Annotated in this window: 98 protein-coding genes, 1 tRNA gene, 1 pseudogene and 1 riboswitch (2 of these 101 running past the window's edge); of the genes and pseudogenes, 41 read left to right on the top strand and 59 right to left on the bottom strand. The window is 69.4% G+C overall.

Annotated elements, in window-relative coordinates:
- A protein-coding gene (locus O4N75_RS20195) for a ribonucleoside-diphosphate reductase subunit alpha (RefSeq protein WP_269627200.1) crosses the window boundary here: on the bottom strand, positions 1–1,766 show its 5' portion. Its footprint begins 100 nt before the window's first position; the window shows 1,766 of its 1,866 coding nt (coding positions 1–1,766); its start codon is at positions 1,764–1,766; its stop codon lies beyond the left edge, outside the window.
- A gap of 324 nt (positions 1,767–2,090) precedes the next feature.
- Positions 2,091–2,259: riboswitch (yybP-ykoY riboswitch) on the top strand.
- Between the two features lie 18 nt (positions 2,260–2,277).
- Here O4N75_RS20195 and O4N75_RS20200 point away from each other — a divergent pair.
- Positions 2,278–2,835: a TMEM165/GDT1 family protein gene (locus tag O4N75_RS20200; RefSeq protein WP_269627201.1), complete on the top strand. Its 558-nt coding sequence runs from the start codon at positions 2,278–2,280 to the stop codon at positions 2,833–2,835.
- Here O4N75_RS20200 and O4N75_RS20205 read toward each other — a convergent pair.
- The 3 genes from O4N75_RS20205 to O4N75_RS20215 all read right to left on the bottom strand — a co-directional run bounded on the left by O4N75_RS20205 (position 2,832) and on the right by O4N75_RS20215 (position 8,252).
- Positions 2,832–4,616, bottom strand: coding sequence for an SLC13 family permease (locus O4N75_RS20205; RefSeq protein WP_269627202.1), 1,785 nt, complete (start codon positions 4,614–4,616; stop codon positions 2,832–2,834). The two genes, O4N75_RS20200 and O4N75_RS20205, sit on opposite strands and share 4 nt — an antisense overlap.
- 152 nt (positions 4,617–4,768) lie before the next feature.
- The gene (locus O4N75_RS20210; RefSeq protein WP_269627203.1) at positions 4,769–5,959 is read right to left on the bottom strand and encodes an OmpA family protein; all 1,191 of its coding nucleotides are present in this window, start codon (positions 5,957–5,959) and stop codon (positions 4,769–4,771) included.
- A gap of 487 nt (positions 5,960–6,446) precedes the next feature.
- Entirely contained in the window at positions 6,447–8,252 is a 1,806-nt protein-coding gene (locus O4N75_RS20215; RefSeq protein ID WP_269627204.1) for a cation:proton antiporter, read from the bottom strand.
- 84 nt (positions 8,253–8,336) lie between these two features.
- Between O4N75_RS20215 and O4N75_RS20220 the strand changes: the two genes are divergently transcribed.
- The 6 genes from O4N75_RS20220 to O4N75_RS20245 all read left to right on the top strand — a co-directional run bounded on the left by O4N75_RS20220 (position 8,337) and on the right by O4N75_RS20245 (position 15,699).
- Positions 8,337–8,729, top strand: coding sequence for a DUF2946 domain-containing protein (locus tag O4N75_RS20220; protein WP_269627205.1), 393 nt, complete (start codon positions 8,337–8,339; stop codon positions 8,727–8,729).
- Between the two features lie 65 nt (positions 8,730–8,794).
- Positions 8,795–10,846, top strand: a complete 2,052-nt coding sequence (locus O4N75_RS20225) for a TonB-dependent receptor (protein ID WP_269627206.1) — start codon at positions 8,795–8,797, stop codon at positions 10,844–10,846.
- On the top strand, positions 10,834–11,322 hold the full coding sequence (locus O4N75_RS20230; protein WP_269627207.1) for a YcnI family protein: 489 nt from the start codon (positions 10,834–10,836) through the stop codon (positions 11,320–11,322). Before O4N75_RS20225 ends, O4N75_RS20230 begins: the two co-directional genes overlap by 13 nt.
- Positions 11,323–11,333: 11 nt before the next feature.
- Positions 11,334–11,831 carry a copper chaperone PCu(A)C gene (locus O4N75_RS20235; RefSeq protein ID WP_269627208.1) on the top strand — a complete coding sequence of 166 codons (498 nt, stop codon included), beginning with the start codon at positions 11,334–11,336 and terminating at the stop codon, positions 11,829–11,831.
- A 101-nt stretch (positions 11,832–11,932) separates the two neighbouring features.
- Entirely contained in the window at positions 11,933–13,564 is a 1,632-nt protein-coding gene (locus tag O4N75_RS20240) for an AMP-binding protein (RefSeq protein WP_267231708.1), read from the top strand.
- A gap of 89 nt (positions 13,565–13,653) precedes the next feature.
- Positions 13,654–15,699, top strand: a complete 2,046-nt coding sequence (locus O4N75_RS20245) for a M13-type metalloendopeptidase (RefSeq protein WP_269627209.1) — start codon at positions 13,654–13,656, stop codon at positions 15,697–15,699.
- Positions 15,700–16,056: 357 nt separating this feature from the next.
- On the opposite strand, the gene hisG is transcribed toward O4N75_RS20245, so the two are convergent.
- The 10 genes from hisG to O4N75_RS20295 all read right to left on the bottom strand — a co-directional run bounded on the left by hisG (position 16,057) and on the right by O4N75_RS20295 (position 26,576).
- Positions 16,057–17,007: an ATP phosphoribosyltransferase gene (hisG, locus tag O4N75_RS20250; protein WP_269627210.1), complete on the bottom strand. Its 951-nt coding sequence runs from the start codon at positions 17,005–17,007 to the stop codon at positions 16,057–16,059.
- Entirely contained in the window at positions 17,004–18,137 is a 1,134-nt protein-coding gene (locus tag O4N75_RS20255) for an ATP phosphoribosyltransferase regulatory subunit (RefSeq protein WP_269627211.1), read from the bottom strand. Before O4N75_RS20255 ends, hisG begins: the two co-directional genes overlap by 4 nt.
- Positions 18,134–19,603: a histidine--tRNA ligase gene (gene hisS, locus O4N75_RS20260; protein WP_269627212.1), complete on the bottom strand. Its 1,470-nt coding sequence runs from the start codon at positions 19,601–19,603 to the stop codon at positions 18,134–18,136. The genes O4N75_RS20255 and hisS overlap by 4 nt, the downstream gene beginning before the upstream one ends.
- A 291-nt stretch (positions 19,604–19,894) precedes the next feature.
- Positions 19,895–20,545 carry a glutathione S-transferase family protein gene (locus O4N75_RS20265; protein WP_348649509.1) on the bottom strand — a complete coding sequence of 217 codons (651 nt, stop codon included), beginning with the start codon at positions 20,543–20,545 and terminating at the stop codon, positions 19,895–19,897.
- Positions 20,546–20,547: 2 nt separating this feature from the next.
- A complete protein-coding gene (locus tag O4N75_RS20270) occupies positions 20,548–21,018 on the bottom strand; it encodes an SRPBCC domain-containing protein (protein WP_269627213.1) in 471 nt (156 codons plus the stop codon).
- Entirely contained in the window at positions 21,002–21,355 is a 354-nt protein-coding gene (locus tag O4N75_RS20275; protein ID WP_269627214.1) for a metalloregulator ArsR/SmtB family transcription factor, read from the bottom strand. Before O4N75_RS20275 ends, O4N75_RS20270 begins: the two co-directional genes overlap by 17 nt.
- 86 nt (positions 21,356–21,441) lie before the next feature.
- Positions 21,442–22,296 carry an SDR family NAD(P)-dependent oxidoreductase gene (locus O4N75_RS20280; protein ID WP_269627215.1) on the bottom strand — a complete coding sequence of 285 codons (855 nt, stop codon included), beginning with the start codon at positions 22,294–22,296 and terminating at the stop codon, positions 21,442–21,444.
- A gap of 48 nt (positions 22,297–22,344) precedes the next feature.
- On the bottom strand, positions 22,345–23,961 hold the full coding sequence (pgi, locus tag O4N75_RS20285; RefSeq protein ID WP_269627216.1) for a glucose-6-phosphate isomerase: 1,617 nt from the start codon (positions 23,959–23,961) through the stop codon (positions 22,345–22,347).
- A 113-nt stretch (positions 23,962–24,074) separates the two neighbouring features.
- A complete protein-coding gene (locus O4N75_RS20290) occupies positions 24,075–26,204 on the bottom strand; it encodes a protein-disulfide reductase DsbD domain-containing protein (RefSeq protein WP_269627217.1) in 2,130 nt (709 codons plus the stop codon).
- An 81-nt stretch (positions 26,205–26,285) separates the two neighbouring features.
- On the bottom strand, positions 26,286–26,576 hold the full coding sequence (locus O4N75_RS20295; RefSeq protein WP_267231697.1) for a hypothetical protein: 291 nt from the start codon (positions 26,574–26,576) through the stop codon (positions 26,286–26,288).
- Between the two features lie 103 nt (positions 26,577–26,679).
- Here O4N75_RS20295 and O4N75_RS20300 point away from each other — a divergent pair, with 103 nt between their 5' ends.
- On the top strand, positions 26,680–27,072 hold the full coding sequence (locus tag O4N75_RS20300) for an acyl dehydratase (RefSeq protein ID WP_267231696.1): 393 nt from the start codon (positions 26,680–26,682) through the stop codon (positions 27,070–27,072).
- Between the two features lie 61 nt (positions 27,073–27,133).
- Here O4N75_RS20300 and O4N75_RS20305 read toward each other — a convergent pair whose 3' ends face one another.
- Complete coding sequence (locus O4N75_RS20305; protein ID WP_269627218.1) at positions 27,134–27,937, bottom strand: SapC family protein; 804 nt, start codon at positions 27,935–27,937, stop codon at positions 27,134–27,136.
- Between the two features lie 211 nt (positions 27,938–28,148).
- On the opposite strand from O4N75_RS20305, the gene O4N75_RS20310 reads away from it, so the two are divergent.
- Together O4N75_RS20310 and O4N75_RS20315 are read left to right on the top strand one after the other, a co-directional pair.
- The gene (locus O4N75_RS20310) at positions 28,149–29,030 is read left to right on the top strand and encodes a MaoC/PaaZ C-terminal domain-containing protein (RefSeq protein WP_269627219.1); all 882 of its coding nucleotides are present in this window, start codon (positions 28,149–28,151) and stop codon (positions 29,028–29,030) included.
- A 56-nt stretch (positions 29,031–29,086) separates the two neighbouring features.
- The gene (locus O4N75_RS20315; protein WP_269627220.1) at positions 29,087–29,887 is read left to right on the top strand and encodes a phosphatase PAP2 family protein; all 801 of its coding nucleotides are present in this window, start codon (positions 29,087–29,089) and stop codon (positions 29,885–29,887) included.
- Here O4N75_RS20315 and O4N75_RS20320 read toward each other — a convergent pair.
- The 5 genes from O4N75_RS20320 to O4N75_RS20340 form a co-directional block, all read right to left on the bottom strand.
- Positions 29,884–30,420: a GNAT family N-acetyltransferase gene (locus tag O4N75_RS20320; RefSeq protein WP_269627221.1), complete on the bottom strand. Its 537-nt coding sequence runs from the start codon at positions 30,418–30,420 to the stop codon at positions 29,884–29,886. The genes O4N75_RS20315 and O4N75_RS20320 overlap by 4 nt on opposite strands.
- The gene (locus O4N75_RS20325; RefSeq protein WP_269627222.1) at positions 30,417–30,947 is read right to left on the bottom strand and encodes a GNAT family N-acetyltransferase; all 531 of its coding nucleotides are present in this window, start codon (positions 30,945–30,947) and stop codon (positions 30,417–30,419) included. The genes O4N75_RS20320 and O4N75_RS20325 overlap by 4 nt, the downstream gene beginning before the upstream one ends.
- 34 nt (positions 30,948–30,981) lie before the next feature.
- Entirely contained in the window at positions 30,982–31,860 is an 879-nt protein-coding gene (gene aguB / locus O4N75_RS20330; protein ID WP_269627223.1) for an N-carbamoylputrescine amidase, read from the bottom strand.
- Positions 31,860–32,867 (bottom strand): agmatine deiminase family protein, encoded by a 1,008-nt coding sequence (locus tag O4N75_RS20335; protein WP_269627224.1) that lies wholly within the window; start codon positions 32,865–32,867, stop codon positions 31,860–31,862. Before O4N75_RS20335 ends, aguB begins: the two co-directional genes overlap by 1 nt.
- Positions 32,868–32,992: 125 nt before the next feature.
- Positions 32,993–36,247 (bottom strand): TonB-dependent receptor, encoded by a 3,255-nt coding sequence (locus tag O4N75_RS20340; protein ID WP_269627225.1) that lies wholly within the window; start codon positions 36,245–36,247, stop codon positions 32,993–32,995.
- Between the two features lie 273 nt (positions 36,248–36,520).
- On the opposite strand from O4N75_RS20340, the gene O4N75_RS20345 reads away from it, so the two are divergent.
- Positions 36,521–38,077: a glycosyltransferase family 39 protein gene (locus O4N75_RS20345; protein ID WP_348649510.1), complete on the top strand. Its 1,557-nt coding sequence runs from the start codon at positions 36,521–36,523 to the stop codon at positions 38,075–38,077.
- Here O4N75_RS20345 and msrA read toward each other — a convergent pair.
- The 5 genes from msrA to O4N75_RS20370 form a co-directional block, all read right to left on the bottom strand.
- Positions 38,046–38,624, bottom strand: a complete 579-nt coding sequence (gene msrA / locus O4N75_RS20350; protein WP_269629403.1) for a peptide-methionine (S)-S-oxide reductase MsrA — start codon at positions 38,622–38,624, stop codon at positions 38,046–38,048. The two genes, O4N75_RS20345 and msrA, sit on opposite strands and share 32 nt — an antisense overlap.
- An 86-nt stretch (positions 38,625–38,710) precedes the next feature.
- On the bottom strand, positions 38,711–39,352 hold the full coding sequence (locus O4N75_RS20355; protein ID WP_269627226.1) for a 3-oxoacid CoA-transferase subunit B: 642 nt from the start codon (positions 39,350–39,352) through the stop codon (positions 38,711–38,713).
- Position 39,353: 1 nt separating this feature from the next.
- On the bottom strand, positions 39,354–40,073 hold the full coding sequence (locus O4N75_RS20360; RefSeq protein WP_269627227.1) for a CoA transferase subunit A: 720 nt from the start codon (positions 40,071–40,073) through the stop codon (positions 39,354–39,356).
- A gap of 71 nt (positions 40,074–40,144) precedes the next feature.
- Complete coding sequence (locus tag O4N75_RS20365; protein ID WP_269627228.1) at positions 40,145–41,992, bottom strand: monovalent cation:proton antiporter-2 (CPA2) family protein; 1,848 nt, start codon at positions 41,990–41,992, stop codon at positions 40,145–40,147.
- Positions 41,993–42,139: 147 nt separating this feature from the next.
- Positions 42,140–42,814, bottom strand: a complete 675-nt coding sequence (locus O4N75_RS20370) for an OmpA family protein (protein ID WP_267234073.1) — start codon at positions 42,812–42,814, stop codon at positions 42,140–42,142.
- An 84-nt stretch (positions 42,815–42,898) separates the two neighbouring features.
- Here O4N75_RS20370 and O4N75_RS20375 point away from each other — a divergent pair, with 84 nt between their 5' ends.
- Entirely contained in the window at positions 42,899–43,834 is a 936-nt protein-coding gene (locus O4N75_RS20375; RefSeq protein WP_269627229.1) for a 2OG-Fe(II) oxygenase family protein, read from the top strand.
- Positions 43,835–44,023: 189 nt separating this feature from the next.
- Positions 44,024–45,730, top strand: a complete 1,707-nt coding sequence (locus O4N75_RS20380) for a GAF domain-containing hybrid sensor histidine kinase/response regulator (protein WP_269627230.1) — start codon at positions 44,024–44,026, stop codon at positions 45,728–45,730.
- Here O4N75_RS20380 and O4N75_RS20385 read toward each other — a convergent pair.
- Both O4N75_RS20385 and O4N75_RS20390 read right to left on the bottom strand, forming a co-directional pair.
- On the bottom strand, positions 45,727–46,956 hold the full coding sequence (locus O4N75_RS20385; protein WP_269627231.1) for a TetR/AcrR family transcriptional regulator: 1,230 nt from the start codon (positions 46,954–46,956) through the stop codon (positions 45,727–45,729). The genes O4N75_RS20380 and O4N75_RS20385 overlap by 4 nt on opposite strands.
- 67 nt (positions 46,957–47,023) lie before the next feature.
- A complete protein-coding gene (locus tag O4N75_RS20390) occupies positions 47,024–48,463 on the bottom strand; it encodes a short-chain fatty acyl-CoA regulator family protein (RefSeq protein ID WP_269627232.1) in 1,440 nt (479 codons plus the stop codon).
- A gap of 190 nt (positions 48,464–48,653) precedes the next feature.
- On the opposite strand from O4N75_RS20390, the gene O4N75_RS20395 reads away from it, so the two are divergent.
- Entirely contained in the window at positions 48,654–48,860 is a 207-nt protein-coding gene (locus tag O4N75_RS20395) for a hypothetical protein (protein WP_183776214.1), read from the top strand.
- 281 nt (positions 48,861–49,141) lie between these two features.
- Here O4N75_RS20395 and O4N75_RS20400 read toward each other — a convergent pair whose 3' ends face one another.
- From O4N75_RS20400 to O4N75_RS20415, 4 genes are all read right to left on the bottom strand, one after another.
- Complete coding sequence (locus tag O4N75_RS20400; protein ID WP_267234067.1) at positions 49,142–49,507, bottom strand: YdbL family protein; 366 nt, start codon at positions 49,505–49,507, stop codon at positions 49,142–49,144.
- Between the two features lie 11 nt (positions 49,508–49,518).
- Positions 49,519–49,701, bottom strand: a complete 183-nt coding sequence (locus tag O4N75_RS20405) for a YnbE family lipoprotein (RefSeq protein WP_183776208.1) — start codon at positions 49,699–49,701, stop codon at positions 49,519–49,521.
- Positions 49,702–49,733: 32 nt separating this feature from the next.
- Positions 49,734–52,814 carry a YdbH domain-containing protein gene (locus tag O4N75_RS20410; RefSeq protein ID WP_269627233.1) on the bottom strand — a complete coding sequence of 1,027 codons (3,081 nt, stop codon included), beginning with the start codon at positions 52,812–52,814 and terminating at the stop codon, positions 49,734–49,736.
- Between the two features lie 70 nt (positions 52,815–52,884).
- Positions 52,885–53,664, bottom strand: coding sequence for an SDR family oxidoreductase (locus O4N75_RS20415; protein WP_269627234.1), 780 nt, complete (start codon positions 53,662–53,664; stop codon positions 52,885–52,887).
- A gap of 174 nt (positions 53,665–53,838) precedes the next feature.
- Between O4N75_RS20415 and O4N75_RS20420 the strand changes: the two genes are divergently transcribed.
- The 6 genes from O4N75_RS20420 (at position 53,839) to O4N75_RS20445 (ending at position 62,127) form a co-directional block, all read left to right on the top strand.
- Positions 53,839–55,920: a 3-hydroxyacyl-CoA dehydrogenase NAD-binding domain-containing protein gene (locus O4N75_RS20420; protein ID WP_269627235.1), complete on the top strand. Its 2,082-nt coding sequence runs from the start codon at positions 53,839–53,841 to the stop codon at positions 55,918–55,920.
- Positions 55,921–56,004: 84 nt separating this feature from the next.
- A complete protein-coding gene (locus O4N75_RS20425; RefSeq protein ID WP_269627236.1) occupies positions 56,005–57,210 on the top strand; it encodes an acetyl-CoA C-acyltransferase in 1,206 nt (401 codons plus the stop codon).
- A 285-nt stretch (positions 57,211–57,495) separates the two neighbouring features.
- Positions 57,496–58,824 (top strand): hemolysin family protein, encoded by a 1,329-nt coding sequence (locus O4N75_RS20430; protein ID WP_269627237.1) that lies wholly within the window; start codon positions 57,496–57,498, stop codon positions 58,822–58,824.
- A gap of 139 nt (positions 58,825–58,963) precedes the next feature.
- Positions 58,964–59,869: a hypothetical protein gene (locus O4N75_RS20435; protein WP_269627238.1), complete on the top strand. Its 906-nt coding sequence runs from the start codon at positions 58,964–58,966 to the stop codon at positions 59,867–59,869.
- A 74-nt stretch (positions 59,870–59,943) separates the two neighbouring features.
- Complete coding sequence (locus O4N75_RS20440) at positions 59,944–60,987, top strand: hypothetical protein (protein WP_269627239.1); 1,044 nt, start codon at positions 59,944–59,946, stop codon at positions 60,985–60,987.
- 57 nt (positions 60,988–61,044) lie between these two features.
- Positions 61,045–62,127 carry a GDSL-type esterase/lipase family protein gene (locus O4N75_RS20445; RefSeq protein WP_269627240.1) on the top strand — a complete coding sequence of 361 codons (1,083 nt, stop codon included), beginning with the start codon at positions 61,045–61,047 and terminating at the stop codon, positions 62,125–62,127.
- On the opposite strand, the gene O4N75_RS20450 is transcribed toward O4N75_RS20445, so the two are convergent.
- Genes O4N75_RS20450 through O4N75_RS20465 form a run of 4 tightly spaced genes read right to left on the bottom strand, consistent with a single transcriptional unit; the run spans position 62,105 to position 65,953 of the window.
- Positions 62,105–63,499: a D-arabinono-1,4-lactone oxidase gene (locus tag O4N75_RS20450; RefSeq protein ID WP_269627241.1), complete on the bottom strand. Its 1,395-nt coding sequence runs from the start codon at positions 63,497–63,499 to the stop codon at positions 62,105–62,107. The two genes, O4N75_RS20445 and O4N75_RS20450, sit on opposite strands and share 23 nt — an antisense overlap.
- Positions 63,496–63,843: a c-type cytochrome gene (locus O4N75_RS20455; RefSeq protein ID WP_269627242.1), complete on the bottom strand. Its 348-nt coding sequence runs from the start codon at positions 63,841–63,843 to the stop codon at positions 63,496–63,498. Before O4N75_RS20455 ends, O4N75_RS20450 begins: the two co-directional genes overlap by 4 nt.
- Before the next feature lie 50 nt (positions 63,844–63,893).
- Complete coding sequence (locus O4N75_RS20460) at positions 63,894–64,670, bottom strand: alpha/beta hydrolase (protein ID WP_269627243.1); 777 nt, start codon at positions 64,668–64,670, stop codon at positions 63,894–63,896.
- Positions 64,671–64,681: 11 nt separating this feature from the next.
- Complete coding sequence (locus O4N75_RS20465) at positions 64,682–65,953, bottom strand: LLM class flavin-dependent oxidoreductase (protein ID WP_269627244.1); 1,272 nt, start codon at positions 65,951–65,953, stop codon at positions 64,682–64,684.
- Between the two features lie 181 nt (positions 65,954–66,134).
- Between O4N75_RS20465 and O4N75_RS20470 the strand changes: the two genes are divergently transcribed.
- Both O4N75_RS20470 and O4N75_RS20475 read left to right on the top strand, forming a co-directional pair.
- Positions 66,135–66,326 carry a DUF2061 domain-containing protein gene (locus tag O4N75_RS20470; protein WP_267234121.1) on the top strand — a complete coding sequence of 64 codons (192 nt, stop codon included), beginning with the start codon at positions 66,135–66,137 and terminating at the stop codon, positions 66,324–66,326.
- Between the two features lie 16 nt (positions 66,327–66,342).
- Entirely contained in the window at positions 66,343–66,804 is a 462-nt protein-coding gene (locus tag O4N75_RS20475) for a Dps family protein (RefSeq protein ID WP_269627245.1), read from the top strand.
- A 10-nt stretch (positions 66,805–66,814) separates the two neighbouring features.
- Here O4N75_RS20475 and O4N75_RS20480 read toward each other — a convergent pair whose 3' ends face one another.
- The 4 genes from O4N75_RS20480 to ybaK all read right to left on the bottom strand — a co-directional run bounded on the left by O4N75_RS20480 (position 66,815) and on the right by ybaK (position 71,673).
- Positions 66,815–67,543, bottom strand: coding sequence for a GDSL-type esterase/lipase family protein (locus O4N75_RS20480; protein ID WP_269627246.1), 729 nt, complete (start codon positions 67,541–67,543; stop codon positions 66,815–66,817).
- A gap of 160 nt (positions 67,544–67,703) precedes the next feature.
- Positions 67,704–70,235 carry a TonB-dependent receptor gene (locus tag O4N75_RS20485; protein ID WP_269627247.1) on the bottom strand — a complete coding sequence of 844 codons (2,532 nt, stop codon included), beginning with the start codon at positions 70,233–70,235 and terminating at the stop codon, positions 67,704–67,706.
- A 244-nt stretch (positions 70,236–70,479) separates the two neighbouring features.
- Positions 70,480–71,082, bottom strand: a complete 603-nt coding sequence (locus O4N75_RS20490) for a TetR/AcrR family transcriptional regulator (protein ID WP_267234116.1) — start codon at positions 71,080–71,082, stop codon at positions 70,480–70,482.
- A 120-nt stretch (positions 71,083–71,202) separates the two neighbouring features.
- Positions 71,203–71,673, bottom strand: coding sequence for a Cys-tRNA(Pro) deacylase (ybaK, locus tag O4N75_RS20495; RefSeq protein WP_269627248.1), 471 nt, complete (start codon positions 71,671–71,673; stop codon positions 71,203–71,205).
- Between the two features lie 206 nt (positions 71,674–71,879).
- Between ybaK and O4N75_RS20500 the strand changes: the two genes are divergently transcribed.
- The gene (locus O4N75_RS20500) at positions 71,880–73,274 is read left to right on the top strand and encodes a cystathionine beta-synthase (protein WP_269627249.1); all 1,395 of its coding nucleotides are present in this window, start codon (positions 71,880–71,882) and stop codon (positions 73,272–73,274) included.
- Entirely contained in the window at positions 73,271–74,449 is a 1,179-nt protein-coding gene (locus O4N75_RS20505; protein ID WP_269627251.1) for a PLP-dependent aspartate aminotransferase family protein, read from the top strand. The genes O4N75_RS20500 and O4N75_RS20505 overlap by 4 nt, the downstream gene beginning before the upstream one ends.
- On the opposite strand, the gene O4N75_RS20510 is transcribed toward O4N75_RS20505, so the two are convergent.
- Together O4N75_RS20510 and O4N75_RS20515 are read right to left on the bottom strand one after the other, a co-directional pair.
- On the bottom strand, positions 74,446–74,700 hold the full coding sequence (locus O4N75_RS20510; RefSeq protein WP_269627252.1) for a hypothetical protein: 255 nt from the start codon (positions 74,698–74,700) through the stop codon (positions 74,446–74,448). The two genes, O4N75_RS20505 and O4N75_RS20510, sit on opposite strands and share 4 nt — an antisense overlap.
- Positions 74,701–74,790: 90 nt before the next feature.
- Positions 74,791–76,329 (bottom strand): annotated as a pseudogene (locus tag O4N75_RS20515) (amidohydrolase); the annotation flags it as partial.
- Between the two features lie 239 nt (positions 76,330–76,568).
- Between O4N75_RS20515 and O4N75_RS20520 the strand changes: the two are divergent.
- From O4N75_RS20520 to O4N75_RS20535, 4 genes are read left to right on the top strand one after another with little or no spacing between them, the layout of a single operon-like run.
- Complete coding sequence (locus O4N75_RS20520; RefSeq protein WP_269627253.1) at positions 76,569–76,904, top strand: hypothetical protein; 336 nt, start codon at positions 76,569–76,571, stop codon at positions 76,902–76,904.
- 52 nt (positions 76,905–76,956) lie between these two features.
- The gene (locus tag O4N75_RS20525; protein ID WP_269627254.1) at positions 76,957–78,201 is read left to right on the top strand and encodes a TolC family protein; all 1,245 of its coding nucleotides are present in this window, start codon (positions 76,957–76,959) and stop codon (positions 78,199–78,201) included.
- Between the two features lie 2 nt (positions 78,202–78,203).
- A complete protein-coding gene (locus O4N75_RS20530) occupies positions 78,204–79,364 on the top strand; it encodes an efflux RND transporter periplasmic adaptor subunit (protein WP_269627255.1) in 1,161 nt (386 codons plus the stop codon).
- 10 nt (positions 79,365–79,374) lie between these two features.
- The gene (locus tag O4N75_RS20535; RefSeq protein WP_269627256.1) at positions 79,375–82,575 is read left to right on the top strand and encodes a CusA/CzcA family heavy metal efflux RND transporter; all 3,201 of its coding nucleotides are present in this window, start codon (positions 79,375–79,377) and stop codon (positions 82,573–82,575) included.
- 49 nt (positions 82,576–82,624) lie between these two features.
- Here O4N75_RS20535 and O4N75_RS20540 read toward each other — a convergent pair whose 3' ends face one another.
- Entirely contained in the window at positions 82,625–82,894 is a 270-nt protein-coding gene (locus O4N75_RS20540; RefSeq protein WP_269627257.1) for a hypothetical protein, read from the bottom strand.
- Positions 82,895–82,898: 4 nt separating this feature from the next.
- Positions 82,899–83,240 carry a peptidyl-tRNA hydrolase Pth2 gene (pth2, locus tag O4N75_RS20545; RefSeq protein ID WP_267231678.1) on the bottom strand — a complete coding sequence of 114 codons (342 nt, stop codon included), beginning with the start codon at positions 83,238–83,240 and terminating at the stop codon, positions 82,899–82,901.
- 106 nt (positions 83,241–83,346) lie between these two features.
- On the opposite strand from pth2, the gene O4N75_RS20550 reads away from it, so the two are divergent.
- Positions 83,347–83,508 (top strand): hypothetical protein, encoded by a 162-nt coding sequence (locus O4N75_RS20550; RefSeq protein WP_267231677.1) that lies wholly within the window; start codon positions 83,347–83,349, stop codon positions 83,506–83,508.
- 7 nt (positions 83,509–83,515) lie between these two features.
- Here the strand turns inward: O4N75_RS20550 and O4N75_RS20555 are convergent, their stop codons facing one another.
- Together O4N75_RS20555 and O4N75_RS20560 are read right to left on the bottom strand one after the other, a co-directional pair.
- Complete coding sequence (locus O4N75_RS20555; RefSeq protein ID WP_269627258.1) at positions 83,516–84,142, bottom strand: DUF202 domain-containing protein; 627 nt, start codon at positions 84,140–84,142, stop codon at positions 83,516–83,518.
- A gap of 125 nt (positions 84,143–84,267) precedes the next feature.
- Positions 84,268–84,906, bottom strand: a complete 639-nt coding sequence (locus O4N75_RS20560; RefSeq protein ID WP_269627259.1) for a glutathione S-transferase family protein — start codon at positions 84,904–84,906, stop codon at positions 84,268–84,270.
- A gap of 190 nt (positions 84,907–85,096) precedes the next feature.
- Here O4N75_RS20560 and O4N75_RS20565 point away from each other — a divergent pair, with 190 nt between their 5' ends.
- Positions 85,097–85,411, top strand: coding sequence for a hypothetical protein (locus tag O4N75_RS20565; protein WP_269627260.1), 315 nt, complete (start codon positions 85,097–85,099; stop codon positions 85,409–85,411).
- A gap of 42 nt (positions 85,412–85,453) precedes the next feature.
- Here the strand turns inward: O4N75_RS20565 and O4N75_RS20570 are convergent.
- From O4N75_RS20570 to O4N75_RS20585, 4 genes are all read right to left on the bottom strand, one after another.
- Positions 85,454–85,543, bottom strand: a tRNA-Ser gene (locus tag O4N75_RS20570).
- A 101-nt stretch (positions 85,544–85,644) separates the two neighbouring features.
- Positions 85,645–86,085 carry a PaaI family thioesterase gene (locus O4N75_RS20575; protein ID WP_269627261.1) on the bottom strand — a complete coding sequence of 147 codons (441 nt, stop codon included), beginning with the start codon at positions 86,083–86,085 and terminating at the stop codon, positions 85,645–85,647.
- An 11-nt stretch (positions 86,086–86,096) separates the two neighbouring features.
- Complete coding sequence (gene rraA / locus O4N75_RS20580; protein WP_267231673.1) at positions 86,097–86,591, bottom strand: ribonuclease E activity regulator RraA; 495 nt, start codon at positions 86,589–86,591, stop codon at positions 86,097–86,099.
- A complete protein-coding gene (locus O4N75_RS20585; protein WP_269627262.1) occupies positions 86,588–88,135 on the bottom strand; it encodes a class I adenylate-forming enzyme family protein in 1,548 nt (515 codons plus the stop codon). The genes rraA and O4N75_RS20585 overlap by 4 nt, the downstream gene beginning before the upstream one ends.
- A 191-nt stretch (positions 88,136–88,326) precedes the next feature.
- Between O4N75_RS20585 and O4N75_RS20590 the strand changes: the two genes are divergently transcribed.
- The 3 genes from O4N75_RS20590 to O4N75_RS20600 all read left to right on the top strand — a co-directional run bounded on the left by O4N75_RS20590 (position 88,327) and on the right by O4N75_RS20600 (position 91,618).
- Positions 88,327–89,796: an AMP-binding protein gene (locus O4N75_RS20590; protein WP_269627263.1), complete on the top strand. Its 1,470-nt coding sequence runs from the start codon at positions 88,327–88,329 to the stop codon at positions 89,794–89,796.
- A 218-nt stretch (positions 89,797–90,014) separates the two neighbouring features.
- On the top strand, positions 90,015–91,199 hold the full coding sequence (locus O4N75_RS20595) for a thiolase domain-containing protein (RefSeq protein WP_269627264.1): 1,185 nt from the start codon (positions 90,015–90,017) through the stop codon (positions 91,197–91,199).
- Positions 91,200–91,201: 2 nt separating this feature from the next.
- Entirely contained in the window at positions 91,202–91,618 is a 417-nt protein-coding gene (locus O4N75_RS20600; protein ID WP_269627265.1) for an OB-fold domain-containing protein, read from the top strand.
- A gap of 151 nt (positions 91,619–91,769) precedes the next feature.
- Here O4N75_RS20600 and O4N75_RS20605 read toward each other — a convergent pair whose 3' ends face one another.
- Both O4N75_RS20605 and O4N75_RS20610 read right to left on the bottom strand, forming a co-directional pair.
- A complete protein-coding gene (locus O4N75_RS20605) occupies positions 91,770–92,306 on the bottom strand; it encodes an AAA family ATPase (protein ID WP_269627266.1) in 537 nt (178 codons plus the stop codon).
- Positions 92,306–93,523, bottom strand: coding sequence for a CoA transferase (locus O4N75_RS20610; protein WP_269627267.1), 1,218 nt, complete (start codon positions 93,521–93,523; stop codon positions 92,306–92,308). The genes O4N75_RS20605 and O4N75_RS20610 overlap by 1 nt, the downstream gene beginning before the upstream one ends.
- 122 nt (positions 93,524–93,645) lie before the next feature.
- On the opposite strand from O4N75_RS20610, the gene O4N75_RS20615 reads away from it, so the two are divergent.
- The 3 genes from O4N75_RS20615 to O4N75_RS20625 are packed head-to-tail and all read left to right on the top strand — an operon-like array spanning position 93,646 to position 96,353.
- Positions 93,646–94,380, top strand: coding sequence for a helix-turn-helix domain-containing protein (locus O4N75_RS20615; protein WP_269627268.1), 735 nt, complete (start codon positions 93,646–93,648; stop codon positions 94,378–94,380).
- A gap of 27 nt (positions 94,381–94,407) precedes the next feature.
- The gene (locus O4N75_RS20620; RefSeq protein WP_269627270.1) at positions 94,408–95,574 is read left to right on the top strand and encodes an acyl-CoA dehydrogenase family protein; all 1,167 of its coding nucleotides are present in this window, start codon (positions 94,408–94,410) and stop codon (positions 95,572–95,574) included.
- The gene (locus O4N75_RS20625; protein WP_269627271.1) at positions 95,571–96,353 is read left to right on the top strand and encodes an enoyl-CoA hydratase/isomerase family protein; all 783 of its coding nucleotides are present in this window, start codon (positions 95,571–95,573) and stop codon (positions 96,351–96,353) included. The genes O4N75_RS20620 and O4N75_RS20625 overlap by 4 nt, the downstream gene beginning before the upstream one ends.
- A gap of 290 nt (positions 96,354–96,643) precedes the next feature.
- Here the strand turns inward: O4N75_RS20625 and eda are convergent, their stop codons facing one another.
- Genes eda through pgl form a run of 4 tightly spaced genes read right to left on the bottom strand, consistent with a single transcriptional unit; the run spans position 96,644 to position 100,750 of the window.
- Positions 96,644–97,261, bottom strand: coding sequence for a bifunctional 4-hydroxy-2-oxoglutarate aldolase/2-dehydro-3-deoxy-phosphogluconate aldolase (gene eda, locus O4N75_RS20630; protein ID WP_269627272.1), 618 nt, complete (start codon positions 97,259–97,261; stop codon positions 96,644–96,646).
- A complete protein-coding gene (glk, locus tag O4N75_RS20635) occupies positions 97,258–98,235 on the bottom strand; it encodes a glucokinase (protein ID WP_269627273.1) in 978 nt (325 codons plus the stop codon). Before glk ends, eda begins: the two co-directional genes overlap by 4 nt.
- On the bottom strand, positions 98,232–100,058 hold the full coding sequence (gene edd, locus O4N75_RS20640; RefSeq protein WP_269627274.1) for a phosphogluconate dehydratase: 1,827 nt from the start codon (positions 100,056–100,058) through the stop codon (positions 98,232–98,234). The genes glk and edd overlap by 4 nt, the downstream gene beginning before the upstream one ends.
- Before the next feature lie 17 nt (positions 100,059–100,075).
- A complete protein-coding gene (gene pgl, locus O4N75_RS20645; RefSeq protein WP_269627275.1) occupies positions 100,076–100,750 on the bottom strand; it encodes a 6-phosphogluconolactonase in 675 nt (224 codons plus the stop codon).
- Between the two features lie 166 nt (positions 100,751–100,916).
- On the opposite strand from pgl, the gene O4N75_RS20650 reads away from it, so the two are divergent.
- On the top strand, positions 100,917–101,984 hold the full coding sequence (locus tag O4N75_RS20650) for a glycosyltransferase family 4 protein (RefSeq protein WP_269627276.1): 1,068 nt from the start codon (positions 100,917–100,919) through the stop codon (positions 101,982–101,984).
- Positions 101,985–101,994: 10 nt separating this feature from the next.
- Positions 101,995–104,145 carry an amylo-alpha-1,6-glucosidase gene (locus O4N75_RS20655; protein ID WP_269627277.1) on the top strand — a complete coding sequence of 717 codons (2,151 nt, stop codon included), beginning with the start codon at positions 101,995–101,997 and terminating at the stop codon, positions 104,143–104,145.
- A 9-nt stretch (positions 104,146–104,154) separates the two neighbouring features.
- On the opposite strand, the gene O4N75_RS20660 is transcribed toward O4N75_RS20655, so the two are convergent.
- Positions 104,155–104,912 (bottom strand): IS5 family transposase gene (locus tag O4N75_RS20660; protein ID WP_269627278.1). Its coding sequence is split into 2 segments (ribosomal slippage): positions 104,155–104,579 and positions 104,579–104,912, totalling 759 coding nucleotides; the frame shifts between segments, so codons are not numbered across the junction.
- A 218-nt stretch (positions 104,913–105,130) separates the two neighbouring features.
- On the opposite strand from O4N75_RS20660, the gene O4N75_RS20665 reads away from it, so the two are divergent.
- Positions 105,131–106,468 (top strand): pyridoxal phosphate-dependent aminotransferase, encoded by a 1,338-nt coding sequence (locus O4N75_RS20665; protein WP_269627279.1) that lies wholly within the window; start codon positions 105,131–105,133, stop codon positions 106,466–106,468.
- A gap of 16 nt (positions 106,469–106,484) precedes the next feature.
- Here the strand turns inward: O4N75_RS20665 and O4N75_RS20670 are convergent, their stop codons facing one another.
- Together O4N75_RS20670 and O4N75_RS20675 are read right to left on the bottom strand one after the other, a co-directional pair.
- Entirely contained in the window at positions 106,485–108,149 is a 1,665-nt protein-coding gene (locus O4N75_RS20670; RefSeq protein WP_269629404.1) for a GMC family oxidoreductase, read from the bottom strand.
- Between the two features lie 9 nt (positions 108,150–108,158).
- The gene (locus tag O4N75_RS20675) at positions 108,159–108,974 is read right to left on the bottom strand and encodes a TIM barrel protein (protein ID WP_269627280.1); all 816 of its coding nucleotides are present in this window, start codon (positions 108,972–108,974) and stop codon (positions 108,159–108,161) included.
- A 223-nt stretch (positions 108,975–109,197) separates the two neighbouring features.
- Here O4N75_RS20675 and O4N75_RS20680 point away from each other — a divergent pair, with 223 nt between their 5' ends.
- Complete coding sequence (locus tag O4N75_RS20680; protein ID WP_269627281.1) at positions 109,198–110,826, top strand: GMC family oxidoreductase N-terminal domain-containing protein; 1,629 nt, start codon at positions 109,198–109,200, stop codon at positions 110,824–110,826.
- 6 nt (positions 110,827–110,832) lie between these two features.
- Here O4N75_RS20680 and pyk read toward each other — a convergent pair whose 3' ends face one another.
- On the bottom strand, positions 110,833–112,251 hold the full coding sequence (pyk, locus tag O4N75_RS20685; RefSeq protein ID WP_269627282.1) for a pyruvate kinase: 1,419 nt from the start codon (positions 112,249–112,251) through the stop codon (positions 110,833–110,835).
- Positions 112,252–112,396: 145 nt separating this feature from the next.
- On the opposite strand from pyk, the gene O4N75_RS20690 reads away from it, so the two are divergent.
- Positions 112,397–113,316: the 5' portion of a glycoside hydrolase family 15 protein gene (locus O4N75_RS20690; protein ID WP_269627283.1), read on the top strand. It continues 877 nt past the right edge of the window; only the first 920 of its 1,797 coding nucleotides appear in the window; the start codon lies at positions 112,397–112,399; the stop codon falls past the right edge of the window.

Raw genomic sequence — 113,316 nt, forward strand, 5'->3', positions numbered from 1 at the left:
GACTTGGAGCGCAGGTAGTAGAGCGACTTGCAGCCGCGTTCCCAGGCCTGCCAGTGCAGCATGTGCAGGTCCCACTTGTCGACGTCGCCCGGCAGGAAGACGTTGACCGACTGCGACTGGCAGATGTCGGGCGTGCGGTCGGCGGCCAGTTCGATGACCCAGCGCTGGTCCAATTCGAAGGCGGTCTTGAAGACGTCCTTCTCGTCCTGGCTGAGGAAGTCGAGGTGCTGGACCGAACCTTCGTTCTCCAGGATCGAGTCCCAGACCTGCGAGGTGTTCTTGCCCTTCTCGTCGAGCAGACGCTCCAGGTAGGGGTTCTTCACCGCGAACGAGCCCGACAGGGTCTTGTGGGTGTAGATGTTGGCCGGGATCGGCTCGATGCCCGCCGAGGTGCCGCCGCAGATGATCGAGATCGAAGCGGTCGGGGCGATGGCCAGCTTGTGGCTGAACCGCTCCATGACGCCCTTCTCGGCCGCGTCGGGGCAGGCGCCGCGTTCGGCGGCCAGCTTGCGCGAGGCCGCGTCGCACTGGCGGCGCAGGTGCTTGAACAGACGCATGTTCCAGCTCTTGGCCAGGGCGCTCTCGAACGGCACGTTCTGCATCTGCAGGAAGGAGTGGAAGCCCATCAGGCCCAGGCCCACCGAGCGCTCGCGCTGGGCGGCGTAGACCGCGTTGGCCATTTCCGGCGGCGCGCTGCGGATGAAGTCCTCCAGCACGTTGTCGAGGAAGCGCATGACGTCCTCGACGAAGGTCGGGTGGTCGCGCCACTCCATGAACTTCTCGGCGTTGACCGAGGACAGGCAGCAGACCGCGGTCCGCTCGCGGCCCAGGTGGTCGGTGCCGGTGTGGAGCATGATCTCCGAGCACAGGTTCGACTGGCGGACCGACAGGCCGAGGTCGCGCTGATGCTGCGGCATCGAGCGGTTCACGGTGTCGGAGAAGATCAGGTAGGGCTCGCCGGTCTGCAGGCGGATCTCGAGGATCTTCTGCCACAGCGAGCGGGCGTCGACCTCGCGCAGGACTTCCTGGTTCTTCGGCGAGCGCAGGCCGAACATCGCCCCGTCGCGCACCGCCTCCATGAACTCGTCGGTGATGTTGATGCCGTGGTGCAGGTTCAGGGACTTGCGGTTGAAGTCGCCCGAAGGCTTGCGGATCTCAAGGAACTCCTCGATCTCCGGGTGGTGGATGTCGAGATAGACCGCGGCCGAGCCGCGGCGCAGCGAACCCTGCGAAATCGCAAGGGTCAGCGAGTCCATCACCCGGATGAAGGGGATGATGCCGCTGGTCTGGCCCGCGCCCTTGACCTTCTCGCCGATCGAACGGACGCCGCCCCAGTAGGTGCCGATGCCGCCGCCGTTGGAAGCGAGCGCGACGTTCTCGTTCCAGACGCTCTGGATGCCGTCGAGCGAATCGCCGACCGCGTTCAGGAAGCAGGAGATCGGCAGGCCGCGACCGGCGCCGCCGTTCGAGAGCACCGGGGTGGCCGGCATGAACCAGAGGTTCGAGATGTAGTCGTAGACCCGTTGGGCGTGCTCGGCGTCGTCGGCGTAGGCCGTCGCCACGCGGGCGAACATGTCCTGGTAGCTCTCGCCGGCCAGCAGGTAGCGGTCCTCGAGGGTGGTCTTGCCGAACTCGGTCAGCAGGGCGTCGCGCGAGCGATCGACCTCCACCTTCCGGACGAGCTGGAGCGCAGGCCGTTCAGCCCGCTCCGGGGCCGTCTGGGTCGCTTCCGAAACCGTCCGCATCACCGCTTCGCCGCTGCTCATGCCCCAAAACCCATAACTATCAGATGCTTTGCCTCCGGGACACCGCCCGGCCGTCGTCACCGCTATATCTAGTGGCTGCCCCGCCCCCGATACGCTCCATATGGGGCCATGAAGGCTAATGACTCGTCAACGGTCTGGAGCGGTCATCCCCACGAGAATTTCGTTAACGTCGCATTTACCTTTGACGCCAGGGCTTGACGGGCTTGAGTTTTCCACAGGCCCTCCGCGCCCGGACAAAGGCGCTGCTCACGCGACTGTGAAAACTGGGGGTGATTCAATCGCGAGTCGTTCGCACTTGCCCACCGCCGACCACCACCCTATCCACACCCCGTCACTGGGGAGTAGCCGCCCGTAACTCCAGCGGGGGACGCGTCAACAAACTTGCCGAAAGGCATGGCGCATCCGGCGAATTGCTTGGCGAGACCTTTGGCTTTCGTGCGTCGGTCCATGCGGGGTCGGCGGCGCGGAAGGCCATTGGTATGTCTCGACCCCGCCTGGACGCCTGTTCCCTATGGAAGCCTTCCTCGTATCGACCGGCCTCGTGGCCGTCGCTGAAATCGGCGACAAGACCCAGTTGCTGGCCCTGCTGCTGGCCGCCCGATTCCGAAAGCCCGCGCCGATCATTCTCGGCATCCTGGTCGCCACCATCGCCAACCACGCCCTGGCCGCCTGGGTCGGGGTCGCAGCCGCCTCGCTGCTGAACGGCCCGTGGATGAAGTGGGTGCTGGGCCTGGCCTTCATCGGCTTCGGCGTCTGGGCGCTGATTCCCGACAAGTTCGAGGAGAGCGACAAGCCCAAGGACCGGGCCGGAGTGTTCCTGACCACCCTGGTGGCGTTCTTCTTCGTGGAGATGGGCGACAAGACCCAGGTGGCGACCGTCGCCCTGGCGGCGAAGTTCCACCAGGTGCTGCTGGTCGCGGCCGGCACCACGCTCGGCATGATGATCGCCAACGTCCCGGCGGTGCTGATCGGCGAGGCCGCGGCCACCCGTCTGCCGCTGAAGTACATCCGCTGGGCCGCGGCGGCGTCCTTCGCGGCGATCGGCGTCTGGATCCTGATCGCGAGCTAACCGGCGGTCAGCGGCCAGAACCAGGCGATCAGCGGCGCGCCCAGGACCAGGACCAAAAGGGTCAGGGGCGCGCCCAGCCGCGGATAATCGGCGAATCGGTAGCCGCCCGGCCCCATCACCAGGGTGTTGCACTGGTGGCCGATGGGCGTGAGGAAGTCCGACGCCGCGCCGACCGCCACCGCCATCAGGAACGGGTCGGGATTGAGCCCCAGTTGGCGGGCCATGCTGGCCCCGACCGGCGCGACGATCAGCACGGTCGCGGCGTTGTTGAGGAACGGCGTGGCGGCCATGGCCACAGCCATGATCGACACCAGCGCGATCATCGGCGACTGGCCGCGGAACACGCTGGAGAGCCAGCCGCCGATCAGCTCGGCCCCGCCGGTCGTGGAGATCGCCTCCGAGACCGGGATCATCGCAGCGATCAGCACGATCAGCGGCCCGTCGACGGCGGCGTAGGCCTCACGCATGCGCAGGGCGCCGACGACGATCATCCCGACGGCCGCGCCAAAGAAGGCGATGGCCACGGGGACCACCTGGAAGGCGACCAACACCATGGCCGCGGCCAGGATCACCGCCGGGGCGAGCACATGGCGGATGCCGCCGAGCCGCACCTCGCGTTCGGCCAGCGGCAGCAGGCCGAGCGCAGCCAGGGCGGCGGGCAGCGTGCGCTCCGAACCCTGCAGCACGATGATGTCGCCGGCGCGCAGGCGGATGCGGCCGGGGCGCTGCTTGAGGTCGAAACCCGAGCGGCTGACCGCCAGCAGGTTCACGCCGTGCCGGCCGTAGAGGTCCGACTGCTGGGCCGAGCGGCCGATCAGTTCCGATTCGCCGCCGACCACCGCCTCGACCACGCGGACCTCGTCGGTCGGCTCCTCCATCGCGACCGGCCGGTCGGAACGGGTCAGCCGCAGCTTGCCGCGGTTGATCAGCTCGTCGAGCGCCTGTGGCTCGCCCTGCAGCAGCAGCACGTCGCCGGGGCGGACCTTGGTATTGGGATGCGGCCGGGGGCGCCGACGGCCGCCGCTGAGCAGCATCATCACCCGCGCCTCGCCGCCGGCCAGATCGTGCAACGCCCCGATCCGCAGGCCCGCCAGCGGCCAATCGCCGGGAGCCTCGACCTCGGTGAGGTAGGCGTTGGCGGCCAGGGCTTCCTCGAGGTTGACGGCTGGCGCGCGGTCCTTGGGCAGGATGCGGTAGGCGAAGGCCAGAAACACGAAGCCGATCGCCGCCAGCGCCAGCCCGACCGGCGCATAGTCGTACATGCCGAACGGCTTGCCGAGCAGTTCCTCGCGGACCTGCGAGACGATGATGTTGGGCGCGGTGCCGACCAGGGTGACAATGCCGCCGAGCATCGCCCCGAACGCCATCGGCATCAGCAGCCGCGAGGGCGAGGATCCGGTGCGTCGCGAGAGCTGCAGGGCCACCGGCATCAGGATGGCCAGGGCGCCGACGTTCTTGGTGGCGGTCGAGAGGATGGTCACCGCTGCGGTGAGCACCGGGACCTGGCTGCGCTCGGTCTTCAGCCGCGGGATCAGCGGGCGGAGCGCCGCCTCGACGATGCCGGACCTGCCGAAGGCGGCGCTGACCACTAGGGCCGCGGCGATGATCACCGTGATGTCGTTGGAGAAGCCGTCGAAAGCGCTCTTGGCCGGGACTACGCCGGTCGCCACGCCGGCGAGCAGCGCGCAAATCGCGATGACGTCATAGCGGAAGCGCCCCCAGATGAAGGCGCCGATGGTCAGCGCGACGAGTCCGAAGGCCAGTCCCTGGTCGAGCGTCATCGTCGCTACCTGCCCCGCCCGTTGCGGCGGAGCTTGGACAACGCCGCACGGCGGCGAAAGCTGCGCCCTTCAGCAAACCAACAGGCCCAAAGCAAAAGAGCCCGGCCTTTCGGCCGGGCTCTCCGCTAGATCGGCTGATCGCCGAGATCGACTTAGAAGTTGATGTCGATCGTCGAGCGGCGGTTCAGCGGTTCCTTCACGCCGTCGGCGGTCGGGACGGCGAGTTGGGTTTCGCCCTTCCAATCCACTTGCAGCGCGCCTTGGTTCACGCCCAGGCCCACGAGGGCGTCGGCGGTGGCCTTCGCACGACGTTCCGACAGGCGGACGTTGTACGCAGCCGAACCCGAGGTGTCGGTGTGGCCGACCACGATCACGCGGGTCGCGTTGCCGCTGGTCGCGTAGGTCGCAGCTTCCTGGATCACCGTCTGGGCTTCCGGCGTCAGCACGTACTGATCGAACGGGAAGTAGACGATGAACTGCTTGGCCTCATACGCCGGCGGAGGCGGCGGCGGAGGCGGAGGCGGCGGGGGAGGCGGCGGCGGGGGCGGCGGCGGCGGCGGCGGGGGCGGCGGCGGCGCGAACGAGTAGCGCAGGCCGACGGTCACCGACTGGTCGTTGTATTCGCCCGTGAAGACGCCCGGCTGCAGAGCGTGCGAACCGGTCGACGCGAAGTCGAGGTCCGTGCCGCCCAGGTAGCGGTAGGTCAGGTCGACGTTCAGACGGTCGGTCGCGCGCCAAGCCAGACCAGCGATCAGCTGCCAGGCCAGGGCGGTGTCGTCGTCGTCGATGGACAGGTTCTGGATCGACGGGTTGGCGGCGGTGTAGGCGCCGGTCACCGACGAGAACTGACCGACGGAGTCGACCTTCACGTGGTTGATGCCGATACCGGCGCCGACGAACGGATTGATGACCGCGCCGGGGGCGATGTCATAGATCACGTTGCCCATCAGGGTCCACGACGTGATGTCGCCCGAGGCCGCGCCGCAGTTCGGGGCGGCGGCCGAGCGGACCACGCCCGGGGTGCAGAGACCGAGGATCGAATTGTTCGAACCACCGCGGATCGACTCGATGTCGCCCGGACGGTAGCCGCCTTCGAGTTCCACGCGCCAATGCTCGTTCAGCTGATAGCCGAGACGCGCAAAGCCGGTCCAGTCTTCTTCCTGGTTGAACGTCCAGTTGTAGGGCGAGCCGCCAGCGGCGTTGTTCGACGATTCACCGTCGATGCCGTCCGGCCAGTGGTAGCCGAGGTCGACAGCGCCGTACCAACCAACTTCTTGCGCCGAAGCACCCGATGCGGCGAACACCGCAGCCAGGGCGGCCCCCGCTAGGAGTTTGAATTTCATATTCAGAGCCCTCTCTTGCCCTCTGCTGCGGCCAAATGACCCAGCGCTGTTATATCAAGGGCCAACCATTACGAAAGTGTCGCCGGAGCAACACCTTCGCCAATTCGTGGCGCCTCTCAAATCCAACCCCAGGACGTTACACAATCTTCCCCTCGGCGATCAACTTCGGGGCGAGAGACACATCCCTCGTTCGGTCGCCAACGATGCGCCTGGGCTACACCGTGGCTCCGAATTCTTGTTTTCGACTCCAGGTCCGAAAGGCCCTCGCGCTACGCAGCGCACGCGCCAGCCGGCTAAAGCCGATTGATTCTCTTGAACTATGAGCGCACTCAGCTGGACCGTCCAGTCCGTGCGGGACGCGAACGTCCGCATTCTGCAAGTACGCGCGTTATGTCTGGCTGGTTACTCCCCCTTCGCCTAAGACGCGAATCTCGTCTCCGGTTCGAGCGGACAACGCCCCCCCTACGGCTTAGTTCCGCCGCGGCTGTCAGTTTTCTTGCGCGCGTCGGTAGCGTCGGACTCTTCCCCCCAGAGCCTCGGGCCGGTTGAGCGCCTTTCGGAACTCATCGCGCCGCTCGTGGATCGATGCGATGATTAGTCCCATTGGCACCCCGATCTCAACCAAAACCGCCTCCGACAATTGTAAACTAGCTTCAACCGTCTCGGGCACGGCGTCGGTGGCGCCCAGCTCGTAGAGCCGCTGGGCCTGGCGCGCGTCGCGGGCGCGGGCGACGATGGTCAGGTCCGGCCGCATGGCCCGGGCGGTGGCGACGATCGCCTCCACCCCTTCGGGCGAATCCATGGTCACCACCAGGGCCGGGGCGGTCTCCAGCCCGCAGCGGCGCAGGAACTCCTGGCGCGAAGCGTCGCCGAAATAGATCGCCTCGCCGGCGTGGCGGGCGGCCTCGACCAGCTTCGGGTCGCGCTCGGCCGCCACCCAGGCGATGTCGTGCCGGTGCAGCATGTCGCCGACCAGCTTGCCGACCCGGCCATAGCCGACGACCAGCACCTTGGGCGCCTCGGCATGCCCCGGATCGGCGGCGGGCGGCGCGGCCGGTTCGGCCGCCAGCCCCTGCCCGCCGGTCTTGCGCCCGCCGAGTTTCAGGCCAAGCGCCGCCAGCAGCGGGATGCACATCATCGAGATCGTCGAGGAGACCAGCACCATCTGACCCAACGGCCGCGGAACGATGCCGTCGCCCATGGCCGCCGACAGGATGACATAGGCGAACTCCCCGCCCCCGGCGAGCAGCAGGCCGGCCTCCAGCGCCCCGCGCCAGGGCAGGCCGAACAACCGTCCGAGCCCGAACACCACCGTGGCGTTGAGCGCCACGACGCCGACCGACATGCCAAGGATCGCCCATGGCTTGGCGGCCAGCAGCGACAGGTCGAGCCCGATGCCGACCGAGAGGAAGAACAGGCCGAGCAGCAGGCCCTTGAACGGCTCGATGGTGACCTCGACCTCGTGGCGGTACTCGGTCTCGGCCAGCAGCAGGCCGGCGATGAACGCCCCCAGGGCCATGGAGAGGCCGGTCAGCGCGCTGACCAGACCTGCGCCGATGACCACCAGCAGGCAGGCGGCCATGAACAGCTCCTCGCTCTTGGCGCGGGCCACCGACTTGAGCATCGGGCGCAGCAGCAGCCGGCCGAAGGCCACCAGGATCATCACCCCGAGCGCGGCCGGCGCGAAGGCCAGCAGCAGGCGCGGCGAGAACACCGCATCCTCGCCGCCGCCGCGGCCAAGGATCGCCAGGGTGACCAGGATCGGAGCGACGGCCAGGTCCTGGAACAGCAGCACCGAGAAGGTGGCCCGCCCAGCGGGGGAGTGCTGGCGCTTGTGCTCGGTCAGGATCTGCATGACCACCGCGGTCGAGGACAGCGCCAGGGCCGCCCCGATCGCCGCCGCCGGGGCGACGTCCAGCCCGAAGGCCATGGCCGCCAGAGCGATGGCCGCCAGGCACAGGCTGACCTGCAGCGCGCCCATGCCGAACACCCAGCGCCGCATCAAGCGCAGACGCTCCCACGACAGCTCCAGGCCGATCATGAAGAGCAGGAAGACCACCCCGAACTCGGCCAGCTGGGCGATCTCGTCGGGATTGGCGATGGTGAAGTAGCCGAGCCAGGGAAAGGCGCCGCTAAGGGCACCCAGGCCGAAAGGGCCGAGGACGACGCCCGCGCCGAGGAAGCCGAGGATGGGACTGATCCGCCAGCGGCGGAACAAGGGCACGATCACGCCGGCGGTGGCGAGAAAGAGGACGACGTCCTTGTATTCGCCGGGCGAAACGTGACCTTCCATGCGCTCTCCTTCTGTGATGAGCGCCACTATGGGGTTTCGACGCCTCTTGCGTAACCCGTCGGGCAGCCCTTAAGACGCCCGCCCATGCACTTCGGCCGAAAAAAGCGCGCGGCGCGGGCGAGCCTGGGGGTCCTGGCGGCCCTTCTGGCCCTGTTCGCCCAGGCGTTGCTGCCGGGTGCGGCCATGGCGGCCGAATCGCTTTCCACCGTCCGCGTCGAGCTCTGCACCGAGAACGGCGCCGAGACCGTGGTCATCGGCGCCGACGGCCAGGAGCGGAAAGGCGGCTTCGCCGGACTGCCCTGTCACGACTGTCTGGCCGCCACCCTGGCGGTCGTCGTCACCCCCGAACTGGCGGTCGCGCCGGTGGCCTACGCCGCGGTCGTGGTCCGCCACGCCGCCCCCGCCGTCACCGCCCAGCCGCGCGCCCGCGCCCCGCCGCGCCCCCCGGGCCAAGGCCCGCCTTCCCTGAACGTCTGAGCCGAAACCGACCGCAGCGCCCGCGCGCCTGCGGTTCTTCTCGTACGTCCAGGGACACCACCAACATGTTCGCTTTCCTGCGCGCCTCGCCGCGCGCGCTGCTGCTCGCCGCCAGCGCCCTTTCGCTGCCCGCCCTCGCCCATGCCGACGACTCCGGCCCGCTGGTCGATGCGGTGATCGTCACCGCCCATCCCGATCCGGAAGACCCGCCGGTCGTCGCCGACGCCCGGCGGCGGCTGTCGGAAACGCCCGGCGCGGTGGCGGTGATCTCCGCCGAAGCCTATCGCGACCGCTACGCCCAGGGACTGGCCGAAACCCTGCGCGACGTGCCCGGCGTCTACGCCCAGAAGAAGTGGGGCGACGACACCCGGCTCTCGATCCGCGGCTCGGGGATCGGCAATCCAAACCACAACCGCGGCACGCTGCTGGCCCAGGACGGCGTGCCGTTCAACGAGGCCGACGGCTATGGCGACTTCCAGCAGATCGACCCGCTGATCGCCCGCTTCACCGAGGTCTACAAGGGCGCCAACGCCCTGCGCTTCGGCGGCGCGCTGCTGGGCGGGGCGATCAACATGGTGACGCCGACCGGCAAGGACGCCGGGGCGCAGAACCTGCTGCGGCTGGACGGCGGGTCCTACCGCACGATCCGCGGCCACGGCGAGGTCGCCCGCCAATGGGGCGAGTGGGACATGTTCGCCGCCGCCACCGCGATCTCGGCCAACGGCTGGCGCGAGCAGAGCGACCAGACCGCCCAGCACGTCTCGCTCAACATCGGCCGCAGCTTCGGCGAGGACCGCGAGCTGCGCTTCATCCTGTCGGGCCACAATATCGACCAGGAGATCCCCGGCGCGGTCGAACTCGGTCAGGCGCTGAACAGTCCGCGCAAGGCCAGCCCGGGCAATGTCGCCAACGAGTACCAGCGCAACATGCGCAGCGTGCGCGGTACGCTGCAGACCCGCTGGCGGGTGGCCGACAACGCGGTGTTCGAGGGCGGGGTCTATGCGAGCTGGAAGGATCTCGACCATCCGATCTTCCAGGTCATCGACCAGGAGAGCCGCAACTGGGGCGCGTTCGGACGGCTGGACGTCGAGGGCGAAGTCGCCGGGCGGCGGGCGGACCTGTTCGTCGGCGCCTCGGCGCGGCTCGGCGACCTGGACGCCCTGCAATGGGTGAACATGAAATCCTCGAAGGGGGCCAAGCGCGCCGACAGCGCCCAGAACGCCCGCGCTCTGGACGTGTTCGCCGAGGGCCGCGTGTTCGTGACGGACCAGCTGGCCCTGGTCGGCGGCGGCTCGCTGGGATCGGCAAACCGTCAGTTCCGCAACCACCTGAACCGGACGGCGGATCGTTCGATGACCTACGAGTGGTTCGCGCCGCGCCTCGGGGTGCTGTGGCAGGCCGACGACGGCGCCCAGGCGTTCGCCAACCTGACCAAGTCGGTAGAGCCGCCCAATTTCAGCGCCCTGGTCCAGACCGGGCCGTTCGTCGGCTTCGCGCCGCTCAAGGCCCAGGAGGCCTGGACCGCCGAGGTGGGGACCCGCGGCCGACGCGGCGTGATCGCCTGGGACGTCGCCCTCTATCGGGCCGAGCTGGAGAACGAGCTGCTGAACTTCGTGGTCACGCCCAGCATTCCAGCCGCCACCTTCAACGCCGGGCCGACGATCCACCAGGGCCTGGAGGCCGGGCTCGACTGGCGCGTCGGGAACGCACGGCTGCGCCAGACCTACGCCTGGTCGGACTTCCGGTTCGACGGCGACAGCGTCTATGGCGACAACCAGCTGCCGGTCGTGCCCGAGCATCTCTACCGGGCCGAACTGCGCTACGATCATCCCAGCGGCTGGTTCATCGCGCCCTCGGTCGAATGGTCGATCACCGACACCTATGTCGACTACGCCAACACCCTGAAGGCCCCGTCCTATGCGGTCTGGTCGCTGGGCGGCGGCTGGCGCGGCCCGGACGGGATCAGCGTCTTCGTCGAGGCCCGCAACCTGGCCGACGAGCGCTATGTCTCGAACTTCAGCGCCGTCACCGACGCGCAGGCGCCGAGCGTCTCCAAGGCGGTGTTCTTCCCCGGCGAAGGCCGCTCGGTGTTCGGAGGCGTGACATGGGCGTTCTGAGAACCCTGATGATCGGTGCGGGCGCGCTTCTCGCCCTGCCTGGCGCGGCCGGCGCGCACATCGTCGCCGATCCTGGCCGTGCGGAGGCCGGCGCCTATCAGGCGGTCGTGTTCCGCGTCGGACATGGCTGCGGCGAGGCGGCGACCACCGCGCTGCGCATCGAAATTCCGGCAGAGATGGCCTCGGCCCGTCCGCAGCCCAAGCCCGGCTGGCGGCTGGAGATCGAGCGCCGGGAGGGGCGGGTCGCGGCGATCACCTGGCGCGGCGAATTGCCGGCCGACCAGTTCGACGCGTTCGCACTGCTGTTCAAACTGCCCGACCAGGCCGCGACGCTCTACTTCCCCACCGTGCAGTCCTGCGGCGCCGAGCAGAGCCAATGGACGGAAATCCCTTCGGCGGGCGAGCGGGCCAGCCATCCGGCCCCCGCGCTCGTCGTCACCCCCAAGGCCGCTGCGGCCGAACCCCACCAGCACTAGAGGACGCCCCCATGCGACACCTTGCGATCATCGCCGCCGCCGCTGCGGCCCTGACCCTTTCCACCGCCGCCCAGGCGGCGACCTATCGGCTCGGAACCCTGGAGGTGGTCGACCCGTGGAGCCGGCCGGCCGCCGCGAACGGCAACGGCGGCGGCTTCATGACCATCGTCAACCGCGGGGCCGGCGCCGACGCCCTGGTCGCGGTCGAAACTCCCGCGGCGCGCAAGACCGAGGTGCACCGCTCCTCGACGGCCGGCGGGGTGATGAAGATGGAGCGCCAGGACGCCGGCGTCGCCATCCCGGCCGGCAAGCAGGCAGCCTTCGCGCCCGGCGGCTATCACGTGATGTTCCTGGGCCTGACCAAGGCGACCAGGCTCGGCGACAAGATCCCGGCGACGCTGGTCTTCAAGAGCGGCGCGAAGCTGAAGGTCGAGTTCCAGGTGGCCGCGGCCGCGCCCGGAACGGCAAGCGGCAAGGCGCCGGCGGCGGATGCGCACCACCATCACTGAGCCTTTACGCGGCAAGGCGCTGCGATGACCAAGGGCGGCGTTGACAGCGCCGCCCCCCGCGTCGTCTATGCCCTCCATATTTTAAGAATGGAGGATCGTCCTTGGTTTGGAATTACGCCAACCTCTGGGAGTCCGTCGCCGACGCGACCCCTGACCGCCCCGCCCTCATCCATGGCGAGCGTCGCCTGAGCTGGCGCGAATTCGACCGCCGCGCCAACGCCCTGGCCCAGGCCATGGTCCAGGCCGGCCTGACCCAGCAGTCGAAGGTGGCGGCCTATCTCTACAACGGGCCCGAGTACCTCGAGAGCTACTACGCCGCCTTCAAGGCCGGCCTGGTCCCGTTCAACACCAATTACCGCTACGGCGGCGACGAACTGACCTACCTGTTCGACAACGCCGACGCCGAGGCCGTGGTGTTCCACGCCTCGTTCGCCGAGATGGCCGACAAGGTGCGCGGCCGCCTGCCCAAGGTGAAGATCTGGATCGCCGTGCCGGAAGCCGGCCATCCGGTCCCCGACTGGGCCGCCGACTACGACGCCATCGTCGCGGCCGGCGCCGACCGCTTCGAAGCCCCCTGGGGCCGCACCGCCGACGACCTGCTGATCATGTACACCGGCGGCACCACCGGCATGCCCAAGGGCGTGATGTGGCGCCAGGAAGACCTGTTCAAGGCGCTGGGCGGCGGGGCCAACCTGCTGCTTGGCCTGCCGCCGCTGGAGACCGTGGCCGAAGCCGGCCAGCGGGCCAAGGCGGTCGACGCCTCGGGCGCGCCGCTGAACATCACCATTCCGGTCGCCCCGCTGATGCACGCCACCGGCCAGTTCATCTCGTTCGGGACCCTGATCTCGGGCGGCGCCGTCGCCACCCTGACCGGCCGCAAATTCGACCCGGCGGTGCTGTTCGATGAGGTCGAGCGCCTGGAGGCCGCCGGCCTGATCATCGTCGGCCCGGCCTTCGCCGCGCCGATGCTGGAGACCCTGGACGCCAATCCGGGCCGCTGGACCATGCCGTCGCTGAAGCGCATCGCCTCGTCGGGCGCCATGTGGGGCCTGGAGAACAAGCAGGGCCTGCTGAAGCACCTTCCGAACGTGATGCTGATGGACAGCCTCGGCTCGTCCGAGGCCCTGGGCCTGGCGTCCTCGACCTCGGGCGCGGGCCAGGCGACCAGCACCGCCAAGTTCGTGACCGGCCCCAACGCGGCGGTGTTCACCGAGGACGGCGTGCGGGTCGAGGCCGGCTCGGGCGTCCGCGGCCTGGTCGCCGTCGGCGGCCACACCCCGATCGGCTACTACAAGGATGAGGAAAAGTCGGCCAAGACCTTCCGCACCTTCGAAGGTCGCCGCTGGAGCGTGCCGGGCGACTGGGCGACCGTCGAGGCTGACGGCTCGATCACCCTGCTGGGCCGCGGCTCGCAGGTGATCAACACCGGCGGCGAGAAGGTCTTCCCCGAAGAGGTCGAAGAAGCCCTGAAGCGTTTCCCGGGCGTGCGCGACGCGGCCGTGGTCGGCCTGCCCGACCCGCGCTTCGGCGAGCGTATCGGCGCGATCGTGGACTTCGGCGGCGACAACCTGCCGACCCTGGCCGAGCTGTCGGCTCACGTGAAGGGCCTGCTGGCCGACTACAAGGCCCCGCGGGAACTGGTGCTGGCCCCGGTGGCCCGCGCCCCGAACGGCAAGCTGGACTACAAGGCGCTGAAGGCCCAGGCGATCGCCGCCCTGTCCACCGACGCCTAACGTAACAAAAAAGTAACGTGCTTCAGAGGGCGCGGCCGGTCCACGGTCGCGCCCTCTTCGTAAGACCCTCAGAAGGCTCGAAAATACCGATGAAGACCCTCTGGCTGGGCGCGGCTTCCGCCGCGGCCCTTCTTTGCGTGTCGGCCCCGGCGCTGGCGGACAACCTGCCCGACCTCTCCAAGGCGCCGCGAATGGGCCCTTGGGGCTTCGACATGGCCGGCCGCGACACCGCCGTGGCCCCGTCGCACGACTTCTTCGAGTACGCCAACGGCACGTACATGAAGAAGCTCGAGATTCCGTCGGACCGCTCGCGCTTCGGAGCCTTCGACGCCCTGCAGGACCTCTCGCAGGAGCGCATGCGCGCGGTGACCGAGAAGGCCGCCGCCAACAAGGCCGCGACCGGCGAGGAGGCCCAGGTCGGCGCCTTCTACCGGAGCTACATGGATGAAGCCGCGGTCGAGGCGCTGGGCGCCAAGCCGCTGGCCGGCGACCTGGCCGCCATCGGCAAGATCAAGACCAAGGCCGAGCTGGCCGGCCTGATGGGCGCGACGATGCGCCAGTTCGGCGGCGCGTTCTTCGGAAGCTACATCCACGACGACGCCAAGGCGCCCGATCGCTACACGGTCTATGTCAACCAGGGCGGGCTGGGCATGCCTGACCGCGACTACTACCTGACCGACCGCTTCAAGACCCAGAAGGCCGCCTACGAGGCCTATGTCGCCAAGCAGCTGACCCTGGCCGGCTGGGCCAAGCCGGCCGAGCACGCCGCCGCCATCGTCGCCCTGGAGACCCAGATCGCCGAGGCGTCCTGGACGCGAGCCGAGAGCCGCGACGACGACAAGACCTACAACCCCTATACCGTCGCCGAGCTGCAGGCGTACGCGCCAGGCTTCGATTGGGCCGCCTACCTCAAGGGCGCCAAGCTGGACAAGATCGACCGCGTCGTCGTCGCCCAGAACACCGCGTTCCCGAAGATCGCCAAGATCTTCGCCGACACGCCGATGGACACCCTGAAGGCGTGGTCGGCGTTCCACCTGGTCGACCAGGCCGCGCCGTACCTGTCCAAGGACTTCGTCCAGGCCAGCTTCGAGTTCCGCAACAAGACCCTGTCGGGCCAGCCCGAGCAACGCCCGCGCTGGAAGCGCGCGGTGGCGGCCACCGACAACAACCTCGGCGACCCGCTGGGCAAGCTCTATGTCGCGGCCTACTTCCCGCCGGAGAGCAAGGCGAAGATGGAGACGCTGGTCGCCAACGTCAAAATCGCCATGAAGGGCCGGATCGAGAAGCTCGAGTGGATGGGCCCGGACACCAAGGCCAAGGCCCTGGAGAAGCTGTCGAAATTCGGCGCCAAGATCGGCTATCCGGACAAGTGGCGCGACTTCTCGGGCCTGGAGGTCAAGGACGGTGACCTCTACGGCAACGTCAAGCGGGCCAGCGCCTTCGACTGGGACTATCACGTCGCGCGCCTGGGCGGCCCGGTCGACAAGGACGAGTGGCTGATGACCCCGGCCACGATCAACGCCTACTACCTGTCGACCAAGAACGAGATCGCCTTCCCGGCCGCCATCCTTCAGCCGCCGTTCTTCGATCCCGACGGCGACCCGGCGGTGAACTACGGCGCCATCGGCGGGGTGATCGGCCACGAGATCACCCACGGCTTCGACGACCAGGGCCGCAAGTCCGACGGCGACGGCAAGCTGACCGACTGGTGGACCGCCGAGGACGCGGCCAAGTTCGACGCCCAGGCCAAGAAGTTCGGCGCCCAGTATTCGGCGGTCGAGGTGCTGCCGGGCGCGCGCATCAACGGCGAGCTGACCATGGGCGAGAATATCGCGGACCTGGGCGGCCTGCTGGTGGCGCTGGACGCCTATCGCCTGTCGCTGAACGGCCAGCCCTCGCCGGTGATCGAGGGCGTCACCGGCGACCAGCGGGTGTTCCTGGGTTGGGCCCAGGTGTGGCGCGGCAAGTACCGCGACGACATGATGCGCCAGCAGCTGGTCTCGGACCCGCACTCGCCGCCCAAGTACCGCGTCGACGTGCCGGTGAAGAACATCGACGCCTTCTACGAGGCGTTCGGCGTCAAGCCGGGCGACGGCATGTACCTGGCCCCGGGCGGCCGGGTGCGGATCTGGTAGGGCGCGGCTGAGGTCGCGAGAAGGGCGGCGCCCCGGCCCGGGTCGCCGCCTTTTCTTTGGGCTTCTGCATTTTTGACATTTAAGTCAAAATTTGCGTCGGCCAAAAATTTGGCCCGCTGCGGGCGATAATCGCAGCGGGCCATATTTTGAGCAGTCGCTCTTATAGAGCGGGCGTTTCCTCCCCGAAACGCCGGAGACTGTCGGACTTGGTGGCCGTCATGTCTCTCGCAGGACTGAGAAAACGGTAATTTCTGACCCGAGTCAATGCGCCGAAATCGATGAACTCTGGATTTATCGATCAGATTTGCGCGAGCGGGATATTTTCGCCCGTTTTGGGGATTCTTTTTGACGGTATCGTCAATTCCTCACTCGCCTGCGTAGTTCATCGCTCGACGCACAACCCACGTCATAGACGAAGTCCGGCCGCGAGGCAGTGACCGGCCCGATTCCAGCCGCCGCCAGCGTCAAGGACGCCTCGGCCACCTTGCCGGCCGGCACCAGCAACCCGTTGGGACGGCGGGTCGCGCCGTCCGCCACCAGGGCGTCGACGACCGGCGTCTCGCGCGGATCGGCCGGCCAGATCAGGGTGGCGCTGTCGTGGGCGGCGGCGCGCGCCTCGATGACCCGCAGCAACCGCTCGGCCGCCGCAAGTTGATCTTGGCTCCAGGATGCACGCAACGAGGCCGTCAGATGGGCCTGGCTCTTCAGGATCACCCCATCGCCGAGCACCTTCAGGCCGTTGGCGACCAGGGTCGCGCCGGTAGTGGTGATGTCGACCACCAGCTCAGCCGAGCCGGCCGCCGGCGCCCCCTCGGTCGCGCCGCCGGATTCGGTGATCCGGTAGTCGGCGACCCCATGCCGCGCGAAAAACGCCCGGGTCTGGACCAGATACTTGGTCGCCACCCGCATGCGCCGGCCCGAGCGGGCCAGCAGGTCGTGGCCCACCTCCTCCAGGTCGGCCATGGTCTCGACGTCGATCCAGCTCTTGGGCACCGCGACGACGAGGTCGGCGCGGCCGAAGCCGAGCGCGCGCAGCAGCAGCACGCGGGCGTCGACGTCGCCGCCGCGTTCGCGCAGCAGGTCCTCGCCGGTGACGCCGAGGTGCACCTCGCCAAGGTCCAGCGCCTCGGCGATGTCGCCGGCCGACAGCAGCCGCACCTGGATGCCGGGCACGCCCTTGAGCTCAGCCATGTAGCCGCGCGATCCGCCGGCCACGGACAGTTTCAGGCCGCAGTCGCCGAGCCAGGCCTCGACCTGCTCCTTCAGGCGCCCCTTCGACGGGACGGCGAGAATAAGGGGTTCGCTCACGACTCGCCTCCCGCCCAGGCCCGCCAGGGCCGGACCACGCATCCGACGGCGCGCGCGCCGCTCGCTCCGCCCAGCCGCGAGGGCAGGCTGTCATAGCGCCCGCCGACCGCGACGCTGCGCTCGGGATCGAGCGCGGCCGAGCGGATCTCGAAGGTCAGGCCGTCATAGTAGTCGAAGGCGTGACCCAGGGCGGTGGCGAAGTGCATCTTCGCCGCCGGCACGCCGGCCGCGGTCAGCAGCTCCAGGCGCTCGGCCCAAGCCGCCAGCGGGGCGTCCAGCGCCCCGGCGCCGGCCACCGCCCGCATCGCGTCGAAGGCCGCCTGCGGCGCATCCTCGATGGCCAGGAAACGGCGGATGCGATCGGCCTGATCGCCGGTCAGGGCCGGGGCCTGGGCCGCCTGGGCGCGGCGGATCAGCCGCTGGGCGATCTCGGCCGGACCACGGCCGCCGACCGGGTCGATCCCGGCCAGGGCCCAGACTTCCTCCAGCACCGTGGCGGCCTCGGCCTCCGACAGGCCCGAGAGCAGGCCGGCGAGCTTGCCGTCGTCGCTCGGTGCGGCGGCCGCGCCTTCGGCGCGGGCCAGTTCGGCGGCCAGCAGCCGGGGACGCGACGCGACCCGCTTCACCCGCGCCGCCAGCGGGGCCGCCAGGCCCAGGCTGTCGACGAAGGCGGCGAAGAGGGCGATGTCGCCCAGCCATAGCGAAAGGTCGCTGCGCCCGCCGGCCAGCGCCGAGCGCCAGGCCAGGACGGCGATGTCGGCGTCGGCCTGCACGACCGAAGACCCCGCCGCATCGAAGCGCTCCAGGCCGATCTGACGGAACTCGTCGGGACGGCCCGGCTCGGGCGAGGCGCGGAAGGCCTTGCCCTCATAAAAATAGCGGCCGGAGGTGCGGCCGCTTTCCAGGTGCTGGCGCACCACCGGGACGGTGAAGTCCGGGCGCAGGCAGGTCTCCTGCCCGCCCTCGGACTGCACGACGAACAGGCGCGGGCGCATGGCCTCGCCGACCAGTTCCAGCAGCAGGCCGAGCGGCTGCAGGATCGGGGCGTCGACGACCTCGGCGGCCAGGTCCAGGAACGGCGCGCGGATCGCGGCCAGCGGCTCGGCGGGAACGGCGGGTTCAGCGCTCATCGGCCGGCCTCGATGATCTTGCGCACGGCCGCGACCAGCTCGGCGCGGTCGATGGTCTGCTGGCCCGGACGCTGTTCGCGCCACTCGGCGTTGTCGGCCACGCCCGAGGAGAGCGCGCGGCCGAGGTCGAGGTCCTTGATGGTGACCTTGCCGGCGGCGATCTCGTCGCCGCCCAGCATGATCGCGGCCGGCGCCATGCGGCGGTCGGCGTACTTCATCTGGGCCTTCATGCCGGCCGAGCCGAGATAGACCTCGGCCGGGATACCGGCGGCGCGCAGCTCGCCGACCACCGAGAAGTAGTGGGTCATGTCGTCGGGGGTGAAGGCGATCACCACCACCGGGCCGCGGATGTCGTCGCCGAGGTCCTTGCCGGCCGCGCGCAGGGCCGAGACCAGGCGCGAGACGCCGAACGAGAAGCCGGTGGCGGGCACCTGCTCGCCGGTGAAGCGGGCGACGAGGTCGTCATAGCGGCCGCCGCCGCCGATCGAACCGAAGCGGACGCCGCGGCCCTTCTCGTCCTTGGTCTTGAGCAGCAGTTCGGCCTCGAACACCGCGCCGGTATAGTACTCGAGCCCACGCACGATCGAGGGGTCGAAGGCGGCCCGCTCGACGCCGACGCCGAGGCTGGTCAGGGCCTTGTCGATCGCCGCCAGTTCGGCCAGGCCCGCGTCGCCCTCGGCCGAGCCGCCGATGATGCCGGCGATCTGGTCGAGGGTTTCGGAACGGCCGCTCAGCCCCGCGCCCACGAAGGCCAGCACCGCCTCGGCGCCGACCGCGTCGAGGCCCGCGCCCTTGGTGAAGTCGCCGGACTCGTCCTTACGGCCCTCGCCCAGCAGCAGGCGCACGCCCTCCGGACCCAGGCGGTCCAGCTTGTCGACGGCGCGCAGCACCGCCAGCTTCTGGGCGTCGTCCTTGACGCCGGCCGTGGTCAGCAGGCCGTTCAGCAGCTTGCGATTGTTGATCTTGATGATCGCCGAGCCGGTCGGCAGGCCGGCGGCCTCCAGCCCCTCGACCGCCATGGCGATGATCTCGGCGTCGGCCTCAGGCCGGGCCGAGCCGACGGTGTCGGCGTCGCACTGGATGAACTCGCGGAAGCGGCCAGGGCCGGGCTTCTCGTTGCGCCAGACGGGGCCGAAGGCGTAGCGGCGGAACGGCTTGGGCAACCCCTCCTTGGTCTCGGCCACGAACCGGGCCAGCGGCGCGGTCAGGTCGTAGCGCAGGGCCATCCACTGCTCGTCGTCGTCCTGCAGGGCGAAGACGCCCTCGTTCGGACGGTCGGCGTCGGGCAGGAACTTGCCGAGCGCGTCGGCATACTCGAAGGCCCCGGTGTCGAAGGCCTCGAAGCCGTAGCGTTCATAGACGGCGGAGACCTTGGCCAGGATCTGGCGCTCGGCGGCCAGGTCGCGGGCGCGGCGGTCGTTGAAACCGCGCGGGGCGCGGGCCTCGGGGCGGGGAGCGTCGGTCATGGCGCTCGCCTAGCGGGTCGCAGCGCGCGCGGCAAGGCGCGGCTGGGTTTGATAAGCGGAGATGTCCATTCGTCAGGTCCTTGAAAAGGAGAACTTCGACGGATGGAGCTGGCGTGCCCGGAGCCCCATCCGCTGGTGCGGGTGGCTCGGGCGGGGGTCGCTTTTAGGCCATGCGATCCCAGGCCGATCCCGCGTGTGCGGTCGGATGGTGATGGCCGTGATGGTGCGAAACCCGGGTCATTGCGACCCGGGTCTTAGACGCAAAGTGTGAAGATGGCGAGTCGGAACGGCTCAGGCCGGTTCGAGCTCGACGAAGTCGCCCAGCTGGGCGGCCAGCGCCGCCTGGAAGGCCGAGCGCGCCTCGCAGCGGGCCTGATAGGCGGCCAGGGTTGGGAACTGCGCCATCAGCTCGGTGTGGCGCAGGTTGCGCAGCACCGTGACCATCATCAGGTCGCCGGCCGTGAAGCCGCCCGCCTCCAGATAGTCCTTGCCGCCGAGACTGGCGGCGAGTTCGCCCAGCCGCTGCTCGACGAAGGCCACGACGGCGGGCCGGCGCAGACGCGCCCATTCCTGGTCGGCGTTGAAGAGGTCGAGCTCGGCCAGGTTCTGGATCGGCGGCTCGATGGAATTGAGCGCCGCGAACAGCCAGGCGGTCGCCCGGGCCCGGCCGTCCGGGTCAGCCGGCAGCAGGGCCGGGGCGCCGGCGGCGATGTGCAGAACGATGGCCCCGCTCTCGAACATCGCCAGCTCACCCTCGCGATAGGCCGGCACCTGGCCGAACGGTTGCAGCGCCCGGTAGGCGGCGGTCTCGCGGTCGTCGAAGTCGATCAGCCGGGCGCGATAGGGCAGGCCCGCCTCCTCCAGCGCCCAGCGGACGCGCAGGTCGCGAACCAGGCCGCGGGCGAAGGGCGGAACCCACTTGAAGGCGGAAACTTCGATCATGATCAGGCCTCCTTGGCCAGGTAGCCGGCCAGCTTGTCGAGCAGCGAATTCCAGCCGCCGATGTGGGAGTCGCGGGCCTCGACCGTGGCGAACGACGTCTGGTGAAAGCTGAACAGGGTGCGACCGCCGGCCAGCCGCCCGAAGGTGACCGTGACGGTGTGGTCACGCACGCCCATCGCCCCGTCGGCCCAGCCGAAGCTCATGACGATGCGCTCGGCCGGCACGATCTCCTTGTAGGCGCCCTGCATCCAGTGGTCGGCGCCCTTGTCGTCGCGAATGCAGGCGCGATAGGCGCCGCCGACGCGGAAGTCCTGCTCGAAGGTGGTGGTGACGAAGTCCTTCGGACCCCACCAGCGCATTAGATGCTCGGGCGTGGTCCAGACTTCGAAGACCAGCTCGGGCGGAGCCTCGAAGATGCGCTCGATGAGCAGTTCGTCGTCCTGGAGGACGGCGGCGTTAGTCGTCGCGCTCATGATCCTTGGCCTCCTTATTGGCCTGCAGTTCAGCGAGATAGGCGTCCATCCGCTCGAAGCTGCCGTCCCAGAACCGGCGGTAGTGCTCGATCCAGCCGGCGGCGTCCTTGAGCGGTCCCGCATTCAACTGACAGGGCCGCCATTGAGCTTCGCGCGTGCGTGAGACGAGGCCGGCCTGTTCGAGCACCTTCAGGTGGCGGGAGACGGCCGGCAGGCTGATCTCGAACGGCTGGGCGAGATCGCTGACGGAGGCCTCGCCCAGGGCGAGGCGCGCCAGGATCGCACGCCGGGTCGGGTCGGCCAGGGCCTGGAAGGTGGTGCTGAGAGGGTCGGACATCGTTTTCATTTAACGGACAGGTTAATTAACATATCGGTTAAATGCAAGGGGCGCGTTTTCGGCGGCGCGAACGGCCGCCGTCGCGGTCAGCCCAGGGCGGGGGTGACGTACTCCATGCCTTCGAGCGCCGGGCTGGCGTCGGCGACGTCGAAGCCGGCCATGATCCGGCCGAAGCGGCCCTGGACCAGGCCGCGCATATCGGGATGGGTGAAGATGTAGCGCTCGCCTGCCTGCACCGCCTCCAGCACCCGCCGGCCGACGCGGTCCGGCTCGATGCCGCTGTCGACGGGCGAGCCGCCGGGGCTGGCGACCGGCTCGGTCGGACCGCCGTACTTGGCCTGCCGGGTGCGGCCCGACTTGTTGATCTTGGTCTTCACGAAGCCGGGGCAGAGCACGGCGACATTGATGTTCTCGGGCGCCAGCTGCCCTGCCCAGCCCTCGGACATGCCCACCACCGCGTACTTGGTGGCGGTGTAGGGCTCCATGCCCGGCACCGAGATCATCCCGGCCATCGAGGCGGTGTTGACGAAGCACCCGCCCTCGCCGTGGGCGCGGATGTGCGGCAGGAACGCGTCCATGCCGTAGACCACGCCCATCAGATTGACCGCGACGATCCAGTCCCAGTCAGCGGGCTTCACTTCGCCGATCGGACCGCCGGCTCCGACGCCGGCGTTGTTGCAGACCACATGCACCTTGCCGAAGGTATCGACCGTCGCCTGGGCCGCGGCGACCACGGCGGCGCGGTCGCCCACGTCGCACAGCACGCTGGCGGTGCGGACCTGCCGGGCTTCGAGATCGGCCACGGCCGCCTTCAGCGGCGCCTCCTCGATGTCGGCCAGCATGACGTTCATGCCCGCGCCGCCGAAGGCGTGCGCCATGGCCAGGCCAAGGCCGCTGGCCCCGCCGGTGATGAAGGCGGTCTTTCCGTTCAGGTCACGCATATGGGCCTCTCCCCTCGTTTCTTGTTCTGCCTCGGCCCCGGCTCAGCCTCAGGCCTTGAGCCGGCTCACCAGTCGCTCGGTGGACGGATCATGCGCCCCGCGCGGCCCGCCCTCCAGTTCGCCGAGGATCCGCGTGGCGAGCGTCTTGCCCAGCTCCACGCCCCACTGGTCGAAGCTGTTGATTTCCCAGAGCGCGCCCTCGACGAAGGTCTTGTGCTCGTAGAGCGCAATCAGCGCGCCGAGCGCCCCGGGGGTCAGGCGCTGCAGCAGGATGAAGCTGGACGGGCGGTCGCCGTGGAAGGTCTTCTGCGGGGCCAGCACGTCGATGGCCGCCGCGTCCATCCCCTGCCCCGCCAGCTCGGCGCGAACTTCGCTTTCCGGCTTGCCGACCATCAGGGCTTCGGCCTGGGCGATGGCGTTGGCCAGCAGCTTAGTCTGGTTGGAAGGCTCGCCCTCGGCCGCTTCGGCGACGGCGATGATGTCCAGCGGGATGATGTCGGCCCCCTGGTGCATCAACTGGAAGAAGGCGTGCTGGACGTTGGTGCCGGCGTCGCCGAACACCGCCGCGGCGGTGGCGCGGGCGACCGGGCGGCCATGGATGTCGACCTGCTTGCCGTTGGATTCCATCTCCAGCTGCTGGAGGAAGTTGGGCAGCAGCCGTAGGCGCTGGGCGTAGGGCACCACCGCCCGGGTCGGCCGCCCCAGGCCGTCGCGGTTGAAGATGTGGGCGAGCGCCAGCAGCACCGGGGCGTTGGCCTCCAGCGGCGCGGCGCGGAAGTGGTCGTCCATCGCCCGGCCGCCGGCCAGGAACGCCTCGAACGCCTCGGCGCCGAGCGCGATCACGCAGGACAGCCCGACCGCCGACCACACCGAGTAGCGGCCGCCGACCCAGTCGCGGAACCCGAAGATCTGGTCGGCCGGCACGCCGAAGGCCTGGGCGACGTCCGGCGCCGCCGAGACCGCCAGCAGGTGCGCATCGCCCGCCTGACCCAAGGCGGCCCGCAGCCAGGCGCGGGCCACCAGCGCGTTGGCGATGGTCTCCTGGGTGGTGAAGGTCTTGGAGACCACGACGACCAGGGTGCTAGCCGGGTCGAGCCCGTCCAGCGCCAGGGCCATGTCGGCCGGATCGACATTGGCGGCGAAGCGCAACTCGATCTGCGGGCTGAGGGGACGCAGCGCCTCCCAGACCAGCCGCGGACCGAAGTCCGAGCCGCCGATGCCGATGTGGACGATCGCCTTGAAGGCCTGGCCGGTGGCCCCGCGCTTCTCGCCGGAGCGGACGGCGGCGGCCAGGGCGGCCATGCCCTCGCGGGTGGCGTCGATCTCGGCCGAGACCGGCTGGCCCTTGGCCTGGAAGGCCGCGCCCTTGGGCGCGCGCAGGGCCATGTGCAGGGCGGCGCGGTCCTCGGAGGGGTTGACCGCCTCGCCGGCGAACTGGCGCTCGCGCGCGGCCTCGATCCCGCCGGCCCTGGCCAGCGCCAGGGCGATCTTCGCCTCGGCCAGCGACCAGGGCTGCTTGGACAGGTCGAGCAGCAGCTCGGGCGCCTCGACGCTGAGCCGGTCCAGCCGATCCGGCTCGGTCTTGAACAGGTCGGCGATGCGACGCGCGCGGGCGGCCTGGGCGGCGGCTTCCAACTGGGTCCAGGCGGCGGCGAGGTCGGTCATGCTCAATCCTACTTGGTGCGGGGGCCTGTTTGAGACGGTCGCGGGGCGTTTAGGGTATCGCCGTTAGCAAAAGGCGCCCGCCTTGCCGGAGCGTCCGGCGCCTCCCCCGCGGGTCAGCGGCCTTGCGCGTCCTTCAAAGCCCGGACGACGAGGCCTTCGGTGAGGATCTGCGGCAGGATAACCCCCTCGCCGCCCTGGGCGCCATAGACGAGGTAGAGCGGAACCCCGGCCCGCCCGTGCTTGGCGAGCTCGGCCTCGATCACGGCGTCCTTCCGCGTCCAGTCGGCCTTCAGATAGACCGCGCCGGTCTGCTGAAAAGCGTCGGCGACCGCCTGGCTGGTCAGGGCGACGCGCTCGTTGACCTGGCAGGTGACGCACCAGGCGGCGGTGAAGTTCACGAACACCGGCTTGCCGGCGGCCCGGGCCGCGGCGAGCTTCTCGGGGGAATAGGCTTCATAGGGCACGTTCGCCTTGCCGCCGCCCGAGGCGGCTTCGGCGGCGGCGGGCTCGCCGTAGTTCGGCCAGACCGCGGCGGCGACGGCGACCAGGGCGAGCACTCCGCCCACGGCCAGCGCCGCGATCACCGAGGCGCCGCCGGCGCGGCGGCGCTGGGCCACGCCAAGCAGCCAGGCGCCGAGGGCCAGCACGATCGCTGCCATGAAGATCCGCGCCAGGGCGGTGTCGCCGGCCTGCAGGGTCAGCACCCAGACCAGCCAGGCGGCCGCACCGTACATCGGGAAGGCCAGCAGCTTCTTGAACCCGTCCATCCACGGCCCGGGCTTAGGCAGGCGCGACAGCAGGCCCGGCACGAACGCGGCCAGCGCGAACGGCGCGGCGAAGCCGAGGCCCAGCGCCAGGAACACCGCCAGGGCGGCGGGCGCGCTCTGGGTCAGGGCCCAGCCGAGCGCCGGGGCCATGAACGGCGCGGTGCAGGGGGCGGCGACGACCACGGCCAGGGCGCCGGTGAAGAAGGCCCCAGCCAGGCCGCGCTTGCCGGCCAGGCCCGTGCCGACGCCCTGCAGCGACGACCCGACCTCGAACACGCCCGACAGGTTCAGGGCCACGGCCAGCATCAGCAGGGCGAGGCCCGCGACCACCGGCGGCGACTGCAGCTGGAAGCCCCAGCCCACCGCCGCCCCGCCGGCCCGCACCGCGATCAACAACAGGGCGAGCGCCAGGAAAGTGGCCAGCACCCCGACCAGGAAGGCCAGGCCCTGCGCCCGGGCGGCACGGCGCTCATGCGCATGGCCGGCCAGCGAGGCGGCCTTCATCGCCAGGATCGGGAACACGCACGGCATCAGGTTGAGGATCAGCCCGCCGAGGAAGGCGAAAGCCGCCGCCATCGGCAGGCCGAGCGCGCCGGACGCGCCGCCGCTCGCCCGGGCCGGCGGGCCGAGGCCGGAGGCGCCGGCCGGCAACGCCCCCTCGCTGGCCGCGATCTCATAGGCCCTGTCGCCGAGCGTCAGCACCCCGGCCATCGCGGTTGGGGCCTGCGGCTGCTGGAAGGCGTAGCCGGGGGTCAGCGTCAGGGTCAGTCCGTCCGGGCCGGCCTCGATCGCCTGCGGCTTGGCGTGGTCGATCACCGTGGAGTCGAAGGGGAAGAAGTAGGCCTCTGAGAGGTCGGCGCCCTTGAGCGCCTCGCCGGTGATCGCCAGGGCCAGCGCCGGGCCCTGCTTGGAGAAGGCGGCGTTGAGCCCCGCCGGCGCCGGCGCATTGGCCAGCGTCTTGGCGATCAGGCCGCTCCATTCGGGATTCGGCTCGGCCAGGCCCTCGGCGACCGGCAGCGCCAGGGTCAGTTCAGCCTCTTCAGGGACGCAGATCTCCTCGCACACCAGGAAGGTGGCATGGGCTTTGAGGTTCACGATCTCGCCCGGCTTGGCGCTGGCGGGCGCGGTGATCGCCACCGGCAGCAGCACCTCGTCCTTGTAGCCGTAGTTCATCAGCGGCCCGGTCGGCTGGCGCGTGGGCGCCGGCCAGACGATCTCGCCGGCGGTCCAGCCGCCGGGCAGGGTCCAGGCGATGCGCGTCGCCTCGCCGCTGTCGCCGGAATTGCGCCAGTAGGTGTGCCAGCCCTTGTCGATCTTCTGGCGCAGGGCGACGTAGGTGGTCGCGCCCGGCGCGATCGACTGGTCGCGGGCCACCAGTTCGGCGACCAGGTGGCCGGTATCCACCGGCTGGGCGGCCGCAGGAAGCGCCCAGACGAGGGTGAAAGCCGCCAGGAGCTTCGCAAGAAGGCGCGTCATCCGGTCATCCCGATCAGGTACGACCCGCTATATGGCCCGCCGGCGCGCCCGCGCAAAGCGACGCTGACGTCGCGACCGACCCTACTCGGCCAAGGCCAGCCAGCGGCGCGGCCATTTCCAGCCGAGCGGCCGCACCTCGCCGGGCTTCAGCGCCAGCGTCTTCACCGTGCGCGGAGCCAGCGGACCGATGACGTGCACCGGCTCCAGCCCCTTGACCGGGCTGGCCGCAACGCCGCCGATCAGCATGGCGCGGTCGATGGCTGTCCACTCGGCCTTGTTGCGATCCTCGTGTCCGACTGCGAAGAAGTGGCGCACGGGCGCCGGTTCCCCCGCCAGTTCGATCATCACTCCGATCAGCCACCCGCTCGACATCACCGCCTCATAGGCCGCCGCGCCCGCTCACAAAAGCTCGACTTGTCACCGTCAGGCGCGATGATCGGCGAATCAGCGTTTTTCCGAAACTGGAGTGCGTACCGTGCCCGCGTCGTTCGATGACATCGAAATGGGTCAGGTGGTTTCGTTGGGAGAGATCCCGGTCGAGCCCGCCGCGCTCGAGGCCTTCATCGCCGCCTTCGCGCCAGGTTGGCCCACGGAGCGGGGCGCGCCCGACGCCATGGTCTATGCGCTGTGGTGCCGGCTCGACGCCGCCTCGGCCCTGGAGTGGCCGCAGACCAAGCGCCTGGGCGTCGACGCCCTGCGCTGGGCCCGCAACCCGCCGGCCGGCGAACTGCTGCGCGGCCGGATGACGGTGATGGGCAAGGACCCGGTCGGCGACGGCAAGGGCATCGTCATCGCCCAGCACGACCTGCTCGACGAGGCCGGCCGGCTGGTCTTCTCCTGCCTGACCCGCAGCGTCTTCGCGCGCTAGATCCCGAAACGAAAACGGCGGGCCGCAAGGCCCGCCGCTCCGAATTGGCTTTGCCGCGCCCTTAGACGTTGGCGGCGGCCGGCGTCTGCGGCGCACGGGCCATGGCCAGGGCGATCAGGCGATCCCAGCCGGCCAGCGAGACCAGGTGGGCGTAGATCTGCGCCAGGGCGCCGTTGTCGCGCAGCTCGATGAACTTGTCGTGCGGCAGGGCGTTCAGCTTCTCTTCCGAGACGCCGAAGTACTCGGCGATGGTCTGCTGCGGGCCGGCGCTGCCGTCCGGATTGGTCGGGGTGAACAGCGCCTTCTTGGTCTCGAACAGGTCCAGGCCCTTCAGCAGCTCGACGAAGCTCTGGGTGCGCTGGCGCTCCATCTCGTAGTCGTTGCAGAAGTTGATGCAGTTCTGGGTGTACTCGGTCGGCTTGCCCTCGGCGTCGAAGAACAGCATGTCGGCGTCGGCCTTATCGACGATGAACTCGGCCGAGCGGTCGATGCAGAGCACCATCTGGCCGGCGTTGTTGTCGGTGGCGAACACGAACGGGTAGCGGCGGATATAGGCCGGGACGTAGACGCCCGGCTCGAACAGGCCGTTGTCCTGCAGGAACATGTTCTGGCCGAGGTTCAGGCCCATCACCGCCAGCGGGATCTTGTCCTCGCCGACGAAGATGATCGGGCCGCAGAGCGACGAGACGCCGAATTCGGTCACCGTCAGCGGGACCGCGTGGCCTTCCTTGGCGAAGGTGAACGGGCCCGGCAGGCTCTTCACGCCCAGGCCGCTGTGCAGGTCGATGGAGAGCGGTTCCGGCTTCGAATAGAAAAGCACGTTGCCGGTGATCTGACCCATGCCGGTCGGGGTTTCGTTCGCCATGAAATACCTTCGATGATCCTGGGCGATGATAGGGTTGCTCGAGCGGGCGGGTGTTTTGGCTTGCGCGCCGTCTCGGGCGAAGTCGCCGCTTCTACCTGATCGGGCAGACGCCCGCAAACCTGCACGCAGCCGACTTGCCTCCGGCGGGGCGAACCGCTTCAATTCGTCCCATTCGATAAGGCCGCCAAGGCCACATACCGGAGGATATATTTTGGCTATCTTTTATCCCGACATTCTCGACCAGAAGACCGCGCCCAGGACTTTCTCCTACGGCGACAAGGACGTGATGCTCTACGCCCTGGGCGTCGGCATGGCCCGCGACCAGATGAACGAAACCGAGCTGCCGTTCGTCTACGAAAAGAACCTCAAGGTGATCCCGACCGCCGCTACGGTGCTGGCGTCGAGCATGCGCGGCACGGCGGGCCCGGCCCCGGAGATGCCGGCCGGCCACCGTCCCAGCCAGATCAATTTTCTGATGGTCGTGCATGGCGAGCAGAAGGTGGAACTGCACAAGCCGCTGAGCGCCTCGGGCACCTATACCGCCCAGGGCCGCACGGTCGGCGCCTACGACAAGGGCGCCGGCAAGGGCGCGGTGATCATCAACGAGACCGTCTGGACCGACGAGAAGGGCGAGAAGGTCGCCACCCTGACCGGCTCCACCTTCGCCCGCGGCGACGGCGGCTTCGGCGGCCCGTCGGAAGGCGCGCCCGAGCCGCATGTGGTGCCGACCCGCGCGCCGGACATCTCGGTCGACTTCGACACCCGTGACGACCAGGCCCTGCTCTACCGGCTCAACGGCGACCGCAACCCGCTGCACTCCGATCCGGAGGTCGCCAAGAAGGCCGGCTTCGACAAGCCGATCCTGCACGGCCTGTGCACCTACGGCATCACCTGCCGGGCGATCCTGCAGGAGGTCGTCAACTTCGACCCCGACCAGATCTATTCGCACCAGGCCCGCTTCTCGGCCCCGGTGATCCCCGGCGACACCATCACCGTGGACATCTGGAAGGACGGCAAGAACATCTCGTTCGAGGCCCGGGTGAAGGCCCGCAACGCGACGGTCATCAAGAACGGCCTGACCGTGCTGCGGTAGTTCGTCCGCCTCCGGAACGGTTCCCAAGGCTTGGGAGCCGTTCTAGAGAGGCGACCATGATCCGTAGCTTCAGCATTGTCGCCGGCCTGGCCATGGCCGCCGCTCTCACCGCCTGCGCCGCCACCTCTGCGCCCGACGCGCCGCCGGTGGACGAGAGCCTGGCGCCCGCGCCGCTCAATCCGCTGCCCACCGACCTGACGGGCTATCTCGCTGAGGGCGACCTCAACGGGGCGGCCCTGCTCGGCCCGCCGCCGACGCCGCAGAGCCTGACCGGCCAGGCCGACCGCGCCCGTTACGAGGAGACCCGCGCCCTGGCCGGCTCGCCGCGGTGGAAGCAGGCCGTGGTCGAGAACGACCTGTGGGGCGGCGGGGCATTGAAGCAGTACGCCTGCAAGCTCGGCGTCTCGATCGACGAGAAGCAGACCCCGGCCACGCTGAAGATCATGCACCGCGTCGAACTCGACGTGCGCACGGTCGGCAAGCCGGCCAAGGACCACTACGACCGCCCGCGCCCGATGATCGGCGACGACAAGCCGATCTGCATCCCGCGCGAGGACTGGATGAAGACCAACGCCTCCTATCCGTCCGGGCATTCGATGACCGGCTGGGCCTGGGCGCTGATCCTGGCCGAGCTGGCCCCGGCCAAGGCCGACGCGATGCTGGACGTCGGCAAGCAGATCGGCGAGAGCCGGATCATCTGCGGCGTGCACTACGCCAGCGACATCGAAGCCGGCCGCACCCTGGCCAGCGCCATGGTCGCGCGGCTGCACGGCGACCCGCAGTTCCAGGCCGACATGAAGAAGGCCCGCAGCGAGATCGCCCGCGCCAAGTCCGCGCCGAGCGGCTGCGCCGCCTAAGGTCGGAAAGCCCGATAGAGGACGGTCCGACGCATCGGATCGTCCTTGGCATGACCAGGGCCGGGGAAGCCGCTTAGCTCGGCGTCATAGGCCATGCCGAGCCGCTCCATCACCGCGCGCGAGCGCAGGTTGACGGCGGCGGTGATGGCGTCGATCTCCGGCAGGTCCAGGCGCGTGAAGCCGTCGTGCAGCACGGCGCGCGCCGCCTCGGTCGCATAGCCACAGCCCCAGGCCTCGCGGCTCAGTCGCCAGCCCATGTCGATGAACGGCGGAACCGGCAGTTCCTCGAACGAGGGCATCAAGCCGCACGCCCCGATGAAGGCGCCGTCCTCGCGCCGCTCGATGGCGAAACGGCACATGCCAAGACGGGCGAAGGCGTCGTGAGCGCGCTCTATGTAGGCGCGGGCGCGCTCGCGGGTCAGCACCCCGCCCAGCCAGCGCATCACCTCCTCGTCGCGGGACATGGCCGCGAACGGCTCAAGGTCCTCCTCACGCCACAGGCGCAGGATCAGGCGCTCGGTCTCCAGCCTCATCGGCGGGCCGTGTAGACGACGTGGCGGTTCAGCGGGTGATCCGCCGCCAGCCGCGGATGGTCGAAGTCGCGGGACGGGTCGGCGACCATGCCGATCTTCCGCATCACCCCCTGGGACGCCAGGTTGGTGTCGGCCGTGAAGGCGAGGATCTCGGAAACATCGAGATGGGCCAGGCCCCAGGCCAGGGCCGCGGAAGCCGCCTCGGAGGCCAGCCCTTGGCGCCAGACGGCGGGGATCATCCGCCAGGCCATCTCGATCACAGGGCCGACTGGCAGATCGCCCGCGGGGACGGGCCGCAGGCCGCAAAACCCGATGATCCTGTCGTCAGAGTTCCGCGCCACGCCCCAGAGGCCGTAGCCGTGATCGGCGATGTGTGCGTTGAGCTGATCCATCATGGCGTCGCTGCGCGCGCGGTCCATGACGTTGGCGACCCAATAGCCGACCTGCGGATCGCCATTCAGAGCGGCGAAGTCGGCTCGGTCCTCTTCGCGGTAGGCGCGAAGGATCAGGCGCTCGGTCTGAATCATGCGAACGAGGTTACATGATCCAGACCTGCCGAAGCTAGGCCGGGCGCGGCCCCGTCAACGCCCCGTAGAGGTCGGTGCGGCGATCCCGGAAGAAACCCCAGGCGGCGCGGTGGGTCTGCAGGAAGTCCAGGTCGAAACTGGCCTGGACGATGCCTTCGTCGCCACGGCCCAGCTCCGAGACCAGGTCGCCGCGATGGTCGGCGATGAACGACGAGCCGTAGAAAGTCTGGCCGCCGTTCGGATAGCCGTCCCAGGGCTCGAAGCCGATGCGGTTGGCGCCGACCACGGGGATGACGTTGGAGACGGCATGGCCCTGCATCGCGCGCCGCCAGGGCAGCGCGGTGTCGAGGCTGGGATCATGCGGCTCCGAACCGATGGCGGTCGGGTAGAACAGCACCTCGGCGCCCATCAGCGCCATGGCGCGGGCGCATTCGGGGTACCACTGGTCCCAGCAGATGCCGACGCCCAGGCGGCCGAAGCGCGTGTCCCAGACCTTGAAGCCGGTGTCGCCCGGTCGGAAGTAGTACTTCTCCATGTAGCCCGGGCCGTCGGGGATGTGGCTCTTGCGATAGAGCCCCATCAGCGAGCCGTCGGCGTCGATCATCACCAGGCTGTTGAAGTAGTGCGGGCCTTCCTTCTCGAAGATCGAGACCGGGATGACCACGCCGAGCTCGGCGGCCAGCGGCGCCAGGGCGATGACGGCGGGGTGTTCGCGCCAGGGATAGGCCTGCTTGAACCAGTGCTCCTCCTGCGCGACGCAGAAGTACGGCCCCTGGAACAGCTCGGACGGCAGCACCACCTGCGCGCCCTTGGCGGCCGCCTCGCGGATGAAGCCCTCGGTCTTCTTGATGTTGGCCGCCAGGTCCATGTCGTAGCTGGTCTGGATCGCGGCGACGTTGATCGTGCGGGCCATCAGGCGGGCTCCTGCTGGGTGATGCAGTGGAAGGATCCGCCGCCGGTCAGGATGGCCATGGACGGCAGGCCGATGATCTTGCGGTCGGGGAAGACGCTCTCCAAGGCCTGCAGCGCCAGGTCGGCGGCCTGGCCCTCGCCATAGGTCGGCATGATCACCGCGCCGTTGGCGATGATGAAGTTCATATGGCTGGCCGGGGCGGCCTTGCCCTCGGCGCCCTCGATCCAGCCCGGGGACGGGATGCGCACGACCTTCAGCTTGCGGCCCTGGGCGTCGGTCGCCTCGGCCAGGCGGCGGGCGGCGTCGTCATAGGCCTCGATATTGACGTCGCCGCGACCGAAGCCGACCGGGCAGACGGCGACGCCGGGGGCCACAAAGCGCGCCAGGTTGTCGACGTGGCCGTCGGTGTGGTCGTTGGCCAGGCCCTCGCCCAGCCAGATGGTCTTGGTCGCGCCGAACGCCTGGGCGAAGGCCGCCTCGGCGGCGCCTTGCGTCCATCCGGGATTGCGGTTGGGGTTCAGCACGCACTGGCCGGTGGTCAGCACGGTCCCGGCGCCGTCGTGATCGACCGCGCCGCCCTCCAGGATGAAGTCGTGCGGGTTCAGAGGCACGCCGGAGGCCTGGGCGATCTGGGCGGCGACCTCGTCGTCATGGTCGAGCTGGTACTTGCCGCCCCAGCCGTTGAACCGGAAGCCCTGGGCGACGTCGGCGCCGCCCTGCTTGGCGAAGATCGGGCCGGTGTCGCGCAGCCAGATGTCGCCGAAGCGGCCGGGCACGATCTCGATCCCGGCGACGTCGCCGAGCAGGCGGCGGGCGTCGGCCTCGCCGGCCGGGCTGCCGGTCAGCAGGCGCACGCGCTCGGCGCCCGGGCCGGCCAGGGCGCGGGCCAGGGCGGCGACCTCTTCCTGAGCCTGGGGGAGGTCGTCCTCCCAAAGGTCCTCATGACTGGGGAAGCCCAGCCACATGGCGCGGTGCGGAGCCCATTCGGCGGGAACGAGAACGGTCATGGCCTGCCTTCATCCAATGAACGCGCGCAGATGGGCGGACGCGGCCCCCCCGTCAAGCATCGCATAGAAAAAGGGGCGGCCCGTCGCCGAGCCGCCCCTTCCGATCTGGCTCTAAGCCCGAAGGTCTAGAACTTGTACTTCGCGCCGATCTTGATCTGCCACAGCGAGTTTTCGCTGCGCAGGAACGGCTTCACCGGCTGCTGGAAGGCGCCGTTCACGCCGGTGCCCGAGTAGGTGTAGGTCGCGCCCGGAGCCGCGCAGGCCGGAGCCCCGCCTGCACCGCACTGGACGTTCACCACCGGCACGCCGCGGTAGAAGTCGTACTGTTCGACCACGCCCCACTCGTCGTTGAGCAGGTTCCCGAGGTTCTCGATGTCCATATAGACCTCGAGCTTGGCGCCGTTCGGGAAGAAGGCCGGCAGTTCCTGGCTGAGGCGGATGTCGACCGTGGTCACGTCCGGATTGGTGAACGAGTTCCGCGGCACGATCTTGCCCGCGTAGCCGATCAGGCCCGACTGCTGCAGGAAGGCGTTGAACGCCGCCACGTCGAAGCCCGGCGCGTAGTTGACGCGCGAGTCCGAGGTCGCGGTGACCTGACCGCCGACCGCCGCCGGCACGTACAGCAGGGCGTTCGACGAGGCCTGGCGACCCGAATAGCTCGAGACCGAGTTGCCGAAGTCGTTGTCGAAGCCGCTCGTGGCGCTGTTGGCGAAGGTGTAGCTGAACGGCAGGCCTGTGCGGCTCTGCGCGAACAGGCGGATCGAGGTCTCGTTGTCGCCGAAGAACTTGCGGGCGTAGGAGACGTCGAACGCGAAGCGCTCGCGGATCTCGTAGTCCGAGGTCGCCGCCGCCGGGTTCTGGACGTTCGACGAGGCGAACCGGGTGTAGCTCGACTGGGCGATCGAGCTGGTCATCGGGTTGGCGTCGGTCGACTCGGTGTGGGTGTAGATGAACTTGCCGCCCAGACCTTCCAGGAAGCCTTCGTTCCACTCCTTGGCGATGGTGATCGCATAGGATTCCGAGCCGCCCTTGTCGGTGTTGGCTAGCATCAGGTCGTAGGAGTTGCCGGTCGTGTCGCCGATGGTGTTGCGGCCATAGACCGGACGGCCGTCCGGCGCGGTGCCGATCTGCTTGGCGCGCAGGTCGGTCCAGTACAGCGCGTTCTGGTTCGACATGCGGACGTAGTCGGCCTGGACCAGCCAGCCGTCGCCGAAGCGGCCGAGATCGAACTCGTAGCCGACCGACAGATTGCCCTTCCAGGTCACCGGGATCTGGAACGACGGGCTGATGACGTTGGTGTTGCCGCCGCGCGGCGTAAAGGTGCAGCCCGTCGGCGCCTTGGTGATATCGACGTTGGTCAGGTTGGCGCCGGTGCAGATGGCGTTGGTCTGGTTCACGCCGTTGTTCGAGAAGGCGTTCGACACCCAGACGTTCAGGCCGGTCGACGAGAAGCCGCCGAAGCCGCCGGAGACGCGCAGGCGATCGGTGGGCTTCCAGTTGAACGACACCCGCGGCAGCACGACGTACTTGCCGTCGAGGTTCTGCTGGTTCGAGAAGCCGTTCCGCGACGCGAACGCCGAGTTGTAGGTCGGCATGTCGTCCATCGAGTAGGTGTCGAGACGAACGCCGGCCAGGATGTCGAGGTTCGGCAGCACCTGGATGCGGTCCTCGGCGTAGGCGCTGGTCAGGCGGTAGCCGAAGCTGGCCGCGCCGAGACGGGCCGTGCCGAGCGTCGCCGGGACCGTGCCGCCGTTCGGATCGACGCCGCCGGTCAGGGTGAAGCCCGAGGCGACGCGGTTCAGGTAGTTGGCGTAGCTTGAGAAGGTGTAGGTGCCGAGCGAGTTGGCGACGAAGACGTTGAAGACGTCGTCCTGCTCGGTCCGCAGGCCGACCATGAAGTCATGGATGCCCATGTGGTAACGGGCGATCGCCTCGATCGTGTCGACCTTCACGTTCAGATAGTTGTCGTGACGGTTGATGTCCGCGCCGTAGCGGAACTGGGCGTTGCCCGCGCCCGGCAGCACGCCCGGCATGTCGTTCACGGTGACGTCGACTTGGCCGACGCTCAGGCCGCCGAGCGGCAGCTGCTGGGTGTCGGTTTCCTTGCGCGAGTAGCGCAGCTCGGTCGAGAAGGCGTCCGTCCACTGCGAGTTCAGCTGGGCGGTGTAGACCGTCAGCTCCTCGATCTTGTTGTAGTCGTTGGTCTCCAGGCCGATCCGCGGCTGGGTGACGCTGTTGCCCTGGGCGAAGGTCGAGGTGACCGAGCCGTTCAGCGAGTTGCCGGAGGTGCTCTGCCACGAAAACTCGGCGCGGTGGTTGTCGTTGATGTTCCAGTCGATCTTGACGAGCTTCTTCTCGTCCTCGACCGGGAAGGCGCCCGACAGGAAGTTGCCCGGATCGTAGCCGTAGATGCGCTTGGTGTCGGCCTGGAACTGGTCGACGGCCCCCGTGGTGATGCGCGGGATGACCACCGAGGCGCCCGAACCGACCGGACCTTCGTCGAAGCCGAGTTCGCCGTCGAACTTCTCGTAGGCGGCGAAGAAGAACAGGGTGTCCTTGATGATCGGGCCGCCCAGGGTGAAGCCCCAGGTCTTTTCCTCGAACGCCGAACCGGCGGGCTTGCCGCGCACGGTGTCGCCCTGGAAGTCACGGCCGCTCTTTTCGCCGAACAGCGAACCCGAGAAGTCGTTGCCGCCCGACTTCAGCACCGCGTTGATCTGGCCGCCGGTGAAGCCGTTGTTGATCGGGCTGTAGGGGGCGATCGAGACGTTGACCGCGCCGACCGCGTCCAGCGGGAAGGGCGAGCGCTGGGTCGGGTAGCCGTTGTTGTTCAGGCCGAAGTCGTCGTTCTGGCGGACGCCGTTGACGGTCAGCTGGTTGAAGCGGGTGTTGGTGCCGGCGAAGGACAGCGCGTCCTGGTTCGAGACGTCGATGGTCGCGAACGGGTCGAGACGGGCGAAGTCCTTGATGTCGCGGCTGATCGACGGCAGCGATTCGATCGCCGCGGCCGAGAAGTTGGTCGAGGGGCCGCCTTGGCTCGGCGCGGCCAGCGCGCCGGTCACCACCAGCTCTTCGACCGCCGCGGAACCCGCGCGGTACATGTCGAGCTGGACGTTCGCCGGATCGCCGACGCCGACATTCTGCAGAGTCGCCTGGCTGCGCTCGAAATCCGCCGCGGTGGCGACGATGCGGTACGGGCCGCCGACGCGCAGGCCGCGGGCCGAGAAGTAACCGTCAGCGCCGGTGACCGAGGTCGAGGTCGCGCCGGTCGGGACGTGCGTCACCGTCACCGTGGCGCCGGCCACGCCCGCGCCGCTTTCGTCCGTAACCTGACCACGCACCGAACCGGTGGTTTCCTGCGCGTACACCGCGCTGGACATGGCGCACACGAGCGCCGTCAATGCCGCGCCGGCGGCGAGCCTATTCATCATTCGCATTAAGGTCCCCTAATCCAACGGGAACGGGACGAACTCTAAGGTTCATGCCCCCCATTCCTGGCGGCCCCTATAGCTCGGAAACTTCGCCTGTGGGTGACGGAATCGTGACGGCGTGGTCACTTGACGTGACGGTCGCCAAATAAGCTGGCGCCTGTCGCTTTACAGACACGCTGACCCGCGCAAGTTTCCGCCCATCGACGACGCGAAGAGGCGGCTTTGCCCAGCACCCCACTGTCTGCGCACGGGACCGACCGCCATTGGCGCGCGGTGCTGATGATCACCCTGGCGCTGACCGCCGTGCGGATGGTCGCGCTGTTCGCCACGCCGCTCGAGCTCTATCCCGACGAAGCGCAGTACTGGCTTTGGTCGCGCACGCTCGACTGGGGCTACTATTCGAAACCGCCGATGGTGGCCTGGCTGATCTGGGCGACGACCTCGATCGGCGGCGACGCCGAGCCCTGGGTCCGCTTCTCGGCCCCGCTGCTGCATGCGGTGACCACGTTCTGCGTGTTCGCGATCGGTCGGCGTCTCTACGACTCAAGCACCGGGTTCGCCGCGGCGGTGCTCTATCTGCTGATGCCGGCGGTGCAGCTGTCCTCGCTGGTCGCGGCGACCGACGCGCCGCTGCTGATGTTCCTGGCCCTGGCGCTGCTGGCCTATGTGGAGATGCCGGCCGGCGACGCCCGCCGCCGCGTCTGGCTGGCCGCCGGGTTCGGCGCGGCGCTGGGGCTGGCCTTCCTGTCGAAATACGCGGCCGTGTACGGACTGATCGGCCTGGCGCTGCATCTGGCCGCCTCGCCCGACGCGCGGCGGATCTGGAACCTGAAGTCGGTGCTGGCCGCGCTGGCCGCCTTGCTGGCGATCCTGGCGCCCAACCTGATCTGGAACGCTGCGCACGACTTTGCGACGGTCCAGCACACCGCCGCCAACGCCAACTGGAGCGGCCGCCAGCTCTTCAACCTCGGCGAGCTCGGTGACTTCCTGGCCTCGCAGTTCGGCGTGTTCGGCCCCATCCCGTTCGCGGTGCTGCTCGGCGGCGCGGCGGTGCTGGCCTTCCGGCGCCGACTGCAACCTGCCGACGTGCTGCTGATCTGCTTTGCGCTGCCGGCGATCCTGATCGTCACCGGCCAGGCGTTCATCAGCCGCGCCAACGCCAACTGGTCGGGCGCCGGCTACGCCCCCGGCGTGATCCTGGTCGCGGCCTGGCTGGTGCGCTGGCGGGCCCGCTGGTGGCTGATTGGGGCGCTGGCGCTGCAGGGCGCGGTCGCCGCGGTGTTCCTGGCCTGCGTGCTCAATCCCGGCTTCGCCGACCGCGTCGGCCTGTCGAACGCCTTCAAGCGGGCCAAGGGCTGGGAGCAGATGACCCAGGCCATGGCCGAGCGGGCCATGCGCGAGCCGCCCGGCGCGCTGAGCGCGATCGCGGTCAACGACCGCTTCCTGTTCAACGCCGCGGCCTATTACGGCCGCGAGTACTTCGGCCAGAACGGCGAACCGCCGCTGAAGATGTGGGTGCGCGAGGCCCACCCCCAGAACCAGGCCGAGACCGTCGCCCCGCTGACCGCGGCCGACGGCAGGCGGGTGCTGGCCGTCAGCCTGGAGCAGGTGTTCGTGGATGAGATGAAGGCCGATTTCCGCGCCACATCGGGCGAGGAGATCGTCAGCATCTGGCTGGACCGCAAGCGCAAGCGCAAGGCCGAGATGTTCATCGCCGAGGGCTTCGCGCCGGCCCCGCGCGACCCGGTCACCGGTAAGCCGATCCCCAAACAGCCTTGAGCGCCCGGTCGCGTCCACAGCCGATGCGGTAGGCCTCATAGTTGGCCGGGTTCCGCTTGGCGTAGTCCTGGTGATAGGCCTCGGCCGGCCAGAACTTGCCGCCGGTGAGGATGCGGGTGGCGACCGGCTTGCCCAACGTCTTGGCGACCTGCGCCTTCACCGCCTGAGCCGTCGCCGTCTCGGCGCCGCCGTCGACGAACACCGCGGTCGTATAGGACGGCCCACGGTCGCAGATCTGGCCGCCGGCGTCGGTCGGGTCGATGTGGTGGAAGAATCCGTCGACCAGCTTGGCGTAGCTGATCTTGGCCGGATCGTAGGTGACCTTCACCGCCTCCAGATGGCCGCGGTGGTTCTGATAGGTCGGGTTCGGCATGGCGCCGCCGGCATAACCGGACACGACGCTGGTCACGCCGGGCAGGCTCTCCATCGCCTTTTCGGTCGACCAGAAGCAGCCGCCGGCGAACACCGCGGTCGCGGCCTGCGCGACCGGGGCCAAGGCCAGCGTGCTCAGCGTCGCCAGGGCGGCAGCGGTGCGAAGGGTCTTCATGGACGTCATGATCTCACCTCGAGGCGGCGGAACAAGACCCGCCGCGGTCTGGTGGAGATACGGACGCCCGGCCGTCCCGGATGCCTTTAGAGCGCGACCTCGAAGGCGGCCTCGGTCTTGGCCGTGACCTCGTCGAGCGTGACGCCGGGGGCCAGTTCGATGAGCTTGACCGGGGTCTTGCCGCGATTGATCTCGAAGACGCCCAGCTCAGTGATCAAGAGGTCGACGACGCCGGCGCCGGTCAGCGGCAGGCTGCATTCCTTGAGCAGCTTGGGCGCGCCCGACTTCTCGCAGTGGTCCATGACCACGACGACGCGCTTGACGCCCGCCACCAGGTCCATGGCCCCGCCCATGCCCTTGACCATCTTGCCGGGCACCATCCAGTTGGCCAGGTCGCCGTTCTGCGCCACCTGCATGCCGCCCAGGATCGACAGCGCAATGTGCCCGCCGCGGATCATCGCGAAGGAGTCGGCGCTGGAGAAATAGGACGAGCTCGCCAGCTCGGTGATGGTCTGCTTGCCGGCGTTGATCAGGTCGGCGTCCTCTTCACCCTCATAAGGGAAGGGGCCCATGCCCAGCATGCCGTTCTCGCTCTGCAGCGTCACATGCATGCCGTCGGGGATGTAGTTGGCGACCAGGGTCGGGATCCCGATGCCCAGGTTCACATAGAAGCCGTCGCGCAGTTCCTTGGCGGCGCGGGCGGCCATCTCGTCACGGGTCCAGGCCATCTTACGCGCTCGCCTTTTCTTCGCGGGGGCGGGTGGTGACCCGTTCGATGCGCTTCTCGTAGACCGCGCCCTTGACGATGCGGTCGACGAAGATGCCGGGGGTGTGGATGTGGTCCTTGTCGATCGAGCCGACCGGCACGAGGTTCTCGACCTCGGCGACCGTGACCTTGCCGGCCGTGGCCATCATCGGATTGAAGTTCCGGGCGGTCTTTCGGTAGACGAGATTGCCCTCGGCGTCGCCAGTATGGGCCTTGACGATGGAGAGGTCGGCGGTGAGGCCGCGCTCCATCACATAGGTCTCGCCGTCGAACTCACGGACTTCCTTGCCTTCGGCCACCAGCGTGCCGACTCCGGTCTTGGTGAAGAAGGCCGGGATCCCGGCGCCGCCGGCGCGGATGCGCTCGGCGAGCGTGCCCTGCGGATTGAACTCCAGCTCCAGCGCGCCCGACAGATAGAGCTGCTCGAACAGTTTGTTCTCGCCGACATAGGACGAGATCATCTTCTTGATCTGGCCGCTCTCGAGCAGGACGCCGAGGCCGAAGCCGTCGATCCCGCAATTGTTGGACACCACCGTCAGGTTCTTGACGCCGGATTCCTTGATCGCGGCGATCAGGTTCTCTGGGATGCCGCAGAGGCCGAAGCCCCCGGCCATGATGGTCATGCCGTCAAAGAGCAGCCCGGCGAGGGCGTCTGCGGCGTCGTTGCGCGTCTTACCAGCCATGGGACCCTTTTAGCTGCAATCGGCCGGTTGAGAACCGGGTCACGCGAAAAAATTCATCAACTGGCGAAGAGTTACTCGGCCAGCGCCTTGGGCGACTTCTTCATGGCGTCGGCGGCCTCCTTGTTGCCCGCCTCCCCTTCCTTGCGGGGCACCGAGAACGGCTCCGGCGTCGGGGTCTGCATATTGCCGCGCATCAGCCAGCGGCCCTCCTGGATGCCGCCCGCCACCTGCAGCTCCAGCCGCTCGGTGTCGCGCCGGCGGACGTCGCGCGCGATCTCGGCGGCCTCCACCTCGTCGACGCCCAGCGAGATCAGGACGTTCTTGCCGAACACCAGGGCCGACTCGAAGGTCTCGCGGATCTGGTAGTCGACGCCGGCCTTGATCAGCCGCAGCGAATGGCCGCGGTCGAAGGCGCGCACGAACAGCTTGGCCAGGGGGAACTCCGACTTCACCAGTTCGACGATCTTGTCGGCGACCTCGGCGTTGTCGACGCAGACCAGGATCGCCTCGGCGTTGGTCGCGCCCGAGGCGCGCAGCACGTCGAGCCGGGTGCCGTCGCCATAGTAGACCTTGAAGCCGAAGGTGCCGGCGGCGCGGATCATCTCGACGTCGGTCTCGATCAGCGAGACCTCCATGCCGCGGGCCAGCAGCGGCTGGCTGACCACCTGGGCGAACCGGCCGAAGCCGATCATCAGCACCCGGCCTTCGAGATTGGCGGCCAGTTCGATCCCGTCCATCGACTCCGTGGGCGGCGGCATCAGCCGGGTGAGCACGATCACCACCAACGGGGTCAGCGCCATGGAGAAGATCACGATGGCGGTCATGGCGGCGCTGGTCCGGCCGTCCATCACCCCGGCGGCGACCGCCGCGCCATAGAGCACGAAGGCGAACTCGCCGCCCTGGGCGAACAGGGCAGCGCGCTGGATCGCCTCGCGGTTTCCCGCCCTGAACAGCCGCGCGACGCCATAGATGCCGGCCGCCTTCACCGCCATGAAGGCCAGCACGCCGAGCACGACCAGCGCCCATTCGGCGGCCACCACCGACAGGTCCAGCGACATGCCGACGCTGAGGAAGAACAGGCCCAGCAGGATGCCGCGGAACGGCTCGATGTCGGCCTCGAGCTGGAAGCGGAAGGTCGATTCCGAGAGCAGCACCCCGGCCAGGAACGCGCCCATCGCCATGGAGAGGCCGCCCCACTGCATGAAGAGCGCCGTCCCCAGCACCACCAGCAGGGCCGCGGCGGTCATGATTTCGCGCGCGCCGGTGCGGGCCAGGATCTGGAAGAACGGGTTCAGCAGCCAGCGGCCGGCGGCGATCACCACGGCGATGCAGCCGAGGCCGATCAGCAGGCCGAGCCAGACCGGGCGGCCGCCTTCGACGCCGCCGCCGCTCATCGTGCCCAGCACGACCACCAGGGCCAGCAGCGGCACCACCGCCAGGTCCTCAAGCAGCAGGATCGAGACCGCGCGCTGGCCGGCCTCGGTCGCGGTCTCGCCCCGCTCGTCCAGCATCTTCATGATCACGGCGGTGGAGGACAGCACGAAGCCGCTGGCGCCGATCACCGCCGCCGCCGGCGGCAACCCCGCCAGCATGGCCACGCCCGACAGCAGCGCGCAGCAGACCAGCACCTGGGCCGCGCCGAGGCCGAAGATCTGGCCCCGCAGGCTCCACAGCTTGCTGGGTCGCATCTCCAGCCCGATGATGAACAGGAACAGCACCACGCCGAGTTCGGCCACGTGCAGGATGGCTTCGGGGTCGGCGAACAGCTTGAGCCCGAACGGGCCGATCACGAGGCCCGCGGCCAGGTAGCCGAGCACCGATCCGAGGCCCAGCTTGCGGAACACCGGCACCGCCACCACGCCCGCCGCCAGCAGGGCGACGGCGTGCCCAAGGTTCATCCCCGCAGCCTCTGCCGCCATCGACGCTCCAATACGCTTGGCCGCCCCTCCGAGCAGGGCGGCTCTCGCGCGTATGTGGTGTCAAAAGGCGCCGGGGCGCAACGGGGAGCGCCGCCGGCGCCACATGGGAAGCGGGCCTGCCCGAGGTCGGAGCAGGTCCGGGACGCGTCAGCCCGTATAGGGTCGCAGCACGATCTCGACCCGGCGGTTCTTGGCGCGGCCGGCGTCGGTCGAATTGTCGGCGATCGGCTGGGTCGACCCGCGGCCCTCGACATAGAGACGGTCGCGCAGCACCCCGCCGCGGCCGGTCAGGTAGTCGGCCACCGACAGCGCCCGGCGCTCCGAAAGCGACTGATTGTAGTCCGCGCGGCCGGTGGAGTCGGCGTGGCCGATCACGTCGACCAGGGTCTGCGGATAGTTGTTCAGGCTGCGCGCCACGTCGTCGAGCGCGCCGTAGAACTGCGGCTGGATGTCGGCGCGGTCGAAGCCGAAGGTCACGTCGCTGGGCATCTGCAGGACGATGTTGTCGCCCTGGCGCTGGACCTCGACGCCGCTGCCGGCCAGTTCGCGGCGCAGTTCGGCCTGCTGGCGATCCATGTAGTTGCCGACGCCCGCGCCGGCGAGCGCGCCGATGCCGGCCCCGATCAGCGCGTTCTTGCGGCCCTGCTCGCTGCGGTTGGTGTTGGTCAGATAGCCCAGCGCGGCGCCGCCGAGCGCCCCGGCGATCGCGCCGGTGCCGGTGTTGTTGCGGACGACCTGTCCGGTGTAGGGGTCGGTGGTGGTGCAGGCGGCCAGGGCCCCTGCCCCCAGGATACAGGCCCCGAGGGCGGTCAGTTTGCGCATAAGCGATCTCCTCGATCGTGAAACTCAGGTGCGAACGCGAGCGCTACGGTCAAGGTTCCCGCGAGACGGGACGAAGGTTCAGACGTGACGACAGAGACGATCAAGCCGGTTTCGTTCAAGCGCTTCGGCGGCGACTTCGACGGCTTCTCGGGCGATCTGGGCGGGTCGTTCGCCCGCTACGGCTTCGCGGTGATCTCCGACCACGACCTGCCGCAGGCCCGGATCGAGGCGGCGCTGGCCGCCACCAAGGCCTTCTTCGCCCTGCCTGAGGCGGTCAAGCGCGCCTATGTCGTCGGGACAGGCGGTCAGCGCGGCTACACCCCCTTCGGCATCGAAACCGCCAAGGACGCCAAGCACTTCGACCTCAAGGAATTCTGGCACATGGGCCGCGACCTGCCGGCCGGCCATCCGTTCCGCGACTTCATGCCTGACAATGTCTGGCCGGCCGAGGTCCCGGCGTTCCACACCGAGATCGCCTGGCTGTTCAACGCCCTGGACGGCATGGGTCGCCAGGTGCTGGAAGCCATCGCCGCCTACCTGAAGCTCGACCGCCGGTTCTTCGATCCGACCGTGAACTTCGGCAACTCGATCCTGCGGCTGCTGCACTACCCGCCGGTGCCGAAGGACGGCCCCAACATCCGCGCCGGCGCGCACGAGGACATCAACGTCATCACCCTCCTGCTGGGCGCCGAGGAAGCCGGCCTGGAGGTGCTGGACCGCGACGGCCAGTGGCTGGCGATCAACCCGCCGCCCGGCTCGGTGGTCTGCAACATCGGCGACATGCTGCAGCGACTGACCAACCATGTGCTGCCTTCGACCACGCACCGGGTGGTCAATCCGGCGCCTGAGCGCCGCGGCTTTGCGCGCTATTCCACGCCGTTCTTCCTGCACTTCAATCCGGACTACGAGATCCGCACCCTGCCTGGTTGTATCACCCCGCAGCATCCCGATCGCGGCCTGGCGCCCATCACCGCCGACGCGTTCCTCAAGGAGCGGCTGCGGGAGATCAAGCTTCTTTAGCTGAACCGCGGAACCCTTTTGCGGGGAGGGATTTCCCCACAGGGCGTGCGGCGGACGCGAAAAAATCCCCAAGCTTGACAGTTTTCCACAACTGATCGACCAAAGGTTGCCGAACGCCGTTCTGAAAAAGACGGAAATTTAACTGCGCGGCCCGATCTTCGGGCGCAAGAACACGGCCGGGGGATGAACATGTCCAAGCCTGGATCGGCCTCGCCGGCCGAGGCCGCGCGGCTTGCCGCCATCGCCACCCTTGATCTCGAGGAGCTGAAGCCGACCTTCGAGAGGGTCGGCCGGCTGGCCCGCGCCTATGCGCGGCTAGACCTAGGCGACGTGGTGATGGTCGGCGCCGAGCGCACCTGGCACGCCAGCGTCGGCCCCAGCTGGACCGACGAACAGATCTGCCAGGATCAGTCGTTTTCCGAGGTCGTAGTCGGGCAGGACCAGCTGCTGTGGGTCGCCGACGCGCGGGCCGACGCCCGCTTCGAGCGCCATCCGCACGTGGTCGGTCCCGAGGCGGTGCGCTTCTACGCCGGCGCACCGATCCGCATGGCCGACGGCCAGCCGATCGGCGTGGTCTGCGTGGCCAGCCGCGACCCGCACGCCTATGACAGCGACCTGGCGAGCTACCTGATCGACCTGGCGGCGGTCGCCTCGAACGAGTGCTCGCGCCACCACGCCCAGCGCGACCTGGTGAAGTACGCCGGCGAGGCGCAGGCAGCCAACAAGGCCAAGAGCGAGTTCCTGGCCAATATGAGCCACGAGATCCGCACCCCGCTGAACGGGGTGATGGGCATCGCCGGAGCCCTGGCCAAGACCCCGCTCAGCCGACACCAGGCCGACATGGTCGAACTGATCGAGACCTCGGCCCAGACGCTCGAAGCCCTGCTGACCGACATCCTCGACCTGGCCCGGATCGAGGCCGGCCGCATGGAGATCCGGCCCGAGCCGTTCGACATGGCGACCTCGGTCAATGCCTGTGCGGCGCTGTTCGAGGCCAGCGCCCAGGCCAAGGGCCTGAAGCTTAGGGTGGAGATCGAGCCCTACGCCCAGGGAGCCTTCGAAGGCGACGGCCCGCGCATCCGCCAGATCCTGACCAACCTGCTGGGCAACGCGGTCAAGTTCACGGCCCAGGGCGAGGTCCGGCTGACCGTCGCCGCCCGCCGCGACGAGACCACCACCCACCTGACCTTCACCGTGGCCGACACCGGCATCGGCTTCGACGAGGCGACCCACCGGCGGCTGTTCGGCCGCTTCCAACAAGCCGACGGCTCGATCACCCGGCAGTACGGCGGCACCGGGCTGGGCCTGGCGATTTCACGCTCGCTGGCCGAGGCGATGGGCGGGGAGCTGAGCGCCAGCGCCGTCGCCGGTCGGGGCGCGACGTTCGTCCTGGCCCTCGAACTGCCGCGACGCCACGGGGCGGTGGAGATGTGGGGCGAGCACGAGCACGCCGCCGGCGAGGAGGCCGAGCTCGACGCCATGCGGGTGCTGCTGGCCGAGGACCACCCGACCAACCGCCGGGTCGTGGAACTGATCCTGGGCGCGGCGGGGGTCGACCTGATCTCGGTCGAGAACGGCGCCGAGGCGGTGGACGAGGCCGCTCGCGGCTCGTTCGACCTGATCCTGATGGACATGCAGATGCCTGTGATGGACGGGCTGACGGCGATCTCGGCGATCCGCCGCCGCGAGGCGCGCGCGGGCCGGCGCACGCCGATCTTCACCCTGACGGCCAACGCCATGCCCGAGCACGCCGAGGCCTCGGCGCGGGCCGGCGCCGACGGCCACGTGACCAAGCCGATCACCGCCGAACGGCTGCTGCACGTGGTCGAACAGGTCTGGGCCGAGAAGGCGGCGCGGACCGCCCAGGACACCAACGTCGTGGCGCTACGCGCCTAGCGGGCGAAGATGCCCATCAGCTGCGGGCGGGCGAACACCGCCGGCGCCGCCTTCTGAGTGACGTCGGGCAGCCAGAAGGTCAGCTCCGAGCCCGCGTTCAGGGTGGCGTTCAGCATCTGGGCGGCGATGGCCGCGTCCACCGGCCGGATCGAGCCTTCGACGATGCCGTCGGAGATCATCGAGGCGAAGCGGTCCGACACCCGGTCCGAATGGGCGACCTGTTCGATGCGGATCTCCTCGGGCAGGGCCGAGAGCGCCGAGACCCGCAGCAGCGGGCCGTACTGCGACAGCTGGAATTCGGCCAGCGCCGCCGCGGCGCTGGAGATCCGCAGCCACTGGTCGCCGTCCAGCGCCATGGCCAGCCGCTGCACCCGGCGCATCACCTCGAAGGTGCGATCGAAGCAGGCCACCACCAGGTCGTCCTTGGCGTCGTTGTGGTGGTAGAACGAGCCCTTGGTAACGTTCAGCGCCTCGGAGATCTTGTTGACCGAAGCGCCGCGATAGCCGCGCGAGTTGATCAGCCGCGTCGCCGCCAGCAGGAACGTCTCGCGGCTCATCTCCGCGCCCTCGCCGGCCGCCAGCTCGGCCAGCGGCACCGAGGCCGGAGCCCAGGCCGCGCCGTCGGCCGCGAGCCCGCCGACCAAGATGTCGAACATCCGCTCGCGCACCCGGGCGTAGTCCTCGGGATCGTACTTGTGCAGCCAGGCCCCGGCCCAGAACAGTTGGGCCAGCAGCATGTGGGTGCGCGCGGTGCGGCGGCCGCGGTTCAGCCAGGCCAGCTCAGGCGCTTCGAACAGGGTGCGCACCTTGCGGAACACCTTGGCGAAGGCCTCAATCACCGCGGCGCGATGCGGGTCCTTCAGCGCCCGCACGTCGGCCAGGGTCGGCATCGGCGCCCCCTCGCCGACGGCCATCAGGCGCACGCGCTCGAAATAGAGCTCCAGCAGCTTGTGCAGCCGCTCAGTCGGGGTCGGCTCGGCGACCGCAGCCTCGGCCGCCTCCTGCAGCCAGCCGATGCCCCGCATCATGCAGGCCGCCGCCAGGTCGTCCTTGCGCTTGAAGTAGTAGGTGACGCTGGTGGTCGACAGGCCGACGGCGGCGGCGGCGTCGGCCAGGGTCAGCCCCTTCACGCCGCGCTGGTTGAGCAGGACCGTGGAGGCGTCAAGGATCGCGTCGCGCTTCTTGCGGAAGCGGTCCGTCGCCCGCACGCCCTTTCGTTCCGCCATTCGAGCCCCTGTCGCGCCTGGCACCGTCCCCGCCCTGTCTATCGCAAGCCCCTTGCCGCGCAAGGCGTCAGCCTGACGCGAACGGGTACGGCGAGATCGACTTGGTGAAGTCGTCGACCATCAGCGTCCGGTTGATCGGCTCGGCCGCCCGTTGCGGACAGGCCGCCCGCTCGCAGATCCGGCAGGCGGGACCGATGGCCGTCGCCACCGGATCGCGCAGGTCGATGCCGCGCGAATAGACCAGCCGCTCGGCGAACTTCAGCTCGCAGCCCATGCCGATGGCCAGTTCGGTGTCGCCCTCCGAATAGGGCGTGGCGAAGCGGCTGACCGTGCGCGACAGGGTGAAGTAGCGCTGGCCGTCGGGGGTCTCGACGATCTGGGTGGCGATCCTGCCGGGGGTGCGGAAACTGGTATGGATGTTCCAGCGCGGGCAGGTGCCGCCGAAGCGCGAGAACGGGAAGGTCGCGCCGGCGAACCGCTTGGAGATGTTGCCGGCTGAATCCACCCGCAGCATGAAGAACGGCACGCCGCGCGCGCCCGGCCGCGCCAGGGTGGTCAGCCGGTGGCAGGCCTGCTCGAACGACACCCCGAAGCGGGCGCGAACCAGCTCGATGTCGTAGGCGCTGCGCTCGGCCGCCTCGTGGAAGGCGGCGTAGGGCATCATCACCGCCGCCGCCAGATAGTTGGTCAGCGACACCTTCAGCAGGCCGCGGGTCGAACGGTCGGGCGGCCCCGAGCGGTCGACCAGCGCGTCGAGCAGCGGCCCGTATTCGAGCAGCGCCAGCTGGTAGGCCTGGGCGAAGGCGCGTCCCTCGGCGGTCAGGGCCTCGGACAGGAACAGGCGCTTGCGGTGGTGGTCGTAGCGGCGGACCGACTCCGGCAGCACCTCGACCGGCACCACGCGGACCGAGATGCCGTGCCGCCCCGAAAGCCGCTCGCGCGCGGCCAAGGCGAAGTCGAGCGGCTCGCAGGTGAGGTCGGCGGTGAGCGCGTCGGCCGCCTCCTCCAGCTCGGCGAAGTAGTTCTTCTGGGCCTGGAAGAAGTCGCGCACCCAGTCCGAGGGCAGCACCGAGGGCCCGGTCCCCGCGCCCTCCTCCGGACGGCCGATGGCCCCGAGATCGGTCAGCCGGCGCTGGTCGAGATAGGCGCGGTAGAGACGGACGATCGCCTCTGACACGCCGGGCGCGCTTTCGGCGACCTCGGCGATCTCATGGCGGGCGACGCCGAGGTCGCGGAACATCTGGTCGGAGAACACCTCGGACAGGCCCGTGGCCCCGCCGTCCTCCGGGTCGGTCGCCAGGCTCTTGAGATCCAGGTCGTAGGCCTCGGCCAGGCGCAGCAGCACCTGGGCGGTGACTGGCCGCTGGTTGCGCTCGAGCAGGTTCAGATAGCTGGGCGAGACGCCGAGGTCCTCGGCCATCCGCGTCTGGGTGAGACCCAGGTCCCGGCGCAGGCGCTTGAGGCGCGCGCCTAGGAACAGCTTCCGGTCGGTGGTGGTCACGGCCATCTTGTCGACTTGTCACAGATTTACATCATTTACAAGGTTGCGCCGTGACAAGTGAGCCTTGTTGCACAAGGCGGCCCCTTCGCCGCCAGACCGCCAACGGCTAGGTTTGATCGACGGCTCGTTCAGACGGGCCGGCGAGATCGGTTTTCACAAGACTCAGTTCCGGCGCGAGCCGGGGGAGCAAGAGACCATGACCAAGGAACGGTTCTGGGTTGTCGGCGGGGAGTACAGCTGCCTCGCCTTCACCAAGCTGAAGAACGGCGCGCCCCAGGTGCTGGGGCCGTACGAGAGCCGCGACGAAGCCAAGCAGGCGTGGGCGAAGGTGTCCGAAGAGACCCGCAGCCAGGCCACCATGCGCTTCGCCATCGCCTCCGAGCAGCTCGTACTGCCGGCCTAGGGCCATCCTTGAGTCACGGGACCTCGCGTCCAGTTGTCTCTCCTTGAGCCCGTCCCGTTCTTCGGGGTGGGGCGGGCTCACTTTTTGAGTTCTTGCCGCGGCGGCCAGCCCCGCGGACACGGCATCCGGGACCTCCGAAAGGGGGGCGGATAGGGTGACGGGCGGGGAAGCTTGTATTCGGTCGCTTCCCTGCCCCGATCACCACCGGCGCGCATCCGGCGCACACGAAAAAGGGCGTCCCTCGCGGGACGCCCTTTCGCGTTGGATGCTCGGCCGCGGGCCTACTTCTTGACCCAGGCGCCGCCGGCGTCCTGGTAGAAGTCGCCCGGACGCAGCTTGCCCTGAACCACGGTGCGGAAGGCCGAGGCGCCGGCCGCCGTAGGACTGACGCCGTTCTGCGTCGCGGCCTGGGCGTAGAGCTGGCGGCGGCCGGCGTTGATCTCGGCCACGGCGGCGCGGACGTCGGCGCTGGCCGCGCCGGCGTTGACGAAGCCGAGGAAGCCGTCGTTCTGCTCGCCGACCACCCCCTGGGCCTTGGCCGCATCGACCGCGGCCTTGGCGGCCGCCGGATCGGCATGGGCCGCGCCGGCCAGCGAGAGCGTCACGACCACGGCGGCCACAGGCGCCATCAGATTGCGAAAGGTCATGCTCATTCCCCTTAGAACAGGTTCGGATTCTGCTTGATCAGCGCCTTGACGTCGTCGTCCAGGCGCAGCCGGACATCGGCGTCCAGCTTGGCGTAGATCGAGATCGGCGCCACCTCGACCCGCACGGTCGGCGTGCAGGCGCTGGTTAGGGCCGCTCCGGCCAGGACCGCCACGGCTGGCAGGGTTCTCATCATATGGTGGTCTCCAAATTCACAGCCAAGGTGGATCATTCCGGCTGAACGGCTTGTGAACCGCGCAACGCCTGATACTCGCCGAAGTCCTTCAGGATCTGATCGAGATTCAAGCTGGTATCCAGCGTCAAGTCGACCTTGGTGCCCGACGGCAGCGGCAGCGACCGGTTGAGGAAGTTGCGGCGGATCAGGTCCATCAGGGTCAGGCGGATTTCCTGCTTCTGCGGCGGGGTGTGCTCGCCCTTCAGCCGCATGAGCACGCCCAGCCGCCCGTTCTCCAGGCTGTTGACCTCGGCGTCGAGGGTGTCGAAGGCCAGATGCTCCATGGCCTGATAGGCGAACTCGCTGAAGGCGTTGACCTCGCCAGTCTCAGTCGCGACCGGCGCGACCGGAACCGTCGGCGCGCCTTCGACCGCCGCGCCGACCACCTCGCCGCCCTGCGCCGCCACCGGCACCAGCGCCTCGCGCAGGATCGACAGCCGGCCCGGCTCGATGGCGCGCAGGCGCCCGGCGGCGACCCGCACGCCCTCCGGACGCACCTCGAACGGCACCCTGCCGGTCAGCCGCGCCTCCAGGTCGACCCGGTCGCCGAAGGGCGAGGCCTCGACCAGCTCCTTGACCTGCACGCCCTCGATATTGAGCACGCCCGACCACGGCTCGCCGGGCTTGAACGGCACGCGGAACGGCTCGAATGACAGCGTCCCGCCGCCCATGGCCAGCCGCGCGCCGCCGACGCTCACCGCGTCGGGATCCAGGCCGAAGACGACATCGACGTCGGTCAGCGGCACGAGGCTGTTGATCGCCTGCGCCCTCAGCACCTGCCCCGGCGCGGCGGTCAGCGGGATCAGGCTGTCGAATTCGGCCCGCCCAGCGAGCCCCTGCACCGGCCCCATCGGGCTGACGAAATCCATCCGCTCGACGTTCAGCGTCCCGTGGCTGGTCGAGCTGCCCGGCGCCCAGGCGATCTGCCCGTCGAAGCGGGCCCGTCCGTTGGCCGGCGAGGCGACGATCGCCGCCAGCGGCGACAGGCCGACCGGCTGCAGCCCGCCGTCCTCGAACGTCAGCATGCCGGTGTCGAAGGCCAGCACCCCGCGCCCGTCGGCGCCGTGTCGCAGATCGCCGGCCGCCAACCGGCGCCCGGCGAGGTCGGTCAGCGCGAAGTCCGCGGTCCAGCCGCCGTTCCGGGCCCGGGCCTGGCCGCTGGCGCGCACCGGGTGGAAGCGGGTGTCGGCGGCGGTGTCGTCCAGCCGTGCGGCGGCGACCGCGACCTGGCCGTTGATCGCTGCGCCGGCGCCGGAGAGGTCGACGGGGCCGGCGGCCTGCGAGAGGCGCGCCTCCAGGAACGGCAGCTCGGCCGCAACGCCCCGCGCCTGGCCCCGCACCCGCCAGCCGCCGTCCTTCAGGCTCAGCAGCGGCGCGCCCGGCGTCGGGCAGAACTCGCCGGCGGCCTTTTCCAGGTCGCTGTCGCCGAGCTCGACATGGCCGGCGCTCAGGCTCATGCAGCGCGCGGCGACGAACGCGACGCCGCCGGCGGCGATCCGCACCTCTCCCGCCGCATCGAGGCTGGCCTGGCTGACCGGGGCGAAGCCGCCCTTGGCCTGCAACGCCGCAGTCGCCACGATCCCGTCCTTCGTCAGCCGGTAGCGCGACACCGCCAGGCTCGCCTCAGGCAGCCCGCCGCCGCGGACCAGCACGTCGAAGCCGCCGGCGCCGTCCGCATAGATCGGCCGTCCCGAGGCCTGGGAGAGTTTGAGCTCGCCGCCGCTGGCGGTGCGGACCACCGCCGGCTGCCCCAGGCCGACCGAAACGCCGTCGCGCGAGGCGTTGAGCGCGATCGAACTGGCGGTCAGCTGGAAGTCGGCCAGCGCCCGCTTGAGCGCCGCGGTCTCGGCCGGATCGCTCGCCGCGACCGGCCCCAGGCCCGACCAGCCGCCGCGCGAGGCCAGCGCCCCGCGCAGCGCAAGGTCCACGCGCTTGCCGTCAAACGCCGCCAGCCCGCCGAACTCGCCGCGGGCATCGCTGAGCCGGATGTCGCCGCCGCTCGCCCGGTCGGCCGCGAGGCGGCTGCTGATCTCGGCCGAGACCACGTCGCCCGCCGCGCGCGTCCATCGCACGTCGCCCAGCGAGGCTTGCCCCGTGAGGCCCGCCAGGGTGAAGCCGGCCACCTGGCCGCCGCGCGCGCCGACCTGCAGGTCGCCGTCGCCTTCCAGCACCAGGGTCTCGATCCAGCCACGGGTCGCGCCGTCGAAATTGGCGACCAGCCGCATCTCGTCCAGGCCGTCCTGCCCGAGGGTCGCGCGGGCGGCCGAGGCCTCCAGCCGCGCCATCACCCGCCCCTCGCCGCGCTTGCGCACGGTGTCGGGATAGGGCCCCTGGACCGACAGCCGCACGCGGCCGCCCTGCGCCTTGAACCCTTGCGCCTCCAGCGCCTCGACCGGCGCCGTCAGCAGCAGGTCGACCCGGCCGCGCGTGGTCGCCAGCCGCAGGCTGACCTCGCCCAGCCGCGCGGCGAGGCCCTCGCCCTTCAGCGCCGCGGGATCGAGCTGCGCGTCCATCGCCATCAGCCGCCCGTCGGCCAGCCGCGCGTCGGCCCGCGCTTTCAGCAGTCCGTAGTCGGTGTCGAGCCGCACGACCCCGCGATGGATCTCCACCCGCGGCTGCGGCCCTTCCGGCTTGGGCGGGCGGCTGGTGAATTCCTCGATCAGCGGGTCGAGCGTGCCGAGCTTGAGCTTGCCGTCACGGAACACGCCCTTGACCACCGGGCGGTAGAGCTTGACCGAGGTGACCCGCACGCCCGGCGCCTCGCCCGACCAGAAGCCGGTGAAGCCGTAGCGGACCTCGACCCGCTCGACCGAAACGTCGGGGTCCATCTCAGGGCCCGCGCGCACCCGCGCCGTGAAGCCGCCGAACTCGAACTCGCGGAACTGGACGTCGGCGGGCACGCCGCGCGATTCCAGCCAGCCGACCAGCAGCTCGCGGGCGATGGCGCGCCGCGTCAGATAGACCACGCCGCCGACCACGACGGCCACGATCACCCCGGCGGCCATGATCGTATGGACCCGGCGCCATCTGCGCCGGGCCGCCCGTGACGGCGGGTTAGTTTCGGACTCGGTCAAACGCGACGCCTGCTGCTCACCAGCAGTTGATAACGCAAAACCGTCGAAAGCGTGGCCGTCTGCTGGAAGTTTACAGGCCCCCGGTGCTGGCCAGGGCCACGCCGCCGTCCACCGCGATGGTCTCGCCGACCACATAGTCGCCGGCCCGGCTGGCCAGGTAGATCGCCGCGGCGGCCATGTCCTCGTCGCGGCCGATGCGGCGTGAGGGGATGCGCTTGGCGATTTCGTCGCCCTGGTCGCGGGCCACGCGGTTCATCTCCGAGGCGAAGGCGCCGGGCGCGATGCCGGTGACGTTGATGGAGTCCTTGATCAGCTCGGCGGCGATCCGGCGGGTCAGGTAGATCAGGCCCGACTTCGAAGCATGATAGGAATAGGTCTCCTGCGGGTTCAGGCGGATGCCGTCGATCGAGCAGATGTTGATGACCTTGGCCGGTTGGTCATGGCTAGCGGCGGCCTTCAGGGCGCCGTGCAGAGCCTGGGTCAGGAAGAACGGCGATTTCAGGTTCAGGTCGACGACCTTGTCCCAGCCGCTCTCGGGGAACTCATCGAAGGGCGCGCCCCAGGCCGCGCCGGCGTTGTTGACCAGGATGTCGAGCTTCGGCTCGGCGTCGGTCAGGCGTTTGGCGAGCGCCTTGCACCCCTCCACCGTCGAGACGTCCTGCGGCAGCGAGATGCAGCGCTCGCCGAGTTCGGCGGCGGTCTCGTCGCAGGCGGCCGGCTTGCGCGAGGAGATGTAGACGCGCGCCGCGCCCGCCTCGAGGAAGCCCTTGGCGATCATCTTGCCGATGCCGCGCGAGCCGCCGGTGACGAGGGCCACGCGGCCTTCCAGCGAGAACAGTCCCTGAGCCATGACTTGCTTCCCCTAAGGTGATGTCTTTAAGGCCTGATAGACCGCCGTTCGGCGCTCGAAAACCCTACGGATTTTTGACTCGCGCCGGCCAAGCGGGGCCTGTAAACAACCGTTTGAATCCAAGGGCGGCCACGCCACGAGCCGTCCCTCCCCAAGCAATCGAGGATGCGCCACATGGCCGAGATCAATTCGGTGACCGACCTCTCGCTCGACGGCGACGTCGCTGTCATCACGCTCAACTCTCCCCCGGTGAACGCCCTGTCGGCCAAGGTGCGCGAAGGCCTCTACGAGGGCTTCAAGGCCGCCATCGCCAACGACGCGGCCAAGGCCATCGTGCTGATCTGCGAAGGCCGCACCTTCATCGCCGGGGCCGACATCACCGAGTTCGGCGGCGCCATGGCCGGCCCCTCGCTGTTCGACGTCCAGGAGATGATGGAGAACTCGCCCAAGCCGGTGATCGCCGCGATCCACGGCACCGCCCTGGGCGGCGGGCTGGAAGTGGCGCTGTGCGCCCACTACCGCGTCGCCGTTCCGTCGGCGAAGTTCGGCCTGCCGGAAGTGAACCTCGGCCTGCTGCCGGGCGCCGGCGGCACCCAGCGCCTGCCGCGCGTGGCGGGCGTGGAGAAGGCCCTGGAGATGATGACCTCGGGTCGTCACGCCCCGGCCAAGGAAGCCCTGGCCATGGGCCTGGTCGACGAGCTGGAAGACGAAGGCAAGCTGAAGGAAGGCGCGATCGCTTTCGCCCGCAAGGCCGTGGCCGAGAACAAGCCGCTGGTGAAGGTCCGCGAGAACAACGCCAAGCTCGAAGCCGCCAAGGGCAAGCCCGAGATCTTCGCCGACTTCCGCAAGGCCAACGCCCGCAAGTTCCGCGGCTTCCTGGCCCCGGAATACAACATCCGCTGCATCGAGGCGGCGGTGAACCTGCCCTGGGACGAGGCCATCAAGGTCGAGCGCAAGCTGTTCGGCGAACTGATGACCGGCCCGCAGTCGGCCGCCCAGCGCTACTCGTTCTTCGCCGAACGCACCGCCCAGAAGATCCCGGACGTGCCGGACGACACCCCGCTGATCCCGATCAAGAAGGTCGGCATCATCGGCGCCGGCACCATGGGCGGCGGCATCGCCATGAACTTCGCCAACGCCGGCATCCCGGTGGTGATCGTCGAGCAGAAGCAGGAGCCGCTGGACCGCGGCCTGGCCACCATCCGCAAGAACTACGAGCGCACCGCTTCGCGCGGCGGCCTGACCGCGGCCCAGGTCGAGGAGCGCTGCGCGCTGATCACCGGCTCGCTGTCGATGGAAGACAGCTTCAAGGACGTCGACCTGGTGATCGAGGCCGTCTTCGAGCGGATGGACATCAAGAAGGACATCTTCACCAAGCTCGACGCGATCTGTAAGCCCGGCGCCATCCTGGCCACCAACACCTCGGGCCTGGACATCGACGAGATCGCCTCGGTCACCAAGCGTCCGGAAAGCGTCATCGGCCTGCACTTCTTCTCGCCGGCCAACGTGATGAAGCTGCTGGAGATCGTCCGCGCCGATCACACCTCCAAGGAAGTGATCGCCACCTCGATGAAGCTGGCCAAGCAGATCGGCAAGGTCGCCGTGCTGGTCGGCGTCTGCCCCGGCTTCGTCGGCAACCGCATCCTGGGCGCCCGCCAGCGCGAGGCCCAAAAGCTGGTCATGGAAGGGGCGATGCCCTGGGATATCGACCGCGTGCTCTACGACTTCGGCTTCCCCATGGGTCCGTTCGCGATGAGCGACCTGGCCGGCCTCGATATCGGTTGGGTGAAGGAAAAGTCGAACGGCGCGACCATCCGTGACGTGCTCTGCGAGGCTGACCGCCGCGGCCAGAAGACCGGCGCCGGCTACTACGACTACGACGAGAACCGCGTCGCCAAGCCGAGCCCGTTCACCGAGAAGGTGATCAACGACTTCATCGTCAAGTCGGGCGCCAACCCGCGCAAGATCAGCGACGAGGAAATCCTCGAGCGCTGCATCTTCCCGATGATCAACGAGGGCGTGAAGATCCTCGAAGAGGGCAAGGCCATCCGCGCCAGCGACGTCGATGTGGTCTGGCAGAACGGCTACGGCTGGCCGGTCTACCGCGGCGGCCCGATGCACTACGGCGACCAGGTCGGTCCGGCCAAGGTCCTCGCCAAGATGAAGGAATTCCAAGCCACCATGGGCGACCAGTTCAAGCCGGCCGCGCTCCTGGAAAAGCTTGTCGCTGAAAACAAGAAGTTCGCCGACCTCTAAGGCGACGTCGATCTGAAGCCCGCCCCCGGCGTCCGCGCCGGGGGTGAGCAGGACTCCCCTCCCAACTCGTTAGGATGCACTCCAATGCGTGAAGCCGTCATCGTCTCCACCGCCCGCACCCCGATCGGCAAGGCCTATCGCGGCGCCTTCAACAACACCTACGGCGCGACCCTCGCCGGTCACTCGATCGCCGCCGTCGTCGAGCGCGCGGGCGTCGACCCGGCCGAGATCGACGACGTCGTCTTCGGCTGCGCCCTGGAGCAAGGCACCACCGGCAACAACATCGCCCGCCAGGCCGCCCTGCGCGCCGGCCTGCCGGTCAACGTCTCGGGCATGACGCTCGACCGCCAGTGCTCGTCGGGCCTGATGGCGATCGCCACTGCGGCGAAGTACATCATCAACGACGGCGCCCCGATCGCCATCGGCGGCGGCGTGGAGTCGATCTCGCTCGTCCAGAACGACAAGATGAACCGCTTCATGGCCGGCGACCCGTGGCTCGGCCAGCACGTGCCGGCGCTGGCGACCTCGATGATCGAGACCGCCGAAGTCGTCGCCGAGCGTTACGGCGTCAGCCGTGAGGCCCAGGACGAGTACGCCCTGCAGTCGCAGCAGCGCACCGCCCAGGCCCAGGCCGAAGGCCGCTTCACCGCCGAGATCGCGCCGATGACGACGATCATGAAGGTGCTGGTGAACAAGGAAACCGGCGAAACCGCCGACAAGGAAATCACCATCGGCATGGACGAGGGCAACCGCCCGCAGACCACCCTGGCCGACTTGCAGAAGCTGAACCCGGTGTTCAAGGGCGGCCGCTTCGCCCCGGAAGGCAAGTTCATCACCGCCGGCAACGCCAGCCAGCTGTCGGACGGCTCGGCCGCCGTGCTGATGATGGAACGCAAGGAAGCCGAAAAGCGCGGCCTGACCCCGCTCGGCGCCTACCGCGGCATGGCCGTGGCCGGCTGCGGCCCGGAAGAAATGGGCATCGGCCCGGTGTTCGCGATCCCGAAGCTGCTGGAGCGCAACGGCCTGACCGTCGACGACATCGACCTGTGGGAGCTGAACGAGGCCTTCGCCAGCCAAGTCCTGTACTGCCGTGACAAGCTGGGCATCCCGAACGAGAAGCTGAACGTCTCGGGCGGCTCGATCTCGATCGGCCACCCCTACGGCATGACCGGCGCCCGCTGCACCGGCCACGTCCTGCACGAAGGCAAGCGTCGCGGGGCCAAGTGGGGCGTCGTCACCATGTGCGTCGGCGGCGGCATGGGCGCGGCCGGCCTCTTCGAAATCTTCTAAGAGGACGGAAAGCCGCGCCCATCATCAGGGAGTCGCCGAAATCGCTCGGCGATTTCGGTGGGGCGCGGCCGGCCTCTTCGAAATCTTCTAAGAGGACGGTCGACCAAGACTGCAGAAGGGCCGCTCCCCGGGGGGGCGGCCTTTTTTCGTGGCCGGCGGGTGATCGAATACCCGCCAGCGGAGGCGCGTACGCCCCGCCCGCCGGGCGGGAATGTCGCGCGGGCGGGCTATTCACGCTAGGGTGGCGCGGGGCTCCTAGAGGGCCTCGCCTGGACCCAACCCTTAATGATCCTCTTCGCCTCGGCTGTCGTGCTCCTCCTGCTGGTGCTGAACGGCCTCTTCGCCATGTCCGAACTGGCGGTCGTTTCTTCCCGTCGAGCCAAGCTGCAGGCCCGCGCCGAGCGCGGCGACAAGGGGGCCGCGGCGGCCCTCCGGCTCTCGGAAAACCCCACGCGCTTCCTCGCCGCGGTGCAGGTCGGGATCACCCTGATCGGCATTCTCTCGGGCGCTTATGGCCAAGCGACCATCGCCGCCGAACTCGACCACATGCTGGAGACGATCCCGGCCCTGCACGACTATTCGGAGCTGATCTCCACGGCCATCGTCGTCGTGGTCATCACCTATCTCTCGCTGATCGTCGGCGAGCTGGTGCCCAAGCGTTTCGCCATGGTGTTCCCCGAGACCATCGCTTCACTGGTCGCGCGCCCGCTGACGCTGCTGGCCAAGTTGATGGGCCCGTTCGTGACGCTGCTGACCGCCTCGACGGTCGGCGTCCTGCGCCTGCTCGGCATCCGTGACGAGAAGGGCGAGCAGATCACCCACGAGGAGGTCGAGACGGTCCTGGCCGAGGGCGCCAGCGCCGGCCTGATCGAACCCGAGGAACAGGCGATGATCGGCGAGGTGCTGCGCCTGGGCGACCGCCAGGTGCGGGTGGCCATGACCCCGCGCCGCGACATCTACTGGATCTCGCTGTCCGACACCCACGAGCAACAGCTGGCCGACATCCGCGCCTGCCCCTATTCGCGCATCGTCGTCACCGAAGGCGCCGACGTCGAGGAGCCGGTCGGCGTGATCCACAAGAAGGACGTGCTAGACGCAATCCTCGACGGCAAGAAGCCGGACATCTCGGCCCTGATGGCGACCCCGATCTACCTGGTCGAGACCACCTCGCTGCTGCGGGCGCTGGAGCTGCTCAAGCAGACCCCGCTGCACATGGCCCTGGTGGTCGACGAGTTCGGCGCCCTGGAGGGCGTGGTCACCCCGACCGACCTGCTGGAAATCATCGCCGGCGACTTCGACGAGGCGCACGACGCGGCCACCCCCGAAGCGATCATCAAGCGCGAGGACGGCAGCTACCTGGTCGACGGCCGCGCCGAGGTCGATGACCTGGCCAAGGCGCTGGACGCCGACTTCACTGAGACCAGCCAGTTCCACACCGTCGCCGGCCTGGTGCTGCATGAGATCGGCCGCCTGCCGACCGAGGGCGACGTGTTCGAGATCGCCGGCTTCCGGGTCGAGGTCATCGACATGGACGACCGCCGCATCGACAAGCTGCTGTTCACCCCGCCGGCCGATCCCGACGGCCCCAGCCTGAGCGACATACTCTCGTCCTGACCCGCGCCGGGCCCCCGCCGACGCCGTTGCGCGACGTCTGGACGCAGGCTGACAGTCAAGCTCGGCAACCCTTCCTCAACCCTGTGCGCGTGGAGTGTCCGGCGCGGGGTGGGCCTCTTTGGATTGGGAGGGGTCCGATATGGACAAGGGTTTCAAGCGCGGCCTGGCGGCCGCGGCGCTGCTCGTGCTGGCGGCGTGCGCGAGCACGCCGGTCTCCAAAGGCGGCGGCGGACCGGCCAGCGCCCAGGTCGACCGGCGGCTGGAGACCCAGGCCGCAGCGTTCGAGAGCTTCATGCGCAACGCCCGCGGCATCGACGCGACGTTCGCCAACCCTGCGGCGGTGGCTGAAGGCCTGCGCATCGGCTCGGGCTACGAGCCCAAGCAGCTCGAGGCCGGCATGGTCGCCTATGCGGCCCTCGCCGCCCTGCAGGAGCCGAAGTTCGTGGCCGGGGTGCGCAAGGCCGCGCAGGACAAGTCGGGCAAGGGACTGGCGGCGCGCCTGGCCGCGCGGCCCGACCTGGCTGCGAGCCTGCCGGGCGCCGACGCCGGAGCCGCCCGCGCCAGCGCCGCGCTCTATCGCCAGGGCGAGGCCCTGGAGGCCAGCGGCAAGCGCGTGAAAAAGGCCTCCTACGACATCCAGCGCCAGGCGTGGGCCAAGGTGTTCGTGCCCGACGCCAGGGCGCGGCTGACCCGGGTCAAGCAGATCTCCAGCGCCGGCTACCGGCCGGCCGGCGGCGACCAGGCCCAGCTCTATTCGACCCTGGCCCAGGGCGGCAAACGTGGCGGCGCAGCCAGCCCCGTGGTCTCGCGCGGACTGGCGGTCGCGGCCCTGAGCGTGATGGGCGAGAGCGGCCGCGCCGGAGCGCTGATGAGCGAGCCGCGCAGCGGCATGTGCGTGCGCGTGGCCAAGCTCAACCTCTACCAGTGCCTGGCGGCGGCCGGCCCCTACTACGAGGACATCTACTGCCTGGCCCAGCACGCCATGCTGGAACCGGCCGGATGCGCGACCGACGCCGTGCGGCCGATCCGCACGGCGCAGCGTTGAGCGATTTCCCGCCCCACATCTGTCGAAGTCCGAGCTAAATTGGCGCGCGCGCCGCGGCGGCGCGGGAGAGCCAGATGTCCGAGCGCGACCAGAACGACAACCCGTTCATCCGATCCAGCCCCTGGGGCCGGGCGAAGGGAGCGGCGCCGTTCGGCTATGCGCTGACACCGGGCCAGAGCGCCGGCGAGCCCCAGCCGGGCGCGCCGCAACCTGCCCCGCAACCCGCGCCTGAACCCCGCCCCGCCCCGCGCCCGGCGGTGCAGACCCCGACCGCCCGGCCCAGCGTCGCGCCGCAGGGCGGCATCCTGGCCGGCGGTTCGCTGGTTCCGCGCAGCCCCGCTCAACCGGCCGCCGCCGCCCAGCAGCCGCTCCGGGGCCCGCGCCCGGCCTTCGTCACGCCGATCGGCCAGCCGCCGGCTCGCGCCCCGGTTCCCCAGGCGCCGATCGTTCCCGGTCCGGTCGCGTCGGGGCCGCTCGCCGCCGGCTCCAGCACCGCCCGCCCGCCGCAGTCCAATCCGCGTCCGGCCCCGAGCCCGGCCCCGACCGTCGCCGAGGTCCTGCCCCCGAGGCCGGCGGCGAGCATCGAGCCCGAGCTGGCCCTGGCGCCGTCACGCCCGGCCTCGGCCCGCAAGTCCTCGCCGCTGCCGCTGATCGTCGGCGGCGCCGTGGCGGTCGCCGCCGCGGCCGCAGCCGCCTTCGTGCTGATGCGCCCCGAAACGCCGCCCGCCCCCGAAGCGCCGCAGGTCGAGGCCGCGGCCCCGACCGCGGTCGAGCCCCCCGCCCCGCAAACCATCGCCCCGGAAACTGTCACCCCGCCTGCAGCCGCCGAGGCGCCGGCCATGCGGCCGGCCGCGCAGGCTCCGGCCCCGAAGGCGGCGACCGCGGCGCCGGCCGCGAAGCCCCCAGCTTCGACGGCGCCCTCCGCCAAGGCCGCTGCGCCGAAGTCCGCCGCCGAAGCGCCCGCGCCGGTGCTCAACGTGCCGGCCCCCGCGCCGGCGCCAGCGCCGTTGGTCCTGACCCCGCTGTCGCCGGCTCCGGCCGAGCCGCCGCTGACCCCGCGGCCGTCGGCGCCGCTGCCCACCGACCCCGACGCGCCGATGACGCTGAACCGCAACTGACGGAGCTTTCGCCCGGAGCGCTTGCGGCCTAAGCAGGACGCAACAGGGGGAACGCGCATGAAGACGCTGGGTCCGGACGAGATCGCACCGCTGCTGGACGGGCATGTGGACCTGCGCTGGCGGACGGAATCGCTGCAGCCGCTGCGCCTGCCGGTCGCCGAGCTCGGCTTCTACGACGCGTTCAATCGCTGGGTTGGCTCCTGCGCCACGGCCTGCCGCCTTCGTCTGCGCACCGCCTCGACCCGCCTTGGCCTACGCGGCGCTCAGCGGCTGCTCGACCAGTCGGTCGGCGGCGAGCGGCGCGGCGCCTACGACCTCTATGTCGACGGCGTGCTCCACGCCCGCGCCTGGGCGCAGGGCGGCGCGACCATCGATCTGGAGAAGGGCGCCTTTGTGGGCGACGAGGCCTTCAACCTGACGTTCGCGGGCCTGCCGGTCGGCGACAAGACCCTCGAACTCTGGCTGCCTCAGGCCGCCACCGTCTCGATCGCGGCCCTCGACTTGGACGACGGCGCGCAAGCCGCCCCGGTCGCCGACGGCCGTCCGCGCGTCATCTTCCACGGCAGCTCGATCACCCACTGCCTGGAAGCCGAGGGCGCCAGCGCCGGCTGGCCGGCGGTGGCCGCCGGCCTGGCCGGCGTCGATCACCAGAACCTTGGCTGGGCCGGCTCGTGCCTGCTGTCGGGCCAGGCCGCGCGGATCATCCGCGACGCTCGCGCCGACGCCATCGTCCTGAAGCTCGGGATCAACGTCCATCCCGAGGGCCAGCTCAAGGAACGGGCCTTCCTAGACTCCGCCCATGCGATGATCTCGATCATCCGCGAGAAGCATGCGGCCACGCCGATCCTGGTGGTCTCGCCGATCTATTCGCCGGGCCGCGAGGACCAAGGCTCCGGCGGCGGCCTGCCGCTGACCCGCATGCGCCAGCTGCTGGTCGACGTGGTCGCCGCCCGCCTCGCCGCCGGGGACGCGAACATCGGCTATCTCGACGGCCTGTCGCTGTTCGGGGCAGCCGACGCCGACCTGCTGCCCGACGACCTGCACCCAAACACCGAGGGCTACCGGCTGATGGGCGAGCGCTTCCACGCCCTCGCCCTCAGCGGCCCCAAGGCCCTGGTCAGACCCCCAGCAGCGCCTTGAGGTAGGGATTGAGCAGCCGCCCTTCCGGGTCCAGCCGCGCCCGCACCGCCAGGAAGTCGTTCCAGTTCGGATAGAGCAGCGCCAACTCGCGGGCCTTCAGACTGTGCAGCTTGCCCCAGTGCGGCCGCCCGCCGTGCTTCAGGAAGATCGGCTGGATCAGGTCGAACAGGAAGTCGTACTGGTCCTTGTAGTGACAGTGCACGGCGATGGAGCCGCGCGGCCCGCCCTGGAACGGCGACAGCCAGGCGTCGTCGGCGGCGATGCGCCGGACCTCGATCGGGAAGAAGACGTCCGGCCGATTGGCCTCGATGGTCTCCACGACCTCCTTCAGGGCGGCCAGATGGTTCTCCACGGGGATGTGGAACTCCATCTCGTTGAAGCGCACCGGCCGCTCGGTCGACAGCAGCTTCCAGCCCTCGTCGATCGCCTCCTCCGGCTTGGCCGAGCCGAGCAGCGCCTTGGCCGCGGCCTTGCGCAGCGGCGTCGAGAACCGGGTCAGGTTGCGCAGCTGCTTGAGAACTTCGAGGAAGGCGGTGTCGGTGTCGGGCCCGCGCGCCAGGGCTGGGGCGTCGGTCTCGTCGTGGGTGATGTTGGCCGCCAGATCGGTGAACGGGACGGCGTAGAACTCGTAGTTGCGATGCTGGGCCCAGCGCGTCTCGGCCTTGGCCAGGGTCTCTTCGAACGGTTCGACGAACACCTTGCGGTGCAGGCGGCGGTTGGCGCTGGTCGCCAGCCGGACCTGGGTGATCACGCCCAGCGCGCCCAGCGAGACGCGCGCGGCGTTGAAGACGTCGGCGTTCTGCGTCGCGTCGCAGTCGATCAGCTCGCCGGTCGCCGTCGCCAGTCGCAGCGCCGTGACGTCGCCGTGGATGGCCTTGATGGTCGCCCCGGTCCCATGGGTGGCGGTGCCCAGGCAGCCGCCCAGCGACTGCTTGTTGATGTCGGGCAGGTTGGCCATCGCCCGGCCGCGCTCGGCCAGGGCGGGACCGAGGGCGCCGAGCCGCATGCCGGCGCGGACCACCGGCTGGTCGCCCTCCCAACGCTCGATACCGGCCAGGCCGTCGAGGGTCATCAGGGTGCCGGACGTCGGGACCAGCCCGGTGAACGAGTGCCCAGCGCCGACCACCCGCACGGGCGCGGTCGAGGCCTTCAGCGCCTGCGCCACCTCGGCCTCGGACTTCGGCGCGCTGCGCACGGCCGGATAGGCATGCTCGATCCCCGACCAGTTGCGCCAGAGCAGGCGCTTGTTCGCGTCCAGGCTCGGCGGGGCCGGCGGCTCGGGCTTGTCGCGCACGGCGAGATAGACCCCGCCCCCGGCGGCGGCCAGCACCCCGGCCGAACCGGCGAGCAGGGCGGTGCGGCGGGAGATCACGACTTGCCCTCCTGGCCGGCCATGAAGCGGGTCAGGGCCTTGAAGTCGTCCGGCGTGCAGGCGGCGCATTGGCCCAGCGCCGGCATCGCCTTGTAGCCCTGCACCACGTGGTCGAGCAGCACGTCCTCGCCCTGCTTCCAGCGCGGGGCCCAGGCCTTGGCGTCATGCACCAACGGCGCGCCGGAATCGGCGACGACGTGGCAGGCCTTGCAGGAGTCGGCGTAGAGCTGGGCCAGCCGCGCATCGGCCGGGGCCAGGCTGGCGGGATCGGCGGGCGGCCCCGCCTTCGGCGAGCAGGCGGCCAGGATCAGGCCGAGGACGGCCAGGCAAGCAATCTTCTTCAAACGTCTCCCCCCAGGGCGGCCGTGAGGCCGCCCGTCATTACTCTCAGATGTTATCCCAGGCGCCCGATCGCCTGCGCCACCGCCGCCGGCTTCTCCAGCACGACCATGTGGCCGGCCTCCGGGATCGAGACCAGCTCGGCCCCGGCGATCGCCTTCTTGAACCCGTGCGCATAGAACGGCGGCACGAGGCGGTCGCTGTCGCCCCAGACCACCACGGTCTTGGCCTTGATGCGGTAGAGCCGTTGGGCGAGCCCGCGCTCGGGGATCGGGAACAGGATCCGGCCCGCCATGCCCAGCTGGCGCGCATTGGTCACCAGATAGGTCTGCAGGAAGTTCGGATCCTCGACGTTGCGGCCGGCGGTCAACATCGCCGCCCCCGCTGCGGCGTCGTGGAACAGCATCTGCGGCATCTCGTAGGGCATCAGCGAGAACAGGTCGGCGATCGGATGCGCATCGTCCCACAGCCCCGCCGGGCAGATCAGCGCCAGCCCCGAGACGTCGTTCGGGGCAATCGCCGCCATCTCGGCCGCGATCATCCCGCCCATCGAATGGCCGACCAGGATCGGGTCCTTCAGGCCCAGCGCCTCGACGACGTCCCAGCTGTGCAGGGTGAAATCCAGCATGTCGCGGATCTCGCCGCACTCCTCGCTGTCGCCGTAGCCGGGGATCAGCGGCGCATAGACGTGGTGGGTCCTGGCCAGTTCGGCCAGGAACGGATCCTCCGCCGTGACCCCGCCCGCGCCGTGCAGATAGACCAGGTCCGGTCCCGAACCGCCCTCGAGATAGCGGACCGGGACATGCCGGGTCGCAACGGTCTTCAGTTCCATGTCCGCCCCCTTCACGCGTAGGTCTGGGCCAGCGAGGCGCTGGTCGGGATTTCCCGCGGCAGCGCGCCCGACTTGACGCGGCGGTCCAGCGGCTTGCACCAGAACCGGCCGTCGTCGGCATGCTCGGGGAACATGTTGCGCAGCTTGGGCATGACCTTCTCGGCAAACAGCCGCGTCGAGTACATGCACTTGTCGGCCGGCATGTTCCCGACGTGCATCAGGCAGAAGATGTTGCCGACGTTCAGCCCCTTGATCAGGTCCTCCATCCGTTGGCGGACCGTCTCCGGGCTGCCGGCGATGATGTGGCCCTGCTCGACCAGGTCCTTCCAGGTCAGTTCGGTGTAGCCGCCCTTGGGCGGCGCGTACTGGCTGAGGGCCCCGGTCTGGATGGTCTTGATGGTCCGATAGCCCGGCGCGTCGGCGAAGCCCGGATAGACGTGCAGGCAGCGATTGTAAAAATAGCTGACGTGCTCGGAATAGAGCCGCTCGGCCTCCTCGTCGGTCTCGGCGACCAGGATCGTCTGGGCGAAGCCGGCGCGGTAGGGGCTCTTGTCGACCCCGCGCTCCTCGACCCGCTTCCAGTAGCCGTTCATCAGCGCCTGGGCGCGCAGGTAGCCCGAGAAGCTGAGGTAGGAATACGAGTAGGTGTTGTCGATGCAGAAGTCGTAGGTCTCGACCGAGCCGCCGCCCGGGATGTGCACCGGCGGATGCGGCGCGTCCTGGATCGGCCGCGGCCAGATGTTCACGTGCCGCAGCTTGTTGTAGCGACCGTTCCAGGCGAACGGGTCGCGCGTGGTCCAGGCCTTGATGATCAGGTCGTGGGCTTCCTGGTACTTCTCGCGGGTCAGCGACGGGATCTGGCCGTAGCAGTAGTTGGTGTCCATCGAGGTCCCGACCGGGAACCCGGCCACCAGCCGCCCGCCGCTGATGCAGTCGAGCATCGCGAACTCCTCGGCCACGCGGATCGGCGGATTGTAGAGCGCGATGGAGTTGCCCAGCACCACGATGGCGGCGTTCTGGGTGCGCCGCGCCAGGCCAGCGGCGATGATGTTGGGGCTGGGCATGATGCCGTAGCCGTTCTGGTGGTGCTCGTTCACCCCGATCCCGTCGAAGCCGAGCGTGTCGGCGTATTCGAGCAGGTCCATGTAGGTGTTGTAGACTTCGTGGCTTCGCGCCGGATCGAACAGGCGCTGGTCGATATCGACCCATACCGAGCGGTTCGTCTCCCGGAAGTCGTCCGGCAGGTACGGCCACGGCATGAGGTTGAACCAGGTGAATTTCACGGTCCGCTCCTCCCTATCCGCCGCCTCTCTCGGGCGGTCAGGTGAACGACGATAAGCGAATGCCGCGCGGCGCCAAGCCATAAGCTCGCCCGACGCGCCATAAGTAAATCTGACCAATATCCTTATTTAGATAATCCACGATCATGATATATTGCGATCAGTTCGCAACAAGGCCCCCATCATGCGCACCGCCAAGAAGACCCTCAGCTACAGCCTGATGCACCTGACGGTGGCGATCACCGTCGCCTACGCGCTGACTCGTGATTGGCGTGCGGCGCTGGCGATCGGGATGATCGAACCAGTCTTCCAGACGCTGGCCTTCGCGATCCACGAACGCGTCTGGGCGCGCCTCGGCGCCCCCGCCCAGGCCTGACAACAGGAGCACGCCCATGACCAACTCCGGCCCCAGCCCCAAGGACCGCAAGGCGGTCGCCGAGGGCCTCGCCAAGCTACTGGCCGACACCTACGCGGCCTACCTGAAGACCCACGGCTATCACTGGAACGTCCGCGGCCCGAACTTCTCCCAGCTGCACGCGCTGTTCATGGCCCAGTACACCGAGATGTGGACCGCCATCGACGAGGTCGCCGAGCGCATCCGCGCGCTGGGGGAGCTGGCCCCGCAGGGCTATGGCGCGTTCGGCAACCTGTCGTCGATCAAGGACGGCGATCCGTCCAAGGGCGCCGAGGAGATGCTGAAGGACCTGATCTCCAGCCAGGAGACCCTGGTCGGCACCCTCTATGCGATCCTGCCGACGGCCCAGGCGGCGGGCGACGAGGTCAGCGCCAGCCTGATCTCCGACCGGCTGACCGCGCACGAGAAGCACATCTGGATGCTTCGCTCGTCGCTCTGACCGGCAGCGGCTAGGGCTTGGCGGAGGCGGACGCGGCGCTGCGGCAGGCAGGCCGGTCCGCCTTCATTTCCTTTTCCATCACCGGCCGCACGGCCTGGGTCCAGATCGCATAGCCGGCGCTGTTCATATGCAGGCCGTCGGCGACGAACAGATCCTTGGGGTGGCCGTCCGCGCCCATCATCTGCTGGACGACGTCGATATAGACGAAGTCCTTGCGGCCCTTCATCTGCGCCTTGATCTTGGCGTTGACCGCGTTCTGGTCGGGGATCTGGCGCTCACGCGCCCGCGAGGGCTTCAGCGAGATGTAGTAGACCGGCGTCGAGGCCCCCAGTTTCTGGGTCTTCAGCTTCATGAAGCGCCCGAAGTCCTCGACCACCGAGTCCGTCGCCTCGCCGGCGTTGAGATCGTTCTCGCCGGCGTAGAACACCACCGCCCGCGGGTGATAACGCCCGACGACCTGGTCGAAGTGGGCGTTGACGTCCGAAATCTGCGCGCCGCCGAAGCCGCGGTTGATCACCGGCATCGGCGCCATGTCCTGGCTGAGCGTGCTCCAGAAGCGGATCGACGAGGAGCCGGTGAACACGATCCTGCAGGGCGGCTGCGGCGCAGCCTTGTCCTGGGCGGCGAAGGCCTCCATCTCGCCGGCGAAACGGCCGGTCGCGGCGCTGGGCGGCGGCGACGTCGCAGGCGCAGCGGCCAGGGCGGTCATGGCGGACACGACGACGTAGCGAACCAGCATGGGCCTTCGCTTCCCCTTAAGGATCGCCCGCCGACCAGCGTTCGTTCAGCGGGGACGATAGGCTAATGCTTCGAAAACGCGGCCGGTTCAAGGCGCCGCTTGAAACGAAAAAGGCGCTGCGGGTGACCGCAGCGCCTTTCCGATCCGGAGCTGGAGGCTCCTAGAAGCGGTACTGGAATTCCACGCCGTAGGTGCGCGGGAAGTTCAGCTTCACGGTTTGGCGGAAAGCGCCGTTCGCGTTGAGGCTGGTCGGGGTGGAGCTCTGATAGGCCACCTCGTCGAAGGCGTTCTTCACGTAGCCGATGATCGTGAAGCGGTCCTGGCCGTCCTTCCACAGCGCCCGGAAGTCGACGATTTCGTTCGCCGGGGCGGTGTAGTTGGCCTGCGAGAAGACCGCGGTCTGCATGTCGTCGGTGTAGGTGTAGGTGCCGCCGAGCGTCAGGCTGCCGGCGTCGAAGTCGAAGGTGTAGTTGGCGCCGAGATTGAGCTTGTTCTCCGGCGTCATCGGCAGGCGATTGCCTTCCAGGTTCTGGGTGCGGGCCGCCGGCGTGCCGCCGACCGGCTTGGCGCCGGACTTGGAGGCGGTCGGGTCGTTGACGTCGACGAAGCAGCAGCCGTTGGTCACTTCCGCGTTGATGTACGCGTAGCTGGCGAACAGCATCAGGTTGTCGATCGGGGCCCACTGGCCTTCGAGTTCGACACCCCAGTTACGGGCGTCGAGGTTCAGGAACTGGGTGCCCGTCGTCGTGCCGCTGATGATCACCCGCAGCGGCGCCTGGAAGCCCTGGTAGTCGGCGTAGAAGATCGCCGAGTTCAGCTGGAAGCGGCCGCCGAAGGTCTTCTTCAGGCCGATCTCGTAGTTGTTGACGTACTCCGGATCGGCGTACGGCACCGGGGTCAGGCCGTTCGAGGCGAGCCAGCCGCCCGACTTGTAGCCGCGGCTGTAGCGGGCGTAGGCGTTGGTGTCGCCATCCGGCTGCCACTGGACGCCGAGGGTCCCGGTCCAGGCGTCATAGTCGGCCTTCAGGTCGCGGATCAGACCGCCGCCCTGGGCTTCGCGCAGGTTCGCGTACTGCGGCAGCGCATTACAGGCCGCGATGGTCGCCCCGCCGCAGACCACGAAGGTCGTGAAGTCGAGCGCCACGCCCTGGCCGATCGCCGCCGGGATGTTGGCGAACTGCTGCAGCAGGGTGGTCGTGGTCGGGCTGCGCGAGACGTAGCGCGCGAAGTCGGTGCCGGACTTTTCGTCGACCGAGTAGCGAAGGCCGGCGGTCAGGGTCCAGTTCTCGGCGAACTCGTAGTCGATCTGGCCGAAGGCGGCGTAGGAATTCACTTCCAGGCTGCCGTCGACGAACAGGTAATTGCCGTTCGGGTTCGGCGCGGCCGGACGGCCGGTCGCCAGGCTGAGCGGGTTCTGCATGGCCGGATCGCCCAGAACGCGCAGGCCCTGCGGCTGCGAATATTCCTGGTGGTACTGGTAGAGACCGACGATCCAGTGCAGCGGCCCGTCGGAGTTGGACGACAGGTTGATTTCGTTCGACCACCACTTCTGCTCTTCGGTGTAGAAGAAGCGCTCGTTCGGCGAGACGTTGGTCGCCGTGTAGGCGCCGAACGGGGTCGCGGTCGGAATGCTGAACAGGCCCTGACGCGAGGAGCGGTCTTCGTCGCCGTTGGTGTTGTAGGTGTAGGCCTGGTAGCCGGCCAGATACTTCAGCGTCGCGCCGCCGAGATCCCAGGTCAGGTCGAAGTGCAGACGATTATGGTCGGAGAGCTTGCCCTCCATCGTCTGGTCCATGTTGATCTTGTACGGATCAGCGGTCGACGGGTTGACGCCGGCGTAGCCGAAGGTCGGGTTGTAGTAGAGCGCGCTGTTCTCGAGGCCGGTCGCCGAACGTGTGTCGTAGGGCGAAATCACGGCTTCGTGGATGTTGCCGACGCCGTAGCTGTCGTCCCAGTCGAACTTCGTATAGCGCAGGCGGGCGGTGATGTTTTCGCCGAGGTCGGCTTCCACCTGGGCTTCGACGATGTAGCGCTTCAGGGCGCTGGTGTCGCCGCCGGGGCCGATGTTCTCGATGAAACCTTCGTCGCGGCGCTCGACCGAGCCGCCGACCAGGAAGCGCAGGCCTTCGGTGATCGGGCCGGTGACCAGGGCGTCGGTGCGCCACGAACCGTAGTTGCCGACCGCGCCGCGGACTTCGCCCTGGAAGGTGTCGCTCGGGCGCTTGCCGATGATGTTCAGCGCGCCGCCGATCGAGTTACGGCCGTAGAGAGTGCCCTGCGGACCGCGCAGGATTTCCGTCCGCTCGATGAACAGCGACGGCGTCGACGAGTCGGCCATCGAGTTCGAGAAGATGCCGTCCGAGTACAGGGCCACCGACGGGTCGGTGCCAATCGCGTTGGTCAGGCGGCCGAAGCCCCGGATCGAGAGACGGTCGTTGTTGGTGTAAGCCACGCTCGGCGTGACGCGGGCCAGGTCCTCGACCGTGGCCACGCCCATCAGGTCGCGCTTTTCCGAGGTGTAGGCGGTGACGGCGACCGGCACGTCCTGCAGGCTCTGCTCGCGCTTTTCAGCGGTGACGACCAGTTCCTCGATGGTGAAGGCGTCTTGGGCCGCGGCCTGAGTGGCGGCGGACATGGCCGCGACGGACGCGCCCATGATGAAGAGACTGCGCAGACGCAGCGGTTGAAACATATGTAACCTCCCAGCCAGACGCGGGCGTTTAGCCGCCCGTCGCGAGTGCTTAATGTCGATAGGCTGGGTGTCTCGAACGGCGTTCGAATAGAGGGAAAAGCGCCGCCGCCGAACTTTCGTCAGCCCTTGTGGCGCAAGGGCCGCGCCCACTCTGGCTGACGAGTGTGCAATGCGAAAAAAGATACTGGTGATTCAAACACATGGGCAGAACGCAGCCTGGAGGCGAGCTGGCGCGGAGGCCCCCTCAGCGCACCATGATCAGCGCTTCGAGCCCCCGGACCGCCGATTCGACGGTCCGTCCCTCGGGGCCCTGGCCGGGCGATCCGCGCGACAGCGACATGGCCGCGATGCCGCGCCCCCAGGCCCAGATCGCCTCGGCGATCTCGCCCGCCAGATCGGGTGAATGCTGCTCGACGAAGTCGGCGATGATCGCCGCACGGCAGACGGCGAACGCCTCGGCCTCGGCCGCGGCGACATCCTCGCGGCGTCCGGCGTCGAGCGCCTCGTACATCAGCTCGTAGAGCTCGGGCTTCTCGCGCAGGAAGTTCAGATAGGCCGATCCGATCGCGCGCAGGCCGCCCTCGTGGCCGCGCATCTCGTATTCGGACTTCATCGCGTCGGACAGCTGTCGGAAGCCGTCGACCGCCAGTCCCGCCAGCAGCGCGGCCTTGTCGGCGTAGTGATAATAGACGGTGCCCGGCGCCACGCCGCCGCGATCGGCGATCGCCCGCAGCGACAGGCCGGCCCGGCCTCTCTCCTGCAGGATGTCGCGAGCCGCCGCCAGAAGCTGACCGCGGACGTTGCCCACATGATAGGGGCGCCGCCGCTCAAGGCTCACGGCCGTCATAACGCCAGTCCCATCGCAAACACTATGACCGCCCGACGCCGGTAGGACGGCCGCGCTCCCCATCGACCAAAGTTATCGTTGCTAACTTAAGGCCCTATCCGCGCCGTTACGCAACGACAATCAAGTCAGGACCGCCACCTTGGCTGGTACTGCGACCAAAAGGTCGGAGGGCGCCAGCCGCACCTGCAACCCGCGCTGGCCGCCGTTGACGAACACCTTCGCATGATCGAGGGCGGCCTGGTCGATCACCGTCGGGACCTGACGCTTCTGGCCGAACGGGCTGACCCCGCCGACCCGATAGCCGGTCAGGCGTTCGGCGTCGGCCGGCTTCATCATCTGGGCCGACTTGCCGCCGACCGCGGCCGCCAGCTTCTTCATGGCCACCTCCTGGTCCGAGGCCAGCACCGCGCATACCGGCTTGCCGTCGACCAGCGCCATCAGGGTCTTGAGCACCTGGTCGGGACTGACGCCGAGGCTCTCGGCCGCCTGCAGCCCGACCCGCGGCGCGTCGGGATCGTAGTCGTAGGTATGCAACTCGTAGGCGATCTTGGCCCTGTCGAGGGCGAGCGTCGCGGGCGTGGTCTTGGCCATGGCTCGCTTTAGCCCCGCGCGCCGCCGCTGCGAAGCGCCGCCTTCACCCGGGGCAGACGGGTTCGTTTTCGCCCGCCGGCGGCCCTCTGGCGGCGGGGCAGGCCGTCGGCATCTAGGCGAGGCGGGAAAATCGGCCATATGCTCTGGGGTATGGCGCGGAAATCGACCTCCGGGCGTTTCTGCTGAAAGGCCTCCAGGAGCCGTTCATGAATGCAGACCCGCCCAAGCTCGCGCCGCCGGCCAGTTCAGCGCTCGACCTGATCGGCGACACGCCGATGCTCGAGCTGACCGGCTTCGACACCGGCCCCTGCCGGCTGTTCGTAAAGCTGGAGAGCGCCAATCCCGGCGGCTCGATCAAGGACCGCATCGCCCGCTCGATGATCGAGGCGGCCGAGGCGGACGGCTCGCTGAAGCCGGGCGGAACCATCGTCGAGGCCACCGCCGGCAACACCGGCCTCGGGCTGGCGCAGGTGGGCGTGCTGAAGGGCTACAAGATCCTGCTGGTCGTGCCCGACAAGATGAGCCGCGAGAAGATCCAGCACCTGCGGGCCATGGGGGTCGATGTCCGCATCACCCGTTCCGACGTCGGCAAGGGGCACCCCGAATACTACCAGGACATGGCCCAGCGGCTGGCCGCCGAAATCCCGGGCGCGATCTACATCAACCAGTTCGCCAACCCGGCCAATCCAAAGGCCCACGAGACCACCACCGGCCCGGAGATCCTGACGCAGATGGGCGGAGACCTTGACGCCATGGTGGTCGGGGTCGGCTCGGGCGGCACCCTCACCGGTCTCGGCCGCTACTTCGCCAAGGCCTCGCCGAAGACGAAGATGGTGCTGGCCGATCCGGAGGGGTCGATCCTGGCGCCGCTGGTCAACACCGGCGAGACCATCGAGCCCGGCTCCTGGGTGGTCGAGGGCATCGGCGAGGACTTCGTGCCCGACAACTGCGACCTGTCGCTGGTTTCGCGCGCCTACACCATTCCCGACGCCGAGAGCATCGCCGCCGCGCGCCTGATGCTCTCCAAGGCCGGCGTGCTGGGCGGCTCCTCGTCCGGCACCCTGCTGGCCGGGGCCCTGCGCTATTGCCGCGAACAGACGGAAGCCCAGCGGGTCGTCACCCTGGTCTGCGACACCGGCGCCAAGTACCTGTCCAAGGTCTACAACGACAGCTGGCTGGCCGAGCAGGGGCTGACCCAGCGCCGCCTGCACGGCGACCTGCGCGACCTGATCGTGCGCTCGGCCACCAATGGCGGCGCCATCGTGGTCGGGCCGCAGGACACCCTGCTGACCGCCTACAACCGCATGCGCCAGGCCGACGTCAGCCAACTGCCGGTGCTCGACGACGGGCGGCTGATCGGGCTGATCGACGAGAGCGACCTCCTGGAGGCCATCGAGGACTCCAAGCCCGACAAGCGGTTCTCCCAGCCGGTGGCGGCGGCGATGACCGCCAAGCTCGACACCCTGCAGGCCGACGCGCCGCTCGACGCGCTGCTGCCGGTCTTCGAACGCGATCAGGTGGCCATCGTCCTCGACGGCCGCGAGTTCCTCGGGCTGATCACCCGGATCGATCTCATCAACTATCTGCGGCGGGCGGCGTGACCCAGGACAACATCGGCAAGAACCGCCTGGAGTTCTCCACCCGGGTGATCCACGGCGGCCAGTCGGTCGACCCGACCACCGGGGCGGTGATGCCGCCGATCTATGCGACCTCGACCTACGCCCAGACCAGCCCGGGCGAGCACAAGGGCTTCGAGTACTCGCGCAGCCAGAACCCGACCCGCTTCGCCTTCGAACGAGCCATCGCCGACCTGGAGAGCGGGACGCGCGGCTACGCCTTCGCCTCGGGCCTGGCGGCCATCTCGACCTTCCTCGAAGTGCTCGACGCCGGATCGCACGTCATCGCCAGCGAGGACCTCTACGGCGGCTCGTTCCGGCTATTCGACAAGGTCCGTCGGCGCACCGCGGGCCTGGAGTTCAGCTTCGTCGACATGAGCGACCTGGCCGCCATCGAGGCGGCGATCCGGCCCGACACCAGGCTGCTCTGGGTCGAGACCCCGACCAACCCGCTGCTGCGGCTGGCCGACCTGGAGGCGATCGCGCAGCTCGGCAGGCGGCGCGGCCTGCTGACCGCCGCCGACAACACCTTCGCCAGCCCCTATGTGCAGCGGCCGCTGGAGTTCGGCTTCGACGCGGTGATGCACTCGACCACCAAGTACGTCTCGGGGCATTCCGACATCGTCGGCGGCGCCCTGGTGGTCGGCCAGAACCGGGAGCTCGCCGACCAGCTCGGCTTCCTGCAGAACGCGGTCGGCGCGGTCGCTTCGCCCTTCGACTCGTTCCTGGCCCTGCGCGGGGTGAAGACGCTGGCGCTGCGGATGCAGCGCCACTGCGAGAACGGCTTGGCGATCGCCCGCTGGCTGGAGGCGCGGCCGGACGTGGCCAAGGTCATCTATCCAGGGCTCCCGAGCCACCCGCAGCACGAGCTGGCCGGGCGGCAGATGAGCGGCGGCTTCGGCGGCATGATCTCGGCGGTGCTGGACCGCGACCTGGCCGGCACGGTGCGGATGCTGGAACGCACCCGACTGTTCACGCTCGCCGAGAGCCTGGGCGGCGTGGAGAGCCTGATCGAGCATCCGGCGATCATGACCCACGCCTCGATCCCAGCCGAGACGCGGGCCCGGATCGGCATCGCCGACGGCCTGATCCGCCTGTCGGTGGGGATCGAGGACGCCGGCGACCTGATCGCCGACCTGGAGCAGGCCCTGAGGGCCTAGTGGCCCTTGTGGGCGGCCTTGTAGGCGGTGTCCCAGGCGACGAACTCGGGCCCGTCGATCTTGCCGTTCTTGTCCTTGTCCGCCTTGGCGAACTCGTCGGCGGGCAGCTTGTAGGCCACCCATTCGGTCTTATCGATCCGGTCGTCCTTGGTGGTGTCGGCCGGGTGGATGAAGCGGCCTTCGGCGGCCAGGGCCATGCCCGTCGAGCCCGCGAGGGCGGCGGCGGCGAGGATGAGGCTGGTCAGACGCATGCGGGTCCTCCTGTTACGGACGCGGAGGCTGGCCACGGCTCATGGCGAAAATGAGCCGTGGCCGCGGCCCGCGTCGGGCCGTCGCCAGGTCTAGTCGACGCGCGTCCCCTTCGGCGGGGTCAGCTCGGTCGGCGGCCACTTGATCCCGAGTTGGTCGAGATAGGTCGGGTAGCGCTCGGCGTCGTAGTAGAAGGGCGCCATCTGCGGCCTGAACCTGGCCATGACGTCAGTGTTGATCTCGATCGGCGGCTTGTCGTCCGGACCGATCATCGGGACGTACTTCTGGTCCTTGGTCTGGACGTTGACGAAGTAGTCCTTGGCCTGGCGGCGCAGCTCCGGCTTGGTCAGCACGTCGACCATGGTCATCGCCACCACCTTGGAGCCGGCGACCACGCCCTTGTGGGCGATCGGGGTGGCCATCGAAATGGCGTTCGACCAGTGGTGCCCGGGCAGGTCCGGGATGTTCGACGGATAGACCACGGTGATGGTCGGCAGCGTCCAGGAGATGTCGCCGATGTCGTCCGACCCGCCGCTCTCCGGCTTCTCGACCGGAGGCGTCATCTTGTCGAGCTCGGTCGCCAGCCCCTTCTCCTTGGAGCCGAGGTTCTTCTGCACCGCCTTGGCGAAGGTCTGCTCGCCGGGGGTCCACTTGGGCAGCCCGACCTGGTCGATATTGGCCTTGGCCGCCTCGGCCAGCGGGCGGTTGAAGTGACGCGGGGCGGCCGTGCCCAGCACCCGGCGCTCCATGGTGGTGTCGGTCATCTTGGCCGCGGCCTCGGCGATGGTGTCGCCGATCTCGAAGCTCTTCTTGATGCCGTCGAAGGTCTGTTCGCGGAAATAGTACCAGACGGTCGCCGTCGACGGCACGACGTTGGGCTGGTCGCCGCCGTCGGTGATCACGTAGTGCGAACGCTGCTCGGGCCGCAGGTGCTCGCGGCGCATGTTCCAGCCCATGTTCATCAGCTCGACGGCGTCCAGCGCGCTGCGCCCGCGCCAGGGCGCCCCGGCCGAGTGCGCCGCTGCGCCGTGGAACGTGTACTCGACCGACACCAGCCCGGTGCCCGAGGTCGCGCCCCACGCCGTCGCCAGGTTCGAGCCGACATGGGTGAAGATCGCCACGTCGGCGCCTTTGAACACCCCGTCGCGGACCATGTAGGCCTTGCCGCCCAGCAGCTCCTCGGCGACCCCCGGCCACAGCATCAGCGTGCCGGCGATGTTCTGCTTCTCCATCAGCTCCTTGACCGCCAGGGCGGCGACCACGTTCAGCGCCTGGCCGGAGTTGTGGCCCTCGCCGTGACCCGGCGCGCCCTCGACCAGCGGCTCGTGCCAGGGCACGCCCGGCTTCTGCGAGGCCTTCGGAATGCCGTCGATGTCGCTGCCCAGCACGATGACCGGGCCGCCCGTTCCGTGGGTCCAGGTCGCGGTCCAGCCGGTCGGCAGGCCGGCGACGCCGCGCTGGATCGTAAAGCCGTTCTTCTCCAGCACGCCGGTGACGTACTTCGAGGTCTCGACCTCCTGGAAGGCCAGTTCGCCATAGGAGAAAATCTGGTCGTTCATCTGCTGGGCCAGCTTGGCGCGGCTTTCGACCCCGGCCTCGGCCTGCGCCTTCAGGCCGGCTATCTTCGCGGCCGGATAGCTCTGGGCCAGCGCCGTCGGCGCGACCGAACAAAGCAGACCAGCCATGGCGGCCGCCGTCACGAACACACGCATAACAATTCCCCCCAGGGTCACTTCCCGTCACCGACAGAGGGGCACGAGAACGGCGCCGCTGGGAAGCCCCCGAAACGTCATGGACCGCATCGCAAATAGCACTTGCTCCTACAGCTGCTGTAGGATGCAGAGGCTGCACCATGATCGGGCGACGGCTCATGGACGGTTCGCGGCGCGCCGGGGCGATGCTCGCCCTGCTGGCGGCCCTGCTGTTCGTGCTGCTGCCTGCGCCCGGTCATGCTGAGCCGATCGCGGACCTGGCGACGCCGGCCGTCGCCAGCGCCCATCACGTCGGCGACGGCGACCCCGACGCCGCCCATCATGCGCCGGGAGCCCACTGCCCCACCCATTGCGCCGGCCATGCCGCGCCGCCCCTGCTGGCGATGAGCGCCATCGACGCTGGGGCGCTCGCCGACCGCCGGCGCCCGGCCGACGACGCCGCCCCCGCGACCTTGAGCTCGGCGCCTCCGACCCGGCCTCCCTCAGCGGCCTGACGGCTCTGCGCGCCGACGCGCGCCCTCGTCCTGTCCGTTTCCGGAGATCCCGATGCCTCCCCATCACGTCCGTCTGGCGGCCCTGCTGGCCGCAGGCGGCCTGACCTGCGCCGGCCCGGCCCTGGCCGCGCCCGCACCCGCCTTCCCCGACCTGCTGGCCGCCGCCGCCCAGGCGCCGCTGCGCGCCGAAAGCCAGGCCCAGGTCGCCGCCGCCCAGGGCCGCCTCGACCAGGCCGGCGCCTGGCGCAATCCCGAGCTGTCGCTCGACGTCGAGAATTTCGCGGGCGAAGGCCCGATGGAAGGCCTCGACTCGGCCGAGACCACCCTGTCGTTCAGCCAGACCCTGGAACTGAGCGGCAAGCGCGGCGCACGCATCGACGGCGCACGCAAGGACCTGGCCCTGGCCCGCGCCCGCGACGCCCAGGCGCGAACCGACTACGCCGCCGCCCTGGCGGTCGCCTACGCAGAAGCCGAGGCTGCGCACCTCCGCGCCGCCCAGGCCCGCGAGCTGTTCGAGGCCGCCCAGAGCGACGCCCGCGCCGCCGAGCTACTGGTCGAGGCCGGCAAGGAGGCGCGCCTGCGCGGCCTACAGGCCCAGGCCGACGCCCAAGCCGCCCAGGCCGGGCTGGGCCAGGCGCTGGCCGCCCGCGACGCCGCCTTCGGGCGGCTCTCGGCCCAGGCAGGGTCAGGCGAGGCGTTCGACTCGCTGACCTCCAGCCTGCTGTCGGCCGACCTCGCCGCCTCCGACGCCGAGCTAGCCGCTGCGCCCGCCGACACTCCGGCGGTGCTGGCCGCCCTGGCCGACCGCGACAGCGCCGCGGCCAAGGTGCGGGTCGAACAGCTGCAGGCCCGCCCGGACCTCACCGTCTCGGCCGGCGTGCGCCGCTTCGCCGGCGACGACGCCACCGCCATGGTCGCCGGCGCCTCGCTGCCGCTGCCGCTGTTCGACGCCAACCGCGGCAATACGGCCGCCGCCCGGGCCGAGCTGACCGCCGCCGAGGCGCGACTGGCCCAGGCCCGGCTCGACGCCGCCGCCGACCTGGCCGCCGCCCGCTCCCAGGCCCGCAGCGCCGGCGCCCAGGCCAGCGCCGCCGCGGCTGGCGAAGCCGCCGCCGCCGAGGCCTATCGGCTGACGCGGATCGGCTATGAGGCCGGCCGCCTGCCGCTGCTCGAACTCACTGCTGCGCGCCGCGCCCTGGCCGCCGCGCGCCTGCAGACGCTGGAGGCGCGCCTCGCCCGCGTCCGCGCGCTGGCTGAGGCCGCGCGCCTGGCCGGCAAGCCCCCCTTCGGAGCCTGACCATGCTGCTCAGCAAACGAAACCTGCTCACCGGCGCGGCGCTCGCCGCCGCCCTAGCCGCCGGCTACGGCCTGGCCACATTCCGCCCCGCCCCCGCCGACGCGCATGGCGAGGAAGCGCATGGCGAAGAGGGCCACGCCGACGAAAAGGGCGGAGAGGAAGGCTTCATCGCCCTGGCCGCCGATCAGGCCGCCGCCGCCGGCGTCGCCGTCGTCACGGTCGGCCGCGGCGGAGGCTCGGACATCCGCCTGACCGGCCGGGTCGAGGCCGCGCCCGACGCTCGCGCCGTCGTCGCCGCCCCAGTGTCCGGCGTGGTGGAGCGCGTACTGCTCTCGCCTGGCGCCCAGGTCGCCGCCGGCGGCGGGGTCGCCGTGATCCGCAGCGCCGACGGCGCGCTGGTCCGCGCCGAGGCCTCCGCCGCCGCCGCCGAGGCCCAGGCCGCCCAGGCCGCGCTCTCCCGCGAGGACCGGCTGCTGAAGGCCGGCGTCACCGCCCGCCAGGACTGGGAGGCCGCCCGCGCCGCCTCCGTCCGCGCCGGCGCTCAGGCCGCCGCCGCCCAGGCCCGCGCCGCCGCCTCCGGCTCGCCTGGGGCCGGCGGCCAGACAACCCTGCGCAGCCCCATCGCCGGCCTGGTGACCAGCGTCCAGGTCGCCCCCGGCGGCTTCGTCGCCCAGGGCGCGCCGGTGGCCGAAGTCTCCAATCCCCAAAGGCTGGAGGTGGTGTTCAACGCGCCCGCCGACGCCGCCGCCAAGCTGGCGGTCGGCGCGCCGCTGAAGTTGGTCGGGCCGGACGGCCGCGAGGCGTCCGCCGAGATCGTCGGCATCGCCCCGCTGTCGCAGCTGGCCACCGGCGCCGCCATGGTCCGCGCCCGCCCGCTCGGCGGCCAGCTGACCCCCGGCGCGGCGGTCAGCGCCCAGGTCCCCGCCGACGGCAAGGGCCTGCCCAGCGTACCGTCCGACGCCGTGCAGACGGTCAAGGGCCGCCAGGTGGTGTTCGTCGCCGAAAAGAACGGCTTCCGCGTCCGCTCGGTCACCACCGGCCGCTCCGGCGGCGGACAGACCCAGATCGTCGCCGGGCTGAAGGGCGACGAGAAGGTCGCCGGCCGCGGCGCCTTCGTCCTCAAGGCCGAGCTCGCCAAGGGCGAAGCCGAGCACGGACACTAAGGGGGCCGCCATGTTGAACAAGATCGTGGCGCTGTCCGTGCGCCACCGCTTCGCGGTCATCCTGATCGCGCTGGCCATGGCCGCCTACGGCGCGGTCGAACTCTTCCGGCTGCCGATCGACGCGGTGCCCGACATCACCAACCGCCAGGTGCAGGTGACCACCGTCGCCCCGGCCCTGTCGCCCGAGGAGATCGAGCAGCGGGTCACCTACCCGCTGGAAACCGCCCTGACCGGAATCCCGGGGCTGATCGAGACCCGCTCGATCAGCCGCAACGGCTTCTCGCAGATCACCGCCGTCTTCACCGACCAGACCGACGTCTATTTTGCGCGCAACCAGGTCACCGAGCGGCTGCAGGGCGCCCGCGACGAGCTGCCCGACGGCGCCGAACCGGCCCTGGCGCCCATCACCACCGGCCTCGGCGAGGTGATGATGTGGACGGTGAAGATGGCCCCGGCCAAGGGCGTCAGGCCTGGCCAGCCCGGCCCGCAGCCGGACGGGTCCTACCTCACCCCCGAGGGCGAGCGCCTGACCACCGAAATGGCCAAGGCGACCTACCTGCGCACGGTCCAGGACTGGATCATCACCCCGCAGCTGAAGACCGTGCCGGGCGTCGCCGGGATCGACGTCATCGGCGGCTACGTCAAGAAATACGCGGTGCGGCCCGATCCGGCCCGCATGACCGCCTATGGCGTCGGCTTGGGCGAGCTGGTCGAGGCGGTCGAGCACGCCAATACCGTGGCCGGCGCCGGCTACGTCTCGCGCGGCGGCGAGGCCTTCGTAGTCCGCGCCGACGCCCGAGTCCGCTCGGCCGAGGACCTGGCCGCCGCCCCGATCAAGAACCACAACGGCCTGGTGGTCCGCGTCTCCGACGTCGCCACCGTCGAGATCGGCCAAGCTGCGCGACTGGGCGCGGCCCAGCAGCACGGCGAGGAGGTGGTGATCGGCACCGCCCTGATGCTGGCCGGCGAGAACAGCCGGACCGTCGCCCACGCGGTCGGCCAGCGGCTGGAGCAGATCCAGGCCTCGCTGCCGCCGGGGGTCGAAGCAACGCCCGTGCTCGACCGCACCGCGCTGGTCGACCGCACCATATCGACCGTCCGCACCAGCCTGGCCGAGGGGGCGCTGCTGGTCATCGTGGTCCTGTTCCTGCTGCTGGGGAACGTGCGGGCGGCGATCATCACCGCGCTGGTGATCCCGCTGGCCTTCCTGTTCGGCGTCATCGGCATGAACAGGTTCGGGGTCTCCGGAAACCTGATGAGCCTGGGCGCCCTTGACTTCGGGCTGCTGGTCGACGGCGCGGTCGTCGTGGTCGAGAACACCCTGCGCCGCCTGACCCTGCGCCGCCAGGCCGAGGGCCGCGACCTCACCAAGTCCGAGAGAATGAGCGAAGCGGTCGCCGCCGCCCGCCAGATGGTCCGCCCCGCCGCCTATGGCCAGGCGATCATCCTCTTGGTCTACGCCCCGCTGCTGGCGCTGGAAGGCGTCGAGGGCAAGATGTTCCACCCGATGGCCGCGACGGTCATGCTGGCTCTGGCCGGCGCCTTCATCCTGACCTTCACCCTGGTCCCGGCCCTGGCCGCGCTGCTGATCAAGCCGCCGGAGCGGGAACATCAGTCCAAGGCCGAGGCGGTCGTCCGCGGCCGACTGGAGCCGCTGGTGCGCCAGGCCGTCGCCCATCCGCGCCGCGTCGCCCTCGGCGCTGGCGGCATGGTCCTGGTCGGGATCGCGGTGTTCAGCCTGCTCGGCCGCGAATTCATCCCGACGCTCGACGAGAAGGACGTCCTGCTCCAGGCCCTGCGCGTGCCCAGCGCCTCGCTCGAACAGTCGCTGGAGATGCAGGCCCGCCTTGAGAAGGCGCTGATCAAGATCCCAGAGGTCGAGACCGTCTTCTCCAAGACAGGCACGGCCGAGGTCGCCACCGACCCGATGCCGCCGAGCATCTCCGACACCTTCGTGATCCTCAAGGACCGCAAGGACTGGCCCGACCGGAGCCTCAGCAAGGCCGACGTCTCCGCCAAGATCGAGAAGGTGGCGAGCGGCCAGATCGGCAACGCCTACGAGTTCACCCAGCCGATCCAGATGCGCTTCAACGAACTGATCTCCGGCGTCCGCTCTGACGTCGCGGTCAAAGTCTATGGCGACGACTTCAACGAGATGGAGGCCACGGCCGAGAAGATCGCCACGGTGCTGCGCGGCGTGAAGGGCGCGGCCGACGTCAAGGTCGAGCAGGTGTCCGGCCTGCCGATGATGACCGCCCAGGTCGACCGCTCGGCCGCCGCCCTGCACGGGGTCCACGCCGCCGACGCCGCCGACGCGGTGCAGATCGCCCTGGCCGGCCGCACCGCGGGCCGCGTCTACGAGGGCGACCGCCGCTTCGACGTGATGGTCCGCCTCCCGGAGGAGGCGCGCAACGACCTTGCCGTAGTCGCCCAGACGCCGCTGGCGGTGAACGACGGGGCGGTGATGGTGCCGCTCGGCTCGGTCATCCAGTTCCAGGAGGGCGAGGGGCCGAACCAGATCAGCCGCGAGAACGGCAAGCGGCGGGTCGTGGTCCAGGCCAATGTCCGCGGCCGCGACCTTGGCGGCTTCGTCACTGAGGCCCGCGCCGCGGTCGCCGACGAAGTCAAGTTGCCCCCCGGCGCCTGGATCGACTGGGGCGGCCAGTTCGAGAACCTGCAGCGGGCCGAGGCGCGGCTGGCCATCGTCGTGCCTATGGTGTTCGCCACCATCGCGGTGCTGCTCTACTTCGCGCTCGGCTCGGCCGCCCAGGCGGGCCTGGTCTTCGCCTGCGTGCCGCTGGCCCTGGTCGGCGGAGCCCTGGCCTTGCTGCTCCGGGGCATGCCGTTCTCGGTCTCGGCCGCGGTCGGGTTCATCGCCGTCTCCGGGGTGGCGACCCTGAACGGGCTGGTGCTGATCCAGGCGATCCGCGAGCGCATCGAAGCGGGGATGGACCCGCGCGAGGCGGCGGTCGAGGGCTCCATGGCCCGGCTGCGCGCGGTGCTGACCACCGCCCTGGTGGCGGTGCTCGGCTTCATGCCGATGGCGCTGGCCAGCGGGGCCGGGGCCGAGGTGCAGAAGCCGCTGGCCACCGTGGTGATCGGCGGCCTTATCACAGCCACCCTGCTGACCCTGGTGGTGCTGCCGGCCCTCGCCAGCCGGGTCATCGGCCGCGCCGCGCCAAGACCGGCGGCTGAGCCCGCCGCGATCTAGCGCCGCGCCGGCGCGGACGTCCCGCCCGGGACCTCCGCGTCGGCGTCGGTCATCTGGCCGAGAGGTTGAGCACCGCCTCGTCGCCGTCGCCCTCGACGTGGACGATCATCACCCCCAGGGCGGGGCCGTCGTCGATCTGCAGCACCAGGTTCTGGCCCTTCAGCTCGGCCAGGCTGCGGCCGCTGCAAGTGCGGATCTTGGCGATGAACGACAGGATCGAGTTCTGGGCGTGCTCGATGGTCGCCTCGAAGGTCACCGCCTCCAGCGGCTGTTCCTGGGTCCCCAGGACCCCGCTGCCCTGTCTGGTCGAAAAGACCATCGTCCTACCTCATCAACTTGAGCGCGCCGGTCACGGCGTCGATCTTGGAAATCTCGTCGGGGCCGATGCCCACGCAGGTCGGCGTGCCGGACGCGACCACCGTGCGGCCAGCGTCGCGGATCAGCATCACCGGCAGGCCGGCCGCCTCGGCCTGGCGCGCCAGCTCGAACAACTCGGCCTCCGAACCGCAGCGCAGCACCACCTTGGGCATGCCCGCCTGCAGCCAGCCGGCCTGCTGCTCGCGCGGCGCGTTCAGCAGCCCGCCGACGGCGGCGTGCGCGACCTGGGCGGCCATCTTGCCGGGCGGCAGGCCGAGCGCCTCGTTGACGACGATGACTTGCTTCATGGGCGGTGTGTGCCCGCCAAGCCCCCCGAAAGGCAAGGCCGCCGTTTTTTACCCGGACACCTCATCGCCATGCCGTTAGGATCGCGTCTCGCAAGGACTCTCCCGCATGACCGACACGCCCGACGAAACCCCGATCCAGCGCGCCCTGCGCCTGAAGAAAGAGGCCATCGAGGCGCGGCCGAAGCCGCCGCGCGGCGGACGCTTTCAGCGCGAGCAGGCCGCGGCCGCCCGCTCCTCGTCCAAGTCCAAGCCCTGGATGTCGCGCTAGGGCCGGTCTAGCCGAACAGCGCGATCTTGAAGACCATGCTGATGATCGCGCCAAAGCCGAGCAACAGCAGCGCCACCGCGATCCAGAACGTCGACGACACCGGGAATGTGCTCTCGGCGAAGATCAGGCCTTCCTTGGCCATGGCCTCGCGGGTCGCCTTCAGTTCACGCATGAACTTTACGTGGCGCGCCATGCCGATGATCAGCATCAGTATGCCCAGCGTCACCAGCGCGATGCCGAAGTTCCGCGGGGCCGCGGCGCTGGCGATCGCGCCGGCGTCACGCAGCTTCTGGAACGCCTGGTAGATCGTAAAGCCGAAGCCGATCAGCGACAACGAGGTGCGGATCACCGACATCAGCGTGCGGTCGTCGCTCATCCGCGTCCGCTGAAACGACATCCCGGTCCGCCGCATCGACATCTCGGTGCGCTCGGTCGACAGGTCGGTGCGGAACTCCGACAGGTCCGTGCGATGCTCCGACAGGTCGGTCCGGTGGGTGGAGAGCTTGGTGCGATGGGTGGAATAGGTGACCGACGCGGAGTCGGCGTCCAGCCCGCTCACGTCGGGCAACGGCGGCAGCGGCGGGTTCTGCACCCGTTTGGGCCGGGTCGGCCCGGCGGACGGCAGCTTGGCCATATATCTTCGCCCTGACTGATGGCTGTCAGGCGCGAGAGTGCGGGCCGCCCCCTGAGCGGTCTATCGGGGTTATCCCCAGGGGGCGCATGGGCAGATGGCCCGGAAACCGGACCACCTGCCACGGTTCAGGACGCCGTCTCCGCGGCGGCGGCGATGAGCGCGTTGTCGATTTCGTCGGCGCGCAGGGCGGCCGGACGCTGGAGGTGGCGCTCGGCATAGACCTCGAACGCCGGCCGCCTTTCCAGCGTGCCGAAGTTCATGCCCCAGGACAGGTGCGAGGCGAGATAGAGATCGGCGGCGGTGAAGCTGTCGCCCACCAGATAGGCGCGGTTTTCCACCGCGCCCTCGACGGCCGCCAGCACATCCTCCATGCAGCCATATCCCAGCGACGTGCGCTGCTCGGTCGTCGGCTCCAGGTTCGTCATCTTGGCGGCGACGGCCTGCTCGATCGGGCCGGCCCCGAAGAACAGCCAGCGATAATAGGGCCCGCGCAGACGGCTGTTCACCGGAGGCGCCAGACCGGCCTGTGGGAAGGCGTCGGCGAGGTAGGCGCAGATGGCCGCGCATTCGGTGACGACCACCCCGTCGTGGACGATCGCCGGCACCTTGCCCATCGGATTGATCGCCAGATAGTCGGCGCCCTTCGTTTCCCCGGTCTCCCAGCGCAGGACCTTGGTCTCATAGGGCTGGCCGACCTCCTCGAGCATCCAGCGGATGATGCGGCCGCGCGACATGGGGTTGGTGTAGAAGACGAGGTCGGACATGGGTCGCTCCATTGGTTTGCGCCAACAGAACGCGCGGCTGCTGACAGCGGTTTGTCAGCAGCGGTTTTTGGCGGGTGATTTGTAGTGTGCTCCGGCCAGTTCGGCCGTTGGGTCTGGAAGACGCTCGCACTCAACGTTAGCCTAGGGTTGGGCGCCGCCAGACAGCTCGCCAATCAGAGATTCCGTCACCTTGAGCATCCGCGCGCTAACCTTGCTGCTGTGCCCGCTTGTCCTCACCGCATGCGCCGTCGATCGGTCCTACCCGCTTGGCTTTCAAAGCAGCACGTACGGCCAGTTCATGAAGGCCATGAACGACTGCCAGCGCGCGGGCGGGCGCGTGATCGCGCCATCGTCACCAGAGAACGGCGAGTATCGCTGTCAGATGCCGAAGGCCGCGAAAGCGATGCCGGCAACCTGCCGCAAGTGGGTGACTAGAGAGACTGAGATCGACGGGCGCGACGCAGGCTACGGCGAGACGTGGCTAGAATGCTCGGAGCCGAAGTAACATCCGGCCAAGGCCGGCGCCGACGTTCCTAAAACTGGATTTTGGCGGAGAGGGTGGGATTCGAACCCACGGTACCCGTAAAGGTACGCCGCATTTCGAGTGCGGTGCTTTCGACCACTCAGCCACCTCTCCAGAGACGTCGTTCGGGCCTCGAAGAAAGAGAGCCCGCTGAGCGCGAGGCGCGGAACCTACTCATCCGGCCCCGCGAGATCAAGCGGGCGTTTTGCGATCTTTCAACGCGGATAGAGGATCATCTGCGTACAGCGGAACAGCGCGATGGCCTTGCCGCTGTCGGCATGGGTGGCGACGGCGTCCCAGACCTGGGTCATCCGGCCGCCGTGGACCAGCTTGGCTTCGCAGGTCACCACCTCGCCGGCCTTGGCCGTTCCGAGGAAATTGCTTTTCAATTCAATGGTCGTGAAGCCGACCGCGCCCTGCGGCAGCGAGATCCGGCAGCCGTAGCCGGCGGCCGAATCCAACAGCGCGATGACGCTGGCCGCATGCATGAAGCCGTTGGGCGCCATGTGCTTCTGCTCGACCCTCACCTGGCTGTGCAGGTAGCCCTCGCGCGCCTCCAGCACCTCCAGCCCCAGTTCGCCCGGCAGGAATCCCTGCTGCATGGCGTTGAGGTCGTCGGGCGTGTTGCCGCTAAGGTCGGTGAAGGCGTCGGCCATCGAAAAGCTCCTTACTCGTCGTCCTCGTCGTCGGGCGCCGGCAGCACCGCGATCCCGTCCTCGTCGGCGTAGAGCATGTCGCCGGGCAGGAAGACCACCCCGCCGAACGCCACCGGGGTGTCGACCACCCCTTCGCCGCGCTTGACGCTGCGCATGGGATTGGTCCCCAGCGCCTTGATCCCGATGTCGAGCGTGCCGAGCACCACGCTGTCGCGCACGGCGCCGTAGACTACGACCCCGGCCCAACCGTTCTTCACCCCGTCGGCGGCCAGCATGTCGCCGACCAGCGCCCGGTGCAGCGAGCCGCCGCCGTCGACCACCAGCACGCAGCCCTCGCCCGGCTCGGCCAGGGTCGCCTTCACCAGCGAGTTGTCCTCGTGGCAGCGCACCGTGCGGATCGGGCCGGAGAACGCGGTCTTGCCGCCGAGGTCGCGGAACTGGGTCTCGCAGACCTCGATGGTTCCCTCATGTTCGTCGCAGAGGTCGGCGACCGAGATCTGGCTCACGCGGTGGCCTTTCCCTTGTATTCGTCGCGCAGGTCGCGCTTCAGCACCTTGCCGATGTGGCTGCGCGGCAGGCTGTCGACGAGGATCAGGTCGGCCAGCCGCTGGGTCTTGCCGAGCTTGGCGTTGACCCACTCCTTGAGCTCGTCGGCCCCGACGCTCTTGCCGGGCCGTAGCGCCACGAACGCCACCGGCGTCTCGCCCCACTTGTCCGACAGCACGCCGACGACGGCGGCTTCCAGCACCGCCTCATGAAGCACGATCTCGGCCTCGAGGTCGCTCGGATAGATGTTGAAGCCGCCCGAGATGATCATGTCCTTCTTGCGGTCCATGAGCGTCAGGAAGCCGTCCTCGTCGAAGCGGCCGACGTCGCCGGTGCGGATGTAGCGCAGGCCCTCGGGGCTGTACCATTCGGCCTCGGAGGTCTTGCCCGGCTGGTTGTGGTAGCCGACCATCATCGCGCCGGAGCGGCCGACGACCTCGCCGATCTCGCCTTGCGGCACCTCGACCCCGTCCTCGCCGATCAGCCGGATGTCGTGGCCCGGCAGCGGCTTGCCGACCGTGTGCAGCTTGTCCGGATATTCGTGGGCCAGCAGGCCGCAGGAGCCGCCGCCCTCGGTCATGCCGTAGTACTCGATCAGGCCGCCCGGCCAGCGCTTGAGCACGTCGGCCTTGATCTCCGGCGAGAACGGCGCGCTGGTCGAGAACTTCATCTTGAAGCTCGACAGGTCGTAGCTGTCGAAGTCGGCCCGCTCCATGATCCGGCGGTACTGCACCGGCACCAGCATGGCGTGGGTTACGCGGTGCTTTTCCGACAGCTTCAGGAACTGTTCGGCGTCGAACTTCGGCATCAGCACCGCGGTGCCGCCGTTGGAGATCGTCGGCAGGTACGAGACCAGCGTCGTGTTCGAATAGAGCGGAGTGGAGATCATCGTCACCGAGTCGGCCGGATAGACCCCGCGGCGAATCTGGCCCCAGCGCATCGCGTGCGGCTGGACGATGCCCTTCGGCGCGCCGGTGGTGCCCGACGAATAGATGATGTTGAAGCCCTGGTCGGGATCGACCTCGACCGGGGCCGGGCTCGCGCCGGCCGGAGCCAGCCAGGCCTCGAACGCCACCCCGGCGTCCGAGCCGTCCAGCGCCACGCGCTTGGCGGTGATCTGATCGGCGACGCCTTCCAGCTGCTTGGCGACGCCCGCATCCAGGAAGAACACCTTGGCGCCCGAGTCATTGAGCATCATCACCAGGCTCTCGGGCGTCGAGGACGGCGCCAGCGGCGCGACGACCGCGCCGGCCCTTAAGATTCCGAAGAAGCTCGCGCCGTACTCGACCGAGGTCGTCGCGCAGATCGCTGCCACGTCGGCCTTGCCCACCCCGTCGCGCTGCAGCGCCACGGCGATGCGGTCCATCAGCGTGTCGAGTTCGGCGTAGGAGATCGTCCGCTTGGCGTCGACGAGGGCCGGCTTGTCCTTCAGCTCGACCGCCTGTGCGCGGATGACGTCGGCCAGCGTGCCGAATTCCTGGGTGAGCAGTTCTTCCACGGACATCGACGTCTCCCTCTCAAACACTTGTACGAACCCCTAAAGCCCGAAACGGCGACAACCGCAATCGGCGCTTGCGTCGCAAGCCTTCCCCAAAGGAAACTGCAGCGTCCGCCACTCGCATTCCGGCGGCGCCTCATTCTTCGATCAACGGGCCGTCAGAGCCCGATCCATTTCCAGGGGACGGAAATCCGGCCATGTCCGATGAGATGATTTCGCTCGGCGCCAAGCTTGCGCAGCTGGCGCAGTTGAAGCCCGACGCACCCGCCGTGACCTGCGGCGAGACCACCCTCACCTACGAGCAGTTCCACAGGCTCTCCAACCGCGCCGCCCGCGGCCTGGCCGCCAAGGGGGTCAAGTTCGGCGACCTGGTCACATTGGGCCTGCCCAACTCCACCGACTTCGCCGTCGCCTGCTGGGCGATCTGGAAGCTGGGGGCCACGCCGCAGCCGATCTCCTTCCGCCTGCCGAAGGGCGAGCTCGAAGCGATCATGGAGCTGGCCAAGACGCCGGTGGTCATCGCCCAGTTCGACCACCAGATCGACCGGCCGCTGCTGTCGATCCCCGACCTGCTGTCCTTGTCCGACGACGACAGCGACCTGCCGGACGCCATCGCCCCGGTCTCCAAGGCCCCGACCAGCGGCGGCTCCACCGGCCGTCCAAAGCTGATCCTGTCGGGCCAGCCCGGCGTCACCGCCAAGGAAACGCCCGAGGTCGGCGGCTGGCGGCTGAAGCCCGGCTCCGTCGCCCTGCTGCCGGCGCCGCTCTATCACAACGCCGGCTTCGGCATGATGATGTCGGCCTTCAGCGTCGGCTGCCACATGGTGCTGATGCCCCGCTTCGAGGCCGAGGCCACCCTGGCCGAGATCGCGCGCAACAAGGCGACCTGGGTCTATCTGGTCCCGACCATGATGAACCGCATCTGGCATCTGCCCGAGGAGGTGCGCGGCAAGTACGACCTGTCGTCGCTGGAAACCCTCTGGCACCTGGCCGCGCCCTGCCCCGCCTGGCTGAAGGAGGCCTTCATCCGCTGGGTCGGGCCCGAGACGGTGATGGAGCTCTACGCCGGCACCGAGGCCCAGGCCGTCACCACCATCTCCGGCGCCGAGTGGCTCGAGCACCGCGGCTCGGTCGGCAAGGTCACGGTCGGCGAGATGGTCGCGGTCGGCGAGGACGGATCGTTCCTGCCCCCGCGAGAGGTCGGCGAGATCTACATGCGCCGGCCCGAGGGCGCGCCGCCCTCCTACAAGTACATCGGCGCCACGGCCAAGGTGCTGGAAGGCGGCTGGGAGAGCCTCGGCGACATCGGCTGGTTCGACGAGGACGGCTATCTCTACCTGGCCGACCGGCGCACCGACATGATCCTGGTCGGCGGCTCCAACGTCTATCCGGCCGAGATCGAGGCGGCGCTGGAGGAGCACCCCGAGGTGCAGTCCTGCGCGGTGATCGGCTTCCCGGACGACGACCTCGGCAACAAGATCCACGCCATCGTCCAGACCAAGGGCTCGCGCGACGAGGCCTCGCTGCGCGCGCACCTGGCCGCCAGGCTGGTCACCTACAAGCAACCGCGGACCTACGAATTCGTCGACGAACCGCTTCGCGACGACGCCGGCAAGGTCCGCCGCAGCGCCCTGCGCGACGAACGCCTGGCGGCGCAGCCGGCCTAGCGGCGACTCCCGGAAGCCGCGCAGCGGCTGTCCGGGCCCCATGAACACCAGATCGCGCGGGCGATGACGGGGCCGCGCCGCATCCCGCACCGCGGCGCGAATGGGTCCTGGTCTTGCTTCGCAAACCGGGATGACACCAACGGCTTCCGAGGTTGCCGCCGATGCTGCACCGCGATAAGCCAGCTTCCATTCTTCAAAGATAATTACCGGGGAAACGCATGAGCATAAAAGGCAAGGCCTACATCATGGGGGCGTACGAGCATCCGCTCCGCGACGCGCCCGACAAGTCGACCCCGCAACTCCACGCCGAATGCGCCAAGGGCGCGCTGGAGGACGCGGGCCTCACCAAGGACGACATCGACGGGTATTTCTGCGCCGGCGACGCCCCGGGCTTCGGCGCCATGTCGATGATCGACTACATGGGCCTGCGCAACGTCCGCCACATGGACTCCACCGAGACCGGCGGCTCGTCCTACCTGCTGCACGTCGGCCACGCGGCCCAGGCGATCGCCGAGGGCAAGTGCAAGGTGGCGCTGATCACCCTCGCCGGCCGTCCGCGCCAGAACAAGTTCTTCGGCGGCGGCTCAGCCAAGCCCGGTCAGCTGACCGACGGCCCGCCCGAGGCCGGCTTCGAGAATATCTACGGCGGCACCACCCACAACACCTACGGCATGTGCGCCATGCGCCACATGTACGAGTACGGCACCACCAGCGAACAGCTTGCCTGGATCAAGGTCGCCGCCAGCCATCACGCCCAGTACAACCCCAACGCCTTCCTCAAGGACGTGGTGACGGTCGAGGACGTGGTGAACTCCCGGATGATCTCCGATCCGCTGCACCTGCTCGACTGCTGCGTGGTGACCGACGGCGGCGGCGCGCTGATCGTGGTGTCTCCCGAGATCGCCAAGAGCCTCAACCGTCCGAAGGTCAAGGTGATGGGCGCCGGCGAGTCGCCCAAGGGCCCGATGGGGGGCCGCGGCCTCGACCTCACCCATTCGGGCGCGGTCTGGTCCGGCCCGATCGCCTTCGGCGAGGCCGGCGTGAAACCGTCCGACATCAAGTACGCCTCGATCTATGACAGCTTCACCATCACGGTGCTGATGCAGCTCGAAGACCTCGGCTTCTGCGAAAAGGGCCAGGGCGGCAAGTTCGTCGCCGACGGCAACCTGATCTCGGGGGTCGGCAAGCTGCCGTTCAACACCGACGGCGGCGGGCTCTGCAACAACCACCCGACCAACCGCGGCGGCATCACCAAGGTCATCGAGGCGGTGCGCCAGCTCCGCGGCGAGGCCCATCCCAAGGTGCAAGTCCCCAACTGCGACATCGCCCTCGCCCACGGCACCGGCGGCTCGCTCGGCACGCGCCACGGCGCGGCCACCCTCATCATGGAACGGGAGGCCTAAGCATGACCGACGTCCAAGACCGCCCCGAGGTGATGACCCGCCCGATCCCGGCCCCGGCCGTGACGATCGAGAGCAAGCCCTTCTGGGACGCCGCGGCCGAAGGCCGGTTCCTGATCAAGCGCTGCAACGACTGCGGCCAGGCCCACTGGTTTCCGCGCGCGCTCTGCCCGTTCTGCTTCTCGGACAAGACCGTCTGGGAAGAGAGCCCCGGCGAGGGCGTGATCTACACCTACAGCATCATGCGTCGCTCGCCGTCCGGCCCGTACGGCATCGGCTACGTGACCCTCAACGAGGGCCCGGCGGTGTTCACCAACTTCGTCGACGTCGCGCCCGAGGCCCTGTCCATCGGCCAGAAGGTCAAGGTGAAGTTCCAGCCCACCGAGAACGGCCCGCCGGTCCCGGTGTTCGTGCCGGTCTAGAGGCGCAAGCAGAGTGTCATCCCGGACGCCGCGCAGCGGCTGTCCGGGATCCATTCGCGCTGCGATTGCGGAACGGGCCAGGCCGAGCTGCATCCTGTCCCATCCGGTGTTCATGGGTCCCGGTCTTGCTACGCAAACCGGGATGACACCACTAGCTGGACAGCCGCTCCGCCAGCCCCTCCGCCTCGCGCGGATGGCGCAGGCGGTGGATCTGCAGGTGCGCAAAGCGCGGGTCGCCGACCCGCGCGGCGTATTCGTCCCGCCGCCGCGCCCAGGTGTCCCAGGCCCAGCGGATCGGGTGCTCCTTGGACAGCCACATCCGCCAGTCCTCGCGGTTGCCGGTGCCCGGCCACAGCTCGGTCCGGTCGATCGCCCGCAGCACCGAGCGCCGGATCACCCGCGGCATGATCACGCTGCGCTCGTAGTCCAGCCACACCAGGTGCGTCGCCCGGTTCCAGACCAGGTCCCGGACCTTGCTGTAATTGCCGTCGCTGACCCAGGCGTCCTGGCCGACCGCCGCGGCGACCCGGCGGACGAACTCGTCCGGATCGTGGCTGTTGAGGTCCTTCCAGCCGGCCTGCCAGTTGATGGCGTCCAGCTCGATGTGCGGCAGGCCCAGGTCCCCGGCCAACCTCTTGGCCAAGGTCGACTTGCCCGACCCGGAACTGCCGACCACCGCAATACGCATCAGGCCCCTTCGGTCTGCGACACCTCCGCCAGCACCTCTTGCGTATGCTCGCCCAGCCGCGGCGGGTGTCTACGGATGTTCGATGGAGTTCCAGTGAACTTCACCGGCGGCTTCATGGCCACATAGGTCCCGGCCTGCGGATGGTCGTACTTCTCGAAGAAGCCGACCGCCTTCAGGTGCGGATCCTCGGGCAGGTCGTCCAGCCGGTTGGTCCGCGTCACCGGGATCGACAGCGGCTTGAGCAGGTCCAGCCACTCGTCGGTGGTCTTGGTCACCGTCACTGTTTCGACCAAGGCGTAGAGCTCGTGGATGTTCTTGCCGCGCTCAAGGCCCTGGAACCGCGGGTCCTTGCCGAAGGTCTCGCCCCAGCCGGCGACGTCGAAGAAGATGTCCCACTGCTTGTCGGTATAGGGCAGCAGGCCGATGTAGCCGTCCTTGGTCGGGAACGGCTTGCGGTGCGGATTGACCACCCGCTGATAGCCCCACTGGCCGGTCGGCGGATCGAAGGCGTGGTCGTAGAGGTGCTCGACCAGGTTGAAGCTGGTCACGCACTCCAGCATCGGCACCTCGATGAACTGGCCCTGGCCCGTGCGCTCGCGGCTCAGCAGGCCGGCGGTGATCGCCTGGCACATGAACAGGCCCGAGACCTTGTCGGCGATCAGGCTGGGCAGGATGCGCGGCGTCGGGTTCCCATCGGTTCGCGGCAGCACGTCGGCCAAGCCCGAGGCCGACTGGATCAGGTCGTCATAGGCCGGCTCGCCGGCATAGGGACCTTCCGAGCCGTAGCCGGCGGCGTGCACATAGACCACGTCCGGCCGCAGCGCCCTGACCTCTTCGTAGGACAGGCCCAGCCGCTTCAGGCCCTCATAGCGGATCGAGGTGGCGAACACGTCGCAACTCTTGATCAGCGCCTCCAGGCTGCGGCGCGACTTCGGGTCGGCCAGGTTGAACACCACCGAGCGCTTGTTGCGGTTGATGGTCAGGAAGATCGGCCCCAGATCCCGCGGCCAGCCCTCCGGCGTATGACCTGGCCAGCGCATGATGTCGCCGCCGGTCCCGCGGCCCGAGCCCGGGTCCTCCAGCTTGATCACCTCGGCGCCCTGGTCGCCCAGCATCTGGGTCGCATAGGCGCCGAACACCACGCTGGTCAGGTCGAGGATCCGGATCCCCTTCAGCGGCCCAGTGGCCTCGCTGGCCAGCTGCTTCTTGTCCGACACCCTGGGCTCCCTTGTTCTGTCGCGATTGCAGCGAGCTAAGCGGCGCGCGTCAACGCTGGCAATGGCGCCCCCGCGTCAGCTACATTTTCACATATACGGAAAACTGGAAGGCGGCTCGACAGGTGACCTCCCCTGCAGTGAAATCGGCCCAACGCGTCTTCGAGATCCTCGAATACTTCGACCGGGCCCGCCGGCCCCTTTCGCTGAAGGACATCTGCCGCCAGCTATCCTATCCGACCTCCAGCGGCGCCATGGTGCTGAAGAGCTTGGTCGTGCTCGGCTACCTCCAGTACGACCGCGCCAGCCGCACCTACCTGCCGACCATGCGCATCGCCGTGCTGGGGGACTGGGTCCCCAACACCCTGTTCGGCGGGATGAATATCCTGCCGCTCATGAAGGCCATGCGCGACGAGACCGGCGAGACCGTCGTACTGGGGGCCCAGAGCGACCTCTATGCGCACTACGTCCACGTCGAGCATTCGCATGAGCCGCTGCACTACGCGCCCTCGCCGGGGACTATCCGGCCGCTGGCGCGCAGCGGGATCGGCCAGTTGCTGCTCAGCGGCCTGCCGCGGCGCGACGTCGAGCTGCTGGTGCGCCGGATCAACATCGCCGATCCCGACCATCGGATCGACGCAGACGCCCTGGCCGAAGACCTGACGACCATCCGCCGTCAGGGCTTCGTCTTCTCGCGCAGCCTGTTCGCGCAGGGGGTGGGGATGGTGGCGGTGCTGTTGCCCCAGGCGCCGTTCGGTCGCCGGTTCGCGCTCGGCCTCGCCGGGCCGGTCGAGCAGCTGGACCGCGACCTGGACGACCATCTTCGGCGCTTGCGCGCCGCCACGGAAACTATGGCCTGAAGAACAGGGCCGAGGGGGAAACGAACCATGGACTTCGCGCTCTCCGACGAACACAGGATGCTCAAGGAACTGGTCGCGCGGTTCGTCCAGGACGAGCTGATGCCGCTGGAAGCCGGCGTGCTGGCCCGCGAGGCCGACGGCCAGGGCCTGGGCATCGGCGCGGCCGAGAACGCCCGCCTCGACGAGGTCTCCAGGACGCTCGGCCTCTGGGGCCTGGACGCGCCCGAGGACGTCGGCGGCGTCGACCTGCCGGCCGTGGCGATGGTCGGGGTCAACGAGGAGCTGGGCAAGACCATCACGCCCTACACCCTGCCGCCCGACAGCCCGAACCTGCGGATGCTGGCCGCCACCGTGAACGAGCGCCAGCGGCAGGCCTATCTCGCCCCCTATGTCGCCGGCCAGACGATCAGCGCCATCGGCATCTCCGAGCCCGGCGCCGGGGCCGACCCGGCGGGGATGATCACCCGCGCGGTGCGCGACGGCGACGACTGGGTGATCAACGGCCGGAAAATTTGGATCAGCCGGGCCGAGGAAGCCGACTTCACCATCCTGATGGCGGTGACCGACAAGGAGAAGGGCGCGCGCGGCGGCATGTCGGCATTCCTGGTCGACAAGGGGACGCCCGGCTTCAACGTGCTGCGCAAAATCCCGATGATCGGGGGCCAGGCGACCTACGAGGTGGCGCTGGAGGACTGCCGGGTCGAGGGCTGGAAGCTGCTCGGCGAGGAGGGGAACGGCTTCGCCCCCATGCAGCTGCGGCTGGGCACCCGCCGCATCGAGATGGCCTCCTGGTCGATCGGCATGGCCCAGCGGGCGCTGGACATGATCTGCGAGTACGCGCCGCAGCGGAAGACCTTCGGCCTGCCGCTCAGCGAGCGTCAGGCGATCCAGTGGTGGGTGGCCGACGCCGCCACCCGCATCCACGCCGCCCGGTTGATGACCTACGACTGCGCCTGGAAACTGGACCAGGGCCGCGACGTGCGGGTGGAGATCTCGATGATCAAGGCCTACGCCACCGAGATGGCCTGGGAGGTCGTCGACCGCGCGATGCAGACCTTCGGCGCCATGGGCATGACCAAGGAGCTGCCGCTGCAGCTGATGGCCAACCGCCTGCGCACCATGCGAATCTATGACGGCCCCACCGAAGTCCACAAATGGGTGGTGGCCCGCAACCTGATGGGATCGAGACGATGAAGACCGCTTACGGCGACCACCTGACCCTCACCACCGACGGCCACGTGGCGACGATCGTCATCGACCGGCCGGCCAACAACCACGTCTCGGTCGACCTGATGCGCGATCTCGCCGACGCGCTCGAGGCGATGGACCGCGACAACAACATCCGCGCCGTGGTGCTGGCCGCCGCCGGCCGGGCTTTCTGCGCCGGCGCAGACCTGGTCTCGCCGACCGGCATCGGCGGCACCGGCATGAGCGGCATCGACAGCCTCTACGAGCAGGCGGTGCGGCTGTTCGCGGTCGAGACCCCGATCATCGCCGCCGTGCAGGGCGCGGCGGTCGGCGCGGGCCTTGGCCTGGCGCTGGTCGCCGACTTCCGGGTGGTCGCGCCCGAGGCGCGGTTCTCGGCCAACTTCGTCAAGCTCGGCTTCCATCCGGGCTTCGGCCTGACCCACACCCTGCCCCGCCTGATCGGCGTGCAGCGCGCCAACCTGATGTTCCTGACCGGCCGCCGCATCAAGGGCGAGGAAGCCCTCGCCTGGGGCCTGGCCGACGAGATGGTCCCGCTGCACGAGCTGCTGCCCGCCGCCCAGGCCCTGGCCGCCGAGATCGCCGAGAACGCGCCGCTCGCGGTCATCGCCACCCGCAAGACTTTGCGTGGGGATCTGGCTTCGGCGGTCCGCGCCCAGACCGCCCACGAGCACGCCGAACAGACCATCCTGCGCGCCACCGACGACTTCGCCGAAGGCGTCCGCGCGGTGCAGGAGCGCCGGCCGGGGGTGTTCAAGGGGCGCTAGGCGGAACACCGAGCGTCATCCCGGTTTCGGCGCAGCCGAAGACCGGGACCCATTCGCGCCGCGCCGGCGGAGTGGGGCCAGGCGCGTGGGCCGACCTGCACGATCAGGTGTTCATGGGTCCCGGTCTTGCTTCGCAAACCGGGATGACAGCAGCTTGCTGAGTCAGCAGCCCCCTCACCCTACCCTCTCCCCGCGGGGAGAGGGAACGCGCCCTAAACTCCCTCGCCCCGCTTGCGGGGAGAGGGTTGGGGTGAGGGGCCGCGCTGCGGAGCAGCGCCATCCGGCCTCGACTAATTCTTCCCCAGCGCCGACGCCGCCTTCGCCAGTTCGGTGATTCTGCCCCAGTCGCCGGCGCGGACGGCGTCCGCGGGCGCCACCCAGCTGCCGCCGACGCAGATCACGTTGGGCAGGGCCAGATAGTCGGGGGCGTTCTTGGCGTCGATCCCGCCGGTCGGGCAGAAGCTCACCTGAGGGAAGGGGCTGGCGAACGCCTTCAGCGCCCCGACGCCGCCGACCACATTGGCCGGGAACAGCTTGAAGTGGGTGAAGCCGGCGCGCATGCCGCGCATCAGCTCGCTGGCGGTGGCGATCCCCGGCAGCAGCGGCAGGGCCCCGTCGACGCTCTCGCCGTCGATCAGGCCAGGGCTGACGCCGAACCGTGCGCCGGCGTCGGCCGCCGACTGCCGCGCCTGGGCGGTGGTGATGGTGCCCGCCCCGACCACCGCGCCCTCGACCTCGCCGGCGATGCGGCGGATGCAGTCCAGCGCCACCGGCGTGCGCAGGGTGACCTCCAGCGCATAGAGCCCGCCTGCCACCAGCGCCTTGGCCAGCGGCACGGCCTGGGCCACATCCTCGATGATCAGGACCGGCACCACCGGGGCGAGCTTGAGGGTCTCGGCAAGGGTCACAGCGGGCTTCCTTCCAGTTGCTCGAGCACGCGCGCGGCGCCGACCAGCGCCGCATAGGGGTGGACGATCAGATAGGTGGGGATTTCGCGGGTGTAGTCGGACAGCCGGCCCTTGTCCTCGAACCGCCGGCGGAAGCCGCCGCTCGCCAGCCGGTCGGCCAACCGCGGGGCGATGCCGCCCGAGACATAGACCCCGCCGCGCGCGCCGCAGGTCAGGGCGATGTCGCCGGCCACCGAACCCAGGATCTCGCAGAAGCGGTCGAGGGTCTCCTCGGCCAGCAGGTCGCCGCCCTTCTGGCCGGCCGCCAGCACTTCCTTTTCGTCCTTCAGCTCCGCGGGCACGCCGCGCACGTCGGCCAGGCCGCGGTAGAGCGCGTAGAGTCCCGGCCCCGAGAGGATTCGTTCGATCGAGACGCGACCATAGGTCCGGCGCAGCGAAGCCCAGATCGCCGCCTCGACCCCGTCATAGGGCGCAAAGCCCGCATGACCGCCTTCGCAGGGCACGGCGATGTCGCCGCGGTCGGTGCGCACCACCATCGAGACGCCGAAACCGGTGCCGGCCCCAAGCACCAGGATCGGCGCGCCCTCGGCCCCGCGCATCGCCGGGCCGATGATCTTCAGGTCGTCGGGGTCGAGCACCGGCGCGGCCAGGGCCTGGGCCGCGAAGTCGTTGATCAGCCTGGCCGAGTGAAACTCGAAGGTGCCGATCAGCTCGCCTTCCGACACCCGCCAGTCGAGGTTGGTGAACTCGATCTCGCCGTCGACCACCGGGCCGGCCACAGCGATCACCGCGGTGTGAACCTTCTGGCGGCCGATCGTGGTCTCCAGGTACTCGCCGATCACTTCGGTCAGGGCGCCGTACTCGGCCGCCGGATAGGTCTTGGGGTTCCGAATACGGCCCGTGGAATCGACCACGGCCAGGCGCGCATTGGTGCCGCCGATGTCCCCGACCAGGCCGGTATAGATGGTCTTCACGCAACGTCTCCGAAAAGCGCGCCGCCGCCCTGTTCGGCCGGCGCGGCCGCCCGGCGCATCCAGCCGAACAGCTCACGGCCATAGCCGAAACCGGGCTGGGCGACGCTCAGCTTCTCCCGCGCGGCGAACTGCGCGGAATCGAGCTTGATCTCCAACGTTCCGGCGTGTGCGTCCAGTCGGATCACGTCGCCGTCGCGCACCTGCGACAGCGGACCGCCATGAGCGGCCTCTGGGCTGACGTGGATCGCGGCCGGCACCTTGCCCGAGGCGCCGCTCATCCGCCCGTCGGTGACCAGCGCCACCTTGAAACCCTTGTCCTGCAGCACGCCGAGCACCGGGGTCAGGCTGTGCAGCTCGGGCATGCCGTTGGCGGTCGGGCCCTGGAAGCGGACCACGGCGATAAAGTCGCGGTTCAGCTCGCCGCGCTTGTGCGCCTCCAGCAGGTCGTCCTGGTCCTCGAAGACGATGGCCGGGGCCTCGACCACCAGGTTCTCGTCCTTGACCGCCGAGGTCTTGATCACCGCCCGGCCGAGCGGGCCGGTCAGCAGCCGGATGCCGCCCTCGGGCTGGAACGGATCGGAGGCCGGCCGCAGGATGTCGCGGTTCAGGCTTTCCTTGGCTCCCTCGCGCCAGACCAGCTTGCCGTCCTCCAGGAACGGCTCGGTCTGATAGTGGCGCAAGCCCTGGCCGGCGACGGTGACCACGTCCTCATGCGCCAGGCCCGCGTCGAGCAGTTCGCGCACCACGAAGGCCATGCCGCCGGCCGCGTGGAACGCGTTCACGTCCTCACTGCCGTTCGGATAGACCCGCGCCAGCAGCGGCGTGACCTTGGAAAGCTCGTCGAAGTCCGACCAGTCGATCAGCACGCCCGCCGCCCGCGCCATGGCGATCAGATGCAGGGTATGGTTGGTCGAGCCGCCGGTGGCCAGCAGCCCGACCAGCGCGTTGACGATGGCCTTCTCGTCCACCACCGCCGACATCGGGGTGTAGGCGGTGGTCCCCTGGGCGATCTCGATGGCCCGCTTGGGCGCGGCGGCGACCAGGGCGTCGCGCAGCGGGGTGTTCGGGTGCACGAAGGCCGAGCCCGGCAGGTGCAGCCCCATCATCTCCATCATCATCTGGTTGGAGTTGGCGGTGCCGTAGAAGGTGCAGGTGCCCGGTCCGTGATAGGACTTCATCTCGCTGTCCAGCAGCTCGTCGCGGGTCGCCTTGCCCTCGGCGAACAGGCCGCGCACGCGGGCCTTCTCGGCGTTGGACAGGCCCGAACTCATCGGCCCGCCGGGTACGAAGATCACCGGCAGGTGGCCGAAGGCCAGCGCCCCGATCGTCAGCCCGGGGACGATCTTGTCGCAGATTCCCAGCATCAGGGCGCCGTCGAAGGCGTCGTGGGTCAGGGCGACCGCCGTCGACATGGCGATCACGTCGCGCGAGAACAGCGACAGCTCCATGCCAGGGCGCCCCTGGGTGACGCCGTCGCACATGGCCGGCACGCCGCCGGCGTACTGGGCCGCGGCCCCGACCTCCTGCGCGGCGGCCTTGATGATCGCCGGAAAGCGCTCCAGCGGCTGGTGGGCGCTGAGCATGTCGTTGTAGGCCGAGACGATGGCGATGTTCGGCGCGGTCGGGTTGCGCATCTTCTGCTTCACGCCGTCCGACTCGGCGGCGAACGCGTGGGCCCAGTTGGCGCAGGACAGCTTGGCCCGCCCCGGACCGTCGTGCTGCGCCGCCTCCATCCGTTTCAGGTAGTCCGCGCGGGACTGACGGCTGCGCTCGACGATGCGGGCGGTGACGGCGGCGGTGACGGGATGCAACGCGACAGGCATGACTGGCTCCGACTCTTTCAGGGGGTCCAGAGAACGCGCACAGGCGCTTTAGCCTGTTCGAGCAGCGCGTGCACGGGCAGACCGTTCCCCTTCTCCACGATGTCACGCTTCTTGGCCCCGGAGATGAGCACCAGGATCAGCCGAGCCTGCAGGAGAGCCGGCATGGTCATGGTCACCCGCGCCAGCGGCGGCGAACCGACCCCGGCGGGTATTCCCAGGCAGAAGCGCGTTCCGCGTGGATCCATGCCCAGATCCAGCGCAGGCGAACCGGGTATGAGCGAAGCGACGTGCCCGTCCTCCCCCATGCCCAGCAGCATGACGTCATAGGGCGCCATGGCGCGCACGTCAGCCTCCACCTTGTCGGCGGCGGCCTCGACGCTACTCGCGGCGACGCTGATCGGCACGAACCGCGCCGCCGCGGCCGGCCCTGTCAGCAGCCGCTCGCGCACCAGCCGCTCGTTGGAGTCGGGCGAGGCGATCGGCACGAAGCGGTCGTCGGACAGCGTGACGGCGATGCGGCTCCAGTCCAGCTCGGCCTGGGCGAGCAGGTCGTAGACCGGCGCGGGCGAGCGCCCGCCGGTGCCCACCAGGCTGGCCGCCCCGCGCTGCTCCAGGGCTCCGGCCAGCGCCTCGGTCGTGGCGGCGGCGGCGGCGGCGGCCAGCTCGGCCGCGGTTGCATAGCTCTCGATCATGGTCCGCCCATAACGCAGCACGGCGACGAACGCGCCACCGATTCACGCCGGCAGGGCGGAAAAGCGCCGGCTGATTCGGAACCAGACCGGGCGGTCACGAACTACCCCTGCGGTCGCTTGGCGCGTCCAGACGCCCGCCGCCCGTCCACAGCCAGGAGCCCGCGTGATGAGGATCGCTCAAGTTCCACCGCTTTATGAGGCCGTGCCGCCCCGCTTCTACGGTGGAACCGAACGGGTGGTCGCCCACCTCACCGACGCCCTCGTTCACCTCGGCCATCAGGTGACGCTGTTCGCCAGCGCCGAGGCGCAGACCAACGCCCAACTGGTCAAGGTCCGCGACCAGGCGATCCGCCTCGATCCGGTGCAGCTGAAGTCGGACCTGGCCGCCCACATGTCGATGCTCTGGGACGTGCGCCGCCGCGCCGACGAGTTCGACATCATCCACCTGCACACCGACATGATCCACTTCCCGTTCTTCGAGGACGTGGCCGAAAAGACCCTGACCACCCTGCACGGACGGCTCGACCTGAAGGATCTGCCGGGGGTCTACTGGCGCTGGCAGCAGTTCCCGCTGGTGTCGATCTCGGACGCCCAGCGTCAGCCGCTGGCCTTCGCCAACTGGGCCGGCACCGTGCATCACGGCATGCAGGCGGACCTCTACGAGCCCCGATACGGCCCGGGCGACTACCTCGCCTTCCTCGGGCGGATCTCGCCGGAAAAGCGCCCCGACCGGGCGATCGCCCTGGCCAGGCGGTCCGGTCTGCCGCTGAAGATCGCCGCCAAGGTCGACGCCGCCGATCTGCGCTACTTCCAGGAGAAGATCGAGCCGCTGCTGATCGGCCAGAAGCTGGTCGAGTTCGTCGGCGAGATCGGCGACGACGAGAAATCGGACTTCCTCGGCGGCGCCCGGGCGCTGCTGTTCCCGATCGACTGGCCCGAGCCGTTCGGCCTGGTGATGATCGAGGCCATGGCCTGCGGCACGCCGGTGATCGCCTATGGCTGCGGTTCGGTGCCCGAGGTGATCGACGACGGGGTGACCGGCTTCATCGTCGCCAACGACGACGAGGCGATCGACGCCATCAGCAGGATCCCGAGCTTGAACCGCCGCGGGGTGCGGCGCAGATTCGACGAGCGCTTCTCGAGCGTGGCCATGGCCAGGCGCTATCTCGACCTCTACGCCCAGCTGGTCGGCGCTCGCCCCGAACGCGGCGTCGCCCTGGCGGCGAGCGCCTGAGGTAGGGCCGATGGACGATCTCGCGCCGGCGCCGGACGCGCCGGTCGAAACGGGTGAGACGGGCGAACCTCGGGTTCCGCACCGGCTGTTCGCCCTCAAGGACAAGGACACTTTCGTGGTGTCCGACGCCTTCGGCGACATCATCGGCGCGGGCGACGGGCTGTTCCACAACGACACCCGCATCCTGTCGACCCTCCGGCTGCTGCTGGGCGGACGCCCGCCCTCGCTGCTGTCGGCGGCCATCGCCCAGGACAACGTCTTCTTCACCTCGCACGGCGCCAACCAGGCCCTGCCCTATCCCGGCGGACGGGTGGGGCCGCCCGGCGTGCTGCACGTCGAGCGCAAGCGCTTTCTGTGGGAGGAGCGGCTCTACGAGCGGATCGCTTGCGTCAACTACAGCCGCGACGTGGTGCTGATCCCGCTGTCGGTGGAGTTCGGCGCCGACTTCCGCGACATGTTCGAGGTCCGCGGCCTGCACCGCGACAAGCGCGGCCGCCTGCACCCGCCGACGGTCGACGGCCGCAGCGTGCGGTTCCGCTACGACGGCCTGGACGGGGTCGAGCGCACCAGCCTGATCACCTTCTCCGACCCGCCGGCGCGGATCAGCGGCCAGCGCGCCGACTACATGTACTCGCTGCAGCCCGAAGGGCGGCTGGAGCTCTACCTCGAGATCGGCGCCAGCAGCGCCCCCACCCCAGGCCGCGAGCGCTTCCGCTACGCCGCCGCCCGCGCCCGCTGGGACATGCGTGCGCGCCGCCGCCACGGGGCCCGCATCAAGAGCTCGGGGCGGCTGTTCAACGAGTGGCTGGAGAAGTCGCGCGCCGACCTCGCCTTGCTGACCACGCGGATGGAGACCGGCCCCTATCCCTATGCCGGCATCCCCTGGTTCTCGACCGCCTTCGGCCGCGACGCGATCATCACCGCCTGGCAGATCCTGTGGTTCGAGCCGTCGCTGGCGCGCGGGGTGCTGACCTACCTGGCCGCGCACCAGGCCGAGGAGGTGTCGGCCTTCCGTGACTCAGCCCCCGGCAAGATCATGCACGAGACCCGAAAGGGCGAAATGCCGGCCATGGGCGAGGTGCCGTTCGCCCGTTATTACGGCGGGGTCGACACCACGCCGCTGTTCGTGGCCCTGGCCGGGGCCTATGCCGAGCGCACCCGCGACCTGGTGCTGATCGACGACCTGTGGCCGGCGCTGACCGCGGCGATCCGCTGGATCGAGCAGTTCGGCGATTCCGACGGCGACGGCCTGATCGACTACAAGCGCGGCAAGGACTCCGGTCTCGCCAACCAGGGCTGGAAGGACTCCGAGGATAGCGTGTTCCACGCCGACGGACGGTTCCCGGACGGTCCGATCGCCCTGGTCGAGGTGCAGGGCTACGCCTTCGCCGCCTACCGCGCCATGGCCCGGCTGGCCCACCACCGGGGCGACCAGGACAACGCCGCCCGCTGGGCCGCCCGCGCCGAACAGATCCGCGACGCGGTCGAGCGCCGTTTCTGGATGGAGGAGCACCAGTTCTACGGCATCGCCATCGACGGCAAGGGCGAGCTCTGCCGCGTGCTGAGCAGCAACCCTGGCCACCTGCTGTTCTCGGGCCTGCCCAGCCCCGAGCGCGGTCGCAAGGTGGTCGAGCGGCTGATGTCGGCCGACTTCGACTCCGGCTGGGGCGTGCGGACCCTGGCCAACGGCGAGCCGCGCTTCAACCCGATGAGCTATCATAACGGGTCGGTCTGGCCGCACGACACCGCCGTCTGCGCCATGGGCCTGGCCAACTACGGCGAGCGCGAAGGGGTGGTGAACCTGACCTCGGGCCTGTTCGAGACCGCCAACACCTTCGAGATGCGGCTGCCCGAGCTGTTCTGCGGCTTCCCGCGCATGGCCGGCGAGCCGCCGGTCGCCTATCCGGTCGCCTGCCTGCCCCAGGCCTGGGCCGCCGGCTCGATCTTCATGATGTTGCAGGCGGTGCTCGGCCTCTCGGTCGACGGCTGGAACCGCGAAATCCGGGTCAGCGAACCGCGCCTGCCGATCGGCATCGACCGGCTGGAGGTGGACGGCCTGAGGATCGGCGAGGAATGGGTCGACCTGCTGTTCGAACGCACCGGCCGGCGCATCGACGTCCAGGGCCGCAGCCGCACCGGCATCCAGGTCCGGGTGCGCTAGGGTCCGGACTCAATTGAGCCAGTATGCGTAGGTTGCGGCGAGCAGGACGGCCGAGAGGTAGTTCCTTGCGAGCTTGTCGTAGCGGGTAGCGATGCGTCGGAAGTCTTTTAGCCTGCACCACATGCGCTCGACGCGGTTTCGGTCCTTATAGGCGTTGGCGTCGTAGGGGATTGGAGTTCGGCGAGAGGTGGTGGAAGGGATCACCGCCTCGGCCCCGCGCTCGGCGAGCCGCCTGCGCAGATGGTCGGCGTCGTAGCCTTTGTCAGCCAGGAGCTTCTGGAAGGGGCCTGTGGCCTGGATCAGGGCGTGAGCCATGCTGATGTCGTTGATGTTTCCGGCGCTGAGCAGCAGCACCCTGGGCCGGCCGCGCTCGTCGACCAGGCCATGGATCTTGGTGGTGCGGCCCCCACGCGAGCGGCCTATGGCTTGGAGGAAGGCCCCCCTTTTGCGCCCGCCGCCGACCGGTGCGCCCTGACGTGGGTAGCGTCGATCGCCGCGCCATAGATGCCGGTGTGGCCCGTCAGCGCCTCAAACATCTGCAGCCAGAGCCCCTGGCGGCTCCAGCGGTTGAAACGGTTGTAGACGGTCGTGTAGGGCCCGAACTCCGGTGGGCAATCGCGCCAGCGAGCTCCGCTCTTCAGCATATGGACAATGCCCGAGATCACCCGGCGATCATCCACCCGATGGGCGCCCTTACGACCTCGCGGAAGCAACGGCTCGATCCGAGCCCATTCTTCGTCGCTAAGCCACTGAACCTGCTTCGCCATATCCAAGGCTCCTTCCGGAATCCTTGAATCAGCAACGCCAACGCCGCGCTAGACCCTATTGAGTACAGACCCTAGGGCGCTGGAACGGCGATGGCGCCTCCATTGGCGAGGCCCGCATCGACGGCGTCCGTGGGCCCCTGCGGTGATGCGCGGCTTGCGTTCGCCTTCGCAATCTAGGATCAGAACCGCCCGAGCTTAGTTCGATCGAGCAAACCGCCTTGCGCACCGCCATTGTCCATCCTGGGGCCGACAACCTCCGCTACGAAATCCGCCAGATCGTGGAGGTCGCCAAGGCCATCGCCGCCGCAGGCCAGCCGATCCGCTGGGAGAACATCGGCGACCCGGTGGCCAAGGGCGAGAACCCGCCGGCCTGGATCAAGGAGATCGTCGGCGAAGTGGCCGCCGACGACCTGAGCTTCGCCTATTCGCCGACCCGCGGCCTGGACGACACCCGCGCCTACATCGCCAACGAGCGCAACCTGGAAGGCGGCATCCAGATCACCGCCGAGGACATCCTGTTCTTCAACGGCCTGGGCGACGCCATCTCGACGATCTACGGCGCGCTGCATCCGGCCGCGCGGGTGATCGGGCCGAACCCGGCCTATCCGACCCACTCCTCGGCCGAGGCCGCCCACGCCGGCGCCCCGCACATCACCTATCGCCTGGATCCGCAGAACGGCTGGAAGCCGGACCTGGCCGACCTGGAATCCAAGGTCGCGGCCAATCCGCAGATCGCCGCCATCCTGATCATCAATCCCGACAACCCGACCGGCTTCGTCTATCCGCAGGAAACCCTGGCGGCGATCGTCGACATCGCCCGCCGCTACGGCCTGTTCCTGATCTCCGACGAGATCTATTCGAACCTCGCCTACCCCGGCTCGGACATGCGCAAGCTGGCCTCGGTGATCGGCGAGGTGCCGGCCATCGCCATGCGTGGGATCTCCAAGGAGTTCCCCTGGCCAGGCGCCCGCTGCGGTTGGATCGAGGTCTACAACCGTGACCGCGACGCCGATTTCGACCGCTTCGCCCGCTCGCTGCTCGAAACCAAGATGCTCGAGGTCTGCGCCACCACCCTGCCCCAGCGGGTGCTGCCGCGGGTGATGGGCGATCCGCGCTACTATCCGTACCTGGAGCAGCGCGTCTCGGCCTACGACCGCCGCGCCAAGCGCGCCGTCGAGGTTCTGTCGGCGATCCCGGAATTGACCATCCACCCGGCCCGCGGCGCCTTCTACATGACCGCGGTGTTCCGGCACGGGGCCCTGGACCTGGCGCAGTCGCTGCCGGCCTCCGAGGTCGCCTCGGCGATCATCGCCCCGCACCTGAGCGCGGCGCTGGACCAGCGGTTCGTGCTGCACCTGCTGGCCAGCACCGGCATCTGCGTGGTGCCGCTCTCCACCGGCTTCAACTCCGACCTGCAGGGCTTCCGATTCACCCTGCTGGAGGCCGACGAGGGCAAGTTCGAGACCTTGCTCTTCGACCTGGCCGCGGCCCTGCGCGCCTATCTCGCCAGCGCCAAGGCCGAGAGCGCTGTCACGGCCAGCGTCTCGGCGGCGTAGGGCCCTAGCCCGGGCCTTACGAGAGCGCTCCCTGTTCGAGCAGGTCGGCCGCGTAGTTGGCTGTGCGGGCCGAGAGCGCCATGTAGGTGAGCGAGGGGTTCATCGACGCGCTGGAGGCCATCACCGCGCCGTCGGAGCAGAATAGGTTCGGCGCCTCATGCGCCTGGCCCCAGCCGTTGAAGACCGACGTCGCCGGATCGCGGCCCATGCGGGCCGTGCCCATCTCGTGGATGCGGTCGCCTGGCGGCGTGAGCTGGGCGCCCGCCTCCTCCCAGGGGGTGATGTCAGTGCAACCGGCGGCGGCCAGCATGGCGGCGGCGTCGCGGGCCGCCTCGCGCATCATCGCCTGCTCGTTGGCCCCGTGCGCGGCCTCGATGCGCGGCAGCGGGATCCCCCAGCTGTCGACCCGCGAGGCCGACAGCGTCACCCGGTTCTCCGGATCGGGCAGCACCTCGCCGAACGGCCCCAGCGACAGCACCCAGGCGCGCCCCTCGCCGTCCCTGCGGCGGATCTTGCGCGCCCCACCCTGCATGCCGAAGCCGCGCAGGTAGGGCTTGTCGGTCTCTGTGATCCCCGAATAGCGTGGGATGTAGATGCCGGTCGGCCGGTCGGCCTGCCAGGGCTGGTCCTCGAAACCGGCCCGATAGGTCCCGACGATCTGGCCGCAGCCGACATGGTCCATCAGGTTGCGCCCGACCTGGTCGCTGCCGTTGGCCAGCCCGCGCGGGAACGCCTCCGAGCGCGAGTTCAGCAGCAGCGCCGCCGAGTTGATCGCCGAGGCGTTGAGGAACACCATCCTGGCCTCGTAGGTCGTAGCGACCTTGCTCAGCCGGTCGATCGCCCGCACGCCCGTGACCCGCCCGGCCGCGGCGTCATAGACCACGCTCTCGACGATGGTGTCGGTGATCACGGTCAGGTTGCCGGTCGCCCGCGCCGCCGGCAGCGTCGCGGCCTGGGTCGAGAACGCCGCCCCCAGCGGACAGCCGTGGTGGCAGCGCACATAGCCCTCGCAGCGCTTGCGCCCCAGATCCATCTGCGGCTTGGCCACCCGGCTCAGGTTCGCGCAGCGACCCATCAGGAAGCGCCGCGTCGGGAACGCCGCCTCGATGCGGCCCTGGGCGTCCTCCTCGACGCAGTTGAACGGGAACGGCGGCAGGAAATCGCCGTCCGGCAACTGCGGGACCTCGTCGTAATTGCCGCTGACCCCGACGAAGGCCTCGACGTGGTCGTACCAGGGTTCCAGGTCTTCGTAGCGGATGGGCCAGTCGACCCCGTGCCCGTCCTTCAGATTGGATTCGAAATCCGCCGGCGCCCAGCGATAGGACTGCCGCGCCCAGGTGAGCGAACGGCCGCCGAGGTGGTAGCCGCGGATCCAGCGATAGGGCTTTCCGGGGGCCGTCTCGTACGGATGGTCGTGATCGCTGGCCCAGAACTTCTTGTTCGAATTGAACAGCGCGTAGCTCACGCTGTCGTAATACGGGTAGTGCAGCTCCCGCTCCTCGAGCGGAATCTGGTCGTCGCGCCAGCGCAGTCGTCCGGCCTCCTCGTGGCTGTAATCGGCCCCGTGCTCGATATGCGGCCCGCGCTCCAGCATCAGCACCTTGAGGCCGCGTTCGCACAGCTCCTTGGCGACCCAGCCGCCGCTGATGCCTGACCCCACCACGATCGCGTCGAACTGCATCGTCAAACCTTACGCCTCGCGTCCGGGCGCATCGAACAGCGCCACGGCCTCTTTGAGCGCGGCGATCGGCTCGCCGCGCGGAATGAACTCATGGCCGACCCACTGGTCATAGCCGAGATGGCGGAGCAGGCCGGCGACGCCGCGCCAGTTGATCTCCTGCCTGTCGTCCAGGTCCCGCCGCCCGGGCGCGCCGGCCGTGTGCACATGTCCGATCAGGTCAAAGTTCGCCTTGATGGTGCGGCTGAGGTCGCCCTCCATCAACTGCATATGATAGCCGTCATAGAGCAGCTTCAGGGCCGGCGAGCCGACCCCCCGCACGACCTGCGCCCCGAACGCGGTCCGATCGCACTGCTGCCCTGGATGATCGACCTTGCTGTTGAGCAGCTCGATCAGCAGCCGCACCCCCGCGCCATGCGCATGCGCCGCTACGGGCGCGAGGCCCTCCACGCAGGCGGCGATGGCTCGATCGTCGTCGCCGTCGCCGAACCGATTTCCCGCGAACACGATCACCGCCAGGGCCCCGCCCTCGGCCGCCGTGTCGATCATCCGCCGCACGTCGCCCTGCAGCCCCTCATGGCGGGCCGGGTCGTTGAAGCCTTCCTCCAGCTTGTGGCCGGTGACCGTCACCAGTTCGAGCCCGAGGTCGCGCGCGATCGGCCAATGGGCTTGCGGCAGCATCTCGACGCCTTGCGCGCCAGCCCCCGCCGCGTCGCGCAAAAAAGCTTCCGGCTCGACGTCCCGGCCCATCGTGAACGACCACCAGGTAAAGCTCTGCCGCATCACGAGGCGCCAGTGTCCGATGCGACCGGCCGCATCCGCCGCCACGGGGCCGTCAGGCCGATCCGCCCGTTCTCGGTGTTCACCTTGGCCTCCGCCCTGTGGCCGCCGGTCCGCCCCGCGCAGCCGTCGCTCGTTGGGCGCCAGTGTCCAGACAATCGATTACACTGCAAGCCTCGTTCGGCGCGGCGCGCGCGCAGCACGCAGCGCCCAGGGCGAGCGACCGACCGAAGGGGCTTGGCGAACGGCCCGCGGTCGCCGATGGAAGGGCATGGTCGAGGAAGCAGTCCCGTTCGAAGGCGCATACGACTACATCGTGGTCGGCGCAGGCTCGGCCGGCTGCGTGCTGGCCAACCGGCTGTCGCAGGATCCGCGCAACCGCGTGCTGCTGCTGGAGGCCGGCGGCCGCGACGACTGGATGTGGTTCCACATCCCGGTCGGCTACCTGTTCGCCATCGGCAATCCCCGCTCGGACTGGATGTTCGAGACCGAGACCGAACCGGGCCTGAACGGACGGTCGCTCAAGTATCCGCGGGGCAAGGTGATCGGCGGCAGCTCGGCGATCAACGCCATGATCTCCATGCGCGGCCAGACCGCCGACTACGACCACTGGCGCCAGCTCGGCCTGACGGGCTGGGGCTGGGACGACGTACAGCCGATCTTCCGCCGCCTGGACGACCACTTCCTGGGCGAGGGCGAACATCACGGCGTCGGCGGCGAATGGCGGGTCGAGGCGCCGCGGGTGCGCTGGACCGTGCTGGACGCTATCGCGCAGGCGGCCAATGAAATGGGGATCCCCGCCACGCTCGACTTCAACACCGGCGACAACACCGGCGTCGGCCTGTTCCACGTCAACCAGAAGCGCGGCCTGCGCTGGTCGGCGGCGCGGGGCTTCCTGAAGCCGGCGCTGGCGCGTCCGAACCTGCGCCTGGAGACCGGCGTCCTGGTCGAGCGGGTGCTGTTCGAGGGCGTCCGTGCGGTCGGCGTCCGCTTCCGGCGCGGCGGCCGAACGTTCGAGGCCCGCGCGCAGGGCGAGGTGATCCTGGCCGCCGGCGCGATCGGCTCGCCGCAGATCCTGCAGCTGTCGGGGGTCGGCCCCGCCGACTGGCTGGGCGAACTGGGCGTGCCGGTGGTCGCCGACCGCCCGGGGGTGGGCCGCAACCTGCAGGACCATCTGCAGCAGCGGGCCATCTATCGGGTCCACGGCGTAAGGACCCTGAACGAAACCTACCACTCGCTGCTGGGCCGCGGGCTGATGGGAGCCGAGTACGCGCTGTTCCGGCGCGGACCGCTGACCATGGCCCCGTCGCAGCTCGGCATCTTCACGACTTCGTCGCCCGAGCACGAGCGCGCGAACATCCAGTTCCACGTCCAGCCGCTGTCCCTGGACCGGTTCGGCGAGCCGCTGCATCGGTTCCCGGCGGTGACGGTCTCGGCCTGCAACCTGCGCCCGACATCGCGCGGGACGGTGCGCCTGCGCTCGCGCGATCCGGCCGCCGCGCCGCGCATCGCGCCGAACTATCTGGCCACGCCCGAGGACCAGCGCGTGGCCGCCGATGCGATCCGCGTGACCCGCCGGCTGATGGCCCAGTCCGCGCTGGCGCGCTTCTCGCCGCAGGAGCACCTGCCGGGCCCGTCCGTGGGCGACGACGAGGCCTCCCTGGCCCGGGCCGCCGGCGACATCGGCACGACGATCTTCCACCCGGTCGGGACCGCCAGGATGGGCCTGCCGTCCGACCCGGCGGCGGTGGTCGACGGGCGCCTAAGGGCGATCGGCCTGGAGCGCCTGCGGGTGATCGACGCCTCGGTGATGCCGACCATCACCTCGGGCAACACCAACACCCCGACCATCATGATCGCCGAGCGCGGCGCGCGCCTGGCGCTTGAGGACGCGCGTTAGGCCCGCTTAGCGCCGCGGGGCGTGGGCGATGCGCAGGATGTTGGCCGCGCCGGGCGAACCCATCGGCAGGCCGGCCAGGATGATCACCCGCTGGTTGGGCTGGGCCAGGTCGGCGGCCATCGCCTGGTCGACGGCCAGCTTGGCCAGTTCCTCGGCGTCGCCGACCTGCGGGACCACCCGCGGCTCCACCCCCCAGACCAGAGCCAGCTTGCGCGCGGCGTGCAGGTTCGGGGTCAGGGCCAGGGTCGGCTGCAGCGGCCGCTCGCGCGCCAGCCGCAAGGCCGTGCGCCCAGTCGTGGTGAAGGCCGCGATGCAGGCGGTCGAGGCGGTCTCGGCCGCGCGGCTGGCGGCCGCCACCAGGGCGTCGGCGTCAGCGTCCTCGACCGGGTACTCGGCGCGCATCAGCTCGGGCCAGCGCGGGTCCTGCTCCACCCTCGTCAGGATGCGGTTCATGATCGTCACCGCCTCGACCGGAAATTCGCCGGCGGCGGTCTCGGCCGACAGCATCACCGCGTCGGCGCCCTCGTAGACCGCGCCGGCCACGTCGGAGGCCTCGGCCCGCGTCGGGGTCGGGGCGTGGATCATCGACTCGAGCATCTGGGTGGCGATGATCACCGGGATGCCGCGCGTGCGCGCGGCGCGGACCAGCGATTTCTGCACCACCGGCACGTCCTCGGGGTTCAGCTCCACGCCGAGGTCGCCGCGCGCCACCATCACCCCGTCGCAGAGGTCGAGGATCTCGTCGAGCGCCTCGATCGCCGCCGGCTTTTCGATCTTGGCGAGCACCGCGGCGCGGCCCTGCACGATCTGGCGCAGCTCGGCCATGTCCGAGGCGCGTTGCACGAAGCTCAGCGCCACCCAGTCGACGTTCTGCTGCAGCGCGAAGGCCAGATCCTCACGGTCCTTGGCGGTCAGGGCAGGCACCGGAATGGCGTGGCCCGGCAGGTTCAGGCCCTTGTGGTTCGAGAGGGCCTCGCCGGATATCACCTCGGTCTCGGCGAAGCCGGGGCCGTTGCGGCGCACCCGCAGCCGCACCTTGCCGTCGTCGAGCAGGATGTCCGAGCCCGGCCGCAGCACGCTGAACACCTCGGCCAGCGGCACGCCCACGCGGCTGGCGTCGCCCAGCTCCTCGGAGACGTCGAGCCGGAAGTCCTGGCCGACCTTCAGCCGCACGCTGCGGTCGGCGAACTCGCCCAGCCGGATCTTCGGGCCCTGCAGGTCGGCCAGCACCGCCAGCGGCCGGCCCACCGCCGCCTCGGCGGCGCGGACATTGGCGATGGTCCGCGCATGGTCCTCATGCACGCCGTGGCTGAAGTTCACGCGGAACACGTCCGCGCCGGCCATGGCGAGTTGCACGACCTTGCCGGCCTCGCGGCTGGCGGGTCCCAGGGTCGCGACAATGCGGGCGCGGCGGGCGCGGATCATCTGGCCTCCATCTGCTGGTTCGGGTCGGTCGCACTATGGCCCAACCCGCGGCGGAAGGGAGTCTTTCCCCGATCGGGGTCGATTCGAGAACGGCCGGACGGCACAATCGGCAAGAACCTGGAGGCGCTTCGCGAATTCCTGACGAATGACCCAGACTCTCGACCTCTTCCCGATCGGCAACTGCGCGGCCAGCGGCCTCATCGACCGCGCCGGACGACTGGCCTGGGCCTGCGCGCCCCGCGTCGACGGCGACCCCATGTTCTGCGCCCTGCTCGGCGACGCCCCCGAAGCAAACCCCGACGCCCATGGGTTTTGGGACGTCCAGGTCGAGAACCAGGCGCACGTCGCCCAGAGCTATCTGCGCAACACCCCGGTGCTCTGCACCGAGATCACCGACGCCGACGGGGCGATGGTCCAGATCATCGACTTCTGCCCCCGCTATCGGCAGTTCGGCAGGATTTATCGCCCCCTCGCCATTATCCGCCTGGTGCGCCCGCTGGTCGGCACGCCGAAGATCCGCATCCGCGCGCGGCCGATGGTCAACTGGGGCGAACGCCCGGCCGAGCGCACGACCGGCTCCAACCACATCCGCTTCGTCGGCGGCGAGACCACCCTGCGACTGACCACCGATGCACCGGTCTCGCACATCACCGCCGAGCGCCTGTTCCGGCTGGAGCAGCCGGTGGCGATGTTCCTTGGCCCCGACGAGGGCTTCGACGCCGACCTCGCCGCGACCTGCGAGCGGATGCTGGGCGAGACCACCGCCTACTGGCGCGGCTGGGTGCGGAACCTGGCCGTGCCGCTGGAGTGGCAGGAGGCGGTGATCCGCTCGGCCATCACCCTCAAGCTCTGCGCCCACGAGGAGACCGGGGCCATCGTCGCGGCCCTGACCACCTCGATCCCCGAGCACGCCGAGAGCGGCCGCAACTGGGACTACCGCTACTGCTGGCTGCGCGACGCCTATTACGTGGTCCAGGCCCTGAACCGGCTGGGCGCGGCCGACATGCTGGAGAACTATCTCGGCTACCTGCGCAACCTGATCGACCGCACCCGCGGCGGCCACGT

This window comes from Phenylobacterium sp. NIBR 498073 (genome assembly GCF_027286305.1).
Lineage (GTDB): Bacteria > Pseudomonadota > Alphaproteobacteria > Caulobacterales > Caulobacteraceae > Phenylobacterium.

Bases quoted from the DNA above. Each gene is read 5' to 3' on its own strand.
- O4N75_RS20680 (WP_269627281.1), top strand. From the start codon at position 109,198: ATGGTCGAGGAAGCAGTCCCGTTCGAAGGCGCATACGACTACATCGTG.
- O4N75_RS20525 (WP_269627254.1), top strand. From the start codon at position 76,957: ATGCCTCCCCATCACGTCCGTCTGGCGGCCCTGCTGGCCGCAGGCGGC.
- O4N75_RS20480 (WP_269627246.1), bottom strand. From the start codon at position 67,543: ATGCTGGTTCGCTACGTCGTCGTGTCCGCCATGACCGCCCTGGCCGCT.
- O4N75_RS20280 (WP_269627215.1), bottom strand. From the start codon at position 22,296: ATGCGTGACCTGAACGGAAAGACCGCCTTCATCACCGGCGGGGCCAGC.
- pgi (WP_269627216.1), bottom strand. From the start codon at position 23,961: ATGACCGACCTCGCCGCCGCCTGGACCCAGTTGGAAGCCGCCGCCCAG.
- O4N75_RS20360 (WP_269627227.1), bottom strand. From the start codon at position 40,073: ATGGCTGGTAAGACGCGCAACGACGCCGCAGACGCCCTCGCCGGGCTG.
- O4N75_RS20445 (WP_269627240.1), top strand. From the start codon at position 61,045: ATGAAGACGCTGGGTCCGGACGAGATCGCACCGCTGCTGGACGGGCAT.
- O4N75_RS20210 (WP_269627203.1), bottom strand. From the start codon at position 5,959: ATGAAATTCAAACTCCTAGCGGGGGCCGCCCTGGCTGCGGTGTTCGCC.
- O4N75_RS20500 (WP_269627249.1), top strand. From the start codon at position 71,880: ATGAATGCAGACCCGCCCAAGCTCGCGCCGCCGGCCAGTTCAGCGCTC.
- O4N75_RS20550 (WP_267231677.1), top strand. From the start codon at position 83,347: ATGACCGACACGCCCGACGAAACCCCGATCCAGCGCGCCCTGCGCCTG.
- O4N75_RS20415 (WP_269627234.1), bottom strand. From the start codon at position 53,664: ATGGCTCAGGGACTGTTCTCGCTGGAAGGCCGCGTGGCCCTCGTCACC.
- O4N75_RS20540 (WP_269627257.1), bottom strand. From the start codon at position 82,894: ATGGTCTTTTCGACCAGACAGGGCAGCGGGGTCCTGGGGACCCAGGAA.
- O4N75_RS20620 (WP_269627270.1), top strand. From the start codon at position 94,408: ATGGACTTCGCGCTCTCCGACGAACACAGGATGCTCAAGGAACTGGTC.
- O4N75_RS20270 (WP_269627213.1), bottom strand. From the start codon at position 21,018: ATGAGCGCGACGACTAACGCCGCCGTCCTCCAGGACGACGAACTGCTC.
- O4N75_RS20220 (WP_269627205.1), top strand. From the start codon at position 8,337: ATGCACTTCGGCCGAAAAAAGCGCGCGGCGCGGGCGAGCCTGGGGGTC.
- O4N75_RS20320 (WP_269627221.1), bottom strand. From the start codon at position 30,420: ATGAGGCTGGAGACCGAGCGCCTGATCCTGCGCCTGTGGCGTGAGGAG.
- O4N75_RS20295 (WP_267231697.1), bottom strand. From the start codon at position 26,576: ATGTCGAGCGGGTGGCTGATCGGAGTGATGATCGAACTGGCGGGGGAA.
- O4N75_RS20595 (WP_269627264.1), top strand. From the start codon at position 90,015: ATGAGCATAAAAGGCAAGGCCTACATCATGGGGGCGTACGAGCATCCG.
- O4N75_RS20585 (WP_269627262.1), bottom strand. From the start codon at position 88,135: ATGTCCGTGGAAGAACTGCTCACCCAGGAATTCGGCACGCTGGCCGAC.
- O4N75_RS20555 (WP_269627258.1), bottom strand. From the start codon at position 84,142: ATGGCCAAGCTGCCGTCCGCCGGGCCGACCCGGCCCAAACGGGTGCAG.
- O4N75_RS20305 (WP_269627218.1), bottom strand. From the start codon at position 27,937: ATGGCGAACGAAACCCCGACCGGCATGGGTCAGATCACCGGCAACGTG.
- O4N75_RS20575 (WP_269627261.1), bottom strand. From the start codon at position 86,085: ATGGCCGACGCCTTCACCGACCTTAGCGGCAACACGCCCGACGACCTC.
- O4N75_RS20520 (WP_269627253.1), top strand. From the start codon at position 76,569: ATGGACGGTTCGCGGCGCGCCGGGGCGATGCTCGCCCTGCTGGCGGCC.
- msrA (WP_269629403.1), bottom strand. From the start codon at position 38,624: ATGAAGACCCTTCGCACCGCTGCCGCCCTGGCGACGCTGAGCACGCTG.
- edd (WP_269627274.1), bottom strand. From the start codon at position 100,058: ATGCCTGTCGCGTTGCATCCCGTCACCGCCGCCGTCACCGCCCGCATC.
- O4N75_RS20670 (WP_269629404.1), bottom strand. From the start codon at position 108,149: ATGCAGTTCGACGCGATCGTGGTGGGGTCAGGCATCAGCGGCGGCTGG.
- O4N75_RS20365 (WP_269627228.1), bottom strand. From the start codon at position 41,992: ATGGCGGCAGAGGCTGCGGGGATGAACCTTGGGCACGCCGTCGCCCTG.
- O4N75_RS20600 (WP_269627265.1), top strand. From the start codon at position 91,202: ATGACCGACGTCCAAGACCGCCCCGAGGTGATGACCCGCCCGATCCCG.
- O4N75_RS20510 (WP_269627252.1), bottom strand. From the start codon at position 74,700: ATGCGTCTGACCAGCCTCATCCTCGCCGCCGCCGCCCTCGCGGGCTCG.
- pgl (WP_269627275.1), bottom strand. From the start codon at position 100,750: ATGATCGAGAGCTATGCAACCGCGGCCGAGCTGGCCGCCGCCGCCGCC.
- O4N75_RS20435 (WP_269627238.1), top strand. From the start codon at position 58,964: ATGGACAAGGGTTTCAAGCGCGGCCTGGCGGCCGCGGCGCTGCTCGTG.
- O4N75_RS20235 (WP_269627208.1), top strand. From the start codon at position 11,334: ATGCGACACCTTGCGATCATCGCCGCCGCCGCTGCGGCCCTGACCCTT.
- O4N75_RS20425 (WP_269627236.1), top strand. From the start codon at position 56,005: ATGCGTGAAGCCGTCATCGTCTCCACCGCCCGCACCCCGATCGGCAAG.
- O4N75_RS20590 (WP_269627263.1), top strand. From the start codon at position 88,327: ATGTCCGATGAGATGATTTCGCTCGGCGCCAAGCTTGCGCAGCTGGCG.
- aguB (WP_269627223.1), bottom strand. From the start codon at position 31,860: ATGGCCCGCACGATCAACGTCGCCGCGATCCAGACCAGCTACGACATG.
- O4N75_RS20560 (WP_269627259.1), bottom strand. From the start codon at position 84,906: ATGTCCGACCTCGTCTTCTACACCAACCCCATGTCGCGCGGCCGCATC.
- O4N75_RS20230 (WP_269627207.1), top strand. From the start codon at position 10,834: ATGGGCGTTCTGAGAACCCTGATGATCGGTGCGGGCGCGCTTCTCGCC.
- O4N75_RS20625 (WP_269627271.1), top strand. From the start codon at position 95,571: ATGAAGACCGCTTACGGCGACCACCTGACCCTCACCACCGACGGCCAC.
- O4N75_RS20490 (WP_267234116.1), bottom strand. From the start codon at position 71,082: ATGACGGCCGTGAGCCTTGAGCGGCGGCGCCCCTATCATGTGGGCAAC.
- O4N75_RS20395 (WP_183776214.1), top strand. From the start codon at position 48,654: ATGACCAAGGAACGGTTCTGGGTTGTCGGCGGGGAGTACAGCTGCCTC.
- O4N75_RS20650 (WP_269627276.1), top strand. From the start codon at position 100,917: ATGAGGATCGCTCAAGTTCCACCGCTTTATGAGGCCGTGCCGCCCCGC.
- O4N75_RS20225 (WP_269627206.1), top strand. From the start codon at position 8,795: ATGTTCGCTTTCCTGCGCGCCTCGCCGCGCGCGCTGCTGCTCGCCGCC.
- O4N75_RS20275 (WP_269627214.1), bottom strand. From the start codon at position 21,355: ATGTCCGACCCTCTCAGCACCACCTTCCAGGCCCTGGCCGACCCGACC.
- O4N75_RS20290 (WP_269627217.1), bottom strand. From the start codon at position 26,204: ATGACGCGCCTTCTTGCGAAGCTCCTGGCGGCTTTCACCCTCGTCTGG.
- pth2 (WP_267231678.1), bottom strand. From the start codon at position 83,240: ATGAAGCAAGTCATCGTCGTCAACGAGGCGCTCGGCCTGCCGCCCGGC.
- hisS (WP_269627212.1), bottom strand. From the start codon at position 19,603: ATGACCGACGCTCCCCGCCCCGAGGCCCGCGCCCCGCGCGGTTTCAAC.
- O4N75_RS20315 (WP_269627220.1), top strand. From the start codon at position 29,087: ATGATCCGTAGCTTCAGCATTGTCGCCGGCCTGGCCATGGCCGCCGCT.
- O4N75_RS20385 (WP_269627231.1), bottom strand. From the start codon at position 46,956: ATGGCGGAACGAAAGGGCGTGCGGGCGACGGACCGCTTCCGCAAGAAG.
- O4N75_RS20200 (WP_269627201.1), top strand. From the start codon at position 2,278: ATGGAAGCCTTCCTCGTATCGACCGGCCTCGTGGCCGTCGCTGAAATC.
- O4N75_RS20430 (WP_269627237.1), top strand. From the start codon at position 57,496: ATGATCCTCTTCGCCTCGGCTGTCGTGCTCCTCCTGCTGGTGCTGAAC.
- O4N75_RS20335 (WP_269627224.1), bottom strand. From the start codon at position 32,867: ATGACCGTTCTCGTTCCCGCCGAATGGGCTCCGCACCGCGCCATGTGG.
- O4N75_RS20245 (WP_269627209.1), top strand. From the start codon at position 13,654: ATGAAGACCCTCTGGCTGGGCGCGGCTTCCGCCGCGGCCCTTCTTTGC.
- O4N75_RS20485 (WP_269627247.1), bottom strand. From the start codon at position 70,235: ATGTTTCAACCGCTGCGTCTGCGCAGTCTCTTCATCATGGGCGCGTCC.
- pyk (WP_269627282.1), bottom strand. From the start codon at position 112,251: ATGATCCGCGCCCGCCGCGCCCGCATTGTCGCGACCCTGGGACCCGCC.
- O4N75_RS20460 (WP_269627243.1), bottom strand. From the start codon at position 64,670: ATGGAACTGAAGACCGTTGCGACCCGGCATGTCCCGGTCCGCTATCTC.
- O4N75_RS20380 (WP_269627230.1), top strand. From the start codon at position 44,024: ATGTCCAAGCCTGGATCGGCCTCGCCGGCCGAGGCCGCGCGGCTTGCC.
- O4N75_RS20255 (WP_269627211.1), bottom strand. From the start codon at position 18,137: ATGAGCGCTGAACCCGCCGTTCCCGCCGAGCCGCTGGCCGCGATCCGC.
- O4N75_RS20390 (WP_269627232.1), bottom strand. From the start codon at position 48,463: ATGGCCGTGACCACCACCGACCGGAAGCTGTTCCTAGGCGCGCGCCTC.
- O4N75_RS20265 (WP_348649509.1), bottom strand. From the start codon at position 20,545: ATGATCGAAGTTTCCGCCTTCAAGTGGGTTCCGCCCTTCGCCCGCGGC.
- O4N75_RS20340 (WP_269627225.1), bottom strand. From the start codon at position 36,247: ATGTCCAGCGCGGTGTACGCGCAGGAAACCACCGGTTCGGTGCGTGGT.
- O4N75_RS20405 (WP_183776208.1), bottom strand. From the start codon at position 49,701: ATGATGAGAACCCTGCCAGCCGTGGCGGTCCTGGCCGGAGCGGCCCTA.
- O4N75_RS20370 (WP_267234073.1), bottom strand. From the start codon at position 42,814: ATGCGCAAACTGACCGCCCTCGGGGCCTGTATCCTGGGGGCAGGGGCC.
- ybaK (WP_269627248.1), bottom strand. From the start codon at position 71,673: ATGGCCAAGACCACGCCCGCGACGCTCGCCCTCGACAGGGCCAAGATC.
- O4N75_RS20655 (WP_269627277.1), top strand. From the start codon at position 101,995: ATGGACGATCTCGCGCCGGCGCCGGACGCGCCGGTCGAAACGGGTGAG.
- O4N75_RS20440 (WP_269627239.1), top strand. From the start codon at position 59,944: ATGTCCGAGCGCGACCAGAACGACAACCCGTTCATCCGATCCAGCCCC.
- O4N75_RS20325 (WP_269627222.1), bottom strand. From the start codon at position 30,947: ATGATTCAGACCGAGCGCCTGATCCTTCGCGCCTACCGCGAAGAGGAC.
- O4N75_RS20355 (WP_269627226.1), bottom strand. From the start codon at position 39,352: ATGGCCTGGACCCGTGACGAGATGGCCGCCCGCGCCGCCAAGGAACTG.
- O4N75_RS20530 (WP_269627255.1), top strand. From the start codon at position 78,204: ATGCTGCTCAGCAAACGAAACCTGCTCACCGGCGCGGCGCTCGCCGCC.
- O4N75_RS20605 (WP_269627266.1), bottom strand. From the start codon at position 92,306: ATGCGTATTGCGGTGGTCGGCAGTTCCGGGTCGGGCAAGTCGACCTTG.
- O4N75_RS20420 (WP_269627235.1), top strand. From the start codon at position 53,839: ATGGCCGAGATCAATTCGGTGACCGACCTCTCGCTCGACGGCGACGTC.
- O4N75_RS20535 (WP_269627256.1), top strand. From the start codon at position 79,375: ATGTTGAACAAGATCGTGGCGCTGTCCGTGCGCCACCGCTTCGCGGTC.
- O4N75_RS20400 (WP_267234067.1), bottom strand. From the start codon at position 49,507: ATGACCTTTCGCAATCTGATGGCGCCTGTGGCCGCCGTGGTCGTGACG.
- O4N75_RS20205 (WP_269627202.1), bottom strand. From the start codon at position 4,616: ATGACGCTCGACCAGGGACTGGCCTTCGGACTCGTCGCGCTGACCATC.
- O4N75_RS20215 (WP_269627204.1), bottom strand. From the start codon at position 8,252: ATGGAAGGTCACGTTTCGCCCGGCGAATACAAGGACGTCGTCCTCTTT.
- O4N75_RS20470 (WP_267234121.1), top strand. From the start codon at position 66,135: ATGCGCACCGCCAAGAAGACCCTCAGCTACAGCCTGATGCACCTGACG.
- O4N75_RS20475 (WP_269627245.1), top strand. From the start codon at position 66,343: ATGACCAACTCCGGCCCCAGCCCCAAGGACCGCAAGGCGGTCGCCGAG.